We start from the raw sequence: 115,343 nt of genomic DNA on the forward strand, positions 1-115,343 counted from the left end.
AGTCATCCACGGACATCTCGCCGGGCATCGAGAACCACAGATCCAGCGCATCCTGCTTGGCCCTCTTGTCGTACATTCGAACTCCCTTCCGGACACCTGGGTGTCCAACTTGGAGTCCGCACCCCCCTCGGGAAGTTTGGGAAGCGGCATTTTGACAATAATATATCGAATAACAATAGCCTATAAGAGCTATCGCTTCTTGGTGACGCTTATAACTCGAGATCTCGTGCAGAACCCTCCTTGTTCGTCAACCGACTGGGGCGTTTTGGAATATAACGGGTTCCGCAGGCGGCGGCTGGCGTCCTTATGTTGTTCCCCGTCGGTCGCTCTTCGTGCTTGGGAAACTTAAAGGTGGTGCGCATTCCGTGCGGGTGGGGAACGAGGTCGCGGGAGCGTGGTAAGATGACGGGGAAATAAGAGATGCGCGGTTCGGCGGCTTTGATGCGATCCGCTGGCTGCGCGGGCGCGTTAGGGGTTGTTCCATGAATCCGCAGAGTCCGGGAACGGGCGGCCAGAGGCCGTACGACAGCTGGGGGAGACCCCAGGGCGAGTCGCAGCAGGCCGGGCCGCAGCAGACCGGGCCGCAGCAACTCGGCCCCGAGTACGTCTACGAGATGCCCGAAGATTTCCAAGAGCAGCAGCGGAGCGCCCGGCGGGACAGCGCCGACGGGAATGCGAAGGGGCGCCCCCAGGGCGCGAAGCCGGCGCCGGACGCGCCGGGCGCCGGCTCCTGGTCGGTCGGACCTTCGGACAGCCCCATTCCCGGCATGTCGGCCAAGGATTTCCAGAAGATGTGCCGGTCGGTTGACAAGGCGTTCTCGCAGTTCGCCCGCATCGTCGACCAAGGGGTGAACGAGGCCGCCGAGGCGCTAGGGCAGTCGCCCGAGAAGAACCTGAAGGCCCATAAGGAGCTGCAGGAGAAGCGCAAGCGCGAGAAGAAGGCGCGCAAGGTCCAGGAAGAGGCGCAGCGCCGGGCGGCTCAGCAAGCCTACGGGCAGCAGCGTTACGGGCAACCGGGCTACGGGGCGTCCCAGGGCGCGCCGACAGGTGGCGTTCCCCAGGGTTTTCAACAGGCGGTGACCTCCGCGGCCCAGCAGGCCCAACAGTGGGCGCCGCTGGCCAAGGCAAAGAAGCGCTTCCGCTCGTCGTGGGGGCTGACGGCGTCGGGCGCCGTCATGACGGCTGCGGGTGGCGCGGGCACGTTTATGTTTGCTCTTTTGTCGATCATTGGCATTGCGACGACGCCGGTGTTTAGTGTGGGCGCTGTCATTGGAGAAGCGCTGTTTATTGCCGGGTTGGGTGTGTCGGCATGGTCGCTTATTGCGGGTATCCGACGGCTGCAGTTGGGAGGTAGGCTGAAGGCTCTTCGGGGTATCTTCGGCGAGCGCGAGGTCTGCGCAATGGGCGAACTTTCTCGTCGTATGCAGTTGAACCCCAAGGCGCTTCTCGCTACTGCCAGAACCCTGATCAGTCGCGGCTACCTCCCCGAGGGGCGCATCGACGACGAGAACACCACCCTCATGGTAACCGAGAACGCCTACCGCCAGTATCGTCAGTTCCAGCAGAGCCAGCGCCAGACGCTCGCCGAGCGCGAGGCGGCCGAGGCGGCCCGGGCAGCTGAGGCGGCGGCGCGGGCGGCCCACGAGCAGGATATCTCCGAGCGCCTGACGCCCGAGCAGCGCGCCTTTGTCGCCCGCGGCCGCGACTACGTGCGCCAGATGGACGAGCTGAACGCCGCCATCGACGACGCCGCGGTGAGCGAGCGCATTACGGCCATTCAGGACGTGGTGGGCCGCATTCTCGCCCGCGCCGAGGAAGAGCCGGCCGTCATCGCCGGGCTCGACCGCCTGACCGCGTACTACCTGCCCACCACGGTGAAGCTGCTCGATGCCTACGACCGGTTGGAGGAGGAACCTATTCAGGGCGAGAATATCTCCAGCTCGCGCAGCGAGATCGAGCATACGTTGGAAGTGCTGCACAGCGCTTTCGAGAAGCTCTTCGACGATACGTACCAAGACCTCTCCCTCGATGTGTCCGCCGACATCTCGGTGCTGCACGCCATGCTCGCCCAAGAGGGACTCACGGAAGGCCCCTTCGATGTGAAGCCGTAAACGATTGTGTCGCGCGTGGCCGCCTCCGGCATTTCGAGCGCGCCTGCCGCGAATGCCCGAAGAGGGCCTTAGCTGCGCTCCCGCCTTCGCGCTTTCCCGCTTGACCTGACCGACTAACTCGCCTCATCTTAGAAAGGATGCCCCATGACCAACGAACTGACCGATCTCACGAACATTCCCGCCCCGACGCTCACGCTCGATCCCGTAAGCGACGGCGAGGTGGCCGAGGCCTCCATCATCGAGGTGGACCCGCCCGCCGCGCCCAGCCTCGCCGACTCGCTTTCCGCCGAAGAGCTGGCCCAGGTGGACGCCTTCGCCCAGCAGATCGACATCGCGAACTCCCAGCAGGTGCTCACCTTCGGCGCCGGCGCCCAGAAGAAGATGGCGTCGTTCTCCGAGACGGCGCTCGCGAAGGTGCGCACCCAGGATTTGGGCGAGGCGGGCGATCTTATCGCCGGGGTAGTGACCGAGCTCAAGAACTTCGACGTGGATGACGACGACAAGGGCTTCTTCGGCCTGTTCAAGAAGTCGGCGAACAAAATCACGTCGCTCAAGGCCCGCTACGACACCGCCGAGGCCAATGTCGACAAGATCGCCAAGACCCTCGAGGGCCATCAGGTGCAGCTCATGAAGGACGCGGCCACGCTCGACAAGCTCTACGAGCTGAACCTCACCTACTTCAAGGAGCTGACCATGTACCTTCTGGCCGGCCGTCAGCGCCTGGCCGAGGTGCGCGAGGGCGAGCTGGCCGAGCTGTCCGCCAAGGCTCAGGCCTCCGGTTCCACCGAGGACGCCGAGGCGGTGCAGAAACTCGCCGCTGCGTGCAACCGCTTCGAGAAGAAGCTGTCGGACTTGGATTTATCCCGCACTGTGGCCATGCAGATGGCGCCGCAGATCCGTCTCGTGCAGAACAACGAGATGCTCATGATCGAGAAGATCCAGACGACGCTCGTGAACACCATTCCTCTGTGGAAGAGCCAGATGCTGCTGGCGCTGGGGCTCGCCAACAACGAGGCGGCGCTCAAAGCCCAATCCGCCGTCACCGACATGACCAACGAGCTTCTGCGCAAGAACGCCGAGAAGTTGAAAGCTTCCACCGTGGAGGTGGCCCGCGAGTCCGAGCGCGGCATTGTGGACATCGAGACGTTGAAGGCCACCAACGAGAACCTCATCCAGACCTTCGACGAGGTAATGAAGATCCAGGCCGAGGGCCGCGCCAAGCGCGCCGAGGCTGAGGTGGAGATGCGCCGCATGGAAGCCGAGCTGCGCCAGAAACTGCTGGAGGTGAAGTAGCCCGTGCGCGTGATGGCGCTGGATATCGGGGAAGTGCGCGTGGGGGTGGCGGTGAGCGACCCGGGCGAGCGCGTGGCAAGTCCGGTGTGCGTGATGCCCGCCGCCGAGGTGACCGGTTGCGCCAAGCCCTTCCGCCGACTTCTGGAGGACTGGGAGCCGGAGCTGCTCGTCTGCGGGCTGCCCTGCACGCTCGCCGGCGAGGAGGGCCCCCAGGCGGCCCGCATTCGCAAGGAGGCCGCGCGCATCAGCGGCGCCTGCGGCATTCCCCACGTTTTCGCAGATGAACGGCTCAGCTCGGCCGAGGCCAAGCGGAGTTTGCGTGAAAAGGGTCTGACTGAGAAGGAGATGCGCGGCAAGGTTGATATGATAGCCGCAAGTCTGTTTTTGCAATCTTGGCTCGACGAGCGTGCCCGCGCTTGAGGTATTCGCGGGGCTAATCGCCGGGCCGTTTCGTAGAGAAAGGCCGCACCTTGGCTCTCCATGGCAAGAAGGTCACCTATTCGTCCCACTCCTCTCGCGCCGCCCGGGCGGCGCACGCCAAGGGGGATCGGGAGTTCCGTACCTACGACACGAGCGCCATCATGCCGAAGAAGTCGCCGGCGCCCTTCATTTGCTTGGGCATCGTGGCCGTCGTCGTCATTGCGGCCGTGTGCTTCTTCGCCTTCCGCGGCTGCGCCGGCTCGCAAGTGGAGCTGCTCGCGCCGGGCCAGTCAGCAGAGGTGACCATCACGGAAGGGGAGACCGCCTCCTCCATCGGCGATGCGCTGGTGGCCGCGCGCCTCATCGGCAGCTCGCGGGAGTTCACCGACGAGGTCACGCGCCTGGAAGCCGCCTCGGCGCTCATTCCCGGCACCTACACCTTCCAGGGCGGCAGCACCCCCGAGGAGCTGGTGCGCGCCATCATGGCCGGCCCCGCCCAGGTGGGCGACACGCTCGCCGTGCCCGAGGACATCACCCGTGCGGAGCTGTCCGAGCTGGTGGCGAGCGCCACGGGCGGCCGCATCACCGCCGAGGCCTTCCTCGCCGCTTCCGAGAACGCGAGCGCCTATGCGGCCGACTACGCGTTTCTGGAAAGCGCCGGCGAGAACTCGCTGGAGGGCTTCCTGTTCCCCAAGACCTACGCCGTGACCGAGGACATGGATGCCGAGGCCGTCGTGCGCATGATGCTCGACCAGTTCGGCACGGAGACCGCCAGCATCTTCGGCGACTTCGCCAACAGCTACCCGGCGAGCCAGGGGCTCACGCTGTACCAGGCGGTGAACCTGGCCTCCATCGTCGCCAAGGAGTCCACCGGCGACCAGGAGGTGCGCGATCATGTGGCCGGGGTGTTCTACAACCGCCTCGCCTCCGATCGGCCCTACCTGGAATCCGACGCCACCACGGCCTACGAGGTGGGCCGCGAGCCCACGGCCGAGGAGGTGCACGCCGAGACGCCCTACAGCACCTACGCGAATGCGGGCCTGCCGCCGACGCCCATCTGCTCGCCGGGCCTCGAGAGCCTCACCGCCGTGTGCGAGCCGACCCAAACCGAGGACATGTTCTTCTACTTCTATCCCGATGCCGACGGCAACATGCAGGCGGCGTTCAGCAAGACCTACGAGGAGCATCAGCAGGCCATCGCCGATAATTCCAACGCTGGTGGCGCCGACGGGTCGGGCGATGCTGCAGCCGGTGAAGGCGCGGCCGCCTAAGGGCGCCCTTTCGGTCTTCAGGTGCGACCCATGGCGCTTCTCACCCCCGATCGCTATTTCTCGCGCATCAGCGCCATCGATATCGAGCGCGATTTGCTCGGGTGCGGCCTGACTCATGTGCTGCTCGATATCGACAATACCGTGCGCGCCCGGGATACGGGATGCGTGCCGCGCGATGTGGGGATGTGGCTCGGTCGGGCGCGGGAGGCCGGGGTGAGCTTCTGTTTGCTCTCGAACAACTGGCATGCCGACGTGTACCGATTCGCCGGCGAGCTGGAGCTGCCCATCGTGGCCAAGGCCTTAAAGCCGCTGCCGCCGGCGTTTCTCGCGGCTCGGCGGAAGATCGGGGGAGCCGCCGCCGACACGGTCGTTGTTGGCGATCAGCTGGCGACCGATGTGCTGGGAGCCCATCTGACGGGCATGAAGGCCTATATGCTGCAGCCGTTGGTCGAGCAGGATCTGCCCCACACGCTGCTGCTGCGCAACGTCGAGCGGGCTATTTTGGGAGATCGCAAGCCGGAGCCGGCAATCAATATCGCGGAATGCGAGGCGAGCCGTTCCGCGGCGCGCCGCGGACAAGGAAGCGCCCCGCGCCGCTTCGGGCAGGGCGCGCAGCGCGGGGTCGAAGGGGCCTCGCGCGAAACGGGAAGGGAATCGCTGTGAGCGAGAAGCTGTATGTGCTGGGGCACCCGGTGAGCCATTCGAAGTCGCCGGTCATGTACAATGCCGTCTACGAGAAGGCGGGGCTGCCCTGGCATTACGGTCTCATGGATGTGCCGACGGCGCCCGAGGCCGAGGCGTTCCTTGCGGCTCGCGACTTCCTTTCCATCAACATCACCACGCCCTATAAGCCCGAGGCGTTCGCTGCCGCCGATGTGCGGGCCGCCTCGGCCACGCTCGCCCACGGGGCCAACGTGCTCGTGAACAAGGACGGGGCCCTTATCGCCTACAACACCGACGGCCAGGGCTGCGTGGCCTATTTGGAACGGGCCGGCGTCGATTTTCGCGGCGCGTCCGTCGTCGTTTGCGGCACGGGGCCGACCTCCCTCTCCATCCTGCACGCCGTGGCCCAGGCGGGGCCGGATGAAGTGATCCTCATCGGCCGCGACAAGGCCAAGGCCCGCAACGTCATGCGCACCTACGCCGACGAGCTGGGGGCGATGGTCGGACGGGTGGTGGACATGCCCGCCTTCAAGGAAGGGCACCTGAGCTTTTCCGAGGTGTACAAGCAGGTGGGCTTCAAGTTCGGCAGCTACGCCACGTCGCGGCAGGCCATCGCGGGCGCGGACATCATCATCGACGCCACGCCGCTCGGCATGAAGGCGGGCGACCCTGCCCCCTTCGACACGGCGCTTCTGAGCGCGGGCCAGACGGTGTTCGACGTGGTGTACGGCCACGGCGAGACGGCGCTGGCCCGGGCGGCCCGGGCGGCGGGGTGCCGGTTTTTCGACGGTGCCGGCATGCTCGTCGGCCAGGCCGTGGTCACGGTGGGCATCCTGCGCGACATCACCGGCGAGACGGCCCTCGACATCCCCGAGGACGAGCTGTTCGCCCTTATGGCCCAGGCGGCCGGGTTTAATCTCGCCTAAGGCCCCTCGGGCGCGCGGGGATTTGGCGGCCGAGATGCCTTTGGCCCCATAGGCGGCGCGGCGCTGTCCTGCTATCATAGCGGCAATGGAAAACACCCTAGCTCGAAAGGTCGCGCCATAATGAACCGCACTAAGATCGCCCAGCTCTACGCCGATGCCGACGCCTTCGCCGGGAAGACCGTCACCGTTGCCGGTTGGGTCAAGTCAGTCCGCGATATGAAGAACTTCGGCTTCGTCACGTTGAACGACGGCAGCTGCTTCAAGGACTTGCAAGTGGTCATGGACCGCGCGACGCTGGAAAACTACGACGAGATTGCGCACCAGAACGTGTCGGCGGCTCTCGTGTGCGAAGGCGTGTTGAAGCTGACGCCGGACGCCCCGCAGCCCTTCGAGCTTGCCGCCGAGAGCATTCGCGTCGAGGGCGCCTCGGCTCCCGACTACCCGCTGCAGAAGAAGCGCGCCACGCCGGAGTTTCTGCGCACCCAGCAGCATCTGCGGCCGCGCACGAACCTGTTCCGCGCCGTGTTCCGCATCCGCTCGGTGGCCGCCGCCTCCATCCACCGCTTCTTCCAAGACCGCGGGTTCGTCTACGTGCACACGCCCATCATCACGGCGAGCGACTGCGAGGGGGCCGGCGAGATGTTCCGCGTGACCACCATCGACCCGGCCCAGGCACCGCTCGTGAGCGAGGAGGCTGCCGCGGCCTCGGACGGCGCGCTTGTGGCCGGCGAGGTGGATTGGAGCGCCGACTTCTTCGGCAAGCCTGCCTCGCTCACCGTGTCCGGCCAGCTGAACGCCGAGAACTTCGCCATGGCCTTCGGGGATGTGTACACGTTCGGCCCCACCTTCCGCGCGGAGAACTCCAACACGGCGCGCCATGCCGCCGAGTTCTGGATGGTGGAGCCCGAGATTGCCTTCGCCGACCTTGAGGACGATATGGAACTGGCCGAGAGCATGCTCAAGTACGTCATCCGCGACGTGATGGAGCGCTGCCCCGACGAGCTGGCCATGTTGAACAAGTTCGTCGACAAGGGGCTACTCGAGCGCCTGGACCATGTGGCCTCCTCCGACTTTGCGCGCGTCACCTACACCGAGGCCATCGACATCTTGCTCGCGGCGCAAGCGGCCGGGCGCGCCTTCGAGTATCCCGTTGAATGGGGCATCGACTTGCAGACCGAGCACGAGCGGTTCCTCACCGAGGAGCACTTCGGCCGCCCGACGTTCGTGATCGACTATCCCGTCGGCATCAAGGCCTTCTACATGCGCCTGAACGACGACGGGCGCACCGTGGCCGCCATGGACTGCCTCGTGCCGGGCATCGGGGAAATCGTGGGCGGCTCCCAGCGCGAGGAGCGCCTGGAAGTGCTCGAGCGGCGCATCGCCGAGCTGGACATGGACGCCGAGCAGTACCGGGCGTATCTGGACTTGCGCCGTTTCGGCACCTGCCAGCACGCGGGCTTCGGGCTCGGGTTCGAGCGCTTGGTGATGTACCTCACGGGCGTGAGCAATATCCGCGACGTCATCCCGCACCCGCGCACGGTGGGCAACGCCGAGTTCTAAGAGGGCTCAGGGGCCGCTTCCGCCCGCACTTTACCGTCCCGAAACGGTCGGGTGCCTCTGCGTGCGCTACAATGGGTGCCGATCTGTCTCGGGCGCCCTCTGTCGGCGCGCCCTGCGAGAAAGCTGCGTCTATGGAATACATCACTGCCGGAGAAAGTCACGGGCCGAATCTTACGGCCATCGTGACGGGCGTGCCGGCCGGCCTGCCCGTGTCCGTCGATCACATCAACTCCGATCTGGCTCGCCGCCAGGCCGGCTACGGGCGCGGCGGCCGCATGGCCATCGAGAAGGATACGGTGCGCGTCACGAGCGGCATCCGCTTCGGTCGCACTATCGGCAGTCCCATCGCGCTTGAGGTGGCCAACCGCGATTGGGAGAACTGGACGGAGCGCATGGCCGCCTTCGGCGAGGTACCGCGCGACTTGGTGCGCGAGGTGACGCCCCGGCCGGGGCATGCCGACTTGGTGGGCGCCCTGCGCACGAACACCGATGACTGCCGCAACATCCTGGAGCGCGCGAGCGCCCGGGAGACGGCGGCCCGGGTGGCCGCGGCCGGCGTGGCGCGCGAGTTTCTGGCGGCGCTCGGCGTGGAAGTGATGTCGTACGTGGTGTCGGTGGGAGATGCGGCCATGCCCGAGGAGACGATGGCCGATGCAGCCGAGCACAAGCCGCTCGACATCGAGCTTTCGGAGATGCGCTGCCCGGACGCGAAGGCGACCATCGCCATGAAGAAGGCCATCGACCGCGCGAAGTCCGACGGCGAGAGCTTGGGCGGCACCTTCCGCATCGTAGTCTGCGGGCTTGCGCCGGGGCTCGGCACCTACGCCACGGGCGCCGATCGGCTCACCTCGCGGCTGGGCGCGGCGCTCTTTTCCATCCCCGCCATCAAGGGCGTGGAATTCGGCCTCGGGTTTCAGGCGGCCGCGCGTCCCGGGTCGCAGGTGCACGACCCCATCGTGCTCGCCGACGGCGAGTTCCGCCGTACGTCGAACAACGCCGGCGGCTTAGAAGGCGGCATGACCACGGGCATGCCGCTCGTGATCACGGCGGCCATGAAGCCCATCCCGACGCTCATGACACCGCTGGAAACGGTGAACCTGGACACGCTCTGCGTGGAGGAGGCGTCGAAGGAGCGCTCGGACGTGTGCGCGGTGCCGGCGGCGGCCGTGGTGGCCGAGGGCGAGGTGGCCTTCGCGCTGGCGAATGCCTACTTGGAGGCTTTCGGAGACACCTGCATGGCCGATATCAAAGCGAACATCAAGGCCTACAAGGCGCGGCTGCGCACCATGGGGCGCTAAGATGGCAGAACGCATGGAGCTGACCCGCCCGGTCTTTTTCGTCGGGTTCATGGGCGCCGGCAAGACGTCGGTGGCCCGGCGCCTCGCCCGCACGTGCGGCGTGGCCTCGGTGGACATGGACACCTACATCGAGCGCCGCGAGGGCAAGAAGGTGAAGGAGATCTTCGCCGAGGGCGGCGAGGAGGGCTTCCGCGCCATCGAGACGGACGTGCTGCGCGAGCTGGGCGCTAAGCCCGACCCTTTGCTCATCTCTTGCGGCGGCGGCGTGGTGGTCACGCCGGCCAACCACGACGTCTTCCGCGAGGCCGGCTTCGTGGTGTATCTGGAAGTGACCGCCGACGAGGCCGCCAGCCGCATCAGCGATACGTCCACCCGGCCCTTGTTCCAGAACCTGGAAGCGGCCCGGGCCCGCTGCGAGGAGCGTCTGCCGCTGTACGAGGCGGTGGCCGACGTGCGCGTGAGCACCGCCGGCAAATCGGTGCCGGCCATCGCGCGGGAAGTGCAGCGCATTTTGGAAAAGGAGGGAATCCTGTGCCCGCAACAAAGATAGTGGTCAACATCCCCGGCGAGGCGCCCTACGACGTGCGCATCGGAGCCACGGTGCTCGGCGGTCTCGGCGAGTCGGTGCGGCGGCTCGATGGCGTGGGACGGGCGCCGCACCTGCTCGTCCTCACCGATTCCAACGTGGGGCCGCTGTATCTGGAAGAGGCCAAGTCGTCGCTGAAGGCGGCGGGCTTCCGCGTGAGCGATATCGTCGTGCCCGCGGGGGAGGACTCGAAGTCGCTCGCGGTGGCCGGGGAGATCTGGTCGGCCATGGCATCGCTCGGGCTCACGCGCGACTGCGCCGTGGTGGCCCTCGGCGGCGGCGTCGTGGGCGATCTGGCCGGGTTCGTCGCTTCCACGTACATGCGGGGCATCCCGTTTGTGCAGGTGCCCACCTCGCTTCTGGCCATGGTGGACTCCTCGGTCGGCGGCAAGACCGGCGTGAACCTTCCCGAGGGGAAGAACCTCGTGGGCACGTTCAAGCAGCCGGCCTACGTGTGCGCCTCCACGGCGGTGCTCGCCACGCTGGACGCGCGCGAGTGGGCCTGCGGCTGCGCCGAGATCGCCAAGGCGTCCGTGATCGACTCCGACGAGTTCTTCTTCTGGATGATGGACCACGCCGCCGCCCTGGAGGCGCGCGATCCGGTGGTGGTCACCGAGGCTATCGCGCGCTCGGTGGTGTTCAAGGCTAACGTCGTGGCCGAGGATAAGACGGAGAGCCGCGGGGTGCGCGAGTGCCTGAACTACGGGCACACCCTGGGGCATGCGGTGGAGGCGCTCGCGGGCTATGGGACGTTCTCCCACGGGGCCGCGGTGGCCGAGGGCATGCGCTTCGCGGCGCGCCTCGGCGTGGATGTGGTGGGCACGTCGGCCGAGCTGGTGGATGCCCAGGACGAGCTTCTGGACGGGCTCGGGCTGCCGGCTTTGGCGTGGTCGGCGCCGGCTGACGAGATGCTGGCTGCCATGAAGTGCGACAAGAAGACCCGCGCCGGCGAGGTGCGCTTCGTGCTGCCGCGCGACATCGGCGACTGGGAACTGGTGGCCGTGCCTGACGACGTGATTTTGGAGCATCTGCGCCGGTGGGAGGCTTCCAAGAGTTTGTGACGTTGACGGCGATCGGTCGGGGAAGGTGCTCCGCAGCCCGCTGCGCGCTTGATCCCCTTCCGAACGCGGCAAAAGAAACAGCGAAGATGACGCACATAAGCCGGTACCATCCCGGCATCGTTGCTGCTGAAGTGGAAGCTGTTTCTTAACGGCCGCGTTCTCCAGGGGGCGCGCAGAGGTCTGCGGAGCACCTTCCCCGACCGATCGGAGAGAGGCGAACTTTGTTGAAGAAGATACTGCTCATGAATGGGCCTAACTTGAATATGTTGGGGGTGCGTGATCCGGCTATTTATGGCACGGACACGCTTGAGGCCATCGAGGAGATGGTGCGTGCCTACGGGGCCGAGCATGGCTGCGAGGTCGACTGCTTTCAGTCGAACCACGAGGGCGCGCTCATCGATCGGCTGCATGCGGCCCACGGCAACTACGATGGTATCGTGTACAACCCCGGGGCCCACACGCACTACTCCTACGCGCTGCACGATGCGGTGGAATGCATCGACGTGCCGGTGGTGGAGATCCACATCTCCGACATCTCCAAGCGCGAGGAGTTTCGCCGCCACTCGGTGATCGCGCCGGCCTGCATCGCCCAGGTGAAAGGCCTCGGCAAGGAGGGCTACCTGCGCGCGCTGGATATTCTGCTGGAAGGGGAGTAACCTGCTGGTCCGGCCGTTACCGAGGCGGGACTACCCGTGCTCAAGCAATGGCTCGCTTGGTGGAACAGCCCACTGGGCTGTTCCAGTCGCTGTGCAACCTGCGCGCGGGCAGCCCCACCTCGGCAACGGCCTGCTTTTGCATCGTTGAGGAAGGACGATAATGACGGTATTCGACGAGTTGAACGATCCGAAGGCCTGCGAGCGGCACCTGGCTCGCTTGCGCGAGACGTTTCCCGAGCTGGGCGTGAGGGCGTTTCTCGTGCGCGACACGTCGAACATCCAGTGGCTCACCGCCTTCGACGATGTCTTCGACGAGGAGGCGGCCCATGCTTTGTATGTCTGCCCCGACCACGCGTGGCTGCATACCGACTCGCGCTACGTGACGGCCTGCGAGAACGCCGCGCGGCACAAGCCTTTGGAAGTGAGCGCCGAGCGCGAGACCCACGCGCAGTTTGCCGCCAAGCGGTGGGGAGGCCGGGCCACCGGGGCTGCCGATGCGCTTTTGGGCATCGAGGGCGGCGTCTCGCTCGCCGAGTACCGCCGCTTGCAGAAGGCGTTCGCCGAAGCCGACGCGGAGGAGCCCTTCGTGGAGACCGATGGCGTCGTGGTGGGCCTGCGCGCGGTGAAGGACCGCTACGAGATCGCGTGGATGCGCGGCGCCCAGTCCATTACCGACGCCGCCTTCGAGCACATCGTTCGCTATATGCGCCCGGGCATGATGGAACGCCAAGTGCAGTTGGAGCTCGAGGAGTTCATGCTGCGCCACGGCGCCCAGGGCCTGGCGTTCCCCTCCATCGTGGCCACGGGCCCCAACGGCGCGAGCCCCCATGCCATCCCTGGCGCCACCATGCTGGAGGCCGGCCAGTGCGTCGTGCTCGACTTCGGTGCCCGCTCCTACGGCTACTGCTCCGACATGACCCGCACGGTCTTCCTCGGCGAGCCCGATCCGGAGATGCGCGCGGCATGGGACGCGCTGCGGGAGGCCAACGAATCCGTGGAGGCCATGCTCGCCCCCGGCGTCACCGGCAAGGAGGCCCACGAACGGGCCGAGGAGGTGCTGGCGGCGGCCGGCTTCGGCGGGCGTATGGGCCACGGCCTCGGCCACGGCGTGGGCATCGATATCCACGAGGAGCCGGTGCTCGCCCCGCGCAACGAGCGGCCGCTCGTTGCCGGCAACGTCGTTACCGTGGAGCCCGGTATCTACCTGCCGGGCAAGTTCGGCATGCGCTTGGAGGACTTCGGCGTCGTGACCGACGACGGCTTCGACGTGTTCACCAACTCCACCCACGACCTCGTGGTCATCTAAGATGCCGCGCCGTCCGTACGGGCGGTGCGCTAGAAAGATACAATGCCGCTCGTCGGCGGTGAGCGGTTGAGTTTGCGCCATCTAACCTTTGCGTGGTTGTGCTCGCGTATTTTCTGCGAGTCAGAATTTTCTCAGTGCTATAACTGAAACCGTACAGAGGTAATTTCTATACCGGAAAGGACGGTGAGGAGACGATGACGGAACGGAAGATCAATCGTGGGAGCGAGATTCGGGCCAAGGGAAAATCCATGGGGCGCGAGCGCTCGGGCGTATCGGCCGATCCGTCTGACAGACCCTCGCCGCAAGCCGGTGGCTTAAAGGCTGCGTCTTCGGCCGAGGGCGTCCAAGACACTCAAGACGGTCTTTCGCTTTCGACGAAATCTGCGGAAGGCTCGCCCGCCGTTCTCGCCGAGCGCTCGATGACCCTGCGCGCCGCCCTGTTTCTGACAGGCCGCATCGCCCTTATGCTGGTGGGCATCGCGGTCATGGCCCTGGGCATCGACATCGTCGTGAAGGCCGATTTGGGCAACTCGCCCATCTCCGCCACGCCCAACGTGCTCTCCCTCGGGTTCACGGCCGTGAGCTTCGGCACGTTCATGCTGGGGTGGCAGTGCTTTCTCGTGCTGGTGCAAATCGCTCTTCTTCGCCGGGAGTTCCGCTTGGTGGACTTGTGGCAGATTCCCATCTCGGTGTTCTTCGGCGTGTGCATTGACACCTTCATGGCGCTGCTCGGCCCTGCTGCGCCGACGAGTTATGTCGCCTCGTGGCTGTGGCTCGCCGGCGGCATGGCCGTTCTCGCGCTGGGCATTGTGATGACGGTCGTCTCGGGCACGGTCATGAACTGCGGCGAGGCCGTGGTGCAGGCCGTAGTGCGCAAGACGGGCGCCCGGTTCGGCACCGTGAAGGTGGGCTTCGATCTCGCCTGCGCGGCCTTGGCGTGCCTGTGCGCGTTCCTGTTCGTGGGCCATTTGGCCGGCGTGCGCGAGGGCACCTTCGTCTGCGCCGCCTTCACCGGCGTCATCGTGAACGTCTACATGGGCCTCTACGGCAAGCTGCGCGACGCAGCCCGCAGCCGCCGCGCCGCAGATTCTGGTACGGCGTCGGAATGCTGCACATCGGCTGAAACGGTAGGGCCCTTTACTTCCGAGTGAATAAATACTAGGCGGTGGCTTTTTCGTCTGGATCGAACAAGCAGTCTGGCTGGTGGACCTGGGTTACGCGTGGCTGGCGTCGCGCGTGGCCATTGCCGATCGCCTTTGCTATGCGCAGGATCGTGTAGGCTCCGAAGAGGGCGGTGTATACGAGCAGCGATCGCTGCGCGGCGATTCCGCCGTGCAGAGCTGCCGGCGCCAGAATGAATGCGAGATGGCAGAATACCAGGCCGAAAAATACATAGGAAAGCCGCTGCGCTCTATTCCAGGTTGTTGCAGTCATAATGCGTTTGACGACGTTAAGTGACGTGATCCCTAAGACGGTTAAGAGTGCAAGCAGAATGAGCGCCACAGCCATGGAGACGACGATGTTCTCGTCGAGATTGTTCGTACTTAGGAGTCGCGGCAGATAGGAGACGGCATAAACGGTCACATGGCTCATGGCGAGTATCCAGGCGATGATCGATAGCTCTCCCCGAATAGGGCTGAGGCGGCGATGGAGACGGGAGGTGCTGTCGAGACATCCTATGAGCATGACGATGGCGAAGAGTGCCAGAGCAAGCTCGCATCGTTGTACGAGTTCCACCAGGATTCCCCACAGCCAGCGGGGGAGGACAATGAAGCCGCTGGCGAGATAGAGCGTATCGAGGGCGATGGCGCAGAGGTAGAAGACGACCGGCCAGCGTTTGATCGGTTTTCGAAGCAGGTAGACTGCCGCGCAGGTCGTAGGGAAAGTCAGAAGGAAGTTCATGGCGGCCTCCTTGGTTTCGAGAAGCGACGGCCGACAGCTCATCAGAGCGTGCCGGCCGTGCGATGCGGTTTACGAGAGGGGCGTTCCCGCTAGCTCGTTTTCGATGCTGGCAAGCGTTATCGCGGTGAGGTGCGCCAGCGCTTGATAGAAGCTCCCCTCAGCTGCGCTGTTGAGCTTTTCGAGATAGGTCGGCGCCCAGGGAAGCAGATGCTGATCCAGAAACTCGCCAACGAGTTCGGGGCGATTGCTGGCGAGCCAGCTGAGAAGCGCGAGCATGCGTCCGATGTGGTCGATCGGCTCCCGGCTTTCCGCCTCGTGGAGCTCGATGCCCTGGGCGCGCATCCATCGGCTGATCGCGAGGCACGAATCGCCGAACACGACCGCCTCGGAATCGAGGTACACCGATCCCCAGGGAGGCGCCGCTAGCTTCCGGGGGCCGACGAAAAGGCGGTGGTAGGCGCGGTCTGTCTCGTGGATGTCCGCTCTGCCTGTTCGGGCGAGCTCCTCGGAGACGGCATGCAAGTCTTCGGCCGTGCCCCAGGGCCATTCTTCGGCGAGGTTCATGGCGGCCAAGCCGCGGATAATCTCCTTGCAGTGGGGCAGTGCCGGGCGCTCCAAGAAGAGGGTGCCCAAAAGCAGGGCGCACTGCTCGATATCCTCAACGTTCGCGTTCATGACTATTCCACTTCCAGCGGATTGGCGATGTAGCCTTCGTCGAGATTGTAGGTGTTCGAGTCGATGGCTTGGCAGGAGCCGATAACAAGGTTGGGTGCCGTGGTCGGCTCGGGAAGGGGAGCGACTTGGCTCGTGTCCCCGTACTTTTCTCGCAGCTCGTCAATGGGGCCGAATTCAAGGGCTCGCAGTGGGCAGGCGCCTACGCACATGGGCTGTTCCTCGTTGCGCACGCGGGCCAGACAGCCGTCGCACTTGCGGGCGCGAGAGAGTTCGGCGTCGATGCGCGGGGCGTCGTAGGGGCAGGAGTTTCGACAGGTGCCGCAGCCTATGCAGACTTCTGGATCGGAATTCACCAGGCCGGTCTCCTCGTCCTTCTGCATGGCTCCGGTGGGGCAGTTTTCCACGCAGGCGGCGTTGTCGCAGTGGTTGCAGGAGATCGCCAGATGGTAGTTGAATGCCGTCTTGTTCCAAGCGCCCTCGGAGGTCTTCTCCCAGCTGCCGCCCTCGAAGTCGTAGATGCGGCGGAACAGGATATCGGGTCCTAGGTCGTGGTAGTCCTTGCAGACCAGCTCGCAGGTCTTGCAGCCGGTGCAGCGGGACGAGTCGAAATAGAAGCCGTACTGGGTCATGGGTTCCTCCTTAAGCCTTTTCGACCTGGACGAGCGTGGAGCCGGTCGACGGACAGTTCTTCGAGATGGGCGACCAATGGTGGCCGCTCAGTGTGTTGGCGTTGGCGCCGATATCCACGCCGTCAACCATTTCGCGACGATGTGCATGCGGCATTCCCACCACGCCGGGCATGATGCGGGAAGTGACGCGGGCCATGATCTGTACCTCGCCACGGTCGTTGAACACGCGCAGGGTGTCACCGTTCTGGATGCCGCGCGATTCGGCGTCGATGGGGTTGATCCACAGGCAGTGGCGACAGGCCTGCTGGAGCTCCTCGATTACCTGGTAGCGGCTGTGGAACTGGTTTTTGGCCTTCCAAGTGGAGAACAAGAGCGGGTAAGTGTCGTTGATATCGGCCACGCCCTCGATTTCGGGGAAGTAGCTGGGCACGGGACGTACTACGTCGCGGTCGCCGTTGTGGAACGTCCAGGTGTCGCGAATGGTGGCCAGGCGCTCGGAGTACAACTCGATCTTTCCCGACGGCGTCGTGCGCGGGCGGCCCTCAGGGTCGTCGACGTAGTCTTTGAGGGCGATGAAAGGAACGGCTTGCACCGGGTCGCGCCAGAAGCCCATTTCGAGCCCCTCTTGGAACGACGGTGCATTGCCGTTGGGGGCCGAGGGACGGCTGTACTCTTCGTAGCGGGTCTCCATCCAGTCCTCCCAGGTTTTGCCCTCGGTGAACTCGTCGCGCAGCCCGAGGCGCTCGGCGAGATCGGCGACCCAATCATACGAGAGACGGCATTCGAACTGCGGTTCCTGGACAGGGCGGCCGAAGACGAACCCGAGAGCGGATCCGCCGGTCACGGTGGAAACCATGTTCATGCGTTCCTGGTACATGAGATCGGGCAAGATGATGTCGCAGAAGGGCAGTGAAGTGGACATGATGACGTCGCAGCCAAGGATGAACTCGCACTTGCTCTCGTCTTCGAGGATTGTCGCGGCCCAATTCAGGTCGGAGCTGGAGTTGCCGAAGCAGCCGGCCTCGTACAGGGCGAGGAACTTGATGCCGACCTCCAGCTTGTCGCCGCCCTGGATGCCGTCGGTGAGCGCGGTCATCTCGAGCGGATGGTCGATAGCGTTGAACCGGCCGGAGATGGAGATCTTCTTGGTGACGGGATTCTCTCCGATGGGCACCGAGTTCCACATACCGCCGTCGAAGTTCATCTGCATGCCCTTGCCGTTGAGGCCGGGGCATGTGCCCTCGCGGCCGATATTGCCGGTGATGACGGGAAGGGCAGCGATGGCGGCTGCGTTCCATTCGCCGTTGTGCCGACGCTGCGGCCCAAAACCTTGGGTGATGAAGCAGGTTTCGTGGTCGGTGATGAAATGGGCGAGATAGGTGATCTTCTCGGAGGGAAGCCCGCAGATGGGGGCGGCCCACTCGGGGGTCTTAGGAATGTTGTCATAGCCGGTGCCCATGATATAGTCCATATAGGAGGAGTTTGCCGGCGCAGATTCAGGCATCGTGTCGGCATCAAATCCGACGACATACTTGTCCAAGAAGGCCTTATCGTGCTTCCCCTCGCTGATAATGACATAGGCGATAGCGCTCGCCAGAGCTCCATCGGTGCCCGGGTAGATGGGGAACCACTCGTCCGGATTGCCAGATGACCCCTCTCCCAGGCGGTAATCTACGAAGGCGACCGGGATGCCTGCCTCGCGCGCTTTGGCCACCTCGTAGACCTCTCCCATGCCGCACATACGCGATTCGCCCGACCCGCAGCCGAAGAACAGACCGCAATCGGCGTCTTTGATGGCCGAGGTGTTGCTTCCGAGACCACCAGCACAATCGAATGTCTGGCTGTCGAAGCCGAACAGGTAGTTGGCTGTCTGGGCGATCTGGCCATTCGATTCCGAGTTAATGGTTCCCAAATGACCGCCGGTCAAATTGAAGAGGCGCTGGATGGGGTAGTTGCGGGTTCCTGTTGCGCACAGGAAGAATGCCTCGGGACCGTAGGTGTCAAGGGTGTAGCGGTACTTCTCGGCGATGATATCGAGAGCCTCATCCCAGCTGATGCGTTCGAACTCCCCGCTTCCTCGTTTGCCCACGCGTTTCATGGGGTATTTGAGGCGATCGGGGCTGTTGATCCATTTTCGCACCGAACGAGCCTTGAGGCACGCGCGGAACGATACAGCGCCGAACTCGTCGTCGCCGTCGGTGTCGTTGTCGATCCAGCGAAGGGTGCCGTCTACGACGTGGCACTTGAGGGGGCATGCAACAAAGCCGCAGTGGCAGCAGCTCTGCCAGATGATTTCTCCCTCCTCGGGAATCTCGTTGGCGACGACACCATTCGACCCCGTCTGCGCGAGCTCACCTTTGCTTTGCGCGCTCTGAGGGGCGCAGCCGAATAGGGAGGCGGCGGTGCCGGCTCCGGCCGCAGTTGCAAGGGTCGCGAGTGTCGATCCCTTGATGAAGCCTCGCCGCGAGACGGCCCTCTCCGTTGCTTTTCTGGTCATAGATATCTCCTTCCTCTCTTAGGCGGCGTCCCAATAGCTGCTGTGCCGCTTGACGACAGTGTGCGCCTAGAGAGGGGGCCATCGTGAGACCTCGTTTTGGTGAAAGGGATTCAAAACGTGTCAACCTTTTTCGTGATTTTTTGAGAAACGCCTGGTGATCGCAGAATCAGCAGAGAGTGTAAGGCGTGGTTGTGCTGAGAGGGAATTATCTTTTCTGGTAGACTTCAGCTGTTCGCGGATGAGGAGGGGCACTGTCGATGAAACTGTTCGATGCGGGCAAGATCATCTCGTCGTCTCTCGGCATGGCCGTGGCCATGTCGCTTTCGTCGCTCTTTTTATGGAAGAGTGACTGGCTTTCCGTTCCTTCTGGTTCCTTTCACGGCTCCCATGGCATGGGGATCGTCATCGGCATTGTGACGAGCGCGGCGGTGATGTTGTGGTGTTCTCTGTCGCGGCAATCGCTGCGGCGCTTCGGGATGCAAGTAGTCCCTCCTATTGCCCTTGCGAGCCTCGTCGTCTCTGGTTTGCCGGTGGTGCAGGGGTCGGCTCAGTGGGTACTTGGCATCGCCATTCCCGTGATCGGCTCTTACACGCTTATGTTCTCGTGGTTCTACGTTGTGTCTCTGCGCGATATCGAGGGCAGCCTCATGACCCTGCTCTTTGCCTGGGTGGTAAGCTTTTTTGTGAGAACTTTCTTCGAGTCGTTTACAGGAGCGGCGGTAACCTTGGCTATTTCCGCTACCCTGATGAGCGTCTGCTGGGGACTGCTTCTTGTCCAAGCGCGTCAACTCGATCTCGCTTCGCCCATGGCGTCGAGCTCTTTCTCCGCCAATCGTGTGAGCTATGTCCATGGGCTCGCAAGTTTCTGGCGTAGCGTGCTGTACTGTGGCACCTTCGCCTTTCTCGGGGGAGTTGTTCGCTTTCTGGCTGTCGACACGACGGCCATGACCTTCATCAACTATAGTTCCGCGCTCGCGGGCCTGTTCGCCCCCATCGTCCTTATGGCGCTCTGGCGGTTTCGGACGGTGCGGTACAACATCGATGGCGTATTTCGCCTGGCGTTCCCGCTGATCGTGGTCGCTCTCGGAATTCTGCCATTCGCTGCTGGCATCCCCTTTGTCATTCTAGCGGCGTTGCTCTACATGACATATAGCTTCTTGTCGCTGAGCGTTCAGGCGCTTTCCATTCAGATTTCTCATGACTACGGCATTGACCCCGTGTTCTGTCTCAGCTTCCAGACGCTCGTGTGCGTGGTCGCCCAGGGGGTAGGGTATCTCCTAGGAGCCTGCGCGCCCGCAGGCGAGTCCTTCGGAGTTTCCCCCTATGCCGTCATCGCCCTCGGGTCGGTGTGCTTTCTCGCCTTGGCGCTCTACGTCACGCGAGCGCTGCATCCCTCGCAATCTGAGAAAAGCCGACCCGTCGAGTTTCTCTCGCTCGCTAGCGGACGAGTCGATTGCGGGACCCAGTCCACGCCGTTTGCCGAGATTGAAGAGGAAGACGATGGGGCTGCGTCAGTCTCTGAGGAGACGATCGTCCGGCCGCGCTACGAGGATAAGACGGCTCTTCGCTGCGATCTCATAGGGCGCAAGTACGCTCTGTCCCAGCGGGAGATCGAAGTCATGCTTCTCTTTGCTCGCGGAAATACTATCAGCTCCATAGCGGGGGAGTTGTTCATATCTGACAACACAGTGAAGACTCACATGCGGCGCCTTTACGCAAAACTGGGGATTCACAAGAAGCAAGAGTTGTTCGCCCTCATAAACAGCTACGTCGAGTGACCCATATTTTTCTTTGCGAAGAGGACGCAGGACGGCTATACTGTACCAGTTTGAACCAAACGCGGCGGGCGACCAGAGGGTTTGCCGCGGCGCGTGAGCAGGAAAGGAAACATCCGTGGCAAGCATTTCTACCGCCGATTTCAAGAACGGCATGTGCATCATCAACAACGGCAAGATGTGCACCATCGTCGAGTTCCAGCATGTGAAGCCGGGCAAGGGCGGCGCGTTCGTGCGCACCAAGCTCAAGGACATCAAGACCGGCCGCGTGGTCGACTACACCTTCAACGCCGGCACGAAGTTCGATTCCGTGCGTCTTGAGTCCAAGAAGATGCAGTACCTCTACAACGACGGCGCCGATTACTGGTTCATGGACAACAGCACGTTCGAGCAGATGCCCGTCTCCGCCGATATGGTGGGCTCCGCGGCCGATTGGCTGAAGGAGAACGACGAGGCCACACTGCTGTACGCCGGCGACGAGCTCATCAGCCTGGAGCCCCAGATGTTCGTGGAGCTCGAGGTCACCCACACCGAACCGGGCTTCAAGGGCGACACCGCCACCAACACGCTGAAGCCGGCCACCCTGGAGACGGGCAAGGAGGTACAGGTGCCGACGTTCATCGAGATCGGCGACGTCCTGCAGATCGACACCCGCGACGGCCGCGTCATCAAGCGCGTGTAAAGTTCCGCCGCCGTTTCAGTGATCTTGGGCCTCCCTTCGGGGAGGCCTTTTTTGTGCTCCAGACAAAATGCCCTCGCGATTTTCCCGAAATGTTGCGTTTGTTAGCATTCGCGGGCTCATTTCCGGAGCGCCCCCCATCCAGTTCAGTGAATTTGGGCATAATTCCTCCGTTATGCCCCCCGTTATGAGCTGAAAACAGGATCCAAACAGGGTCGTGTGAGCCATCTTCATGCTAACAAACGCAATTTCTTGGAAAAAAATGGGCATGCAAGTGTTCTGGAGGATTGGACTGGTTCCATGGAAGAGTGGACAGCGCCCTTCGGGTCCATTCTATTCCCGGGCGAAGAAGGCGAAGGCGACGCCGCCCGGGCCGACGTGGGTGCCGATGACGGCACCGACCTGCGTGAGGGGCAGATCGTCCGGCACGGCGGACTCGTCGGCGGCCGCTTCCTCGGCGGCTTTCGCCTGCGCCAAGCTGTCGGCGATGTACTTGCGGGCCGTCGCGTCGGACAGGCCCGAGTAGGCCACCCAGATGGGCCGCGTGAAGTCGATGCCGCCGGCCTCGTCGATCTTCTGGAACACCATGTTCTTCGACTGCTTCGATCCGCGCGCCTTGCCGAGCACCACGACGTCGCCATCGACGACGCCCACCACGGGTTTGATGGAGAGCATGCCGCCCACGAGGGCCGCCGCTCCGGAAATGCGGCCGCCGCGGCGCAGGTACTCCAGCGTATCCAGGGAGGCCACGAGCCGGATGTCCTTCTTCTCCTGGTTGAGGCAGTAGGCGATGTCGGCGGCGGAAAGCCCCTCGTCGCGCAGGGCCCAGGCGCGCTCGGCGAGGATACGCTCGCCGATGGTGGCGTTCTCGCTGTCGACCACGAAGACCGACTCCTTGAACGGGGCCGCGGCGATGCAGGCGCTCTGGTAGGTGCCGGAGATGTGGCTGGAAAGCGTGATGCAGACGACCTCGTCGCCGGCGTCGACGGCCTCTTGGAAGAGGTCTTGGAACACCATGGGAGGGATCTGGCTCGTGCGGGGCAGATCGTCGGTTTCCACGAGGCGCTCGAAGAATTCCTCGCGCGAAAGGTCGACGCCCTCGGCGTACTGTTCGGAGCCGAATGCGATGGTCATGGGGATGATGGTAATGTCGTGGGCGCGGGCGTAGCCCTCTTCCATGTCCGCCGACGAGTCCACGATGATGCGAATGGCCACAATGCCTCCCTCGAAGTCGTTTCCCTTATTTTATCGTCCGTACGCGGGGCCTCGGCGAGGCGACGTAAAGGCAAGTAAATTGTTCATAATTTGGGAACGGTTTCTCGATTGACAGCGAGCCTCAAAAGTGGCCACTGGGAAGTGTTTAGCCTTCCACCAGATCGAGCAGCTCCTGGTGGGAATGGATGCCGAGCTTCGCGTAGACGTGCTTCACGTGGGCCTTCACGGTGTTGCGGGACACGACGAGCGCCTCCTCGATGTAGGCGCGGTCGCGGCCGCGGGCGAGCATGGCGAACACCTCGGCCTCGCGCGGGGTGAGGGAGAACTCGCTTGCGATGGCCTCGCAGCGGGAGGCGAAGGCCTCCTCGGGGGTGTGGGCCGCGGGCATCGGCAGCGGCACTGGCCCCGTTCCGGCGTCCGGTACCGCTTCTGCTCCGTCATCGGTTCCCTTCCCGGCGGTCGTTGTCCCCACCAGCACTGGATCGATGCCGTCGATGGCGCCGGCGAAGGTGAAGCGCTTCAGCCCGATGGTCACATAGGCAGCGAACACCAAAAGCAGTACTGCGGGGATCGCCACCCGCAAAGTTGGCATGCTTGCCGCGGCGCTGTTGGCAAGCATGCCCGCGGCAGCTCCCGTAAGCGATCCTAAGGCCGAGACACCGTTTCCCCAGGCTACCGTTGTGATGGCTCCGAGTGGGTTGCGTGCGGCAATGGTGACCAGCGCCATCTGGGCGGCCATGATGAACAGGCCGTTGCCTGCGTTCAGCAGCGCCACGTCGGCCGCACCGCTGTCAGCGGCGAGCAGGGGCTGGGTTGCCAGAAGGAACCCGGCCATCACCGTGAGGGCCGACAGCTGCACGAGACCGTCGGCGGGAAAGCGCCGGCGCGAACAAATCACGTAAAGGGCCACGAGGGCAAGCGGGATGGCCGAGAGAAACGACATGCGCGGTGTGCCTGCCACCTCCCCGAAGCGCAGGGCGAAGCCGAAGGCCACCTGGAACAAAAACAAGCACACGAACAGGGCCGAGAACGGCGCGAGGAACGAGGCCGGCCGCGTGACGGCGATGTCGCTCGGCGAAGGCCGATCGTGGGCCATGTCGAAGTAAAGGCGGGCGCCGCGGGCGGTAAGCGCGATGGCCGCCAAGGGGAAAATCAGGAAGAGGGCGGTTCCGACCCACGGGGGCAGAAGCGACGACGCGGGGCTCGCCGCCAGCTGAACGGTGTAGGCCGCAGCGATGATCACGGCCGTCGTGTGCATTTCGAGGCGCGCGAGATAAAGCGCCGTCGACACCGTGGCCACCGAGCGGCCGATGGCGGCGAGGCTCGCACCCGCAACGAGGAGCGCCGGCGCGGAAAACCCAAGCCCCAGGGACAGAAGCGTGCCGCCGCCTACAAGACAGGCTACCGCCACGGCGACGATGGCGCGCTCCCGCAGAAGGCGCGGGGCGCGGTAGGCCGCAAGCCCAAGGCCGAGCAAAGTTGCTGCCGAGAACGTGACGGAGATGTCGCGGGCGAACATGAAGATCGCGTCGAACTGCGGGAAGAGCGAGCCGTTCATGAGGGAGGTGGTGCCGAGCGTCAAAAGCAGCGCGACGAACCCGCACGAGGAGCTCGCCTTTTCTGCAGTGCATTCCGTTTCCATGTCGCTCCCTTTCGCTCCCTTTCGCTCCCTTTCGCCTCCCTCCATTCTACACGCGAAAACCCCCTGTCCGCACGGGACAGGGGGTTTTCGCTCTTATAACCGCTGGTCGCTGGAGGGGAGGCGCGACCGGCGGTGTCCCTTGGGAAGGGCTTGACGAACTGCCTTCGCGGGATGTGGAATAAACGGCTCGCGAAGGCGAAGGGGCCTTGAAGGCGCGGACGCCTTACGCCTGTCCGGTTGCCGCCAGCATGCCGGCGCGGCGGCCGAAGGTCATGGTGCGCCCGCAGGCGAGCCCCGTCAGCAGGTTCGGGTAGCTCACCGAGAAGAAGCCGCCCGAGTCGTTGCCGGTGAGGTACAGGCCCTCGATGGGGTCGCCGTTCTCGTCGCACGGGTGCATGTTCGTGTCGATGGTGACGCCGTCGAGCGTCGCCAAGAACCACGCCCCGGTGCGCACGCCGTAGAAGGGCGGCGTGTCGATGGCCATCAGGCGGTGCTTCTCCTTGTAGTAGTCGGTGTCCTCGCCGGCCGCGGCCATCTCGTTGTAGTGCTTCCACGAGGCCACGGTGGTCTCCACGGGCAGGTTCAGCTTCTCAGCGAGCTCTTCCATGGTGTCGGCCTTCTGCACGTAACCGTCCTCGATGAGCTTCTCGATCATACCGTCCACCACCTGCATAGGGATGTTGTTCTTCGCCCCGTTGGGGAAGGGGAACAGCCGGCAGCAGCCCACCTCGTCGAAGGCCTCGGCCTGCGCGGCGTGGTTCGCGTCCCAGATGTCCACGTAGGTCTGGTGCGGCTGCATGATGGTGGAGTGCAGCATGTAGTCGTAGGGGCCGCTCTCGTTGCAGAAGCGCTCACCCTTCAGGTTCAGCTTCAGGAAGGGCTGCTCGCCGAACCAGAACCAGCGGCCGAGCACCCCGTCGCCGGCGTACTGGTCGGGCTTCACGCAGGCGCGGTTGAAGGTGCAGGCCGCGCCGAGCGGATCCATGGTGGCGCCGAGCCACAGCGCCGCCTTGATGCCGGATCCGGTGGGGTTGCCGCCGGAGCCAGGGGCTGCGATGCGGATCTTCTGGTTCCAAGCCTGGCGGTCCTCCATCATCTCCAGGTTGTTGCCGTAGCCGCCGGTGGAGAGGATGACGCCGCGACTCGCGTTGATGCGCAGGTAGGGGCGGTCGCCCTGCACGTCGCGGGCGATGACGCCGGTCACGCGGCCGGACTCGTCGGTCTCGCATTTGATGAACTCGCAGTACCAGCGCGTCTCGGCGCCCTGCTCGGCGGCGTAAGCCAAGATGGACTCGGCGAAGCCCCACTCCTCGTCCTCGGCCACGGCATCGGTTTTTTGCGGACTGTGGCCGGTGGCGAAGGCCTTGTCGCGGCCCGGGTCGGAGGTGTCGCCCACGCCGCCCTCGAATTCCATGACGAGCTTGCCGTCGCGCTGGATGATGTCGGTGAGCCAGTCTACCATGGCGCCGGACTCGTCGGCCCACAGCTTCACCAGGTCGTAGTTCACAAAGCCGTTGGCGTAGCGGACGATGTCCTCGACGGCCTCTTTCTTCTCGATGCGGAACTCCGGGAACTCGTCGAAGGAGGCCTGTTGCAGGCGCGAATCGATGGCGCCGATGTCCTCGCGGACGTTATGGGGGGTGCCCTGGCGGTCGATGCCGAGCACCTTCGCACCGTTCTCGGCCGCCGAGATCATGGCCGGGATGCCGCCGGTGCCCATGCCCACCACGAGCACCTCGGTGTCGATGGTCTCGGTGATGTCGGCCTCATCGATGACGGGCGGCGCTCCCAGCCAGGAGGGGCCGCCGAAGTCGCCGGCGCTCGGATTGGTCGGCTCGGCGGCGGCGTAGCCGTGCCCGCAGCCGGAGAGGGCCGCAGCGGACAGGCCGCCCAGGGCCGCAAGGCCCGCGCCCTTGAAGAAGCTGCGACGTGTTACGTTACTGGACATTGGGAGCCTCCCATCCCTCGGGCAGGGTCAGATCATGGCACTCGTTGCAGACGAGCACCTGGTTCTCGTGGGCTTTGTGGCAGTCGCCGCATTCCAAGGCCATGTCCTGATGGCTGGAATGCGGGTTGTACTTCTCGTCGTTGCCGGCGAATCCCCACAGGCCCGCGGTGATCTCGTCAAAGGACTTGCCTCCGTGGCACTCGGCTCGCGCGCAGAACTCCTCGCTGGCGAACTGCTTGCCGGTGGCGAGTATGGTGCCGTCTTCGGTCATGGGGTAGTTGTCGGACACCCAGGCGCACACCTCCGAGATCTGGGTCGTCAGCTCGGCGGTGTGGCAGTCGAGGCACGACTCGCCGGCCTTCGCGTGCACGGTCACGCCCAGGTTCGGGTCGCCGGAGTCGTAGGTCTCCACGTAGTAGTCCATGGGGCTGTGGCAGATGGCGTTGCAGAAGCTCGGCTGCTCGTGCCACACCCAGAACCCGGCGCCGGCCACCACGATAATGGCCGCCACCACGCCGGCGACGATCCACCCGCGTTTGGGACGCTTCTTGGGAGCCGGTCCGCCCGCGGCCCCCTTCTCTTCGTCGATGCTCATGATCGTTTCCTCCCTTCCTTACTTGTGTTAGAAACGATGGCGCCCAGTGTGCGCCGCGCCGCCCCGAAAAGCTATTACCCCAGCGGGGTAAACTTCGCGTTTAGCCTGATGGGGGCGGGGTAGGAAAGCGGGGAGGAGGGAAGCGATAAAGGAGGGGGATAGAAGGTAATGGGGCGGGAGGAGGAGTTTTTGGGTGAGAGTCGAAAGAAAGGGGGGCGGCAAATATGGAAGGGCATCATGCTGCCGGATCGGTTGGCGACGAGATGAAAGCGAAAGGAGAGCGAAAGGTTGGGCGGGGAGGGGACGCAGCGAAAAACGGTTGTTGAATGCGATGGAAGCGCGGCTCAGCAAGCGCGGTGGAAAACTTGGCGTGTCGGATGCGGTGGAAAACGCGAGGCGCTCCTATGCGGCGGGGCTGTCATGGGGGCTTATGGAGAGCGTGTCTTCCGCAAGCCGTAATAGAGTCGCATTTCTATCCTATGACCAGGACTTATACGCTCATGAATGTTGGTTTTGTCGAGGCGATCCCGCCAGCTTTATTCCGCGACAATTCCGTTTATTGTGGTGCGCCATGAAGCTTTACCTCGGTTACATATCGGCTCTTCAGTTCTGGCGCTGGTGGTCTTCTTCTTCTCACCCGCTCGCGCTGCGGGTGTTTCACGACATGCGGCCAGGCGAGACTGGGCATACGCCTTCGTTTCCCGTCCTTTTCGTTCCGTCTCTCCGTCAATGCGCTTTCCGCGACGAGGACGTTATCGACTGCTTACGCGATGCGGGCATTGACGTTTGTTCAGCGCCTGTGCACGTGCTTGTCGAGGGTTCGCAGGGAGCCAGAGACACGCCGGTAGTTAAGAAGCATCGAACAACGGTCGCCTTCCCTCGCGGGTCGTTCGTCAAGGTCGCGCCAAGCGTTCTCGTCAGCTCGCCCGAGCTCTTGTTCCTTCAGATGGCCAAGGCGCTTGCGTTTGGAGAGCTGGTCGCGCTCGGGTTCGAACTGTGCGGCTGCTACCCGCTTTCCGACGAGCTGTCGTCGTCTTTGGTGCGCTCGCCGTTGACGACGCCGAGCCGCCTGTCGGCCTTCGTTGCGCGCGCCCGCAACCACGATGGCGTTCAGTTGGCCAGACGTGCCGTGCGGCATGTTATGGCGAAGTCGGCATCCCCTATGGAAACCGAGCTTGCAGCCTTGGCGTTTATTTCTTCGCGCGAAGGTGGTTTGGGTTTGCGGCGCGGTCGCCTGAACGAGCCCATTGACTTCTCCGAGAGCATCCAGCGAGCCTGCGGGTGTCGGCGTGCGGTGTGCGATATTCTCTGGCCCGAAGAGCGTCTGATTTTGGAGTATGACGGTAAGAGGTTCCACGGGACAGACGATAGGGTCAGCCGCGATGCGCGGCGAAAGGACGCGCTTCTGCTGGCGGGCTATGATCTGGTCACCATGACGGGCTCTCAGCTCGGCAATGTATTCCAATGCGCTGAGCTCCTTGATCAGCTGTCAGCGAGAATGGGCAAACCTAAGAAGAAAAGAGGGGCCGGCCATTTGGATCGGCACATGCGGCTTCGCAAGCAGCTGAGGAGCTATCACAGCTCCTTCTTGTTTCGTGATGGGAAAGGCTCTGATCGTTGATTCGGATGCGGATTATCGAAGGGGTTGGATTTAAGGTGGCGGGGATGTCGAGAGGGCGATTCCGGGATATTGCGGAAGAGGATCGCGAGAATCGGAAGTTGTTGGGAGTTTTGCGCAGCCGGGACGGGAGAATCGGAAGTTGTTGGGAGTTTTGCGTACTTCTCGGAGCGTTTTGCTTACGAGAGAGGCGGTTTTGGCGCTCGAGACTCCCATCTATTTCCCGATGGCGCTCGAAACTCCCATCTATTTCCCGATTGTGATCGAAACTCCCATCTATTTCCGAAAAATGCCAAGCGGGCAGAAGGCGTCTCTGGTTTTTGAGGCTTGCGGTGGTTGAACTGCGGTGGTTGAACTGCGGTGGTTGAGCTGCGGTGATTGAGCGAAGGGAGCGCTTGGATTAAGGATTGCCGATGCCGCCCCTTGCGCAACCCTTCGGCCGCGTTCGCCCCTCCCGCCGCTTCGTTGATGTTTCTTGTCGGCAAATCGGACGGCGCGGCGCAGGGCCGTGGTAGGCTTCCCCTATAATCCGAAACTTGATCTTTGACTAACCTGTGTATAAGGAGGTGTGAGTTCATGCCACGGCTTCAGATCATGGACACGACCATCCGCGACGGTCAGCAGAGCCTCTGGGCCACCCGTATGCAGATCGGCGACATGCTGCCGATCCTGCCGAAGATGGACCGCGTCGGCTACTGGGCCATCGAGGCGTGGGGCGGGGCGACGTTCGACTCCTGCCTGCGCTTTTTGGATGAGAACCCCTGGGAGCGTCTGCGCGCCATCAAGGCGAACACGCCCAACACGCCGCTCGCCATGCTCTCGCGCGGGCAGAACCTCGTCGGCTACAAGCACTACTCCAAGGAGATCGTGCACCGCTTCATCAACGCGGCGCATCGCAACGGCGTCGAGGTCTTCCGCGTGTTCGACGCGCTGAACGACATCCGCAACGTCGTGGACAACGCCGAGGCCATCAAGGAGTGCGGCGGTCTGTTCGAGGGCGCCATCTCCTACACGATCTCGCCGGTGCACACGCTGGATTCCTACTTGGAATACGGCCAGCAGCTGAAGGATCTGGGCGCCGACACCATCGCCATCAAGGACATGGCCGGCATGCTCACGCCCTATCGCGCCGAGCGCATGGTGAAGGCGTTCAACGAGGAAATCGGCCTGCCGGTGCACATCCACTGCCATTACGTCGGCGGCATGGCCCCGGCCAACATCCTGAAGGCCGCCGAGGCCGGCGTGGCCGTGGCCGACACGGCCCATGCGCCGCTCGCGTTCGGCAACTCGCATCCGGCGGTGGAGATGATCGTGGCCGCCCTGAAGGAGAGCCGCTACGACACCGACCTCGACCTCGATCTGCTGTTCGAGATCTCCGAGTACTGGGAGGAGATGCGCAAGCGCGGTCACTACAAGCGCGGCGTGTCCTCGCTCATCCATATGCAGGTGTACTCGCATCAGGTGCCCGGCGGCATGATGAGCAACCTCATCAGCCAGCTGGAGGTGCAGAAGGCCGCGCACCGTCTGCCCGAGGTGATGGCCGAGATCCCGAAGGTGCGCGCCGAGGTGGGCTACCCGCCGCTCGTGACGCCGATGTCCCAGATCGTGGGCACCCAGGCGGTGTTCAACGTGCTGACGGGCAAGCGCTGGAGCGTCATCTCTAAGGAGATGAAGGACTATGTGTGCGGCTACTACGGCAAGGCGCCGGGCAACATGGACAAGGAAATCGTGGCGAAGGTGGCCGGCGACGCCGAGATCTTGGATCCGAAGATCGCTCCCGGCACGCTGGTGACCACCACCTACGACGAGTGCGCCGCCGAGATCGGGGATTTGGCCCAAAGCGAGGAGGACGTGCTCATGTACGCCCTGTTCCCCAACGAGGCCCGCACCTATTTGAGCAAGCACCGGGTATCCGAGAAAGTCGATTTCATGCTGGAGCAGGAGTCCAGCGCCACCAAGGAGGACGATTACGTGGACATCAATCAGATTCGCGAGCTGGTTCGCGTTGCCGAGGAGAGCGGCGTCGGAGAGATCGTCGTAGAGGAAGAGGGCATGCGCATCGCTGTCCGCATGCCGGGCCAGGGCGCGCCGGCCGCTGCCGTGCCCGCCGCTCCGCAGGCCCAGGCGGCTCCCGTTGCCGCCGTGCCCGCGCCGGCCGCCGAGGAGCCGGCGAGCGATCGTCCGGCCACGTGGAAGCCGGTGGTGGCTCCTATGGTGGGCACCTACTACGAGGCCCCGGCCCCGGGCGAGCCGCCCTTCGTGAAGGTGGGCGACGAAGTGGCCGCCGGCGAGACGCTGTGCATCGTAGAGGCCATGAAGCTCATGAACGAGATCACCGCCGAGGAGATGGGCACCGTGCGCGAGGTGTGCCTGTCCGACGCCACGCCGGTGGAGTACGGCACCGTGCTCTTCTACGTGGAGCCCCACGACCCCACGCCGGGCGCGTAGGAGACAAACATGTTCGAGAAAATTCTAGTTGCCAACCGCGGCGAGGTGGCGCTGCGCATCATGCGCGCCGCCCGCGAGCTGGGCGTGAAGACGGTGGCCGTGTACTCCACGGAGGACGCCGACACCTATCCGGTGCGCTACGCCGACGAGGCCGTCTGCATCGGTCCTGCCCAGTCGAACAAGAGCTATCTGGTCATGGCCTCCATCATTGCCGCGGCGAAGAACACCGGTGCCGAGGCGATTCACCCCGGCTACGGCTTTTTGGCCGAGAACGCGGAGTTCGCCCGCGCCTGCGCCGACAACGACCTCGTGTTCATCGGCCCCGCCCCGGAGTGCATCGACCGCATGGGCGACAAGTCGTCCGCCCGCGAGACCATGAAGATGTGCGGCGTGCCCACGGTGCCCGGCTCCGACGGCTGCCTGGATACCGTGGAAGAGGCTGCGGCCTTCGCCGAGAAGGTGGGCTACCCGGTGCTCATCAAGGCCACGGCCGGCGGCGGCGGCAAGGGCATGCGCGAGGTGCACGATCCGGCCGACCTCGCGGCCCAGTACAAGGCTGCCCGCACCGAGGCTGGCGCCGCCTTCGGCAACGACGGGGTGTACCTGGAAAAGCTCGTGCTGCGTCCGCGCCACGTGGAGGTGCAGGTGCTCGCCGACGACCATGGCAACGCCGTGGCGCTCTGCGAGCGCGACTGCTCCATCCAGCGCCGCCACCAGAAGCTTCTGGAAGAGGCCCCCTCGCCAGCGCTTTCCGAGAACCTGCGCCGCGACATGATGAAGGCGGCCCTGAAGGCCGTGCGCGCCGTGGACTATCGCAACGCCGGCACCATCGAGTTTCTGCTGGACGAGCGCGGCCAGTTCTACTTCATGGAGATGAACACCCGCGTGCAGGTGGAGCACCCGGTCACCGAGGAGATCACCGGCACCGACATCATCAAGGAGCAGCTGCGCATCGCCGCCGGTGAGCCCATGAGCTGCGCGGGCCGCGCCCCGTTCTCGCCTTCGGGCCACGCCATCGAGCTGCGCATCAACGCCGAGGATCCCGAGCACGGCTTCCGCCCGTGCCCCGGCACCGTCACGCGCTTCGAGCCCCCGGCGGGCCCCGGCGTGCGCGTGGAGACCTACCTGCGCCCCGGTTCCCGCATCTCGCCCTACTACGACTCGCTCGTGGCCAAGGTGGTCGTGCACGGCCAGGATCGCGCCGAGGCCGTCGCCCGCGCCAAGCGCGCCTTGGACGAGTTCGTTATTGAAGGAATTGCAACAACTATCCCATTCCACAAACGCGTGCTCGATAACGAGGTATTCTTGGCCGGTGACGCGACAACCGACTTTATCGAAACCCAGATGGGAGACGTACTATGACAGACCAGATGAACGTCGAGGGCCTTTCCATCGCCCCGGGGGTCATGGAGACCATCATCTCCGTGGCCGCCAGCGAGGTGGACGGTGTGGCCTCGCTGGGCTCCTTCGCCACGAGCGGCATCCGCTCTATGCTGGCGAGCAAGCCCTCCACCTCCGGCATCGAGACCAAGATGGGCGACGACAGCAAGCTTTCCGTGGCGGTGCACGTGGAAGTCTACTACGGCTATGTGCTGCCCGAGCTGGCGGCGCAGCTGCGCAGCGCCATCGCCGAGGCGCTGGCCACCCAGGCCGGCGTGGAGGTGTCCTCGGTGGACGTGTACATCGACGGCCTCCAGTTCAAGGCGTAGGTGGCGCGCGGTATGGCTCCGAGAATCCACGAGCGCACCCGCGACCGCATCAGCGCGGTGCAGGTGCTGTACACGAGCGAGCTGACGGGGAAATCGCCCAGCGAGCTGCTCGACTGCGGGCTGTGCCTGGTGGCACGCGAGGCTCCCGCCGATGAGGCCGATGCTGCCGAGGCGGGCGCGTTCGGCCGCATCGAGGAGGGGACGCTGACCGATTACGCCCTGGCGCTCATCCACGGCGTGGAGGCGAACCAGGCCCAGGTAGATGAGCGTATTGAAGCGGCGTCCGAGAACTGGGCGCTCTCCCGCATGCCCATCGTGGACCGTTCCATCCTGCGCTTGGCCGTCTTCGAGATGTTCCACTGCGACGACGTGCCGGTGTCGGTCTCCATCAACGAGGCGGTGGAGCTGGCCAAGGGCTTCGGCGGCGAGGACGACTCGCCGCGCTTCGTGAACGGTGTGCTGGGGCGCATCGCGCGTTCTATGGAAGGCGATGGCGCGGTCGCGGCTGATGCGGTCGGAGCCGACATTGCCGCCGCCGGCCCGGTGGATGCCCTGGTGGGCGCCTCGGGCGCCGCTGCTTGCGTGCAGGTGGGGGTGTAGGCGCCATGGCCGACGAGCAGGGTCGCACCTTCGAGGACGTGCACGAGCGCCTTTCCGAGATCGTTGACGAGGTGTCCGCCGAGGACATCTCGCTGGACGACGCCTTGAAGCTGTACGAGGAGGCCGTGAAGCTGGGCCTTTCCGCGTGCGATTTGTCCGAGCAGGACTTGGACGCGTTTCTGGCGACGGAAGAGGAAACGACGGTCGAGGAGGGCGGCGCAAGCGCTACCCCTACGGGTTCAACCGACATGCCCCGCGAGGCCTAAAGGAAACCGCCCATGGATGTCCCGCGCATACTCGATGCTATCAGCTCGCCGGCCGATTTGAAGGTGCTCGATAACGAGGAGCTGGCCATTTTAGCCCGCGAGATCCGCCAGGAGATCGTCGCCACCACCTCGGTCACCGGGGGACATGTGGCGTCGTCTTTGGGCGCCGTGGACATCATCGTGGCCTTGGAGAGCCTGCTCGACATGCCGCGCGACCGCGTGGTGTTCGACGTGGGGCACCAGGCCTACGCTCACAAGCTGCTCACCGGCCGACGCGAGGCGTTCAAAACGCTGCGCACCTACGGCGGCCTTTCCGGCTTCACCAAGCCATCGGAGAGCCCCTACGACGTGCACCCGTCGGGTCATGCGTCCGACTCGCTCTCCATCGCCACGGGCCTCGCAAAGGCGCGGCAGTTGAAGGGCACCGACGAGAAGGTGGTGGCCCTCATCGGGGACGCGTCGCTCGCCGGCGGCATGGCCTTCGAGGCGCTGAACTACATGGGCAACGAGCAGTTGCCGCTCGTCGTCATCTTGAACGACAACGAAATGTCCATCTCGCGCAACGTGGGCGCCCTCATGAAGCATCTGGGCAACATCCGCGCCAACAGCCACTACCGCGAGGCGCGCGAGGGCCTGCAGGCGGCCATGGAGCAGGGCGGCCCTGCGGCCCGCGGTCTGCTTGGCTTCGGCAAGAACATGAAGGAATCCCTCAAGCAGATGGTGATTCCCCATACCATGATCTACGAATCGCTCGGCATCGTGTGCACCGCTCCCATCGACGGCCACAACATCGCCGAGCTGCGCGACGTTTTGTCGCTCGTGCTGGAAATGGACGGCCCGGCGCTCGTGCACGTGGTCACGCGGAAGGGGGAGGGCTACGAGCCCGCCCGCCGCGATCCCGAGGCGTTCCACGGCACCGGCCCCTACGATATTGCCACGGGCCGCGCGTTGAAGAAGCCCGGGCGCGCCCCCAGCTACACCGAGGTCTTCGGTGCGGCGCTCGCCGACGAGGCGGCCAACGATGCGGACGTGGTGGCCATCACGGCGGCCATGACCGGCGGCACGGGGCTGAAGACCTTCGCGGCGGAGTTCCCCTCGCGCTTTGTGGACGTGGGCATCGCCGAGGAGCAGGCGGTGGGCATGGCGGCCGGCCTCTCGTCGGGTGGCAAGAAGCCCGTGGTGGCGCTGTACTCCACCTTCATGCAGCGGGCTGTGGATCAGATGATCATCGATGTGGCCCTGCCGGAGGCGAATGTGGTGTTCGCTTTCGATCGCGCGGGCCTGGTGGGCGATGACGGGCCTACGCACCACGGCGTCTTCGACATGGTGTACACGCGCATGGTGCCGAACATGCGGGTGCTCGCGCCCTCCGACGAGGCGGAGCTCGTGCACGCGCTGCATACGGCGCTGGTTTTGGAGGGCCCCGTGTCGCTGCGCTACCCGCGCGGCGAGGCCGAGGGTGCGCCGTTGCCGGATGTGCCGGAAGTTCTGGAAGTGGGGAAGTCCCGCACGGTGCGCGAGGGGGGCGACGTGGCCCTGCTCGCCTTCGGTCGCATGGTGGGCCAAGTCCGCGCCGCCGCCGAGCTGCTGTCCGCCGAGGGCATCGAGTGCCGCGTGGTGGACATGCGCTGGGTGAAGCCGCTGGATGCGGAGGCCATCGCTGCGGCGGCGGCCTGCCGTTTGGTGGTCACGGTGGAGGAGGGCGTCATCGCGGGAGGCGCCGGCGAGGGCGTGCTGGAGGTGCTGGCCCGCCAGGGTGCCACGACGCCTGCCGTCACGCTGGGCATCCCCGACCGCTTCATCGGCCAGGGTCCCGTGCCCCAACTCTTCGCCGACCTCGGCCTGAATGCCGAAGGCATCGCCGCTACGGTGCGCGAGCAGCTGAAAATGAAGAAACGATCTGGCGTGGACGAGATGATTGAGCTTGCGAAGAAGCATGCAGGCAATCCCATGGCCGATCTCACCGATCGGGAGATTCGCGATTTTAACGAAAGCCGATATGAGTAGCTCTCTCGCTCTCTCGACAGTGTAAGAGCTACTACCGTTCGTAGATGTAGTCGAAGTTGAGGAGTTTCTTGTAAGAGTCGAACATCTGGTGCGGCCCTAAGGTCGCGGTGCGCGAGCAGCTGGGCTAATTCCTGCTGCCGAAGTCTCGTATTTCAAGACTCGGATAATTTTTTGAGACTGTCCAAGTGTCGTCTGGGGTATCCTCCGGCGCTCTTTTTCACTATTTCCAAAATAGGATAAATAAAGCGATTGAGTGTCATAGGTAACTATGTTACTATGCAGCTATGATGATACGGCCGAATCAGAAGAGGCCGAAGGGGGAGGAGCTGCTCGGGACTGTCGGTTGCCGTGCACAGCAACACATCGCGATTTCGGGCATTCCTCCTTTCCTTCGGCGGCTAACGTCATTAAGGAGGAGAGATGAGTCAAAGTCTGACAAGACGTCGGTTCTTCGAAGGGGCTGCGGCACTCGGCGCGCTGGCCGCGCTCAGCGGATGCTCCCCGAAAGTAAGCGAGAGCGAGGATCTTGCCGACACGGGGGAAGCTCCCGAGATTGAAGCAATCAATCTGGATGAGTACGAGGTCAAGCACTCCTGGTGCTACATGTGCGGCCCGGCCAAGACGATCTGTTCGACCCTCTGCTACCTCAATCCCGAGGGGCGCTGGGTGCACGTCGAGGGCAACCCCGTCGCGGGCAACAACTGGGGCTACGGCTGCAAGAGCCTGTGCGCCAAGGGCAATTCCGCCATGCAGACGCTGTACAACCCGGCTCGCCTGGAGTACCCCATGAAGCGTGTGGGCGAAAAGGGCGAAGGCAAGTTCGAGCGCTGCACCTGGGAAGAGGCCCTCGAGGGAATCGCGGCCAAGTTGCTTGAAAACCGCGAAAAGTACGGCCCTTGGTCTTACGCGGCCCTTTCCCCACAGCAGTGCAACTTCATCAGCTCCATCGGGCGTCGGTTCATGTACGTATACGGCAGCCCGAATTACCTTCACAGTGCCATTTGCCAGAACCAGATCACGGTGAGCCGGCATCTGAGTATCGGCAAGAAGACCGATTGCTACCCCTATCAGCTCGGCAAGACCAAGCTGTTGGTGAACTGGGGCGTGAACGGCGAGAACGCCGATGTGAACAACACCAACGACAAGGCGAACCCCTACCGGCGTTTTGACGCCATGGAGCAGGGCCTTGAGTTCATCGACGTGCGCCCCATGCTCGATCCCCTGGCGGCCCACGCGTCGGAATGGGTGCCGGTGCGGCCCGGCACCGATGCGGCCCTCGCCCTCGCCTTCCTCAACGTCATCATCGAGGAAGACCTCTACGACCACGATTTCTGCGAGAACTGGTGCAACGGCTTCGACAAGTTGGCCGAGCACGTGAAGCAGTTCCCGCCTTCCTGGGCCGCCCCCATTACCGGTATCTCGGAAGAGCAGATCGTGCACGTGGCCCGTCGCATCGGCACGGAGAAGCCCATGGGCGTTATGTACGGCAACGGCGCCGGCGACCAGGCGAACGACGGAAACTGGCTGAGCATCTGCCTCAACCTGCTTGTGGCCATTACGGGGAATCTGGATGTGCCGGGCGGCGGTGGCGCGGGCAAGAAGATGCCCGACCCGCTTTTCGATACCAGCAAGATCGGCAAGATCAAGCCGCTCATGGAGAAGCTGCCCGTGTATCCCGAGGACGCCGAGAACGGCTGGGCCCCGAGCGTGTCGAAGCTCGTTGCCCCTGAGTTCCCGCGCTGGTTCCAGGATCCCGAAACCTACACGGCGGACACCACTTTCAACTATCCGCGCAGCGCCTACAACCGTGCTTTCCAGGCGATCCTGACGGGCGAGCCCTATGAGTTGAAGTCCATGTTCGCCCACAGCACCAACCCGCTGTCCCAGACGCGCCAGCCGAAGATGGTGGCCGAGGCGCTGAAGAAGCTCGACTTCTTCTTCGTCATGGACACGGCGTGGAACCCCTCCTGCGACTACGCCGACTACGTGCTGCCCGCCTGCACGCGCTACGAGGACAGCTGCCAGATCGGTGTGCGCAACATGCCCGAGGGCACCTTCATCGGCATCGAGCAGCAGATTGCCGAGCCGCTCGGCGAGTCGCGCTCCGACTGGCGGGTTTACTGCGACCTGGCCATGGCCATGGGCTTTGGGGAGGATTTCTGGAACGGAGACTTTGACGAGGCCCTGCGCACCCAGCTTGAGCCCACCGGCTTCACGTTGGAGGAGCTGCGGGAGAAGGGCTACATTTTCGTGGAGCGCACCGACGGCGCCAAGCCCACGGAGCCCGAGTACCAGCGCTACGCCGAGCTGTTCGCCGACCTGCCCAACGGCAAGGTGCAGTGCTACAACGAGATCATCGGCGGCAAGCCCAACAACCGCGAGGACGGGGAGCTCGGCTACCTGCCCGTGTACGTGGGGCCGCCCGAGGGCATTGCCGAGACGCCGGAGATTGCGGCCGAATACCCGCTCATCTTCACCGACGTCCACGCCCATCGCCTGAGCGTCCACAGCTACTTCTCCAACCTGCCCTACCTGCGCGAGCGCAACCGCCTGCCCTGGGTGAAGATCAACCCGGCCACGGCCCAGCAGTACGGCATCGAGGACGGCGACTGGATGAAGATCGAGTCGCCCCACGGCTGGGTGAAGATGGTGGCCGAGTACTTCGAGGGCATCTCCCCTGAGGTCATCATGGGCAAGCGCGGCTGGTGGCAGGACTGCGAGGAGCTCAGCGAGCCCGGCTACGAGTGCTTTGACGGCGGCTCCGAGGTGAACAACCTCTACGATGCCACCATCGAGAACTTCGATGACTTCCATTCCGCGATGGCCAAGCAGACCCTCGTGAAGATCAGCAAGTGGGAGGGGTAAATCATGGCAGAACAGTACGGATTCTTCGTCGATTCGAGCCGCTGCGTGAAGTGCTGGGCCTGCGAGGTGGCCTGCCAGCAGTGGCATGAGATCAAGGCCGCCACGGTGCACCGCCGCGAGGTGCGCGAGGATGTGGAAGGCACGTTCCCCAACGTGAAGCGCACGTTCACCTCGCTCTCGTGCATGCACTGCGAGAACCCTGCTTGTGTGGAGATTTGCCCTCAGGGCGCTCTCTACAAGCGTGAGGAGGACGGTCTGGTGGTGCAGGACAAATCGAAGTGCATCGGCTGCAAGACCTGCGGTACGGCCTGTCCCTTCGGTGTGCCCGACTATTTGGAGGTCGAAGGCGGCGGCTTTCTCATGGACAAGTGCGACGGCTGCTTGAGCCTGGGTCGCGCCGCCGATGAAACGCCCCGCTGCGTGAACACCTGTCCCACCAAGGCGCTGCATTTCGGTAAGCTGGCCGACATGGAGGCCATGGCGGCCGAGAAGGGCGGCTCGCGCCTGGAGGGCGAGACCATCCCGTCGGTGTTCGTCGCTCGGCGGCAGCACTAGGGATTTGCCGAGGCTGCAACTGTCCGAGTAAGGTAAACTGCGCGGGGCTGGGGCGCTGCTCCGGCCCCGCGGCTTTGCCGATGAGGCGTCAAGGCCGCGGGTGGAAACGAGGGGAGGATGGCGGTGCAATACGGTTTCTTCGTCGACGGAACGCGCTGCGTGAAGTGTTTTTCCTGCGAGGTGGCCTGCCAGCAGTGGCATGGCCTTAAGGCCGGCACCTGGCTGCGTCGCACCGTGTTCGAAACCGTTGAAGGGAAATTTCCCTCGGTGACGCGTCGGTTCACCTCTCTTTCCTGCATGCACTGCGAGGATCCCGCCTGCGTTGCCGTGTGCCCGGTGGGGGCTCTTTCCAAGCGCGACGAGGACGGCCTCGTCGTTGTCGACAGCGCCCGCTGCATCGGGTGCCGAAGCTGCGCTCTGGGCTGCCCCTTCGACGTTCCGCGCTATCGGGAAGACAAGACGATGGACAAATGTGACGGTTGCCTGAGCCTTGGCCGCGCACCCGGCGAGGAGCCCCGCTGCGTGCTTACCTGCCCGACGCGGGCGCTGCACTTCGGCCCTTTGTCCGAGATGGAGTCGCTGGCTAGCGCCAAGGGCGGTGCGCGCATGGAGGGGGAGACCGCCCCCTCGGTGTTCGTCGCCCATCGCTTGAAGCCGATATCGGAGAGCTAATGTACGTTGGGGCTGCAACGCCCGTATTCTCAAGGAGTGATCATGGACGAGAGACTGACGGCCGCCCAGGCGCGGGAAGTCATGGAGCAGCGCGCGGCGATCTACGAATTCCTCAGCATCGCCTACGGCGAGGAGGTGCCGCTGGCCTTCCTGCGCTCGCTGCGAGAGCAAGGCCCCGCGCTCGATGGAGAGCTCGGCGACTTCGTTGCTTCTCTGGCAGGGGCCGACGATGCGGCTTTGGAGGCGGTGCGCACCGATCTGGCCGCTGAGTACGCTCGCGTATTCCTCGGCATGAGTCGGCGCCCGGTGGCTCCCTACGAGTCGGTGTACACCAGCCCGACGGGGCTTATGATGCAAGAGGCGCGCGACGAGGTGGTTGCCCTCTACCGCCGCGAGGGATTCTCGGTGGACGAGAGCATGCATCTGCCCGAAGACCACATCGCTTTCGAGCTCGGCTTTATGGCCGGCTTGATCCGCAACGCCATGGCTGCTCTTGATGCCGGCGATGGCGCCGAGGCGGAGCGCTTGGCCGCGGTGCAGGAGTCGTTTGTCGCCGATCATCTCGCGTCTTGGGTGCCCTCCCTCGCCCAGGACGTGGAAAAGCGGGCGGCAACGGGTTTCTACCGCGGCCTTGCCGCGCTGACGCGCGACTTCATCGAGGCCGAGGCTGACGATTTGGCCGCATCGCGATAGGTTCCGACGGAGCGCAACGCCATGGTCAACTCGTTCATAGCCTGGTATCTGTTCCTGGCGGGCATGGGGGCCGGTGCCTTTTTCATCAGCGCCGTGGTGGATCTGTCGCTGCGGCGATGGAGTCCCGCGTGGCTGGAAGCGGCAGCGACGGTCACCGACGGGGGCATGTACCTTGGCCCCGCCACGGTTGGCCTGGGACTTGTCTTTCTTCTGGCCGACTTGGGCTACCCCGAGCGCTCCTTCCAAGTGTTCTTCACGCCTTCGACGAGCCTGCTTACCCTTGGATCCTGGGCCATTGTCGCCTTCATCGGCTGCTCGGTGCTCGCTTTGCTTGTCGGCGGTCTTCTGGAGACGCCGTTGATGCGACGGCTCGAGACGGCGCTGCAAGTGCTGGCGACGCTGTTCGCCGCCTTCGTCATCCTGTATTCAGGTGTGTACCTATCCGCGTTTCCATCGGTTCCGTTCCTGAACAATGCTCTGGTGCCGGTCATTTTCATGTTGTCGGCACTGTCGACGGGCATGGGAATGCTGCTCATCTTCGGCTTCGTGACGCGCGACGGGGAAGACGTGGCACCGGGTGTTTCCATATGCCTGAGAGCCGACGGGATAACGGTCGCACTTAAGGCGATTGCACTGGCGGCACTGCTGCTGTGGGCTCATATGAGCTATCCGGAGAGCCTCTCGGCCGAGGCGCTTGCCATAGGACGCTTGGCGGGACTGTTCTGGTGCGGCGTCGTGGGGGCTGGGATCGTTGTGCCGGTCGCCACGGAGCTCTGGTGCGTGAGGCGTCCCCACTCGCTTTCCTATGTGGTGGGGGCCGGCGCTGCCATCGCAGGTGGTTTGTGCCTGCGCTATGCCTTCTTGCTGGCAGCTGTGCGGTTTTCCGCTGTGACCGGAGGGGCGGTGACTTTCTGGGGATGAGCAGCGCAGCGCTTCAAGCGGAGGATATCCGTGATACCATAAAGGTCATCATGATCCAAGACGCTTACGAAAAAGACGCGCCCAGCGACGCCCTCGGCTCGTTCCAGGTGGACGAGCGCTCCGGCGTGCCCATCTGGATGCAGATTCGCAAGCGCCTCGTTTACCTCATCACCTCGGGGAAGTACGCTTGCGATACGCGGTTGCCCTCCGTGCGCGAGCTGTCTGTGCGGCTGGGCGTGAACTACAACACAATCAACAAGGTGTACCAGGATCTCGAGCGCGACGGCTTCATTTTCACGAAGCGCGGCCGTGGCTCGTTTGTGGCCGATGTGAGCCGGGTAGACTACTCCGCCGACGACGGCGAGATGGAGGCCCTGGCCATGGACTTCGTGCAAAACGCGCTGTCCCGCGGCATGGAGCCTGATGACATCATCAACCTGGTGCGCGAGCAAATAGTCAGACTTGAGGAGTCCCGCTAAGGGCGTGTCCTGAGGGCTGCTCTCGCAGGCAGCGAGGGGAAGGGGATCGAACATGCGCAACAAGAATCGGAAAATCGAGGAGAAGGCCGCTGAGGGCGCTCGCAAGCCCATTGCCGCGGCACCGCCTTCGCGGGGCACCAAGACCTCGCGCAACGGTGTGTACCTGTTCTCCATTGCGGTGTTCCTCGTTGGATTTGCCGTCGTTATGGCGCTGTTCTGGTCGGCGATGTCGGTGCCGCTCATAGTGGTCGCCATGGCCGTGGGCTTCCTGCTCGCCTGCAGCATCCGCATTGCGCCCCAGTGGGAACGCGTGGTCGTGCTGCGCTTGGGCAAGTTCCATCGCATCGCTGGGCCCGGTCTGTACTTTCTCATTCCCATTGTGGAGCATGCGGCCGCCCATGTGGATCAGCGCATCATCACGACGCCGTTCACGGCTGAGGAGGCCCTGACGGCCGATCTCGTGCCGCTGGACATCGACGCCGTGCTGTTCTGGCTCGTGTGGAACCCGAAGGACGCCTGCGTGGAGGTGGAGGACTACGCCGCCGCCATCTGGTGGGCCGCCCAAACGGCTCTCCGCGACGCCATCGGCCGCATCAATTTGGCCGAGGTGGCCACGCGCCGCGAGCAGCTCGACTGCGAGATCAAGGAGATTCTGGACGAGAAGACTCGCAGCTGGGGCATCACCGTGGTGTCCGTGGAGATCCGCGACATCGCCATTCCCAAGGAGCTGCAAGATGCCATGTCCCGCGAGGCCCAAGCCGAGCGCGAGCGCAACGCCCGGCTTTTGCTGGCCGAGATCGAGAAGGACATCTCCGAGATGTTCGTGGATGCGGCCGCCGTGTACGATCAGAACGACAAGGCCATGCAGCTGCGCACCATGAACCTCATCTACGAGTCGGTGAAGGAGAAGGGCGGTCTTGTCATCGCGCCCTCGGCCTTCGGCGAGGCCTTCAACAACATCGAGGGATTCCTGAAGCCTTAGACCAGCTTCTTCTCCATGATGTAGTCGTCCATGATGTAGCCGTCACCGATGTCGGTTTCCGCGGCGTCGATGACCTCGAAGCCCTTCGCCTTGTAGGCGCGGATGGCCATCTCGTTGCGCTTGTTCACTGTGAGATAGAGGGCATCCAGACCGCGCTCGCGGGCGAGGCGCTCGTAGAAGCGGATGGTGGCCGAGCACAGGCCCTCGCCGCGGTGCTCCTTCAGCAGGTAGATCTTCGAGATGAAGAAGCGGTTCGTGTCCGTCTCCACGTGCCCTCCGGTGTAGCCGACGATGCGGGGGACGGCGGCCGTGCGGGCGAAGTCCTCGGTGTCGTGGGCCAACTCGTCGTCGCGGTCGGATTCCACGTCGTCGTTGACGCGGCCGGCTACGGTGTCGCCCTGGTCGTGGATGTCGGCGCCGTGCGTCGCCGCGCCCAGCTCGTGGGGCGTCTCGTCCTCGTGCTGCATGATGAAGAAGTACTCGTAGCCATTGTCGGCAATGTCGGTGCGGAAGGCATTCAGGCTCTGGAACTTCTCCACCATGTAGTCGGTCTGCGCTTGGCCGATGATGGCCGGCCAGTACTCGTTCCAAATATGGTAGGCCATATGGGCCAGGGCCTCGACCTCTTCGTCGCGCTCGACCTGTCGAAATGCAACGCTCATGAGTGCATCCTTCCGCGTTGTGACAAAACTTTTCGAAAAAGTGGTCACAAAATCGAGTTCTGGGTTTTCTTTATGGGCGATACGACCCAATTAACGGTTGCGACTTTGTGTAGTATATCGTTTAGCGATATATTCCTCTTGCTCTTATGTCGTCTTGAGGTCTGCAAAAACCCAGAACTCGATTTTGTGACCAAATCGCGCCGATTCTTTGTAAAGGCAACGCTGCCATTGTAATGCTTCGGCGATCTGTGACGGGACGCGCGGGCATTTGTTTCCGCCCAGTAACAAGGAATGGTCGCCAGTGTTAACACTTATTTTTGAGGGGGTTAACAATCATCGTTGAGCGCGCAGGTCACCAGGTGCCGTGGAACAATCGGGGTGTCCTTGCCGTTGGGCATCTTGGGCGACAAGGGGTGGGGAGGCCCGCGCGGTGCGGCGCGCGGCGCCTCCCGACCTCTTTTCGCCGAGGGCCCGCGAACTGTGAAAGGGGTTGATCGCGATGATTGACACCGGTTCCACTGGGTTCATGCTCGTCTGCGCCATGCTGGTGCTGCTCATGACGCCCGGACTCGCCTTCTTCTATGGAGGTCTCTCCCGTCGCAAGAACGTCGTGAACACCATGGTGATGGTGTTCGGCGTGCTCGGCATCGTTGGGGTTATGTGGGTCGTTTGCGGTTGGTCGTTCGCCTACGGCGGCGACGGCTCGTTGCCGTTTTTCGGCGGCCTCGACCAGATCGGGTGCCTGAGCGCCGTGAACGACATGGTGGCCGAGGCCGAAGGCACACCTGACGCCTTCGCGGTGCTGTCCGGCCAAGGAGCGCTGGCCAACGACCCCGAGTTAGCGGCGGGCTATCCGGCCATTATCGACATCGTCTTCCAGATGGCCTTCGCCATGATCACCTGCGCCATCATCACCGGTGCTGTAGCTGGACGCATGAAGTTCGGCGCCGTATGCGCGTTCGTGGCCGTGTGGGTCGTCGTGGTGTACGCGCCGCTCGCCCATATGGTGTGGGGCGGTGACGGCTCGCTCATTGGCGACATGATCGGGGCCCTGGACTTCGCCGGCGGCGATGTGGTGCACATCTCCTCGGGCCTCACCGGGCTCATCCTCTGCCTTATGCTGGGGCGGCGCAAAGGGTTTGCGGTGCTGTCTTACCGCCCGCACAATGTGCCCTTTGTGGCCCTGGGCGCGGCGCTTCTGTGGTTCGGCTGGTTCGGTTTCAACGCTGGCAGCGAGTTCGCCGCCGATGGCGTGGCGGGTCTCGCGCTGCTGAACACCGTGGCCGCGAGCGCCGCCGGCGTGCTTTCCTGGATGATCACCGAGCGCATCACAGTGGGGAAGTGCACGCTCGTCGGCGCGGCGACGGGCCTGGTGGCCGGCCTTGTGGCCATCACCCCGGCGGCAGGGTTCGTGGAGCCCTGGGCGGCGATCGTCATGGGACTTATCGTGAGCCCCATCGTGTACGCGGCCATTTCCCAGGCCAAGCGGCGCCTCGGCTACGATGACGCGCTGGACGCCTTCGGCTGCCACTGCGTCGGCGGCATCGTGGGCGGCATCCTCACGGGTCTGTTCTGCGTGCCCGGGCTCTCCTGGACCGAGCACGGCGGCCTTCTGTACACCGGCGACTGGTCGCTTCTGGGCTCGCAGGTGCTGGGCATCCTGGTGACCATCGCCTTCGTGGCCATCGCGGACGTAGTGCTGGGGCTTATCATCAAGGCCTGCTTCAAGGGCAGCTTGCGGGTGAGCGCCGAGGATGAGGCGGCTGGGCTCGATGTGGCCGTCCATGGCGAGTCGGCCTATCCGGCCTACCTGGGTCTGGACTAGCACGGCGGAGCGATTGAGAAAGGAGTTGCGGCTATGAAACGAGTAACGGCTATTGTGCGGCCCGAGAAGATGGAGCCGCTGAAGGATGCCCTGTTCGCCGCCGATGTGAAGGGCATGACCATCTCGCAGGTGCACGGCTGCGGCGCCCAGCACGGCTGGAGCGAGTACGTGCGCGGCACCGAAGTGATGCTGAACATGGTGCCGAAGGTGAAATTCGAGGTAGTGGTGGAAGACGACGCGGTGGACGCGCTGGTGGACACCATCGTGGGCGCCGCCCGCACCGGCGAGGTGGGCGACGGCAAGATCTTCGTGGCGCCTGTGGAGGAAGTGGTGCGCATCCGCACCGGCGAGCGCGGCGCGACGGCGGTGTAGGCCACAATGCGGTACAATCTCGCCGAAACAAGGTGCGAGAAAGGAACCGACATGCACACCTACATTCCCCGCGGCGTCTGCTCCCGTCAGATCGATGTGGAACTGGACGGCGACACCATCAAGAGCGTCCAGTTCACCGGCGGCTGCGACGGCAACTTGAAGGCCATCTCCAAGCTGGTGGCTGGCCAGAACGTCGACGACATCGTCGCCATGATGGAGGGCCACACCTGCGGGCGGCGCTCCACCTCCTGCGTGGATCAGATGACCAAGGCCATCCGCGAGGCCCAAGCAAAAGCCGCTGAGGAAGCGTAAGGCGATCCCAGCTGCGGTTCACCCAAGGGCCCGGACTCATGTCCGGGCCCTTTTCTACAGCATCATGAACAGCTTGGCCAAGGCCCAGCCGATAAATCCGCAGCAGGGGAAGGTGAGCACCCAGGCCCACACCATACGGCGGGCGACGCCCCAGTTCACGCGGCGGAAGCTCTTCGAGGCGCCTACGCCCATGATGGAGGCGGTGGAGCAGTGGGAAGTGGAGACGGGCATGCCGGTCATGGATGCCACGAACAGCGTGATCACCGTGGAGAGGGAGGCCGCCACGCCCTGGTACTTCTCCAGCGACACCATGTCCATGGCCACGGACTTGATGATGCGCTTGCCGCCGAGAAGCGTGCCCAGCGACATGGCCGCTGAGCAGATGATCATGAGCCACAGGGGGAAGTCGGTGGCGCCGCTCGTCTCCATGCCGAAGGCGAGCGCGATGCCCAAAAGCCCGATGGACATGAACTTCTGCCCGTCCTGGGCGCCGTGGAGGAACGACAGCGCGCAGGCGCAGATGTCCTGCAGCACCATGCACACCTTGTTGCCGCGCTGGCGGTTGACGCCGGAGAAGAGAAACTCGATGATCTTGGTGGTGGTCATACCGAGGATGAAGCCGCCCACCAGCGAGAACACCATGCCGTAGATGACGAGCATCCACTCGGAGAGCACGACGCCGGCAAGCCCGTTCAGCGCGATGGCCCCGCCGGTGACGCCGGCGATGAGCGAGTGGGACTTGCTGGCGGGAATGCCCCAGAACCAACAGAAGACGCCCCAGCCGATGGAGCCTATCATGGCGGCTATGAGCGCGAGTAGCGCCTGGTGGGTGTTGCCGGAGAAATCGACCATGTTGAACATGGTGTGGGCCACGGCCGTGGAGATGTAGGTCATGCCCACCAGCCCCACGAAGTTGAACACGGCAGCGAGCGCGAGGGCGGCGCCGGGGGTGAGGCAGCGGGTGGAGACCGCGCTGGCGATGGCGTTGGGGGCGTCGGTGGCGCCCGAGATGATGGTCACGCCGATGACCAGCGCCAGAATGCCGAGCAGGATCGGATGATTTCCTGCCTGCGAGAGGAACACCGAAAGAGTCAATTCCATGGCTGAGCCTTATCCCGATGAAGCCGACCGGACGCAAACGCATCCTCTCATTCTAGCGCAACGTCTGCGCTCACGAAAGATGATGCGGAAAGTAAAGAATAGGGCGAGGAGGCCCTGCGTGAGCTGGACGTGCATCAGATTATACTTTTAAGTATAATACTTTGAAGTATAATACTTTGAAGTATAATATCCCTCCAACGAAGCATGGGAGAGAAAGGGGCAATTGTGGACGCGTTCGTCGACCGCATTGAAGAACTCGCCGCCTTGGAGGAGCAGTTCGCCGACCACCAGGCGGCCATGGCGGTCATCTACGGCCGGCGCCGCATCGGGAAGACGGCGCTCATCACCGAGTTCGTCCGCGACAAGCGCGCGCTGTACTTCCTGGCGACGGAGGAGTCGGAGGAACAGAACCGCGCGGCCTTCCAGAAACAGGTGGCCGCGTTCACGGGCGACGAGCTGCTCGGCCAGGTGTCCGTAGACAACTGGGACGTTCTCTTCGACCGTCTGACGAGCGACGGCGAGCGCCTCGTCGTCGCGCTGGACGAGTTCCAGTACCTCGGCAAGGCGAACCCGGCGTTCCCCTCCGTCTTCCAGCGCATCTGGGACACGATGCTTTCCAAGCGCAACGTGATGGTCATCCTGTGCGGCTCGCTCATCTCGCTCATGGAAAGCCAGGTGCTCTCCTATAACAGCCCCCTCTACGGGAGGCGCACCGCGCAGGTTCGCATGAAGCAGATTCCCTTTCGGTTCTACCGGGATTTCTTCACGAAGGAGATCGGGCGCCGCGAACTGGTCGAGCTCTACAGCGTCACGGGCGGCGTCCCCAAGTACATCGAGAGCTTCAGGGGCGTGGACGATGTGTACCGCGGCATCGAGAAGAGCGTTTTGAACTCCAGCAGCTATCTGTACGACGAGCCGAACTTCCTTCTGTCGAAGGAGGTGAGCGAGGTGGGAACCTATTTCTCCATTTTGAAGGCGGTGGCGGCGGGCAACCGCAAGAGCGGGGAGATCGCCGCGGCGCTGAACGTGAGGCAGACGGGGCTGTCGAAGTACCTGAAAGTGCTCGAGCGGCTCGATGTGCTGGAGCGCGTGGTGCCCGTGACGGAGGAGAACCCCGAGAAGAGCAAGAAGGGCCTCTACCGCATCAAGGACAACTACCTGCGCTTCTGGTTCCGCTTCGTCTTTCCCCAGATGGGGCTGTTGGAGACGGGGCGGCGGGCGGAGGCGCTGAAGACGATTAGGAACAACTTCGTCGACGGGCAGGTCGCCTACGTGTACGAGGACGTGTGCCGCGACCGCCTGTGGGATGCGGGCGCGGAAGGGGCGCTCCCCTTCATGCCCGAGCGGGTGGGCGCTTGGTGGGGCGCACGCGATGTGGAGCTGGACGTTGTGGGGCTGGGCGCCGAAGAGGGCCGAGCGGTGTTCGGCGAGTGCAAGTTCTGGGCGAGGCCCGTGGGCGCCAATGTGCTGAGGCACTTGGAAGAGCAGGCTCGAAAGGCCCTGGACGACCCCTCTTTCCGGCGCTTTGGCGGCCCGCCCGTCTATGTCCTCTTCAGTATAGGCGGGTTTACCGATGAGGTGCGTAGCGAGGCGCGCGCCCGGAAGGACGTGCTGCTGCTTTCGTAGGGCGCCTTCGACGCGCTGAGGGCTCTTCTCGGCCGCCTTGTGGGCGCGCTGCGAAAAATGTCAGCACTCGGGGAAAATTCACAAAGCGCCGCGCGCCTTCGGTGCTATACTGGGCGGGCTTGCCGATAGGCGGCAAGTGTAAGTATCTGTTGGCCCCCGAGACATGTTTGTTGCACCGCGATCCTTGCTTCTGCAAGCGAACATGGTACGTATCAACCATCATGACGAAGGGTCCCCGATTTAGTTTTTGAAAGGGGTCCGTTTTGACCGAAATCAAGAACACCTCCGTGATCGACTTCTCCGACATCTCCGACGAGCAGATGAACGAGATGATCGACGGCACGCTGACCGAGTTCGACGAGGGCGATCTCGTCGACGGTACCGTCGTCAAGCTGGAGCACGACGAGGTGCTGGTGGACATCGGCTTCAAGAGCGAGGGCGTCATCCCGGCCCGCGAGCTGTCCATCCGCAAGGATGCCGATCCGTCCGACATCGTGAGCCTGGGCGACAAGATCGAGGCTCTGGTTCTCCAGAAGGAGGACAAGGACGGCCGCCTCATCCTCTCCAAGAAGCGCGCCGAGTACGAGCGTGCCTGGATTTCCGTCGAGGAGAAGTTCAAGGCCGGCGAAGTGGTCACCGGCGAGGTCATCGAGGTGGTCAAGGGCGGTCTTATCCTGGACATCGGCCTGCGCGGCTTCCTTCCGGCCTCTCTCGTGGACCTGCGCCGCGTGAAGGATCTGGATGCCTACCTGGGCACCGAGATCGAGGCCCGCGTCATCGAGATGGATCGCAACCGCAACAACGTCGTGCTGTCCCGTCGCGTTCTCTTGGAGGAGGGCCGCAAGAACGAGCGCGCCGAGATCCTCTCCAAGCTCTCCAAGGGCATGCGCCTCAAGGGCAACGTGTCCTCCATCGTGGACTTCGGTGCTTTCGTGGATCTGGGCGGCATCGACGGCCTGGTGCACATCTCCGAGCTGTCCTGGAACCACGTCAACCATCCCTCCGAGGTCGTCAAGGTGGGCGACGAGGTGGAGGTCGAGGTGCTCGACGTGGATCTGCAGCGTGAGCGCATCTCCCTCGGTCTCAAGCAGACCACGCCCGATCCGTGGATCCAGCTGGTGGAGAACTACCCCGTGGGTACCATCGTTGACGGCAAGGTCACCAAGATCGTTCCCTTTGGCGCTTTCGTCGAGCTGGGCGACTCCATCGAGGGCCTTGTGCACATCTCCGAGATGGCCGGCCGTCACATCGACACCCCGGCGCAGGTCGTGCATGCGGGCGACGATGTGAAGGTGAAGGTCATGGAGATCAACCCGGAGCGCCGCCGCATCTCCCTGTCCATGAAGGCCGCCGCCGAGGAGCTCGGCTTCGAGATCGACGTGGACGAGTCGGTGCAGGCCGAGGAGAAGCCGGCCCGCCGCAAGAAGGACGAGGCTGTTGCCGAGGCCGAGGTCGTCGAGGTGGAGACCGTCGAGGAGTAGCCTCTGCGGGTTCGTGCGACTGCGAACGACCAGTGACTTTTCAAAGGCCGCTCTTCGGAGCGGCCTTTCTCGTGTATGATGGTTCCGTTGAATTACTTGGGTATGATCGCGCGAAGGTGCGCGGTTTTGGAGGAGGTTCGCATGAAGAAGCTGTTTCTCATCGGCGGCATGGGCGCCGGCAAGTCCACGGCGCGCAAGGCGCTCACCGACGAGGGCCTGGCTTGGATCGATCTCGATCAGGTGGGGCACGAGGTGCTCATGTGGGACACGGTGAAGGACGATTTGCGCGGAGCGTTCGGCGATGACATCTTCGATGAGAACGGGGAAGTGGTGCGCAGCGCCCTGGCCGCCAAGGCCTTCGCGACGCCGGCCGCCACGCGCAAGCTGAACACCATCACGATGCCCCGCATCGAGGAGCGCTACACCGACCTCATCGACGGCTTCGAGGCCGAGGGCAAGCCTGCCGTGGTGGTGGAGTACTCGGTGTTCCGCAACCGCCAGCAGTCGCTGGCTTACGGGGCCGATGTGGTCATGGCCGTGCTGGCGCCGTTGGAGACCCGTATCGAGCGCGCCGTGGCCTCGGGCTTTTCGGAGGAGGACGTGCGCGCTCGCATCGCTCGCCAGATCACCGATGCCGACCGCATCGAGGCAGCCGACGTGGTCTTCAACAACGACGGCACCCCCGAAGAGCTCCGCAACGAGGTCCTGGCCTGGTGGAACGAGTATAAGAAGGAGCTGTAAGAGCCACCTGCTAGACTTAGAATCAATCAATGGGGTCCCGAGAAATCAATCCTCGGGACCTTTTTCTGTTTGGAAGAAAGCAACAAGTGCCTCTTGGGCCGTCATCTTCGGAACGAATGAGTTCTTGAAGGCGGCTTTGTCGTAACTGATGATAGCTTCTACCTGAAGTTCCTCTGCGGCGACGCGGATGAGGCCGTCTTCGTAGTCGGGTTCGTCGGAGTCGATGGATTCGTGCACGAAAAGCCCGGTGAGATCGATAAGGTCGAAGGTGTCGACGATGTCCCGCAACGATTCACGCGCCTCTTCTTCCGTCATATAGTGGCGACAGAGGATGTAGTAAACATCATTCAGAGAGGAGGAGAGAGCGCATATTGTGCTTCGATTGATGTATGCCTCCTCCACAAGGCAGAGCGCTTCCTCGTGAAAAGATGAATCGGGATGTATCCAGTAGATGAGGGCGTTGGTGTCAAAGAGCAAGGAAGTCACGATAGCGCTCCTCCTTTGCCTGCGCAATCAAGTCGTCAGCGGTAAGTCCTTCCGGCCAGGGTTTTATCTTATTGCGTCGGGCAGCGATGCGTGCTTCGACGCGTCGTAGGCGAGCAAGTCTATCCTCTTCGTCGTCGAGCATGGAGGTAATGACTACCACACCCTTGCGAGGTGAGGCAAGTCGCAGGGGGGTATCCTGGTCTATAGCTGCCTCTTGTCGAAGCGCCTTGGGAAGGAGGACGGCCATGCTGTTGCCGACCTTGGTAAGTGTTGCCGTTGCCATAATGCCTCCAATCAGTTCAGATAATTATAACACGTTATAACGATAGGAGAAGAGAAATGGGCACTCTCTTTTCTGGAAAAACCTCTCAACTCGGCATAGGGTGCAGGGTGTATGCTGAATGGGGCGTCGTTGTTGAAGGAGGGGAATGTGATAACGACAAAGGAACTCTGTGCGGTTCTCGGGGTGGCTCCCAGCACTATTCGTCTCTACGAGAAGTATCTGCCGAAAGATCCATGGGCCCGCGGGCAGAACAACTATCGGGGATTTCATTTCGAGAACATGCTGTGCCTACTCACGGCGCGCCTATTAGGCTCTTACGGCATCTCGATGAAAGAATCCGTAGAGGTTATCCTTGCAGGTGATTTAACATCTATGGATTGCGAATTGGGCCAGCGCGTAAGCCCTTTGGCGGAGGAGCGTCGGCGGGCTTCTGATCTGATTGAATCTCTCGATCGCGATAGGGCGCTCTTGGCGAAGGTTCCATACCTACTAGAGGCGTATGAAGCGATCGACATTCCGTCGTTTTTCTATCTGGAAAGCGCTTGGACCAAGGCCTCTTCGGAGCAACAGCGTTTGGTGCGCACCTGGTCCCGCGAAATCCCCTTTGTCCACTATACGCCTCATTATCATGTCGAGGGGTTGGGAGATGGGGCGGAGCCGTCGCCCGACCTTCCGCGGAGCGGCTTTTCTGTTCCAACTCGTTTTGCCGATTACGTCGACTTGGCTAGCCTTCATGTGCGCTTCGTGCCCTCGTTCAAGGCGGTAGCCTTGGTGATCCGGGTTGATGGGATATTCTCTGAATCTTCCGAACGCGATAAGGGAACGATGCCTTTTAACGAGCCGTTATACGTTCGTGTCCTCGACATGGTGTCGTCCGCTTTGTCCCGGGAAGGCTCGGAGTTAACTGGCAATATTTACACGCAGCTCCTGTACGCAAATCTCCCTCTGCGCGCTGATGGAAGCGATGCCGTGCAGTACTACTATGTCTTCTCCCCTCTTGTGCGCTAAAAAGTCCTTGACTCCGCATAGGGTGCAGCCAGCAGAATGCTCCCGTCGCTTGACGAAAGTGAGTTCAGAAGTGAAGGGAGATGGCGATGGGTGCATCGAAAAGCACGATGGATGCGCAGGGAAATCAGGGGATTTCCCGTCGAGGGTTCCTGCGGGGCGTTGGCCTTGCGGGCTTGGCAGCCGGCGGGTTGTGCACGGCGACTGCTGTTGCCGCTGCAACAGGATCAGCCGACGCGGCCTATGCGGAAGAGTCCGCGGCGACTGTGGGTAACGAGCTGATTGAGATTTACGGAGAGAACGTCAACCTTATGCCCGCTTATGGGGCTGAATGGGATGTCGTTGCGGGTCCTGTGGGCTTCGAGTCCCGGGAAATCGGCGCAGACGAGATAACTCACACCGATCAGTGCGATCTGCTGGTGATCGGCGGCGGCATTTCGGGCACGATGGCCGCGCTGAAGGGCGCCGAGCTGGGTGCCAACGTGGTAGTGCTTGAGAAGATGAGCAAGGGCCGCAATACGTGGGAGAGCGTGGGCGGCTGCGGAAGCCGCATGCAGGCCGAGACGGGCAACGTCGTTGATCCGGCTCAGTATGTGGAAGAGATTCTGCGAGCTTCCTACTGGCGCGCCCGACCCGATGTAGTATGGTCGTTCGTGAACAACTCTGGCGAGGCAATCGATTTTATGCAGGACTCGTTAGATAAAGCGGGCCGTGATATCAAGATTTACAACACCACTCAGCCAGAGACGGGCTATGGCATCCAGGTGATTCAGGGTGAGCACAAATTCGCCGTTCCCGAGGACTATAACTGGACGAGCTGGATTTTCGGTCCTATCGTCATGGATGCCCTCACCGCTGTAATGCAGAACGAACTCCATATCGATCTTCGCTTTAATACCGCAGGTGTACAGCTGGTCCAAGATGCGTCGGGCCGTGTGACAGGCGCTGTCGCGAAGGATGCCGACGGCTACTACGCAGTTGAGGCGACCAAGGGCGTCGTGCTATGCACGGGCGGTTATGAAGCGAATCCCGATATGATGAAGGCGTGGACGCGCTCCGAGGATTACGCCGCCTCAAGCTGCTGGGATCCCTCTACTGGCCCCACCGGCGATGGGCACATGATGGGTTTGCAGCTGGGCGCTCAAATGGATCCCATTCCCCATGCGGTTATGAACTTCAATTTCGGTACGCCTGCGCAGTTCCTTGACATCCCGGGCATTTGGTTTACCTCCTCGCTTGGCATCGCCGTGAATTCACGTGGCGTCCGCTTTGTGAACGAGGGGCTGCCGATGAACTTCGTGTCCAATGCTATCAATGCGCAGCCTGGTCGCGGCAAGGGGTGCTGGATTATCTTGAACCAGGGTATGGTTGACGCCATGGCCGACATGCAGCCCACCGCAGATGAGACCATCAAGCAGTATATGGATAAGGGCTGGATGTTCAAAGCTGACACGGTGGCCGATTTGGCGCCACAGCTGGGGCTGGATGCGGCAATTCTCCAGGAAACCGTTGACACCTACAACGCCTATTTCTCCTCGGCCGAGAATAAGGACTTGCAATTCCGCCGCAACTTGGAAACCGCCATGCCGTTGGCGGAGGGCCCGTACTACGGCCTCGTGACGAACAGCACGGTACTGACCGTGGTCGGCGGCTTGACCATCGACGAATCGTGCCGTGTGTTGAACTGGGACGATGAGCCCATCGAAGGTCTTTATGCCGCAGGCAATGCCTCGGGCGGAGTCTTTTCGGGAACCTATCCGCGCCACCTTCCCGCCACCTCCGTCGGTCGAGCGGCCACTTTCGGTTATGTATCTGCCCGCCATGCCATTCAAGGAGAATAACTATGAGAATCGACAGCAAACGTACTATTGCGATGATCGCTGGAGTTGCCTTGACGGCCTGCTTGGGGCTGGCTGCCTGCTCGGCTGAGAATACGGGTTCCAACCTGTCCGAAACCGGCGATTCTCAGGCAAATACGGAGCAGGTGTCCGTGGCCTCTGGCCAAAATGATCCTTACGTTTCCGACGATGCCTGTCTGGGCTGCCACGGCGGCACCTATGAAAGCGTTGCAGCGCGCACCGAATCGTATGGCGATTCCAATCCTCACGACTCAGTTCATGGCGGCTACCTGTCATGCAATGTATGTCATGCTAGGGGTAATGAGGTGACCAGCAACTATTGCCTCGAATGCCATGATTGGCCGCGCGATTTGGATTGTAATCCCTATGACTAGAGCCTGTTAGCGAGCAAACGATAGGCTGCGGCTGGCTGTTTAGGGGCGCAAAAGCGGCCTCGATGGCGTAACGCCTCGGGGCCGCTTTCGGTTTACCACAGTCCGAGCATATGTTGCATGGCGAGGCTGGCGGCGGCGATGCAGATCCAGCAGATGAGGCCCATGAGGATGGGCTTGGCACCGCTCCTCACCAGCTTCACGAGGTCGGTGTTCAGGCCAATGGCGGCCATGGCCATGACGATGAAGAACTTGCTCAAGGCCTTCAGAGGCGCGAAGGCGGCCGCGTCGGCTCCAGCGGCAACAGCAACCGTGGTGATGACCGAGGCTGCCAGGAAGAGCAGGATGAAGGTGGGGAAGGCGCGCTTCAGTGAGAAGCCGCCGAGAAGCCTCGCGCCGGTGGGAGCCGCTGCGGCGTTGGCGGCAGGGTCGCTCACTGCCAGGCCGTCGGTGCCGGGTCCGGCCACAGCCGCACCGGCGCCTGCTGCGTTCTCCTTGCGAGCCATGACGATGGCCAGTACGAGCGTGATGGGGATGATGGCGAGCGTGCGCGTGAGCTTCACGATGGTGGCGTCGTCAAGGGCGTTCGATCCGGGATGCATGCCGTCCCAGGCGGCCGCGGCGGCGGTGACCGACGAGGTGTCGTTCACGGCGGTGCCGGCGAACAGCCCGAAGCCCTCGTTGGACATGCCGAGCATACTTCCCAGGGTAGGGAAGATGAGCGCCGCGATGACGTTGAACAGGAAGATGACCGAGATGGCCTGGGCCACCTGCTCGTCCTTGGCGCGGATGACCGGCGCCGTGGCGGCGATGGCCGAGCCGCCGCAGATGGACGAGCCCACGGCGATGAGCGTGGCGATGGCGGAATCCATGCGCAGCACGCGGTAGAGGATGTAGCCCACGATGAGCGCCGTGGCGATGGTGGTGAGGATGATAGGCAGGCTCTCGGCGCCCACGGCGGCGATCTGGGCGAGGTTCAACCCGAAGCCCAGCAGGATGACGGCGTACTGCAGCACCTTTTTCGCTGTGAAGCCGATGCCGTCCTGCACGATGCCGCGTGCCGGCTGCTTCCACCAAAGGGCGATGACCATGCCGATGAGGATGGCGAACACCGGGCCGCCCACCACGGGCAGCGCCTCGCCGAGAAACCAGCAGGGAAGGGGCGATGGCCGCGCACAGGCCGACGCCGGGGGCCACGTTCTTCACGTTCGCCACGATGATCTCCTCACGTCGCGGGATGTCAACAGCGATTGCAGAGTATAGCACTCATGGTTGGACGGATCGTGAACTTTAAGCGAACATCTGTTCATTTCTTGGGGAAGGTGCTAGACTGTTCTCCTTATAGCGAATTACTGTGAGAGGAGGGATGCGCGTGTCCACTCATCTTTCCAATATAGAAGGTATGGAAATGGCGGGGAAGTTGCCGGAGGTGCGGCTGGCGAACACCCCGTTCAAGGTGGTCTCGCCCTTCGAGCCCTCGGGGGACCAGCCCGAGGCCATCGCCACGCTCGCGAAGGGGGTGGAAGAGGGCCTGCGCTACCAGACGCTTCTGGGCGTCACCGGCTCGGGCAAGACCTTCACCATGGCAAAGACCATCGAGGCGGTGCAGAAGCCCACGCTCGTCATGGCGCCGAACAAGACGCTGGCGGCCCAGCTGGCGGCCGAGCTGAAGGAGTTCTTCCCCGACAACGCCGTGGTGTACTTCGTCAGCTACTACGACTACTACCAGCCCGAGGCCTACGTGCCCTCCTCCGACACCTTCATCGAGAAGGACGCCTCCATCAACGAGGAGGTGGAGAAGCTGCGCCATGCGGCCACCTCGGCTCTGCTGTCGCGGCGGGACGTCATCGTGGTGGCGTCGGTGAGCTGCATCTACGGCATCGGCTCGCCGATGGACTACGCCGGCATGGCGGTGTTCGTCGACAAGCAGAAGGAGATGGATCGCGACGAGGTCATCCACGAGCTCATCGACATCCAGTACGACCGCAACGACTACGAGCAGAAACGCGGCACCTTCCGCGTGCGGGGCGACGCGCTGGACGTGTTCCCGCCCTACGCCGACCATCCCATCCGCATCGAGTTCTGGGGGGACGAGATCGAATCCATCGACGAGATTGACCAGGTCACGGGCGAGGTGCTGAACAGCTACGAGGCGCTGCCCATCTGGCCGGCTTCCCACTACGTTACGGCGCGGCCGAAGATGGACAAGGCCCTCGGCACGATTCAGGACGAGCTGCGCGAGCGCCTCATGCAGTTCAAGGAGGAGGGGAAGCTCCTGGAGGCCCAGCGCTTGGAGATGCGCGTGAACTACGACTTGGAGATGCTGGAGACCATGGGATTTTGCTCCGGCATCGAGAACTACTCGCGCCATCTGGACGGCCGTGCGCCGGGCGAGCCGCCCTACACCCTCATCGACTACTTCCCGAAGGACTTCCTCTGCATCATCGACGAGTCCCACGTCACGGTGCCGCAGATCCGCGGCATGCACGAGGGCGACCGCTCCCGCAAGATCACCCTCGCCGAGCACGGCTTTCGCCTGCCCAGCTGCCTGGACAACCGCCCCTTGCGCTTCGACGAGTTCGAGGAGCGCATCCCGCAGTTCATCTACGTATCGGCCACGCCGGGCGATTACGAGGAGCGCGTGAGCCAGGCGAAGGTGGATCAGGTCATCCGCCCGACGGGCCTTCTGGACCCGGAGATCGTCGTGCGCACGAGCGCCAGCCAGATCGACGACATCATCGACGAGGCGAAGGAGCGGGCGGCGCGCAACGAGCGCGTGCTCATCACGACGCTCACGAAGAAGATGGCGGAGGACTTGACCGACCACTTGCTCGACCAGGGCGTGAAGGCGCGCTACATGCACTCGGACATCGCCACCCTGGAGCGCACGGAGATCCTGCGCGATCTGCGCCGGGGCGAGTTCGACGTGCTCGTGGGCATCAACCTTCTGCGCGAGGGACTCGACTTGCCCGAGGTGTCGCTCGTGGCCATCCTGGATGCCGACAAAGAGGGCTTCCTGCGCAACCACCGCTCGCTCATCCAGACCATAGGCCGCGCGGCCCGCAACGTGTCCGGCCAGGTCATCATGTACGCCGACCGCATCACCGATTCCATGCGCCGGGCCATCGACGAGACGCGCCGGCGCCGCGACATCCAAATGGCCTACAACGAGGAGCACGGTATCAAGCCCCAGACTATCCGCAAGGCCATCAACGACATCATGGGCTTCATCACGGAAGACGTGGAGGGCACCACTGCCGAGCAGGTGAACAAGGAGCTGGCAGAGCTTTCCCGCGAAGAGGTCCTGCGGCTCATCTCGTCCATGGAAGACGACATGGCCGCCGCGTCCCGCGACATGGATTTCGAGGAGGCGGCCCGTCTGCGCGACCAGGTGGTGAAGCTGAAGAGCACCGTGGAGGACAAGTCCGAGGAGGACGTGCTGAAGGATCTGAAGAAGGGCGCCCGCAAGGGCAGCGCCTACGGCAACCGCAAGCACGCCGCCTACGGGTCGTCGCGCGCGAGCTAAAGGCACCGCGCTCGGGCTCCTGCCATCGCCGCAAGATTCGTCTCGCAGGACGCCGACCTTTGCAGGACGGCGCCCCTGCGGGACGGTGGCGCGGTGGGGAAGTGCCCCTCTGGGACGGCGCGGGCTGTTCAGTTTTCGTGGATTCGGGACGGATTGCGAACTTTACGGAAATGTAAGCTGCTCTGCCGTGAACGCCCCGACACTTCGTCGTATAATCGCGAGAAAGCACCTGCACCACCTGAAGTACTTCCTAAGGAATAAAGCGATGCCCGATCAGCCCGCCTCCCAAGGTTCGAATAACCCCCGCAACAACCCGCGACAGCACAAGAAGCCCACCCGGCGCCACCCCGGTGCCTCCGTGCCGGCCTCGGTTCCCCATTCCCACGGGGTCTCAGCACCGCAGCCGCAGTCGGCGGCCGTCCTGCCGGAAATGCGCCCCCAGCCGGCAGCGCAGGCCCCTTCCCCGCAGCAGGAGCCGGCAGCGCCTCGCGAGCAGACGGCCGCTGCCGCCCAGTCGCAGGATCCGCGCCTGCATGAAGCGCCGTCCTATCGGCCGCACGCCTATCAGCAGGCCCAGCCCCAGCCGCAGCCGCATCAGGCAGCTTCGCCCCATGGCTATGCGGGCTACGCGGCGCAGGTTCCCCCGCGGGTCGTTCCCGCCACCAAGGCCGACGGCCAGGTGGCGCCCTATGCCGACATGGGGCGCTACAAGAAGAAAGGCAAGAAGAAGGCGAGCGTCGTCTCCATCATCGCCGCCGTGGTCATTTTGGCCGCTATCGGCGTGGGGGTGTACCTGTATCTGAACCCCCTGCAGTTCAACGTGACGGTCAACGGCATGACGCGCACGGTGGATCGGGGGACGACCTTGAACGACATGATCGCCGAGGGCGTCGTCTCCCCGCAGCCGGGCAATCTGCTCTCCGTCGACGGGGAGGTTCTGGAAGAGGGCGGCGGCGCTGCCTTTGCCGGCACGGTCAACGGCAATGAGGTGACCGACGGCGCAACTGAGCTGCACAAGGGCGATATGGTCCAGCTGGACGACGGCGCCGATGCGACCGAGGAATACGATGTAACTACCGAGGAGACGGCCCCGGGCCAGGTGGAGCTGGGCGAGGGGGCCATCCACGTGTACGTGCCCGGTGAGGCGGCCCAGGTGGAGAAGCGCACCGGCAAAGTGTCGGGCAAGACGGTGGAGGAAACCGTGAAGGAGGGCTCCGACAACGTTTATCTGAAGTACAACGCGAACACGAACGGCGAGAAAGTCATCGCGCTCACCTTCGACGATGGCCCGTGGCCCACGACCCAGGAACTGCTCGACGTGCTGAAGGAGAACAACGCCGTGGCGACGTTCTTCACGATCGGCGAGCAGATTTCCGATAAGACCGATTACGTGGAGACGATCAAGCGCATGGCAGCCGAGGGTCACCAGATCGGCACCCACTCCTACGACCATGCGGCCACCGGCGGCGGCAACGGCGTGGACATGACGCGCCAGAGTCCCGAGAAGCAGATTGAAGAGGTGCAGATGGGCCAGCAGGCCATCGCGGATGCGACGGGCGCCGAGGCGTCGAAGGTGTTCCGTTCGCCGGGCGGCAACTTCCACGACGAGATCATCTGGAACTTGCAGCCCTACATCACGGGCGAGATCGGCTGGAACGTGGACACCGAGGACTGGCGGCGACCGGGCGCCGACGCCATTGCGGAGCGCCTGCTGTCGGCAAAGTCGGGGGATGTCGTGCTCATGCACGACGGCGGCGGCGATCGCAGCCAGACCATCGAGGCGCTGAAGATCGCCCTGCCGCAGCTTAAGGCGGAGGGCTACAAGTTCGTGACCATCGACCAGCTTCTGGCCTACGACGACGCCAAGGCGCTGGCCCAGGAACTGGCCGCCCAGCAAGAGGCGGAATAACAGCATCTTTCGGAAAACTCGTCGGATAATCTTCGTAGGGGGCGACCTTGGTCGCCCCTTGTCGCGAGCATAGCCGTTGTCGGGAGGGCGGACCAAGGTCCGCCCCTACGGGGGACCGACCGTTGCCGACGGCTTACTGGCCGAGAAGTTCGCGCGCGTGGGCGAGGGAGGTCTCGGTGGCGGTGCCCGACAACAGGCGCGCCACTTCGGCCACGCGCTCGTCGCCCTCCACCGGGGTCAGAGCCGTTTCGGGCGCGTCGCCCGCGGTTTTCGTCACGGTGTAGTGGGTATCGGCGAGCACAGCCACCTGGGCCAGATGCGTGATGGCGATGACCTGGTGGCTTTCCGCCAGCTCCGCCAGCACGGCGGCGAGCGCATTGGCGGTGCTCCCGCCCACGCCGGCGTCCACCTCGTCGAAGATAAGGGTCTCCGTGCCGTCCTTTGCGCCCAAAGCCATCTTGATGGCCAGCATGACGCGGCTGATTTCGCCTCCGGAGGCGATGCGGGCCAAGGGGCGCGGCTGCATGGAGGCGCCGGGCTTGAACTCGAAGACGACGCTTGCGCTGCCCGCGGCGCTCCAGCTTTCGCGGGGCAGCGGCTCCACCGTGCACACGAGCGCCGCCGTCCCCATCTCCAGGCGTCCGAGCACCTCGTTGACCGCCGCCGCGAACCGCGGCGCGGCCTCGATGCGGGCTGCATCATAGGCGGCCGCCGCTTCGGCGAGGGCGCTTTCGGCCGCTTCCACGGCCGCCTCGGCGCGGGCCAGGTTCTCGTCGGCGTCGTCGACGAGCCCGACGAGGGCCGCCGCCTCGTCCCAGCGCTCGAAGACGGCCTCCATGGTGGGACCGAAGGAGCGCATGAGCCCCATGAGCTGCCCCATGCGCTTCTGGGCCGCGGCCAGAGACTCGCCGTCGAAATCGATGGCGTCGCAGTAGCCGGCCATATCCCGGGAGACGTCCTCCACGACGAAGCAGATTTCCCTCAGCGACGCGGCGAAGGGGGCCAGCGACTCGTCGGCCCGGGAGGCCTCCTCGATGAGGGAGATGGCCGTGTTCAGGGCGTCCAGCGCGCCGCCGTCGCCGGAGAGCGCCTCGGCGGCCCCGTGGGAGTTGCGGGCGAGCACCTCGGCGTGCTCGGCCCGGGCGAGCCAGTCGCGCGTTTCCTCGTACTCGCCGCCCTCGGGGTTCACCGCCTCTATCTGCTGCAGCGTGAAGCGTGCCTCCTCCAGCTGGGTGTTGGAGGCGCTCGCCGTTGCCCTCAGCTCTTCTAGGGCCGCCTCGGCGGCACGGGCATCGGCGAGGGCCTCGCGAAAGGCCGCCCCTACGGTGCTTTCCAGATCGGCCCAACCATCGAGGATGCGGCCGTGCTCCGCCGGCTTCAGCAGCGATTGGTACTCGTGCTGTCCGCAGAGCTCCACCAAAGGCCCCACCGTGCGCGCGAGCTCCGAGACGCTGGCCATGGCGCCGTTTATGGTGGCGCGGCTGCGGCCGTCGGCGCTGACCTTGCGCACCGCGACGAGCTCTTCGGCGGTGGGATCGGAAGGGAACAGGCGCCCCCGCACTTCGGCGTTTTTTGCCCCCTCGCGCACGCAGGAGCTGTCGGCGCGCTCGCCGACGAGCAGTTTCACGGCGCTCACGAGCGCCGTCTTTCCCGCACCCGTCTCGCCGGTTAGGACGGTGAGACCGGGGGAGGGCGAAAGGGAGGCCTCGCGGATGAGGGCCACGTCCTTCACTTGGATTTCGTCGATCATGGTTCCCCGCTAGAAGTCGATGACGTCGAAGACGATGCCCTGCTCCGCCTCAAGCACGCTGAACAGCTCGTCGGGGGCCACGCGGCGCACGGCCCGGGAGACGGATACCTCGCCGCCGTGGGTGACGATGAAGTCGGCCTGCAGCTTGCGGGCGCAGGATTCGGTGAGGGCCGCGCGATAGGGCAGCCCCTCGTGCTCCAGGGCGAAGCGCACGTCGGGGCCGTCGATCGAGCACACGGACAGAAACGCCATGGCCGAACGCAAAGCCGAGCGGGCGTCGTGGTCGGATAGGGCCTCGGCGAGGGCGGCGCGCACCTCTCCGAAGGCCTCGGCGGAGACCCACAGCTCCGCGGCCCCGGCCAGCTCCATGGCATGGAGCTTCACCCAGGCGGCGGCGGTGCTCTCGCGTTCGCCGATGAAGTCGAGCAGAACGTCGCTATCGATGAGCAGGCGCATGGCTATTCTCCTTCCCTGGTTGCGGGCGCGCCGTCGCGGGCCTCCCAGAACGACGCCGGTACGGGGCGCGTGGCCTGGCGCAAGCGGAAGCGCAGCTCGTTGGCCTGGGCGTCGGTGAGGGTGATGCGCAGGGGAGATTCTCCCCGTTGCGCATCGGGCAGCTCGCCGGTGGCGAGTACGTAATCGTAGGCAGCGTTCACCAGCTCGGTGGGGGACGAGCCGATGGACCGCAGCTTCGCGTTCACCTGGTCGCGGATTTCCAGGGGCACTCGGGCCGTTACCATGGCGTGCATGGCCGCTCCTTTCTCTTGCTTTTGGCGCAGTATAACGGAACACCGAACAAATTGCAATAATAATACGAACAAGTATTTGCATTATGGTCAAAAAGTGTTATGCTCCATGGACAAGGAGTCGACGGCTCGTGTCTTTTTCGGTAAGACGCTTGCCTCGGTCGGTCGATTTGGGGAAGATGGAGCGATGCAGCGCACCGGTCGGCATGTTCGCCCGGGGAAAGCTGCGGCGTAATGGCAGAACGGAAGGGAAACCTTGGCACAGCGAGCGTTCGGAAAAGGAAAAGCGACGAGGGTCTTTCTCGCCCTGTTGCTCGCCTTCTCCCTCGTCGGCATCGGCGCGATTCCGGCTGCGGCCGATCCTGCCGACGACACTCAGGCTGCCGTGGATGCGGCGCAGGCCACGCTGGACGAGGCCGAATCCCGCATGGCCCAGATCAATAGCGAGTACGAGCAGCTCACCGCCGAGGTGGCCGAGCTGCAGACCAAGATCGACGAGACGGCGGCGGCGGCCATGGAGGCCCAGCAGGCCATGCTCGAGGGGCGCGCGGCTTTGGGCCAGGTGGCCGTGGGCGAGTACCGCGACGGCAGTTCCATGGGGCTTTTAGGCCTCATCCTTGATTCGAAGAACTTCGACGAGCTGCTCCGCAACATGGAGTACGTCACTCAGATCATGTCCTATCAGGCCGACGAGGTGGCCGAGCAGAAGGAGCGCAAGCGCGCCTTCGACGACGTGAGCGACGAGCTGAACGCCCAGAAGAACGAGCAGGAAGAGGCGTTGGCGGCCCAGGAGGCTAAGCGCGCCGAGGCCCAAAGCGTCGTGAAGGATGCCACGGCCCGTCTGGAGGGCGCTCAGGAGGAGCACGCGGCCCGTCTGGCCGAGCTCGCCGCTCAGGCCGAGGCCCTGCGCAAGCAGGAAGAGGAGGCCGCCGCAGCGGCGGCCGCGGCTGTGCAGGAGAGCCCCGACGCCAATACGGGCGATCGCGAGCCGGTGGTCTCCGACGACGAGGGCCCTTCCGATAACGGCGGCTCGTCCGGTGATTCCGGCAACTCGGGCTCATCCGGGAATTCCGGAAACGCGGGAAGTTCCGGCGGCTCCGGCAACGGGGGCGGATCCGGCGGCTCCTCGGAGGAAGGGTGGCTTTCCGGCGTGGCCTCGGCCTACGGCGGCAGCACCGATCCGAACACGCCGAACCCCGGCACCACGTCCACCGGTGCCGTCTGCGACGACAACTCCATGGGCGTGGCGGTGCCCAAGTCGCTGCCGAACTACCGCAGCTACTTCGGGCGCACCGTGGAGATCGTCTACGGCGGCCAGACCGTCTATGCCACGGTGAACGACTGCGGCTCCATGGGCGGCGGTTCCCGCGCCCTCGATTTGCAGCCGGGCGTGTGGAAAGCCTTCGGCTTCTCCAGCTGCCGCGCCTGGGGCCTGCGCACCGTCAAGTACCGCTTCCTGTAGGGCGCCTCGCTGCGCCACTGGAACGCTGCGCTTCTTCGCGGCTCGTCGGAGCCCGCTTCTCGTCTGCCTCCGCGTGCCCGCGGCCCGCTTCCCGTCTGTCGGGAGCGGGAAAGTTCTGCGCTCGCTCCGCCTCGAAGTGCGCTATACTGTGGCGTTACATGCGATGACGAAGACAGCGGACGCGCGTCACGGTCGCCAGAGAAGGGCTTCACCGGCTGAGAGAGCCCGACCCTCTGAGTGCGTCTTATTCCCTTCCGAGCAGCATTCCCGAACGCGAACGCCCACGGGCGAGGCGACCAGTAGGGGTGCCGGGTGCTCCCGTCACAGAGCGCGAACAAGCGGGCGACGCCGCACTGCGATTCCCTTCGGGTCGCTGAAGCGTTGCCAACCGAGGTGGTACCGCGAGAGCCTTCTCCCGTCCTTGGATTCCTGGTAAGCCGCAAGCGGCCCCAGGCGGGACGGAAGAAGGCTCTTTTTTGTTGGCTCGAGAAGAAAGGCGAACCTTATGGCAATCGCAGAGGAGTTGGCGGCGCTGCGCGAGCGCACCTTGGCCGAAATCGCCGCAGCGGACACGTCGGCGGCGCTCGAGGCCGTGCGCGTGGCGGTGCTGGGCAAGTCCGGCACGCTGACCGGGTACTTGAGATCCATGGGCCAGGTGCCCGCTGAAGAGCGCGCGAGCGTGGGCAAGGCCGTGAACGCGGCCCGCGTGGACGTGGAAGAGGCGCTGGCCGCCCGCAAGGCGGCGCTCGATGCCGCCGAGCTTGAGGCGGCCATGGGGGCGGCGGCCGTGGACGTGACGCTGCCCGGCCGCGCCCAGCAGGTGGGTACCCGCCATCTCATCAACGGCATCATCGACGAGGTGTCCGATATCTTCTTGGGCCTGGGTTACAAAGTGGTGGAAGGCGAGGAGATCGAGACCGACTACTACAACTTCACGGCCCTGAACGCTCCGGCCGACCATCCGAGCCGTTCCATGCAGGACACCTTCTACGTGCACGACCTGTCCGGCGACACCTCGCGGGTGCGCGGCGAGTCCGACGTGCTGCTGCGCACCCAGACTTCCGGCGTGCAGGTGCACGTCATGGAGGATTGGGACTTGCCCATCTACATGATCGCCCCGGGCAAGGTGTACCGCCGCGATGTGGCCGATCCGTCGCATCTGCCGCAGTTCCATCAGATCGAGGGACTCGTGGTGGATCGCGGCATCACCTTCGGCGACCTGAAGGGCACCCTCGACTACGTGTGCAAGCAGATCTTCGGGCCCGAGCGCAAGACGCGTTTTCGCGCCCATTACTTCCCGTTCACGGAGCCTTCGGCCGAGGCGGACGTGAGCTGCGGGATCTGCCACGGCGAGGGCTGCCGCATGTGCAAGGGCACCGGATGGATCGAGATCTTGGGCTGCGGCATGGTGGACCCGAACGTGCTTTCCATGAGCGGCATCGACCCGGAGGAGTACTCGGGGTTTGCCTTCGGCATGGGGGTGGAGCGCATCGCCTGCCTGAAGTACGACGTGCCCGATCTGCGCATGCTGCTTGAGGGCGATATGCGGTTCCTGCGGCAGTTCTAGGAGGAAACATGAAAGTATCCTTGAAGTGGCTTTCTGAGTATACGGCGGTGCCGGAGGATTTGAAGGCGTTCTGCGATCGGCTCGATTTGACGGGCACGGGTGTGGAAGGCGTGGAGAAGACCGGCGAGGCCTTTGAAGGGGTCGTGGTGGGGCACGTGCTCACCTGCGAGCCGCATCCGGATTCCGATCACATGCACGTGGTGACGGTGGATGTGGGCGCCGAGGAACCCGTGCAGATCGTCTGCGGGGCGCCGAACATCGCGGCGGACGTCAAGGTGCCCGTGGCGCTCGTGGGCGCGGTGCTGCCTGGCGATTTCAAGATCAAGAAATCGAAGCTGCGCGGCGTGGTGAGCTGCGGCATGTGCTGCTCGCGCCGCGAGCTGGGGCTGGGACAGGACCACTCCGGCATCTGGGTGCTTCCCGATGACGCGCCCGTCGGCCAGCCCATGGCGGACTTCATGGGCGCGGGAGATACCGTGCTCGACCTGGAGATCACGCCGAACCGGCCGGACTGCCTGTCTATGGTGGGCATGGCCCGCGAGGTGGGCGCCATGTACCAGCAGCCGGTGACCTGGCCGCTTTCCGGCGATGTGGAGAAACTGGCTGCCGTGACCGCCGGCGAGGACGTGGCGGCCGCTGTCACCGTTGAGGTGCCCGATGCCGCGCGCTGCCCGCGCTACACCGCCCGGGTCATCGACAACGTGAAGGTGGGGCCCTCCCCCGAATGGCTCGCCGAGCGCGTGACTGCCGCCGGGGGCCGTTCCATCAACAACGTCGTGGACGTGACGAACTACATCCTGTACCTCTACGGCCAGCCGCTGCACGCCTTCGATTTCGCGAAAGTGGCCAGCGCTGACGGGTGCGCCCATATCGTCGTGCGCGCCGCCGCCGACGGCGAGCACCTTACCACCCTGGACGGGGAGGATCGCGAGCTGACGAGCGACATGACGGTCATCGCCACACCCGAGCGCGCCGTGGCGCTCGCCGGCGTCATGGGCGGCGAGAACAGCGAGGTCACCGAGGAGACCACCTGCGTGCTTTTGGAGTCCGCCGCCTTCGAGCGCGGCCGCACCTCCCGCACGAGCCGCAATCTGGGCCTTATCTCCGAGGCCTCCATGCGCTACGAGCGCGGTGTGGACGATCATCTGTGCGAAGTGGTCTCCCAGGCCGCGGCGGCGCTTCTGGCCGAGGTGTCCGGGGGCACCGTGCGCCCCGGCGTGGTGGACGTGTACGAGCTTCCCACCGCCCGTCCGGAGCTCATCTTCCGCATCCCGCGCTTTACGGCTATGATGGGGGCCGACATTCCCGCTGACTTCATCGAGGACATCCTCGTGCGCCTCGGCTGTGCCGTGGAGGCCACTGACGACGCCTCCGTGCTCTCGGTGCTGCCGCCCACCTTCCGTCCCGACCTGGAGCGCGAGATCGACTTGTACGAGGAAGTGCTGCGCCTGTGGGGCATGGACCGCATCCCCCCGACGCTGCCCGGCGGCCGCGAGCGCGTGGGCGCGCGCACGCCGGAGCAGGAGACGGTGCGCGTGATCAACGACACCCTGCGCGCCTCCGGCATGAATGAGACCATGACCTACTCCTTCGCCGAGCCCGGCGACATCGAGCGGCTGCGCCTGCCCGCCGAGGGGCTGGGCCTGGCCGTGGAGCTTCTGAACCCGCTGAACGCGGACATGTCGGTCATGCGCCAGTCCATCGTTCCCGGGCTTCTGCGCTCGGTGGCCTATAACCAGGCCCGCGGCGTGAAGAACATCCAGCTTTACGAGATCGGCACGGTGTTTATGGCCGCCGAGGGACGCAAGAAGGCCAAGGAGCGCAAGAAGCTCGCCGGCGTTCTGGCCGGCTCCATGCGCGACGGGGCGTGGAACTCACCGGCGGTGCCCTTCGACTTCTTCGACGCCAAGGGCGTGCTGGAGAACTTGGCCCGCGAACTGGCGCTGCCGAAGGTGCGCTTCCGGGCGCTTTCCGCCGATGAGGCCCCGCAGCTGCAGCCGGGCCGCGCCGCCGAGATGATGGCCAACGGCGCGGTCGTCGGCTGGGTGGGGGAGGTTCATCCGCTCGTGGTCGACGCCTTCGGGGCCGAGCCGCCCGTGGTGGCCTTCGAGCTGGACGTGGCGGCGCTCGTGCGCGCGTGCCGCCCGGCCCGCGACTACGTGGACGTGCCCACCTTCCCGGCCGTCACGGTGGATCAGGCCTTCGTGGTGGCCGAGGACGTGCCCCATGAGAAGATGGTTCAGGTGATGACCTCGGCCGGCGGGAAGCTCTTGGAATCCGTGGCGCTGTTCGACGTGTACCGCGATGCGGAGCGCGTGGGCGCCGGCAAGAAGTCCATGGCCTACAGTCTCGTCTACCGAGCGCCCGACCGCACGCTGACCAGCGAGGAAGTGGAGCGCGCCCACGGCAAGCTCGTGTCGAAGGTGGAAAAAGCCACCGGCGCCGAGGTTCGCGGGTAGGCGTCGGGCGAGGGCGGAACCACGCGGTATTCTGATTCGCTCAGGCAGTCCTCGCTCTGCAGGACAGGACATTCAGTCCTGTCCTGTTCGCTGCGGAACTCGCTCGGTCAGAACACCCCGTGTTTCCGCTTGATCCGGCAGCGGTCGAGACGGGCTTTTCGTGGAAGGCGGCCGGGGACGGCGCCCCTTCGGTACAATAGCGAACCGGCAAATGAGTAAGGGCGGCCTCGTGCCGCCCGCTTTCGATAAAGGAGCATCTATGTGCGGAATCGTCGGCTATACCGGTGAGGCGAGCGCCACTCCCATCCTGGTGGAGGGGCTCACCCGCATGGAATACCGCGGCTACGACTCGGCGGGTGTGGCCGTGGAGCAGGACGGCGGCATTCAGGTGATCACGCGCAAGGGCAAGGTGGCCGAGCTCGCGCACACCCTCGGCCACTTCGAAATGACAGGCACCTGCGGCATCGGGCACACCCGCTGGGCCACTCACGGCAAGCCGAGCGAGGCCAACGCGCACCCGCACACCTCGTGCTCCGGCGACATCGCCGTGGTGCACAACGGCATCATCGAGAACTTCGCCGAGCTGCGCGAGGAGCTCGTCGGTCGCGGGCACGTCTTCAAGAGCGAGACGGATACCGAGGTGGTGGCGCACCTCGTGGAGGAGTCCTACCACCGCATGCTCGCCGAAGGCACCGGCGACCTGCGTGCGGCGGTGGCCGAGGCGGCCGCACGACTCGTCGGGGCCTACGGCCTGGCCGTCATGGCCGATGCCGAGCCGGGCACGATCATCGCCTGCCGCAAGGATTCCCCCATCGTGGTGGGCTGCGGCGAGACCGGCAGCTACGTGGCCTCCGACATCATCGCGATGATCGACGCCACGCGCGATGTGGTGGTGCTCGCCGACGGGCAGATGGCGCGCCTGCGCCCCGATGGCATCGAGTACTACGACGAGGCCGGCAACCCCATTAAGCCCGACGTCACCCATGTCGATTGGGATCTCGACGTCGCCGAAAAGGGCGGCTACCCCGACTTCATGCTGAAGGAGATTCACGAGCAGCCACGCGTCATCCGCGATACGCTGGCCGGCCGCCTGGTTGCCGGCTCGCTGGTCATCGACGAGCTGGACATGACGCCGGCCGAGCTCAACCTGGTCGATCGCGTCTACATTATTGCGTGCGGCACCTCCTACCATGCGGGCCTTATCGCCAAGAACCTCATCGAGAGCTGGGCGCGCATCCCCTGCGAGGTGGAGGTCGCCAGCGAGTTCCGCTACCGCAATCCCATCATCACGCCCACGACGCTGGTCGTGGCCGTATCGCAATCGGGCGAGACGGCCGACACGCTGGCCGCCATCCGCGACGCCCGCGTGAAGGGGGCGAAGGTCTTCGGCATCACGAACGTGGTGGGAAGCCCGGTGGCCCGCGAATCCGACGGCGTCATCTACACCAAAGCCAACAAGGAGATCGCCGTGGCCTCCACGAAGAGCTTTTTGGGGCAGGTCGTCTCCCTCACGCTTTTGGCGATGCTGCTCGGCCAGGCGGTGGGCCGGCTGACCGGCCGGCAGATCAAGCTTCTGTTCAGCGAGCTGGCCGATACCGCCGAGCAGGTCGAGCGCATCCTCGCCGACTGCGATCCGGCGGTGGAGGCGGCGGCCGACGCCATGGTGGACGCGACAAGCGCCCTGTTCATCGGCCGGGGCATGGGGGCCGCCACCAGCTACGAGGGCGCCCTTAAGATGAAGGAGATCAGCTACCTGCACGCCGAGGCCTACGCCGCCGGCGAGATGAAGCACGGCCCCATCGCCCTTATCGATGAGGGATTCCCCGTGGTGGCCATCGCGACGAAGAGTCCCGTTTACGACAAGGTGGTGTCGAATTTACAGGAGTCCCGGGCCCGCGGTGCCTGCATCATCGCCGTGGCCACCGAGGGCGACGAGGAAATCGCCAAGCACGCCAACCACGTCATCTACGTGCCGAAGGTGCGCGACGCCTTCTCGCCCATCACGGCCAGCGTGCCCTTGCAGCTGCTCTCGCGCGCCGTGGCCGTCAAACGCGGCTGCGACGTGGACCAGCCCCGCAATCTCGCGAAATCGGTGACGGTCGAATAGCTATGAGTCTCTTTCGGCGCCGCGCTCGATCCCGAGGCGGCGCCTTTGCGTATCCCCGATGATCTGAAAGGCAGATGGAGTGGCCCGATCGAAGAAATCCCAAGCCGTCGTCGATGGCGCGCTTGCCATGGACGTGCCCAACGAGGAAGTGGGCCTCGGCGTGGACATCGTGGAAATCGCGCGCATGCGCAAGATCATCGATCGCTCGCCGGCCTTCGTGGAGAAGGTGTACTCTGCCGCCGAGCGGGCCTATTGCGACTCCCATGCTCACCCCGAAGTGCACTACGCCACCCGCTTCGCCGCCAAGGAGGCGGTGCTGAAGGCGCTCGGGACGGGGTTTTCCGAGGGCATCGGCTGGCTCGATGTGGAAGTGCGCCGCACGAGCAAGGGGCGCCCCTACGTGGTGCTCACCGGGCGCGCCCGCGAAGTGGCCCGCGAGCAGGGCGTGCGGGAGATCCCCCTTTCGCTGTCCTACACCCATACCGATGCCGTGGCCTGCGCCATGGCCATCACCGAGGAGTCGGTGGCGGCCACCGAGCGGCGGCGCGACCCCATGGAGGAGCTCACCCGCCAGTTCAAGGACGCCCGCACCCTGCTGGACGACCTCCCGGGAGCGCCCGCGGCTGGGTAGAATCCCAGGGTGTCGTGCGGCGCGGTTCGCACCCGCGAGGGCTGCCTCCCGCGCTGTGGCCAAAAAAGTATCGCCGACTGCATTTGGAAGGGTCTCTGGACCGCATTTTGGCCAAAAACGGGCCGCTAGCTGTAATGGCATCGCCCAGCTCATTTCACGGCTGCAACCTCCGATCCTCTGAGCTGGGAAAACTCAAAGAAGCTACAAGGAACTCTCCCAACAGACGGTACGATGGCCAAAAAGTAAGTCCAAACTGCCAGTCTGCGGCCTGTTTTTGGCCAGAATCCCCTTCCAGCTGCTCGCAAGCGCGACGCAACGCGCATTTTCGTGCAACGCATCATGTCCCGCTCAGGCGTACGAAGCGAAAACGAGGCGGCCGCCTTCCACGAAAAGCCCGTCTAAGACAGCTTGGCTACGACGCGTTCCAGATTGTGGACGTCGATGGGCTTGGCGACATGGGCGTTCATGCCGCAGGCGAGGGCCTGGCGCTCGTCCTCGGCGAAGGCGTCGGGGCGATCCATCGCGCGGATAGCCCGGGCGGCGTCGTGGCCGTTCATTACGGGCATCTGCACGTCCATGAAGATCATGTCGAAGGTGCCCGGGGCGCTCATCCCGAACTTCGCCACGGCCTCCTTGCCGTTGGCCGCCACCTCGCAGGTGGCGTCGTGGATGTTCAGGATGGCGGTGATGACCTCCGCGTTCAGGGCATTGTCCTCCGCCACGAGGACGTGCTTGTGCGCCAGGGCGTTCTCGCCGGTCCCGCTCGCGTCGCCGGCTCGCTTTCCGCCGTCGCCCTCGGTGCCGTCCGACTCGTCGCCGGCCGGCGGGAAGTCCAGATCGACGATGAAGGTGCTGCCCGTCCCCAACTCGCTTTCCACGGAGATGGTGCCTCCCATCAGGTCCACGAGGTTCTTCGTGATGGCCATGCCGAGGCCCGTTCCCTGAACCTTGTTGGTGAGGCTCGACTCCTCGCGGGTGAACGAGTCGAAGATGGTGGCGAGGTAGTCCTTCGACATGCCGATGCCGTCGTCGCGGACGATGATGCGCAGGTGCTGCAGCTCGCCGTGGCGCTTGGCGGAGCCGTCGACGCGGAAGAGGATGTGGCCGCCCTCCGGGGTGTACTTCATGGCGTTGGAGAGAAGGTTCATGAGGATCTGGCGCAGCCGCCCCTCGTCGCCGACAAGCCGATCGTGCTCGACCTTGTCCACTTCCACCGTGAACACTTGGTTCTTGGCATCGGTCTGCTGGCGCATCATGGCCTCGACGGATTCCACGGTGCCGGAAAGGGCGAAGGCGCTTTCCGCCAGGGTGGTCTTGCCGGCCTCGATCTTCGACATGTCCAGCACGTCGTTGATGAGCCCCAAAAGGTGCTGGCCGGAGGTGGCGATCTTGCGGTTGTAGTCGCGCACGTGGGCGGGGTTGTCGGCCTCGCGGTCGATGAGCGTGGAGAAGCCCAGGATGGCGTTCATGGGCGTGCGGATGTCGTGGCTCATGGAGGAGAGGAACGAGCTTTTGGCGCGGTTGGCGTCCTCGGCGGCGGTGGCGGCGCGCTCGAGGCGAGCGCGGATCTCGTGGTCGGCGGTGACGTCGGTGAGTGAGAAGATGGTCTTCTCGCGCTCGGCGAGCATTACGGGCCGTGCCGTCATGCGCAGCCACTGCGAGCGGCCCAGCGCCGGGTTGTGCGCCTCGAATTCCCAGGTGCGCGCCTTGTCGCCGGCGCCGGAGTGCACGATGGCGGCCACGTGGGTGTAGGCCTCGTTGGGCGACAGCTCGTTGGGGACGAAGAAGTCGCGGGCCGGAATGCCGAGGATGTCCTGGGTGTTCTCGAAGACGGCCTCGATGAGGCGCTCCTTGCGGTCGACGATGAAGATGGCGGTGTCGATGTTGGCGCCGATGGCCGAGTACACGCTTTGGATGTACTGCTCGTAGCGGTGCTCGCGGCGGCGCCGGTACACCATGAGGGCCACCATGGCCGCCGCCGCCACGGCCACGGCCACGGCGAGCACGGCCACCATCTGGTTGGTGATGCCGACGATCTGCGTGCCGTCGGATTCCACCACCGAAAGCGGCAGGATGGTCACGAGCGACCAGCCGCTCTTGGCGCTGATGGGGGTGTAGAAGACGAACTGGTCGGCGCCGTCGAGGGTCATGACGAGGCTGCCGGAGGTGTCGGAGGCGATGCCGGCGAGCAACGAGGAGACCTGGGCCGAGTCGGCGTTGTCGTTGATGAGGGCTGAAAGGCTGCCCTGGACCGCCTCGTCGGCGCCGCGGTTGGCGTCGAGCACGATGGTGCCGGAGGAGTCGACGACGAAGGTGGCGCCGGCGCTGGAATAGGCAGTGCCATAGGAGTTCTGCAGCTCGTCGGCGGGGTAGGAGACGTAGACGGCGCCGAGGACGTCATCGGGATCCGCGGGTGTGGTGGTCGTCCCGGGGCCGGCGGTGGCGGGCGCGTCGACGATGGGGGCGTAGAAGAGGATGCGGCGCTCGCCGGCGTGGCCGAGGTACATCTCCGAGGAGCCGGTCTCACCGGCCATGGCCGGGCCGAACAGCTCGTCTTCCAAGGCCGGATCGTACAGGTCGGTCTCGCTTGAGGAACACCAGGTGGTGCCATCCTTGGAGTGAATCCAGGCGGCGGCGGCCTCGTGGGTGGAGATGAAGTCCTTCACCTGGTCGCGGGCCTCTTGCGGGGTGATGTCGGCGATGAAGTGGGCGAGACTTTTCACGGAGTTCTGGTCGGAGGTGAGGCATTCGTCCAGGTAGCGGGCGCGGGCGGTGGCCAGCTCCATGACCGAGGTGGTCGTGGTGTTGCGCACGAGGGACTGGATCTGCCCCAAGTAGAACAGGTTCACCGTGATGGCGACGGCGGCGAAGACGGCAACGATGACCAGGCCTGCGGCCATGATCTTGCGGCTGTCGACTTTGACGGCGTGCACGGCCTCCCCTTTCTGCTCTCGATGACACCTCAGTATAAGGCTATAATGCCGCAATTGTGGCGAGATTCGCTATTAACCCCTGTCAATAGGGGGGGGCGAGCGTGCCGCCCCGCCTTAGGACTCGATGGCGCGGATGGCGTCGGGAAGGTAGGTGATGAGGTCCTCGGCGGCGACGCAGATGTCGGTGAGGGCGGCCGCGGCGGTCCGGCCCGCCTCGGCGTGCAGGGCGCAGCCGAGGGCCGCGGCGTCGCGGGGGGAAAGTCCCTGGGCGAGCAGGGCGCCGACGATGCCCGCGAGCACGTCGCCCGTGCCGGCCTTGGCGAGCGCGGACGTGCCCCGGTCCATGACCTCCGCGGTGCCGTCGGGCGAGGCGATGAAGGTCACGGGGCCTTTGAGGGCCACGACGGCGCCGTAGGCCTCGGCGAGCGCGCAGGCCAGGGCCGCAGGCGCGGGGTCGGCTTCGGCTAGCGTGGCGCGGCTTGCGGGGGAGAGGGCGCCCGCGGCCTCCGCGAGGGGGCTGCGCGTTCCGCGGGCGGCCGCGTCATCGGCCTCTTCCAGGGCCTCCCGGACGCCTTGGGCCAGCCGCGTCGCCTCGCCGCCGTGGGGCGTGAGCAGTGTCGAGCGCCCGGCGGCGGCCCGCTCGCGGGCCAGGCGCAGGCCGGTGGCGTTGGCGAGAAGCCCGAGGGCGCCCCCGTCGATGAGCAGAGGGGCCTCCCAGCCCCGCACCGTCTCCATGAGAAGCGAGGTGAGGGAGGTTTCCGCCGCGTCGAAGCCGCAGCCGATGACGCAGGCCGTCGGGTGGCCCGGCCGGGGCGCCGGCGCCTTGGCCGGCTTCCACGCTCTCCAGTCGCGCACCACCAAAGACGGCCGCCAGCCGCGCACGGTGATCATCGATTTCCCGGCGCAGAACACCTCGGTGTAGCCGGCCCCGCCACGCTCGCCGGCCGCAGCCGCCAGGCAGGCCGCGCCGGGGTAGGCGGCCGATCCGACCACGAGGCTCAAGTGCCCGCGGGTGTACTTGTTGGCATCGGCGGCCGGATGCGGCAGCAGACAGGCCAGCCCGGCATTGCCCCGGCCGGGGGCCACTTTCAGATCCTCCGCGTCTTCCATCTCTTCCACACCTTCCAAATAATGAGCGAAACCCTCATGAAACGCAGCGCCAACGCAGCGCAATCCTGTCGGAAACGGGACGGCCGCGCGGCGTAATTCTCATGTTCCCGCTTCTAGAATGAATATCGTCACCGTAGCACACTGCGATGGCGGATAGCCAAAGGGTTAAGGAGTTGTGATTATCATGGACATCAAGGTAGGACGCAACTGGGGCCTGTTCGCCGCGGGCATCGCCCTGGTCATCATCGGATTCGTGCTGCTCATGGTGCCGGGGCTCACGCTGGTGAGCATCGCTGTCATTGCCGGCTGCATGTTTCTGGCCGCGGGCATCGTGGATGCCTACGCTTACTTCAAGTACCGCGAGGCCGAGGGGCTGTCCGGCTGGGCGCTCGCCTACGCCGTCTGCGACATTATCTTGGGCGTGCTGTTCATCGTGCATCCCATAGCGTCGGCTGTGGTGATTCCCTGGGTCATGGGCATCTTCGTGGTGGCCTACGGCATCTTCGAGATCGCCGCCGCCGTCCGCTTCCGCGATGCGCTTCCCGGCTGGGGCTGGGTGCTGTTCGCCGGCATCGTGTCGCTGTTCTGCGGCATCGCCTTTTTCCTGTGGCCGGGCACCTTCGCGCTGTTCTTGGGCTTCTTCCTCATGGCCCGCGGCGTGCAGATGGCCGTCTACGGCGTGTCGCTGCCCCAGGCGACCATCGTGGCCCACACCCACTAGGAAGTGCGCGCCCTCGGGAGGAGTTGCGCTCTGAGGAAGCAATGCCCGCTAGGCGAGGAGTTGGCGGCACTGCGGCCGCGCCAGTGATACCATAGGCGCGAAGAGATTCGAGGCCCGGAAACGCTTCCGGGCCTCTTCATGCGGAAAGCGAGGAATCATGGCGGAGCAGGGCAATCTGTTCGAAGGACAGGATCCGGCGGCGCGGGCCGAAGCGCTCAGGCGCGAGATCGAGCACCACAGCTACCAGTATTACGCCCTGGACGCGCCCACCATTTCGGACGCGGCCTTCGACTCGCTCATGCGGGAGCTGCGCGAGATAGAGGCGGCGCACCCCGAGCTGGTGACGGCCTCCTCGCCCACCCAGCGAGTCGGCGGGTATGTGGGCGAGCAGTTCGCACCCGTCGTGCACGAGCGGCGCATGTACTCGCTCGACAACGCCATGGATTTAGACGAGCTTGACGAGTGGATGGAGCGCACCGCCGAGGCCTGCGGAGGGGCGCTTCCGCCTTTGTGCTGCGAGCTGAAGATTGACGGCAGCTCCATCGCGCTCACCTACGAGGACGGCGTGCTCGTGCGGGCGGCCACCCGCGGCGACGGCACCACCGGCGAGGACGTGACCGTGAACATGCGCACCGTGCGCGACGTGCCCTTGCGCCTGCGCGACGAGGCGCGCGGTGCCATCGCGCCGGGGGTGGAGACGCTGGAGCTGCGCGGCGAGGTGTACATGCCGAAGAAGAGCTTCGAGGCCTTGAACGCCGCCGCCGAGGAGGAGGGCCGCGCCCCCTTCGCGAACCCGCGCAACGCCGCCGCCGGCTCGCTGCGCCAGAAGGACCCGGCCGTGACGAAGATGCGCGACCTCTCTACCTTTATGTACGCCATCGCCGATGACGCCGCCTTGGAGGTGGAGGGCCAGTGGGAGCTTCTGCAGTGGCTGCGGAAGGCCGGCTTCCACGTGAACCCGGACGTGCGGCTGTGCACCACGGCCGAGGAAGTGCGCGGCTTCTGTCGTGAGTGCCTGGATCGGCGCGAGTCGCTGCCCTACGAGATCGACGGCGTGGTGGTGAAGGTGAACGACTTCGCCCGCCAGCGCGCTATGGGGTTCACCGCCCGGGCGCCGCGCTGGGCTATCGCGTTCAAGTTCCCGCCCGAGGAGAAGACGACGCTTCTGCGCGACATCACCGTGCAGGTGGGGCGCACCGGCGCGCTCACGCCGGTGGCGGAGCTTACGCCGGTGGTGGTGGCCGGCTCCACGGTGGCCCGGGCGACGCTGCACAACCTGGACGAGGTGCACCGCAAGGACGTGCGCGTGGGCGACACGGTCATCGTGCGGAAGGCGGGCGACGTGATCCCCGAGGTGCTGGGGCCGGTGCTTTCCCTGCGCAGCCCCGAGGCGCGCATCTGGGAGATGCCGAGCGTATGCCCGAGCTGCGGCAGCCCCGTGGTACGCGACCCGGGCGAGGTGGCGTTCCGCTGCATCTCCATCGACTGCCCGGCCCAGGCGCTGGAGCGGCTGCTGCATTGGGCGAGCCGCGGGGCGCTCGACATTGACGGCATGGGGGAGGAGATCGTCTCGCGGCTCGTAGAGAGCGGGCGCGTGGCGGACGTGGCCGACTACTACTCGCTTTCCGAAGAGGAGCTGGCGAGCCTGGACATGGGCCGCGTGAAGGCCGACGGGGAGCCGGTGCGCCTCGGACACACGGTGGCGAAGAAGCTCGTGGCGGCCATCGAGGCGTCGAAGGGCCGCTCGTTTGCGCGCGTGCTGTTCGGGCTGGGCATCCGGCACGTGGGCAAGACGACGGCCGAGGCCATTGCGGCGGCCTACTCCTCTATGGACGCGCTCGCGGCGGCCGGGGAGGACGAGCTGGCGGGCATCTACGGCGTGGGGCCGAAGGTGGCCCACGGGATGTGGTTGTTCTTCCGCACGCCGGACAACACCTCGGTCATCGAGCGGTTGCGCGCGGCGGGCGTGACCATGGCCGATGAGGCCGTCGTCCCGGGCGAGGAAGTGCCCCAGGTGCTGGCGGGCCTTACCTTCGTGCTGACGGGGACGCTTACGCACTCGGGCATGACCCGCGACGAGGCCGGGGCGCGCCTGAAGGCCATGGGGGCCAAGGTGTCGGGGTCGGTGTCGAAGAAGACGAGCTTCGTCGTGGCGGGGGAGAACGCGGGCTCGAAGTACGACAAGGCCCAGGCGCTGGGGGTGCCCGTGCTGGACGAGGCACAGCTATTGAACCTGCTGGAGACCGGGGAAGTACCGCGGGAAATCTAGCTGCAGGGTTCCCTGGGGCGGAGCCGCGGGGTACTGCTCAGTCGCTCAGACAGTCCTCGATGGTATCGAAGGCGTCGGGCGATCCTCGTCCCACGCCCCTTGCGCCTTCGATACCATCTGCGGAACTCGCTTTGTGAGCAGCATCCCGCGTCTCCGCCGGACCCAACTTCTCTTCTAACTTCCTTTGTCATGAATGGGGAAGGCGTGGAGGGGGCGTGGGGGTTCGGTTTAGTTCTCGCGCACGGGGCGTGAACTGAAGGCGGGCAAGTTGTGGAGGGGGTTGGCGGGCGCGTCTTCCTCCTTTAGGCTTCGGCCCCATGGTTATGTTCAAAGCGCACACCAAGGCCGCGGGGATGATTGTCGCGGCTGCTCTTCTGGCGGCGTTGTGCACCGCCTTCGCCCACACTCCGGCCTATGCATCGGAGGTGGAAAGCCCCTTTACCAAAGTGGAAAGCTTCGCCGAAGATATTCGCGACTACGTTGGAGGCGTGGCCGACGAGGCGGCCGCCCAAGCCGAGGCTGAGGCGCTCGAGGGCCGGCGGCAGTCGGTCGTTGCCGAAGCTGATGCGCAGCTCGGGGTGCCGTACTCCTATGGGGGCACGACGCCTTCGGGCTTCGATTGCTCCGGGTTCACCCGCTGGGTGTTCTCCCACGCCCTCGGGCGCGAGCTGCCGCGCACGGCCGCCGAGCAGAGCGCGCTGGGCACGGGCGTCTCGCTGGACGAGCTGGTGCCCGGCGATCTTCTGTTCTGGGGAAGCGGCTCGGGCGTCTATCATGTGGGCATTTACGCCGGCGATGGCGAGTACATCCACGCCTCCACCGGAGGCGGCCGCGTCATGCGCGCCACCTTCGACTACTTCGCCCCCGACTTCGCCAAGCGCGTCATCGACTAGGGCGGCGTGGGCGTGGAGTAAAGATGACTCCGCTCATCAGCGAAAACGGCCGTAGGGCGCCGATTGTTCAAGAACCATATTTGTTGCCTTTGCGACGGTGCCATGCGGATTCTGCGAGAAAATGCCAGTTCAGCAACGGTAAAGGCGCTCTACTTGCCAAATGATCTGCTGATTTGTCCGCTCAACATCTGTCAACAAGGGCAAATTACCTGTTGGACAGCCCTTCTCTTCACGTTATAATGCAAGCTTCCAGGCATTTTATTGCCCTGATTTTGCGCACCCAAATGCGCAAACGCGAAACGACGACGATAGAGGAGGCACGATGACTTCACCGAGGGAGGCAGTATCTCTTCTCACTGCTGCGGCGCTGGTCGTTGCCCCTGTGGGCGGCGTGGCCGCAACCTACACCACCGGCTACGCCGAGGACGGCGACGGACATACTATCAAGGATGACCGAGATCACGATGTCCCGGCTAGCTACGAGGAGGCCATCGCGTGGATCAAAGAGGGAAAGACTCTCTATAAGTCCTGCGTCGAGTACATGGCGGCCAACGCCGGTCAGTTCGGCGGTCTGACCGAGGCGCAGCATGCTGAGCTGTGGAACATGGCAGCCGATGATCTGACTACTGGAGCAGAGTCTGAGGAGTCTACGGCACCCGAGCCCGAGTCCGATCCCGTTCCGGCGGAAACCGCTCCGACGCCTGAGGGGCCGAAGACGCAGGAGCCCGAGCAGCCCCAGACCCAGGAGACGCCCCCGTCGGAGCCGGAGGAGTCAAGCGAGCAGCGCAATCCGGGCGACCTCGATACGCCTGATATGCCCGACGTTCCGGACACGCCCGATGCTCCCGATACCCCGGATACCCCGAACGCCCCAGATGTTCCTGACACTCCCGATGCCCCGGACACCCCGGACGTTCCCGACACCCCTGATGTTCCCGATCAGCCCGACACGCCGGATGTTCCCGACACCCCGGACGAACCCGCGAAGCCGGACGAGCCGGTCATCGACACGGACAACCCGGTGGACGACGGCATCCAGAAGCCCGGCAATGCCGGCGGCGTGACGGACGAGTCGCACACCGCTGCCGTCATCAAGGGTCAGGCCCAAACGCCCCTCAAGCAGGTGGCCGTCACCGTGCCTTCCATCTCCTTCACGCACATCGACAACTCGGCCTACGTGGCGCGCCACTACAGCGAGGACCTCACCACCGAGAAGTTCATCTCGCTGGTGGGCGAGTCGGCCCGCACCATCGCCGCCGAGAACGACCTGTACGCGTCGGTTATGATCGCCCAGGCCATCCTGGAATCCGCCTCCGGCAACTCCACGCTGGCTCAGGCGCCGAACAACAACCTGTTCGGCATCAAGGGCACCTACCACGGCAACTCCGTGCAGCTGCCCACGCGCGAGGACGACGGCACCGGCGCCACCTACACCATCATGAGCGACTTCCGTCAGTACGAGACGGTGGACGAGTCGCTTTCCGACTACGCCGACCTGCTCAGCCATTCCATGGGCGATTTCTACGCGGGCGCGCGCAAGTCGAACTCCGACAGCTTCGTGGGCGCCTGCGACTTCCTCGTGGGCCGCTACGCCACGGACATCTTCTACTCCGAGAAGCTGCAGGACCTCATCGAGACCTACGACCTCACCCGCTTCGACGTGCCACTGACCTACGAGCTGGCCGACACCTTCGTGCTGCCGGTGAAGGACGAGGTCACGGGGCTGGATAAGTACCTCGATCCGGTGACCGACAAGGTGGAATACGAGGCGCTCGTGGCCGAGTACCGCGATTACGTCGCCCGCACGAGCGAGTACCAGCAGGCGCTCGCCGAGTGGGGCCAGCAGATGGCGGCGGCCGAGGAGCTCTACCACGTGCCGGTGTATCTGGAGAAGCCCTCCATGCCCGCGGCGGACACGCCGATGCAGCAGCATCAGGATGCCATCGACGCCGAGCGCTTCGAGGGCTTCGATACGCTCATCGCCACGGGCCAGCCCCTGCCGGTGCGCGAGGCCCGCACGCTGAACGACCTGACCGCCTGCGCGAACTCGTTCCTCGGCGTGCCGTATCTGTGGGGCGGCACGACCCCGGCCGGCTTCGACTGCTCGGGTCTGGTGCAGTACTGCTACCGTGAGGTGTTCAACATCGAGCTGCCGCGCACGACCTACTACCAGTGCGAGGTGGGCGTGGAAGTGCCCTTCGAGGAGCTGCTTCCGGGCGACTTGCTATTCTTCGCCGACGGCGGGGATGTGCACCACGTGGCGATGTATCTGGGCGACGGCTACTACGTGGAGGCGCCGCACACGGGCGACGTGGTGAAGATCACAGCTATGAACGACAAGCTGCCGGACTTCGCGAAGCGCGTCGTGGACGTGCGGGGCATCGATATGAGCGAGTTCTCCGACGAGCAGCTGGCGCAGTTCGTGGAGCGTGAGAAGTACCTGCAGGAGCGCGAGCAGCGCCTGAGCGTGACCGACGAGACCTTGGCCGAGCTCACCGAGTGGCTCCGCGGCCTCGAGTTCTAGGCCGTATGCGCGCCGCGTGGGAGTAACTCTGCGACATTTCCTGGTGCTGGGCCTCCTTGCCTTCGTTGTGACGTATCTGTGCGTCCCGTTGGCACGGAGGCTCGCCCTGCGTTTGGATGCCGTCGACTACCCGAGCGCCCGGCGCGTCAACAAGCGCCCCACGCCGCGCATGGGTGGCATCGCCATGGCGGCGGGCATCGCGGCGGCGCTCATCGTGGAAGTGGCCGGGGAGTACTTCTTCGGCTGGGCCGGGTTCTACATCCACGGCACCGATCGGGCCATCAACCATGCTGGTGTGATGTGCGGCCTGCTCACCATCGTGTGCGTGGGCGCCATGGACGACGTGTACTCGCTGAAGCCCAGCGTGAAGTTCGCGGGGCAGATTCTGGGGGCGACCATCATCGCGGCCTCGGGGCTTCTGCTGTCGAGCATTGCAAACCCTCTGGGCGCCGGGTTCATCCAGTTCGGCTGGTGGTCCTATCCGCTGACGGTGCTCTACCTCGTGTGCTTCATGAACGTCATCAACCTCATCGACGGCCTGGATGGCCTGGCGGCGGGCATCGCGGCCATCGCGTCGTTCTTCCTGTTCTTGATCGCCTTCGGGCGCGGTTTGGAAGAGACGGCGATGCTGTCCATCATTTTGCTGGGCGCGACGCTGGCATTTCTGCGCTACAACTTCGCACCGGCGAGCATCTTCATGGGGGATTCGGGCTCGCTGCTTCTGGGTGCCATGATCGGCGTCATCTCGCTCATGGGCGTCATGCGCTCGCCGACGGTCATCGTGCTGGCGGTGCCTCTCGTGATCGCCGCCATTCCCATCGCCGACACGGCGGCGGCCATCATCCGGCGCCTGTACCACCACCAGCCCATTCAGCAGGCCGACCGGAAGCACTTGCACCATATGCTTTTGCGCAAAGGCTATGGCGTGCGCAAAAGCGTCGTCATCGTGTACGCCTGGACGGCGCTTCTGGGCGTGGGCGCCTGGGTCATGAGCAACACCCACGGCATCGCGGTGTGGGTCATGATCGCCATCATGCTGGTGGGGTCGTTCCTCATTCTGTGGCGTCTCGGCATTTTTGATCAAGTCCTGCGTCACCACTACCACGGCCGCCACACCCGCCAAGAAGACAAGCCCCGCTGGTACGGCAGGCACGGGCGGTAGGGGATGGGGGAGCTGTCCAAATATGCGCTCTTCGATGGACGGCTCTATACGTGCCTTGGAATAATTCCCCATGTTAGGGACGGCTTGGTGTCCGCAGTTGTGCTATGCGAATCACCCGAAGGCGAGCGGCGCTATGCAACGGGCGAAGAGTGGTCTTGCGCGTCGCGGGCATTCGATGAAGAGGCGAGTGCCCAAGGTCTGGTTACGGCCGCGAGCCCGGCTCCTGACAAGTTAAGGTTGTTCCGAAGCCTGTTCAAAGGGCGCGAGGATGTGCACGCCCATGGTTATCGGCGCAGAGATGGGGGCATCGCCTATGCGCCGGCCTGCGCTAACGAATGGGCGCGTGGGGTGTGCCCGAAGTGTCAGAACGTGCGGTCGAAGTGCGCTGATTGCCCGTCGCGGTCGTTCGCGCCTCTGAATGATCGCGAGCTGATAGACCATTTCAAAGGGCGCGATCCTTCCTTTAAGGATGTTGTAGGTCTTTATGTACTCGATAGCGAGTGCAAGACATCGGTGCTCGTGGCCGATTTCGATAAAACGGGATGGCAGAAGGCGGTCTCTGCCTATCGGGACGCGGCGGAGCGCCTGGGGGTTCCGGTGGCCGTGGAACGGTCGCGCTCCGGCAATGGCGGCCATGCCTGGGTTTTCTTCGATGAGCCCATAGCGGCCTCCTTGGCGCGAGATCTGGGAAGCGCAGTCATAAGCGAGGGTATGGCTCATGACGGATCGCTCTCGTTTTCCTCCTACGACAGGATGTTTCCAACGCAGTCGACTATCCCCGCAGGAGGTTTCGGGAATCTGATAGCGCTTCCTTTTCAAGGCGCCGCCCAGCGTCAAGGGAACTCGGTGTTCGTGGACAAGGCATTCGAGCCTTACGAGGATCAATGGCTCTTTCTCTCGAAGGTCGTGAAGGTAAGCGAAGAGAAGGCGAAAGAGGTGGTGAGACGAAGCGCTGGAGGCCCGTTGGGTGGATTGGCCTACGGACGCCAGATAGTGCGCTCCGACTCGGATGGTGAGCCGTGGAGGTGCCCTAAAAGAGCTCTGCTGACCCCCAGGGACTTTCCCGCGATGGTTCATATCATCAAGGCGGACATGCTCTATGTGTCCAAGGAGGGGCTGTCGCCGGCGGCGCGCAATCGGCTGCTGCGGCTCGCCGCCTTCGGCAATCCGGAATTCTATCGCGCTCAGGCCATGCACCAATCGGTGTTCGGGAAACCGAGGATCATTTGCCTTGCCGAGGAGCGTGGCGGGTACATCGCGTTGCCGCGAGGCGCGGAGAAGAAGCTCGTCGAACTTCTGAAAGAGTCTGGTGCCCCTTATCGCATAAGCGACGAACGCTTTGCGGGATCCGGTATTCGAGTGGGTTTCAACGGCGAGTTGCGGGACGGCCAATCGGAAGCAGTGGAGCGGTTGCTCGGGTTCGAGAACGGAATTCTCTCGGCTCCTACGGGGTTCGGCAAGACCGTGATAGGGGCTGCCGTCATAGCGCGGCTCAAAATGCCAACGCTGGTGATCGTGCCGAAAACGGCTCTCGTGCCCCAATGGAAGGAGCGGCTCAGCGAGTTCCTTGACATCGATGAGGAGTTGCCACCGTTGCTCACTCCGACCGGTCGCAAGAGCCGTCGGAAGCGATCACTCATTGGACAGATCGGTGGAGGGAAAAACGAACGAAGCGGGATCATCGATATCGCCACCTTCCAATCTTTGATTGAAAAGGATGAGGAGGGTTGCCCGAGAGCGAAAGACTTCGTTAAGGAGTATGGGCTCGTCATTGTCGACGAGTGTCATCACGGTGCAGCGCCGCAGCTCGAGCGCATCTTGAAGGCCGTGAACGCGTGCAATGTCTACGGGCTGAGCGCTACGCCGAAGCGCGCTGATGGGCTGGAGGGCATTACCTATCTGCTTTGTGGGCCGGTGCGAGTTCAAATCGATCCGAAGCAGCAAGCCCAGCTGCAGAATTATCGGCGAGTTCTCCGGCCGCGCTTTACGGGCGTGAGGTTGTCCGATTTGGAGGCGGGTGCGTCGTATTCCCAAGTGTTGGAGAAGCTTTGCGCGCACGACAAGAGAAATGCTCTGGTCGTTGAGGACGTTCATGAAGCCGTAACGGCCGGGTGCACGCCCTTGGTGGTGTCGAAGCGGAAGGATCACGCTCGGATGCTCCATCACGCTCTGCGCTCGCTCGGCCTTGATGCGAGGCTGTTGGTCGGGGAAGGCACACCCAAGCAGAGACGCGAGGCCATCGAAAGGGCTAAGCAGTCCGAAGATGGCCAGCCCTTCATTCTGGTAGCGACGGAGAGCTATTTGGGGGAGGGCTTCGACATGCCGCAGCTCGATGCGCTGTTCCTGACGACGCCCATATCCTGGGACGGCAACGTCACCCAGCAGTCGGGTCGGCTGCATCGCGAGTTCGAGGGCAAAACCGAGGTGGTTGTGTACGACTACGTGGATGTATCGGTTCCCATGCTCGAGCGCATGTACAAGAAACGATTGAAGACCTATGGAAACCTCGGCTACGAAGTGTGCTCGCCGACAGATGAGGATGAAGGGGCGAATAGAGGTTCCTTTGTTGGGAAGGGCGACTGGCTTGGTAGGTTCGAAACGGATATTCGAGAGGCGAAGCGCTCGATTTTGGTGAGGGCCCCTTATGCGAGCGAGGCAGCGGTAAAGAAGCTTCTGCCCGCGCTGCGGGATGCTCGCGAGAGGGGTCTGGAGGTGACTTGCGCGATGCGGAAGCGTGCGGCGAGTGAACGGTCGGATTCCAGAGACGCCGCCGCTGCCGCTCTGCTCAGAGAGGCTGGCATTGAAGCTACTTGGTTTGAGGACGGCCCAACGCGTTTGGCAATCATCGACGACGCTCTTATTTGGTACGGTTCTTTGCCGCTGCTCGCCTTCCCGAAGACCGACGATTGCAGCCTACGCCTGCGCGATACAGAGCTGGCGGCGGAGTTGAAGGACGAGCTGTGGCGCGAATTAGATGGACGAAGTCGCGTTGATATGTAATGGGGATGCTTCTGCCCTTCTCCCTGTTGGCATTGCATAAAGGGTAATTGTACGTTGAAAATAGAACAAATGTATGGTAGTATTCCAGCAAAGGCTGGGCTTGCCCTAACTCGATGAATCGAGGACAGTCTCAAGGTCGGATATCGCTTTAGAGCGCAAATTCCGTCTTGACATTAGTATCCTATAAGATACAATAAGGGGTGAGCAACTGTGAGGATTGTCAAATCTCCGCGTTATGAGAAATGGGCGTCTTCTCTCAGGGATCGCAATGTGATCGCACGCATTAATGCGCGGATCCTTCAGATCAAGCACTATGGGGCATTGACGGGGGATTGGAAAGCGGTAGGCGATGGAGTATTCGAGTTGAGATTTCATTTCGGAGCTGGCTATCGCGTCTACATCGCCCTTGAAGGCGCAACCCTCCTCCTGCTGCTCGTTGGAGGCACGAAGTCGTCTCAAACGAAGGACATTAAACTCGCCAAGGAGATCTACGAGTCGTGGAGGTGTGACCATGAATAGCGAATGGACAGAATGGGACCCATCGTTGGATGTCAATTCCAGCGAGGACGTTGCTGCGTTTCTCAATGCCGTCCTAGAGCTGGGGGATCCAGCGATTCTGCCAGATGCGCTCGGCGTTATCGCCCGATCGCGCGGTATGAAGGCTATTGCCGAGGAAACGGGCCTCGGACGCGAGAGCCTCTATAAATCGCTGAGCAAATCGGGTAATCCGCGCTTCAGCACTGTTGTTAATGTGCTTGATTGCCTTGGATTCAGACTTCAGGTCGTGCCTGCTGCTTAGGGCAATCGTCGAAGGGGAGGCAGTTGTTTTTGCCAGCCGCCGCTGTTGTAGGCGGCGTATAGTCCCTGCAATTCGGAGAGGTCGGAGACTGGCGTTCTCATCCTGCGGTCGAACAATCGCGTATGGGTACTGTGATGGCGGCGAAGCAATGGTAGAATAGGGGCTCGCTGATTATCGGTTGCGAGAAACGAGGATCGTGGGCACGCTCTCGGAGATACTCAAGGAACAGTGGCAATGGCGCAAGCAGATCTTGAGCCTGGGGCTGTTCGATCTGAAGAAAATTTCAGCGGGTGCGGTGCTTGGCCCCCTGTGGTTTTTCGCGAAGCCAGCAGTGTACATTCTGGTATTTTGGTTCGCGCTCGAGGTTGGGCTGCGCAGCGCTGACCAGACGGGTTCCGATGTCCCCTATATCCTCTGGCTTATGGGCGGCCTCATTCCCTGGTTCTACATTCAGGAAATTCTCGGCACGGGTATCAATATCTTCAAGCGATACTCGTATCTGGTTACGAAGATCAAGTTTCCCCTCGCAGGCATTCCAACGATCTTCAGCATTTCGACGTTTGTCATTCAGCTGGGGCTTGTGGTGGCATTGCTCGTCGTTTATTTCCTGTGCGGTCAACCGCTCGATCTCTATTTGCTTCAGTTGCCAGTGGCGCTTGTGCTCATGTTCGTGTTCTTCAATATGTTCTCGCTGGTGACAAGTTTGCTCTCGGCTATCAGCAAGGATTTCATGAACCTGATGAAGACGCTCTCCACGCCGCTGTTCTGGCTGTCGGGCATTATCTTCAATGTGTACAACTTGCAGCTGCCTTTGGTGGAGCTCGTTCTTATGCTCAATCCCATCACGTTCATTGTCACGATGTACCGTTGCGCGGTGTACGACAAGATGTGGATTTGGGACAAGCCGGAGGCCATTATTGGCTTTGTCGTGGTGTTCGTCGTCACGCTGCTGGTCACGCTGGTGATCTACCGGCGCACGCATGAGGAGGTGGCCGATGTCCTCTAGTGCCGAGGCGCCCGTCGCCATCAAATTCGACCACGTCACGAAGACCTACAAGCTGTATGAGAACGATCGTCAGCGGTTTTTCAGCATCTTCAGCAGCCGCGACAAGCGCAAACTTATCACCAAGGTGAACGCTAGCAACGACCTGTCCTTTGAGATAAAGAAGGGCGAGGCGGTGGCGTTCCTCGGGCATAACGGTGCGGGAAAATCGACGGCGCTGAAGATGATTACCGGTGTGACGTTCCCAACTAAGGGCGAGGTGATCGTGAACGGCACGGTGAGCGCGCTTCTGGAGCTCACGGCCGGTTTCGACATGGCGCTCACGGGGCGCGAGAACATTCATTTGCGCGGGCACGCCATGGGGCTCGATGCGGACGAGATTGCCGCGCTGGAGCCTAAGGTGGTGGAGTTCGCCGATCTTGGCGTGTACATCGACCAGCCAGTGCGCACCTACTCGTCGGGCATGAAATCGCGCTTGGGTTTCGCTTTCGCTGTGTCTAGCGATCCGGAGATCCTCGTGGTAGACGAGGCGCTGTCGGTGGGGGACAAGCAGTTCCAGCAGAAGTGCTTCGCCCGTGTGCGCGAGATCATGGAGGACGAGGACGTGACGGTACTCTTCGTCACCCACTCCTCATCAGCCGCCCAGGAATTCTGTACGCGTGGCATTGTGCTGGACAAGGGCACGAAGAAGTTCGACGGCTCCATCCAGGACGCTATTGCATTCTATGAGGGTCACGAGTAGGGCTGCTAGGTTCTCGTTCAAGCTCTTGCGAAAGCGACGAGCGTTTAAGTGGTCTTTTGCCCCGCCTAACTCCGAATGTAGTGAGGTCGTGCGCGGCTTTAGCGCCTGGGTGCTTTTGCGCGGGATGATGCCGCGTGGATGATGGTCTCGCAGATCGTCTTGGTGCATGATGCGTTTTCCGGCAGCGTGACGTTGGCGTTTTCGAAGACGCGGTAGGCTTCTGCATCGAACTCTTTGTTCTCGATGGATTTTATTATTGCGTGTGGATCGTCCGTGAACAGGGCGGGGACGTCGTTTTCGAAATCGATGGTGAGGCCGCGCTTCTCGCGGTAGGTGGCCCAGTCGTAGGCGTATAGGTAGACGGGGACACCCAGCAGGCCGGCCTCGTAGATGACAGTGGAGTAGTCGCTGATGATGGCGTCGGCGACGAACAGGGCGTCGAGCTGGCCGCTAGGGATGGTGACGACGCGCGGGTCGTCGATGACCTGCTTGCTCACGGGATGCGGTTTGTAGACGAAGTTGAAGCGGTCGAAGTCGACGGCATCGATGAGCGCGGCTGAGGCCTCGGCCTCGTTGGCCGCTGGCTGCTTGCGGAAGGTGGGGCAGTAGACGATGGTCTCGCGTCCGCGCAGCTGCGGGTAGGCGGCGAGGATGGCCTTGCGCTGGCGGGTGCGGTGAGCCTCGTCCAATAGGAGATCGACGCGGGGGAGAGGGGCCTCGAAGAGCTTTGCTGGCTCGGCGTTGAATGCGGCGGCGAACTCGTCGGCGAAGCTGAGGGATGAGGTGGCGATGGCGTCGTAGCCTTCGTGCATGTGCATCAGGTGCGCCGTCGCCTCGGAATGCCCCTCGTCGGTGCCGAAGGCTGTATAGCCGAACCGCTTCATGTTGCCCAGGGAGTGCCAAATTTGGATGACAGGCACATGAATGCGGTCGTGCAGAAGCCCGACGACGATGCAGTAGGAGTCCAGCACCACGGCGCGGCTCGTCGCGATGTAGTAGACCTGGCGGATCATCTCGATGAGGTAGGTCGCCGGATTGCGCAGCTGCCTGGCGAGGATCACCACGCCCCACGGCGGATCGCGCCGCTCGCAATACTCCTTAATGAGCTGAAAGTCGACTGGTGCGCTGTCGCTCTGCCGGCTGATGCAAACGATGCGTTGGTGCGTGGAGAGTAACGAGAGGAGAGCGTAAAACGCAGTTAAAGCTCCAGTGGCTAGAGCGACGGCAACTTTGCGCATGTGCATCCCCTCCCTTTCGTTCGCTTATAGACGCTCGTGTTATTGTATCTTAGGGCGTGAGGTCACCGTAAAAGAGCACCGAAAACCTCAACTGACTAGCCTTTTGTTCAGTGCAATTTGCGCTATTTCTTGGAGGCTGACAGGTAATATGCAGGTGTTTTTTTGCTCACCATAGAACTCAGATCACTGTGGTCGAGCATAGAGTTTGTGCCGTATTTAACCGACGAGCGATCAGAATAGAATATGTCTAAGTGCTTGAGAGGGTGGATAGTTCCATCGGCTCTTTCGGGATCGTGATCCTGGCGAAAATATGATGCATCATTTTCGTACAAACAAACTAAAAAGTCTTCTGCTAGTTTGGGGTTAACGTCTGGTGTGTATTCCGCGGCACAGTTCGCAAGAGTGTTTTCCATGTCCGAGATCAAAAGATTGTTTTGCAAATTTGCCAACTTGATGATGAATGAAAAGAAAATGCTGTCGATGTTTTCTCCCTTGAATGTTATCGACAAAGGATCTCCATCTCCATTGTGAGAAAAATTGAGAGAAGGGATTCCAACTGATTGAATTTGTCGTAATGTGTGAACTGATAGTCTGTTGTTTTCGCCGTCTATTTTGACAAATTCGCATCCTTCCTCCAAGCGTCGACTTGAAGTAAAGACGCTGGATACAAGTGCGACTTTGAGCACCTCTGACAGGAAAATGACATAATCTCTTTTGTTTCTGATTGCGCAAAGATTATTATGACGTTCCAATGCGTAAAAAAAGTCCATAACGATAAATTATATTACTTTCAGGATGGCTTCAATTTTGTTTTTGATTTCGTCTTCCTCGAGTTCGCTGGCTTTTTCTCCTAATAGGGAAGAAATGCTACTTCGGACACTTTCGATGTCAGGGAAAATGCTAGAAGAATCTTCAAGGCATTCGTCAATAATTTCTAAAAGTGATTTTCTCTCGACGGCGTGCTGCAGTAACGATTCCTCTTGTCGTTTTATTTCCTCTTGTGTCGGAAGCCTCACGTCTAGATACGGGTGGGTCTCAAGATGTTTTGCTGCCTCGTCGTATTTCGCTATCGCCCCAGGAGATTCGGCATTGACGACAAGGTATGACGAAAGGAAAGATCTTGTTAAGATCATATACAGCGCGTTTCTGAGGGCGAGGCTATTCGAAATCTCTCCGATGGCATAGCATATGACAAAGGGAAACTCCAGCCCCTTGATGTTATATCTATTGCTGATGTATACAGCTTCGCGATCCGTATGCTTTGATTCGTAGCCTTTTGTCGAGTTCCAGCCAAACTCCAAATGCAGCTGGATTTGGAGTTTGTCTGCTATAGCGTAATTGGGATTCGTTTTTCCAGGGAAGATAATGGCGATATCGCCAGGAGAAACTTCTGGGTATTTTGCTTTGATCTCTCTGATGATGCTGATGATTTCCGACTCGAAATCTGTTGTGTATCTAATCGAAATTGGGGGATCGGTTAATTCTCCCTCCTGCAGTCCCAGTCTGTTGACCGGCTGTCTCATGATTCTGACCTTATCATCGGAAAGAGCATTTATCTCGTAGCCGCTTGCTGCCCAGTCCTCAGGGGTGAGCCATCGGATGATGGGGGTTTCGCATAGGCCGAAGCCGAGCGCATGGGCGAATAGTAATGTTCGCGGATCCGTTCGATAGCACTTGTTGAGTAGGTAGTCGACTTCTACGGTGCTAGCTTCTGATACTTGGAAGATGTCTTGGAAGATGTCGCCGGCTATGTAAACGCTTTTGCTGGCCATGCGTTCGCAGAGGTCGAAGAAAGAAGCTGGAAAGTCTTGGGACTCGTCTACAAGGATATAGTCTAAGCAGGGGCGTGCGTCTTCGGGTATTTCATTGAGGGCTCTCTGGCATGCGGTATCTAACGAGGAAGCTTGTTTGTAGTTTAAAAAAGGGATATTGTAGGCAAAGCACGCGTATCTATATAATCCTGAACAAGGGTCATTAAATGATCCCCAACTTGCGGCGACAAATAGCCTGGTATCCCATGCTATTTGTTCATTCACCTTCATCGAATCGAAGAAGATAGGAATTCTTTGACGCAATTGATCTGCTAGAACTTTATTGTAGCATGTGAAAAAAATTCTATTATTAGTCCCATTTGGATGATCAGTGTACAACTCTCGAAGCTTGTGGAGCAATAACTCTGTTTTACCAGTACCCGCCAATCCCTGTATTACGATTCGGAGTTTATTCAAGTGACGATAAATAAAACGACTCTGGTCCCCATCGTAAAGAACTATTTTCTGTCGCACCTTCTGGAGGAGGTTAGAGCCGGGGTCTAACCTCAGATCTTTGACGTCGTTTATACTTCCAATGGCAAGTGAAACAAGTAGGCTGGAGATGCGGCGATCTCTCTCCGATCCACATATGCGACTTTCCTCGAGCACCTCGGCGATTCTCTCTCTCTGTTCGCCATAGAATCTCTTTGCAAAAACATAGTATTTTCCCACAGGCGCGGGCGCCCTATCACGTTTTCGTATGAATAAGTTTTCGATAGCATACTTAGGTCATCGATGACGTCGTCGCAATAGTCGCGAAAAGACTTTGATTCCTCTTCGACGGCGCCGAGGATGATCTTTCTGCCAGGTATCGCGATGATGAAGTGCTTTGTGCTCATTTCATATTTGTCTTTGCACAGTAGGGGGGCACGCAGCAAGTAAACTTGCTCTTTACCCTCCGTGGAAAAATCTTTTAGGTACCGGCTGATTTCGGAATCGAATTCTTCGAAGTCTTCCATATCCGAGAAAAAGAAGCTGCTTGTGCTATCCACTGTGGCCCCATCTGTGTCTATTGCATTTCAGACGCTGATTTTAGCATAGCGGTTAATTTTGGATCGAAATGAATACAGCATTCTAGATTAAATCAAATAGCGGAACGTGATAACAGTTCTCATTGGGTAACTTTAAAAGACCGATCGTTGGAGCAAGTACGAGAACGCGAGGTGGAGCCTCTTGTCAGGGTGTGGCGGCCGATAGGCGCACCATCGTGATTTAGTGCGTGTCAGATGCCGCTGCGATTATCAACCGATCGACCGCACCGTGGCGCCAATGTCACATATAAGCGCCGCCTGAATCTTGATGAAAAGGCCCCATTGTGCGCCTGACGTGAAGGAGGCGGTTTGCTTGAGGCTCAATGGTAGAATTGCGGGTGTAACAAGATTCGCGGCGGCCGCAGGGCGTCGCACGCAACGCTTAAGGAGCATCCATGCAGTTTGCTGCTATTCTTGCGGGAGGGTCGGGGGTTCGGATGGGGAACCCTAACAAGCCGAAGCAGTTCTTCTATCTGGGCGACAAGCCCATTCTCGTTCATACGCTGGAAAAGTTCTGCGCTGCCGGATGCTTTGATGGGAGCCTCGTGCTCACGCCGGCAACCTGGGTTCAGCAGACGAAGGACATCATCGCCAAGCATTGCCCGCAGTACGCCGGCCAGGTCGCTGTTATTGCTGGTGGCGCCGAGCGCAACGACACCATCATGAACGCCATCCGCTACTTCGAGGACGAATGCCAGGCAGATGACACCTCTATCATCGTCACTCACGATGCGGTGCGCCCCTTCGTCTCGCTGCGCATCATCGAGGACAACATCGCCGCAGCCCTCGCTCACGGCGCCTGCGATACCGTCGTGCCCGCCACTGACACCATCGTTGAGAGCCTCGACGGCGAGCTCATCTCCTCTATCCCGAATCGCAGCGTGCTCTACCAAGGCCAGACTCCTCAAAGTTTCAACATGCGCGAATTGCGCGAAACGCTGGAGTCGCTCACTCCTGAGGAGAGCGCTATTCTCACCGACGCCTGCAAGGCCTTCGTTCTGCGTGGCAAGAAAGTGGCTCTGGTGCGCGGCGATGTGTCGAACATCAAGATCACCTATCCTCAGGATCTGCGCGTGGCAGAAGCGATGCTGGAGGCCTAGCCAATGCTGAACACCGTCTATCGCCTTACAGCCCCCCGAACTATCGAGCCGGTTGTCGTGTCGCAAGATACTACCGACAAAGTCATCGTCCGGCCGACGTATCTCTCCATCTGCAACGCTGACCAGCGCTACTATCAGGGAACGCGCAGTAAGGAAGTACTTGCCAAGAAACTGCCTATGGCGCTCATCCACGAGGGCATCGGTCGTGTGGTCAGCGACAGCACGGGTGCCTTTCAATCCGGCGATATCGTTGTCATGCTTCCCAATGCCCCCATTGAACAGGATGAGTTCATCGCCGAGAACTACCTGCGGTCCAGCCGTTTCTGTGGCAGCGGTTTCGATGGGTTCATGCAAGAGAGCACGATCCTTCCGCCGGAACGCGTGGTGCTACTTCCGCAGGACGTGAATTGCGAGGTGGCGGCTTTCACCGAGCTCGTAAGTGTGGCCACCCATGCTATCTCTCGTTTCGATAAAATCGCCCACGGACGACGCGATCGTATCGGCGTATGGGGCGACGGCAACATGGGCTACATCGTCTCGCTGCTTCTACATAAGAGATACCCTGATGCGAAGGTCGTCGTATTCGGTCGCAACGAATCGAAGCTGCACGACTTTACATTCGCCGACGAGACGCATCTGGTCGATGACGTGAGCGGCGTAGGGCTCGTCGATCACGCCTTCGAATGCGCGGGCGGCGAGGGATCCGTCGCCGCCATCGAGCAGATCATCGACCGCATCAACCCCGAGGGCACGGTATCGCTGCTTGGCGTCTCCGAGAACAACGTGCCCATTAATACGCGCATGGTGCTCGAAAAGGGCTTGCGCCTGTTTGGCAGCAGCCGCAGCGGCCGCGAGGACTTCGAAGCCACGGTGCAGCTTTACCGCGAGCATCCAGAGGTTCTGGACTACCTCGCCGCCCTCGTCTGCAGCGTGAACGAGGCGCGGCAAATATCGGATATTTCGGCGGCCTTCGAGACGGACATCCGCAAGCCCATGGGCAAGACGGTCATCCGCTGGAATATGTAGGGTCATCCAAGTGAGGGAGCGATGAGCGAGACCAGTGAGAAGAAGCCGCTTTTGGCACGAGCGAAGGGCGCCGTCCTTCATCGGATGCGCCAATGGGCAAAGGATCTGCTTCTCTTCCGCATTCTGCCGAGCGAATACCGCCGGGGCGCCGAGCAGCCCATTCAGCCGGGAAAGGTCGTCTTTCTGGAAAACAAGGAACCGTCCGTTCCTGAAAGCTTCGAGGTTCTCTACGAGCGCCTGAGCCGCGTCCCCGAGCTCGACATTGAATTCATTTCACTCGGCGAGACCCGCGTGAGGCTGCGTCAGTATTATCGCAACTGCATCGAGGCCGTCCGTGATCTCGCTACTGCCCAGTGTGTCTTTCTGAACGATGCCTCCAACGTCGTAAGCTGTCTGCCGCTGCGCGAGGGAACGACGGTGGTTCAGCTGTGGCATGGATGCGGCGCTTTCAAGAAATGGGGCATGAGCACCGCCGACCTCATCTTTGGAGGATCTCGCGATGAGATCCTGCGCCATCCGTTCTACAAGAACCTCTCACTTGTCACGGTGAGCAGCCCGGAGGTCGTATGGGCCTACGAAGAGGCCATGGTGCTGCAGGATGAGCCTGGCATTGTTCAGCCGGTAGGCGTGAGCCGCACCGATGTGTTCTTCGACGAGGCGTACTTGAAGAAAAGCCGTGATAAGCTGCTGTCCTTGGTTCCCGAGGCGGAGGACAAGCGCGTGGTTGTGTACGCCCCCACCTTCCGAGGCCGAGTGGCCCATGCGGAAGCGCCGACCGCCCTCGACATCGAGGCCATGAAACGTACCATGGGAGAGGATGCGGTGCTTCTCATCAAACATCACCCCTTTGTGCGCGAGCTGCCCGCCATACCGGAGAGTTGTCATGATTTCGCCTTCGATGTCACGCACGATATCGCCATCAATGAGCTTATCTGCAGCGCAGATGCGGTGATCTCCGATTACTCCTCGCTTGTGTTCGAGTATTCGCTTTTCGGCAGGCCCATGGTGTTTTTCGCCTTCGATCAGGGCGAGTACGCTGATTGGCGCGGCTTCTACTACGATTACGACGCGCTCACCCCCGGCCCTGTCTGCACCTCGACCGAAGAGGTGGTTCAGGCGATTGCGGAAAGCGCCGAGAGCTTCGATTCGTCCGAGGTGGATAAGTTCCGCGACCGCTTCATGGGCGCGTGCGACGGCCATGCGACGGACCGCATCATCGAGTTCGCGCTCGGTCGGGAGATCCTTGAGAAGTCGTTGAAGGGATAGCCAATGACCGACCGCGAGCCATATTCAGATCGTCGGCCTGCGGCCTCCGTCGTCGTTCCCGTGTACAACAAGGCTCCGCACTTGAAAGCGTGCTTCGATTGCCTGGAGCGCCAAACCATCAGCAAGAGCGATCTCGAGGTTCTGCTTATCGACGACGGCTCGACGGATGAGTCCCTTGCGCTCTGCGAGGCCTTCGCCGCAGAGCGTCCCTGGGTGCGCGTTATCGCGCAGTCGAACGCCGGCGTCTCCGAGGCGCGCAATGCGGGCATCCGGGCCGCACGTGGCCGCTATCTCTTCTTCCTCGACCCGGACGACTCCTTAAGCCCCGAGACGCTGGAGAATGTCTCGAAGTTTTTCGAATCATGCCCCGAGGAAGTGGAACTGGCTACCTATCCCATCGTGTCGATTCGCGACGGGAAGCGCCAACGGCTGCACCACCGTTACGATGTACTGCGAGAGACGGGCGTCTACGATTTGACGCTTCCGGAAAACGCCACGATTGCCCAAGCCACCATGAACGTGGCCGTGCGCAATCGCTTCGACGGGAATGTGCTCTTCGATTTCGCGCCCGCCAATGGCGTCATCGTGCACGAGGACGAAAAGTACTGCACCGATGTGCTCCAGCGCAGCATGCAACTGGGCTTCTGCGCTGAAGCCGAATACCGGTGGATGCGCAGCGACGAGGGGGCATCCACCGCGCTGCGCCAGCCGGAGCGCCTCTATGGCAACAACATCGCGTTGTTCGAAGATTTTTTCGGCCGCTACGGCAACGAGGTGCCCCTCTATATCCAGGGACTGCTCGTGAACGATCTCTCGTGGAAGCTGAAGGCGGGCATCGCGCTGCCCACGCACTTGGAGGGCGCGGCCTACGATAGGGCGCTGGGCCGACTAGGGAGCCTCATGGAGCGCGTGGACGACGATCTGGTGCTGAGGCACCCCAATCTGCGGGAGGAGCATCGACTGTTCGCACTGAGCCTGAAGCGCCGCGAACCGTTGCGCTGGCGTGTGGCTCCCGGCGCTCTTGCGGTGTTGCGGGGCGACGCCCTCGTGTTTGCTGCCGGCTGCGCAAGCGCGACGCTGACGCGGATTGCCGTGCGCGATGGCGAGCTGCACGTATCCGGTACGCTGAGCTCTCCGTTCTTCGCCGGTTGGGGAGGGGGCGTGGAATTGCTGCTGCGTCGGCGCCCCCGAAAGGCCGATCGCGGCGGCAGCGCGGACACTCTGGTGTTGACGGAGGCCGTGGAGGGCTGTCCGACGGCAACGGTGAGGCTGGGCCGTTCCTTCCAGTTCAGCTTCGCACGCGACTTGGGCGAGAGCGAGGATATCTGGCTCGAGTTGCGCCTGGGCGGGGCGACCATTCCCCTGGCATGGTCGGTAAAGGTATTGGCGAGGTCGGCTCATGCACTGCGCAACGAGCGTATCGTTGGCTCGTGGCGGGTGCGGACGGATTTGGACGGATCAAAGATAGTGGTGGACCGCTTAGAGGGGATGGCCCTTCGGGCAGCTTTGGAGCAGCATGACGGCCGCGTGCCCCGATGGAAGACCCGCCTCGATCGTCGCCTGATCCGACGACTATCGGCGGGCCCCGATATTTGGCTTTACTCCGATGGATCCGATGCCGGAGACGAGGCGCGGATGATGTTCGAGCGTGACAGCCTACAGAACGACGGTATCGTGCGCTACTATGCCGTGCACTCCGGGCAGGCGATGCCGCGTCCTGGCGTGCACGGCAAGACCGTGCGCTTCGGCTCGCGACGCCATAAAATGCTCTTCTGTGCCGCCAAAAGAATCATTACCCCTGCAGCAGATTTCGCCACCTACAGCCCCATGCCAGAAAAGAGCCTGCTGGATTTTGCTGATCTGTTCAACGGGGAAGTGAAAACGGCGTCTGCAGACCCGTTGTAGCAAGCGTAAGACGCACTGCTCGCTGCGCGCTAAAAGATCATTGACGACGACCCCGGGATTGGGTGCCAACCGACCATCCGATAACCTGTCGGAAGAACGGATGCTGCGGAAAGTAGCGTGGCCTTTTATGCGTCGGGGAAGTAAATTGGATAAACTTCCCCGACGCTCCTTTCTCTGCCTTGCGAACAGACGTAACGCCTTCGAACTTCTTCTGCTTTTGTGCTTGATGGGGTGTCTGCTGTCTCTGATAGCCCTTGCGGATATATCATTCGATAGACCAGCACCTATTGGGGTCTATTGCGCAACACAGGAAGGCGAATTTTGGAAACGAGGCATGAAGATAGAGAATCGGGATCGCGGTCTAACGGGTCGGGACATGTGGACGAAACCTTAGCGCGTCCCAACGTGCGCTCGCGTCGTCCCAGTGTACCCGGCTACGTGAATCGTCCTTGCGCGGACTGGCGCTACGTTCTCATGTTTGCGTTGCTCCTGATTCCGTTTTATCCACCGACTGGCTTCTTCAATGTGTTGGTGCTGGACTATAGTTCCGTTCTCCTGGGTTTACAAATATTTGCTGCGATCGTCACACTCTTTTTAGGGGCGGTTAGAAAGCGACTCGATATCTTCTCGGGCATCGCCCTTGCGATAGTGGCGGTCATGTTTCTCTCGACGTTTCTGAACGAGGGCTTCGGTCGGGGATGGATTTACGTGCAATGCTTCCTCGACTGGATGCCCCTAGCGGTAGCTGTGCTGATGGTGGGGTATGCTCGACAAAGGCATATGACGGATTTTCTGATCGCGCTTCTTGTGGTCACCGGGTTTCTCTCCATTTGCAATACCGTATCTATTCTGGCCTTTCCCGATGGGTTCAACTTCGGCGGTCGTGAACCGTTTAATTTCTTTGGCCACAAGAACTCGTCGATCGATATCGTTCTCCCCTCCATCGTCTGCTCGTTGCTGCTCGATCGTCGGAAGGGACGTCGTCTGTCTGCGCGTTCGGTGATGTTTGCGGCTATTGGTTGCGTTCAGTTTCTCGTTTCGTACTCCGCCACATCGGTCATTGCGATACTGTTCTTTTTCATCCTGCTCGCACTCTGCAGATTGCCCCGCATTGCCTCCTTGGTCAATGGATTTAGCTTGTTGGGAGGTTATGCCGTTACGGTTGTATTGCTGATGGTGGTGAAGGTGCAAGAGCTGTTCGCCCCCATCTTGGTGGGCGTTTTGGGAAAGACGACAACTTTCACGCTGCGCACTTTTGTATGGGAAGGCGTGCTCTCGATGATGGCGCCTGGGCATTTGTTGCTAGGTTATGGTGCAAGTGTTCGATTCCCTCTATTCTTCAATGATTATCTTTACAATAACGCACATAATTTTTTTTCTACATGTTTTAGTGTCTGGCGGCCTCATTGGCGTTGTCTTGTACTGTATATTGATTCTTCTCGCTGCGAGTAAGATGGTTTCTGCGCGTGTGGGCTCTACCGTTGTTTTGTCTGCTTTTGGTTGTCTTCTTGTCGTCGGGCTTATGGAATCGCTTATTACGATTACCTGGCCTCTTGTACTTGCCTTGGGCTATTACGGAGTAGAGGGAGAACGCTATGTGGCAGGGCATGGCGATCACGGGACGGTGCGCAATTGACGGCATTGCGGATTGCTCAGGAAATGCATTTAGTATCGCAGGAAGTATTGGTATGAGCCTCTTTGCGTCTTTCGGAAACGAACTAAGCTATGAAGATGTAATACAGCTTGATGGAGCTTTCGCGGCGACCCACGTTAACTACGGCAAAGCTCCCTTGTTCAATGGCGCCCCTCATGAAGATAGCAACTGGGAATCGAGAAAGGAATTCATCTTCTCTTCAGGTTTATCTATCGAGGAAACGGTGGAACGTATTCGCTCAGTTGACGGAACCGCTACCGATTTTGGCGTAGCGGAACGTACGGCGCTTTGGAGGGATTACTGGCTTGAGTACATTAATATCTTCAATGTGTTGACAGGCACCCATCCAGATTCAGTTGCCACTGTCTTTGTGGGAAGGCAGGCTATTGAGGTTGGCTTCAAATATCTATTATTCAAAAATACGTACCATTTCCCCAAAACTCACGATCTTGGAGTCTTATCGAGAGAATTCCTCTCAGCCTATGGTGTAGGTGGGAAGTATTTGGAATATGTAGATGACTTCTGTGTCCTGTATTGCAAATATCTGGAGGGCGGAAATCCGCTTCGTCTATAAAAAGCAAGTAAGCGAGAAAAATAACTCTCGTCTTCTGGATTAATCTCAGAGTGAGTCATCTTCACAAGGTTTCTATCAATTGAATTGATAATAAAGTGCATACAGAGAATTAAATCGGTGCCGACGCCCTTGTTTCGAAACTCATCGTATACATGGATTGTGAAATGGCTGATTGTGCTCCATACCCCCTCCTCAGTTTCTAATGTGAATCTGCATTCCCCCGACGAGCTCTCGTCATCAAGCGCTTTAATCACTACTTCAACTGTAGGAAGTTGTTTTAAGGAGATGTCGTGCAAAAAACCGTGGAGACTTTCCGTACGGTTTTTTGGATAAAATTTCACACAGTATTTTCGTGGAGCGAAGCAGTCTCCCGCTCTTGCGATTAAGCCGCCTTCATCGATGTCCGGATCGAAAAGCAATGCTTCGCAATTCATATGGCCTCGCTCGGCTTTATCCGCTGATCGTCTAGCGTTTTTACTTTTGTTGCGAAGGCGCACGCTTGTCTTCCTCTAATTCTGGAAGAAGCTGATGCTGCAGCCTTCGGATTCGGTTCCTAGGTTGTAGACTTGCATCTGGCCGTTGCGATAGTTCTCGATAAGGCGGCTGAGGGCGATGGTGTGGTCGCGGGTGATGTCCAGGTTGGGCTTCTTGCCGTCCTGGATGGTCTTCGCGAAAACGGAGATCTCGTCGCGGATGCCCTCGCCGTTCAGCTGATAGAAGTAGCGCTTATTGCTGGAGAAGTCCTCGAAGCGCACCTCGAAGTAATCGGTTTTCCACCAGGGAGAGGGCACGTACACATAGCCCTTGGTGCCTGCGATGACCAGCTCGCCTTCGGACTTTGCCCCGCTGCCCACCTCGATGGACGCGCAGGCGCCCGGATAGATGAAATCCACCTTCGTGTACACGTCGGTGCCGTCGGTGCGGCTCATGAGCGACGCCGCGCTGGCTGCCGTGTAGTCGGTGCCCAGCATCTCGAAGATGGGGAGGCAGGCGATGGGTCCCCAGCCGATGAGACTGCCTGCGGGGCTCGTGAAGGCCTGGCTTGTGCAGGTGGCCCGCACGGAGACCGGTGAGCCGATCATGCCGCTTTTGACGAGCAACGTCAGGCGCGAGAAGGCCAGCGCGTAGGCGGTTTTCACGGCCTCGTGGAACACCAGCCCGCGCTCGTCGGCCACGGCAAACAGCGCCTCCGCCTCGGAGGCGGCCAGCGCCACGGGCGATTCGCTCAGCACGTCTTTGCCGGCCTCCAACCCCGCCTTCGCCGTGGCGAAGCGGCGCTCGGGAGCGTTGGCGACGTACAGCGCGTCGCTTGCCTCGATGAGCTTCTCGAGCGATCCGAACAGCGCCGTCTTTCCCGCTAGGTCGAATTCGTCGCTGTCGGGGAACGCCCCCACTACATCGACACCGCTCACGTACTTGCACTCGTCGATGAACTTGGCGATGTCGCGCGAGGCGCCCACGATGCCCAGGGCGATGTGATGGCCGCCTTCGCGCAACTGGGTGCTGGAAATGCCCTCTGTGCGATCGAGGTACACTACCTCGCAGTACTCGTTCAGGTAATCGAAGTGCCCGCGCCAGTCAGACCCGATAGCGAAGATATCCACATCGTAGTTGCGGATATCATCGATTTTCTGGCCGTAGTATTCCTCGGGTATCACCTCATCGGCAATGCCGAGGGCCTTCACGGCCTCGATGCGGTCCATCAGCGATTGCTTCACATTAATCTTGCCGCGGTTTTTGTCGAAGTCCGAGGAAGTGACGCCCACGATCAGGTAGTCGCCCAACTCCTTCGCCCGGCGCAGCAGGTTTACGTGTCCGTGGTGCAGCAGGTCGAACGTGCCGTAGGTGATGACTTTCTTCACAGCTTGATCCTTCGCTTGGGGGGGGGTGCGGCTGGGCCGCAGGATGGGGCAGGGCCGATGCGGGGGCGCGCCGCTCGTCGGCGGTGCGCCCCCGGATGCCCAACTTAGGCAGCGTCCACTTCCAAAAGGGCGTCCACGAACTTCTCCATGGCGGCTTTCGAGCCGGTGGACACTCGCAGGAAGTCGGCGAGCATGCCGGACTTCCACGACTTCACTAGGATGTTCCGGGCCTCAAGGTCGGCCGCCACCTCCGGTGCGGGACGATGGGTGCGGATGAAGATGAAGTTCCCCTCGGAGGGGCGGGCCTCATAGCCCTGCTCCTGCAAAGTCTCGATGGTCCACGTGCGGCCCTCGCGCTCGGCAGCGATGAGCTCCTCGGCAATCTCGGGGTGATCGAGGATCTTCTCGCCGAACAGCAGCGCCAGAGCGTTCACATCGAAGGTGAGCTTGGCGTTTTCGACGTAATGAATGATGGTCGGGTTCGAGATGATAACGCCCAGGCGGCAAGCGGCCAGCGAGAACAGCTTCGAGAAGGTGCGCATGACGATGACGTTGTCGTAGGTCTGTGTCAAGTCGATGAACGTGTTGGGGTAGAAGTAATGGTAGGCCTCGTCGATGATGACCACGGCGTCCACGGCGCGGGCTGCCTCGATGGCTGCGATGACGTCCTCGCGGCTGAAGGCGTCGCCCACGGGGTTGTTCGGGTTCAGCAGCACGACGATGTCGGTGTTGGGGCCGATGGCGGCGATGAGGTTTTCCATGTTGAAGGACAGATCGTCGTTGTAGGCGACCGGCACATGGTTCAGTCCGAGGATATTGCAGTTCACCCAGTACATCTCGAAGGAGGGGGCCACGGTGACCACGTCGTGCCCTTGTCCGCAGAATGTCTGCAGCAGGTAGCGGATGGCCTGGTCGGTGCCGTTGGTGGCCGTAACGCAATCGCGGGGAACGCCCACATACTTCGCGTACTTCGTGAGGAAGCGGTCGGGCTCGGGGTAGATGGACAGGTACTCCGGCGTGATCTCGGCCTTGACCTCGTCCACGAACCAGGCGGGCAACCCTTCCGGGTTCTCGTTCATGTCGTAACGGAGCATCCCATAGCGGCCTTGGTCGGGGAAAACGCGCTCGGTGTTCTTGATGTGCTCGTCAACGTAAAATGCCATGGGTCGTCTCCTTTACGATTGGTAGAACTCGATGAAGGCCTCTTTGTCGGTGAGGCCGAAGTTGCGGGGCATGGCGCTGGCGCCAGCGTCTTTGCTGGAAGTACCGTCGGCGTTCAGGTAGCTAGTGCCAGTTTGCGCGCGATAGAAATCGAGGAGGGTGTCGATGGTAGGCGTTTGCACGCCGACCATGGAGGCGATGTCCTTGATGATGGCCACGCCGAAGGGGTAGTCCTCGGTGAACATGCGGTCGTTCCAGTTCGGCAGGAATGTGCCGTCCTCGGTGGGGCTCAGGGGTACCTTGACCGCCTCGAAGGCCCGGATGCTCTTCAGCTTGCGAGTCATGGCCTCAGGAGTGGGGGACTCGTAGTACTCGCGCAGCGATACCACCTCGCTCAAATCGAGAGGGGCGAGGGCGCGGCAGATTGCCTGCAGCTCGTCGTCGTAAGCCAGAAGGAAGCGCGACGTGTCGTCGTTCCACTGCTCGTAGAACATGAGCTGCTCGGGATAGGTGTCGCCCGGTTGGTAGTCTTTGAAGACGCCGTAGGCGCCCGAAGTGTGCAACAGGGGGTTTGAAGGTACCAGCGTTACCGCGAGGAACTCCTTGAGAGCTACGGTGGGAATATGGAAAAGATCCTCGAGAAGCGCGGCCACCTCGGCGGTTCGACCCTTGGGGAGCGTGGCCACGTACAGCGTTTCTTTCGCCGACAGAATTCCGGCCGTGCGCTCGTCCCAGCTCGAGCGGCACACGTAGGGCACGCGCTGCAGCCCGAAGACGGTGACGCCGCGGGTGATGAGACCCTGGCAGTAGTATTCCACGCCCCCGTAGCCCGGAACAAAGCCGATGAGGGTGCCTTTGCCGACATAAGGCTCTACGTCGGCGACGAACTGCTGCCGGAGAAACGCGGGGTAGGTGCACAGGATCAGTTCCGCGTTGCAGGCCCGGGCCATGTCGTCGGTAACGGTGAAGGTCGCCGATGCGACGGCCTTTTCTTCGTAGGTGTATGCGAGCGTTTCGCGGCTCTTATGGGGTCGCGTGGTGTAAAGCGTGACGTCGTTGTCCTGCGAAAGCACCGCGCAGCAGGCGAGGCCGAGGTTTCCCGCGCCAAATACCGTAATGTTCACTGCAAACTCCTTTGTCGCCCGGCGAGGGGCTCGTCTCAACGAATGAGCTGACCTTATATGATAGACCAAAAGATTTCCTTCCCTCTTGCAAAGGAGCTTGCCTACGGCAAATGAGCAAAATGTTGCGCCGAGCCCTTGTGCTATCATATGAGGACTGCCGTCAGGCGTGGGTACTCGATGCAATGTGTGATGGCAGAGAGGCGTTTTCCGAGGCTGGAGGAGCGAGAGTGTCAGATTTTGAAATATCCGTCGTGATCCCCGTGTACAATTCCGAGGAGTATCTGGGCGAGACTCTGGAATCGGTGGCTGCCCAAACAGTGGGGATGGACGCCGTTCAGGTCGTTATCGTCGACGACGGCTCCACTGATGGCAGCGCCGCCATCTGTCGTTCGTTCCAAGATCGCTACCCAGCCAACGTCGTTTTTCACCAGCAGCCCAACGGAGGCGTCTCCTCGGCGCGCAACGCCGGCCTCGACCGGGCCAGCGGGCGCATCGTCACCTGCCTGGACAGTGACGACCAATGGACGCCGGAATCGTTTGCCTATGCCGTGGATTTTTTCGACAACCAGGAGAACAACGTCGACGTTCTCGTTGGCGAGCTCACCCTCTTCGAGGGCGAGGACCACACCCATCCCTTGGCTTACCGTTTCCCGAAAGACAAGGATTCCATCATCCGTCTGGGAGATCGCCCCTGCGACATCCAGAGTACGATTGGGAACTGCTTCTTTCTGCGCGAAGCTATCGGTGATATCCGATTCGACGAGGATCTGACTACGTCGGAGGATACGCTGTTCGTCAACCGGGTTATTTTGCACAAGTGCGCCTACGCGGTTACTCCTTTCTGCACGTATCTCTACCGAAAGCGGCAGGACGGTTCGTCTCTGAGCCAGGTCATTACCTATTCCAAGCATATGCAGAATCTGGATGTGTGCGAGCGCGTGCTCGAGGCGTCGCGCCGTGCCAAGGGGCGGGTGCTTCCCTTTGCCCAGGCGGTGGCGCTCTACATCATCGGGTGGCAGCTTTTGGGCAAGGCGAGCGATGCCCTGTCCGCCGAGGACGCCGCGAATTGGTCGGCCGCTGTGCGCAAGATTGTCGCGGACGCCGATGCTGACGTCATCGCCAATGCGCGCTGGCTTACTCGCGAAAAGAAAATCGTTCTGTACCGCCTCAAATACGGGGTGGATGTCTTTAAGGAACTGGTTTGGGTTGACCGCGATCGAGGGTTGCTCGACGGTATGCAGCTCATCAGCATGAACGCGAAGGCGCCCTGCTATCTTTACGAGATCACTCCCCAAGGCACGACGCTGCATATTGAGGGAACGACGGACATCGACATATTGGGAATGCCCTTCGAGCTATTCGTTCGCGACGAGAAGAGCGGTGAGCGCTTCAATGCGCATTTATCCCCATTCCCTACCGATAATCGTCGCACTCTGGCTAAAGAGTCGGTATGCAAGGGTATGCGGTTCACGCTCGATCTGCCTTTGGAGCCGGAGCGCTCCTTCTCGTTCCGCGCGAGGTTCTGCGGGCGTGTCCAGGAGGTCATCCTCACGCCTCATTATGGCAACTTCGCTATTTTCAGCCAGTCAATGAAGCGCGACTACCATCGTTTCGGCGGCGTCATGGTGAAGCATATCGGCAAGCAGCTGCGCACCTATCGCGCCACGTGGCGCATGGCCGTCGTGTCCGAGCTGCGTCGTTGGGCGGAGATCCTACGCTCGAAGAAGGGGACGTCCCGATTGCGTTTCGAGTACGTTTGGCTGCGTCTGTGCTACCGGGTTCATCGACTGCTGTTCAAGAAACCCATCTGGATCTTCGGCGACAAGGAGTGGAAGGCAGGCGACAACGCCGAGAACGTGTACCGTTATGCCATGAAGCGATCCGGCTATCGCGGCGCTAAGATGTACTTCGCTTTGGAGAAGTCGAGCGCCGATTACGCCTCGGTGGCCAAGTACGGTCACGTAATTGATCCGACCACCTTCCGCTACAAGCTGCTGTTCCTGCTGTCCTCGGTGGTGGTGTCCTCGCGCGCCGAAGAGTCCATGGTGAACCCCTACGGCCCCGAGCTCGTGTTCGTGAAGGATCTCATGGATTACGATTTCGTATACCTCACCCATGGGACGCTCTTTGGAGATCTGGCGTTCATGCTGGGTAAGCCGGCGAAGAAAATCAAGTTGTTCTCGGTGAGCACCCAGATGGAGCGCAATGCACTTTTGAGCGAGGCTTATGGCTACCGAGAGGATGAGGTGTCTCTCATGGGCATGGCTCGTTACGACGCCTACGGCGATGTCCATACTCAGAAGAAGATCGCGTTTCTGCCCACGTGGCGCTCGAATATCGCTGGCAAGATCATCCCGGGCACGAGCACGCGCGAGTATGTGCATCATTTCAAATCCACGGATTTCTGGAAATTTTACAATGCCCTCATCAATGACGAACGTCTGCTGGACGCCATGAGGCGTTACGGGTACACGGCCGAGTTCTACGTGCACCCTGCATTCGAGAAGCAAGCCGGTGATTTCCAGGGCAATGAGCTTGTGCAGGTGGGGGAGGGGTCGGCTGACTACGAGCGCGTGCTGAGCGAGTCGGCGCTCATGGTGACGGATTACTCAGGGGTGGGATTCGATTTTGGCTACCAGCGCAAACCAGTGGTGTACAGCCAGTACGATTCGGTATTCAGCGGTGGTCACACGTACGGTGAGGACAGCTACTTCGACTACGATATCGACGGCTTTGGCCCTGTGACTCGCACATTGGAGGAAACAGTGGACGCCATCATACGCTACATGGAAAATGATTGCCAGATGGAGCCCGAATATCGAAGCCGTGCCGACGCCATGTTCGGTTTTTCTGACTACGAGAGCAGCAAACGCATTTTCGAGGGCGCTCGAGCATTGTCAGAGCGGCGCCGCGCCGATGGCTGCGCTCGGTGATCCGCCGGTTCGTCATGGCCTCGACTTTGGCGCAAGGAGAAGTTAAACCCTGTGGACATAGCGTGTACGCGATATGTTGATGCGGGGCAACTGCGGGGAGTTTTGCGCCAGTGCTTCTCGATTCTGCTACGATGAATCTGCATTTCGGTTTTGAATTAGGGGGCGACGCGAGAGCGTCGCCCGTTTTGTGTGGATGCGCGGATCGATTCCGTCGGAGGAGGAGCAGGCTTTGAAGCGTCTTGTGGCAGTGGTTTTGGCGATAGCGCTCGTGTGCGTCCCTGTGGCTATGGGCGCCACAGCGTCCTCGTCGGCTCTGGAGAAGCAGATCGCCAGTACTCCCTATCAGATATGGCCTGCGAAGGCGCGCTCCAATTCTCCGGACTTCGTGCGCGCGGCCATCAAGCAGAGAAACGCCCAGGGCGATAACTGCAAGGTGGTTCTCGGCACTTCCGAGTTTCGCTGGGTTTATCCCGATACGGTCTCGTCGCACCCGGGGAACTTTTTCGCGAACAACAATTATGGTATGGACACGTTCCTTTTGGGCCAGCCTTATTGCCAAGATCTGTGGCACGCCATTGAAGCGGGCGCGCTTTCTGAAGACATTCCCGACGACAAAGTGGTGTTCTTCTGCGGAATCTCCTGGTTCATGGATTACCAGAATCCCGCCAAATGTTTCAGGTTGTCGTTTTCGCCCGAGGCTTACGCTGACCTCATGGCCAATCCCAAGGTGAGCGACAAGACGAAGGCGAATATTCAGAAGAAGATGGTTGAGTACGGCGTGTCGGAGGACGAAGTCTATGCTGAGGCGTCCGATAAGACCTTCGTGGATCGCATCAACGAAGGTGTTCAGAAGATCTTTGATACGTCGAAAAACTGGGACGCGGTGCTCAGCGACGAAGAAGATGATTGGAACGCGCCGGAGCGTGAGTTGAACAAGAGTCGTCCCGTGCCAGAGGGGCGCACCCAAGGTGAGGCCCAGGTGCCCGATTGGGATGCCTGGATGAGCCAAGAGCAGGCCGAGGGAGCGGATCAGACGTCGAGCAACGACATGGGCATCTACAATAGCTGGTACGAGAACGGCGGGTACGACAAATGGTATGCCGGCCGCGAGGACTGGCTTACGTTTACCGACGAGCCCTATCAGGAGACCGAGTTCGAGGATTTCGAGCTGTTTCTCGATGTCTGCCAGGAGACAGGTATCCAGCCGTTAGTCGTTCTCATGCCCCTCAAAGGCGCTATGGTCGATCAGACCGATTACACCGCCGATGTGCGGGCCATCTGGTACGACCGCATGAAGGCGATCTGCGAAGAACGGGGCGCTGAATACGTCGACTACTCGCCCTATGAGTACGATCCCTATTTTCTCTATGATATGGCCCATTTCGGCTGGACGGGCTGGGTGCAGGTGAATCACGACATCTACGAGTTCTTCATGGGCAAGGATGAGGCCGATGAAGCGAATTAGGGACAAGATTCTCGAGGTGTTTTTCAGCGACACTTGGCTCGGTGCCATCCTGTGGTTCGCCGCTGCAGCGGCGATGCTCGCTCTGGTCGTTTGGTTCCTCGTTTATTCGGGGTTTGGAGAGCCGGCGATGCCGGTATATGAGAACTTCTGAGCATGGTTTTGACGATGAGCCGATTGGCGTTTCCGCCAATGGAGAGTGAATGATGACGCGATGAAAGAAAGGGGAGGCACAACCGTGAGCAGGTTTCTTGAAAGGCTACGGGAAGTGAGCGCTGAGTATCCGGAGAAAGAGGCGTTTTTCAATTCTCGGATAAAGGAGGATGCGTGCCAGCGCCTGACTTACGCCGAGCTGGACGCCTGGTCCGACTCTCTTGCCGCTTCCTTTGCCGAATGGTCTCCAAAGGGCAAGCCCGTGGTGGTTTACGGCCACAAGTCGCCTCTCATGCTCGTGTGCTTTATCGCCGCTGCGAAGGCCGGTCTGACCTATGCCCCGGTGGACATCGCCTATCCGTCCGATCGCGTGAACGACATCTTGGATCAGATCGGGCACCCTCTTGTTATCACGTTGTCTGACGACGAATTTCCCGGCGACGCATCGCTGGCAGATTCAGTCGTCGGAGATGCCGTTGTTCGCGAGGCGGCCCTGGCGGGACGCTCCTGGGACAGTTCCCGCTGGATTGCCGATGAGACGCCCTTCTATTTGTTGTTCACCTCGGGGAGCACCGGCCGCCCCAAAGGTGTTCAGATGCCCTCGCGCTGCGTGGACGCCTTTATGGACTATTTCCGCGCACTTTTCCCCGAGCGGCCCGACGGCGTCAGCTTCAACCGCGTGCCCTACACCTTCGATGTGAGCCTGTTCGACATTATCGCCGGTTTGGCCTCGGGCTATACCCTGTTCTCCCTGGAGTCCGAAGACGAGCAGTCCATGAGGGCCACGTTCGGCGCTCTGGCTGCAAGTGACCTTACAACATGGATTTCGACGCCGTCCTTTATCGAGATGTGCCTGGTTGATCCTTCTTTCGACCAGGATCTCCTGCCCCGGCTCGACAACGTCATTCTCTGCGGAGAGGTGTTTCGCAACGCTACGGCCCTGAAGATCATCGAACGTTTTCCCGAGGCGAGGGTTCTCAACACCTACGGCCCCACCGAGACTCAGGCGGTCACCGATATTGTGGTAGACGAGAACTTGGCACGTGAGGTGAATCCTTTGCCCGTGGGCTATTTGAGCGATGGCGTGCGTGCCCTTATTCGCGATCCGGAAACCGGTGAGGAGCTGCTTTGCGGGGAAGTGGGAGAGATATACCTTGCGGGAAACACGGTGTCGGCGGGCTACTATGGCCGTCCCGATCTGACGGAGGCCGTATTCTCCGAGAGGGAAGGCTCCGATGGCACTGTGACGCGTTGCTACAAAACCGGTGATAAGGGCTATCTTGACGCGGATGGTCGGCTCTTCTGTTTGGGCCGTCTCGATTTCCAAGTGAAGCTGAATGGGTTTCGCGTCGAGCTGGCCGACGTCGAGCAGGCCCTCGTCCGGATACCTGAAGTGGCCGAGGCGGTGGTGCTTCCCGCCGATCGCGACGGGAAGGTGACTCATCTCGTAGCTCACGTACGTCTTGCTGAGCCGGGGATGACGGCCGACTTCGCTCGAGCGCGCGCCATTAAGGCGGCCCTTAAGGAACTTGTTCCCGACTATATGGTGCCCAAAAAGATCGTCTTCCATGAGGAATTCGCTTTGAACGTCAATGGCAAAATCGATCGCAAGGCGTTGGCGTAGGGCTCGACAATTATGAACTTCTATATCGATCCGGCATTCTATGTGTTTCTGGCCGTTGCCATAGTACCTGCGGCCATTCTCGGCTTCTCGGGGCGCCGCATCAAGTATTACGGACTGGCGGCCTCGTTGGCGTTCCTGCTCCTGCTCTTCGGCGAGAACTTGGAGGGCATGCTCGCTTTCGTTGCGTTCATCGCCATCGCCTGTGCGGTTACGTTCTGGGAGCTTTCCAGTTGGCGGTCGGGGCAAAAGGCGCTTTGGAAGTACCGGTTGGCACTCGCGGCCGTTATTGCCCCTCTAGTCGTTTACAAAATCGGTGCCGTATTCGACCAGAACCTCATGGGATTTCTGGGGATATCCTGCATCACATTCAAGGCAATACAGGTCATTATCGAGATCCGAGATGACCTCATTGAAGATATGAACTTCACTGATTACTTGTACTTCTTGGTGTTTTTCACACCCTTCACATCCGGCCCCATCGATCGCAGCCGGCGGTTCACTGAGGATGCGAACCGAAGGTATACCGCTTCTGAGTATGCGGACTTGCTGGCTCGCGGCATTATGCTGCTTTTGGTGGGAGCAGTGTATCAGAAAGTGTTGGGCACGGTGTTCCACCATTACTTCACCCCTGCTCCTTTGGGCGACGGTCCTTGGTGGCAAGAGCTGGGCGCCCAGGTGAAAGATGCCTATATGTACGGCTTTTACCTGTTCTTCGACTTTGCTGGCTATTCCCTTATGGCCATGGGGGCCAGCTACTGCTTCGGCATTAAGACGCCGCGCAACTTCCGCGCCCCTTTTCTTGCTCTCGATGTGCGCGATTTCTGGGATCGCTGGCATATGACGCTGTCCACGTGGCTACGTGATTTCGTGTTCATGCGCGCGGTGAAGTCGGCGACGCGTCGCAAGCTGTTCAAAGACCGACTTCAGACGGCCTGTGCGGGCTACATGGCGAATTTCATGCTCATGGGCGCTTGGCACGGGCTGACCGTGGACTATCTGGTCTATGGCGCCTATTATGGCGTTCTCATGGGCGCCACCGACGTGTACCAGAAGAAATCTTCCTTTCACAAGAAGCACAAGAAAAAGAAATGGTACAAGGTTCTCCAATGGTTTGTTACCATTAATCTGGTCATGCTTGGCATGGCTATTTTCTCTGGGCAAATGCACACTGTCATAGGAGGTTTGACCAATGGCTGAGAATTCCGTCGAGGAGCGCATGCTCGAGCTCATCGAGGAGATTTGCGACGACGAGATTATTCGCGAAGAGCGCGACGCCGATCTGTTCGAGGAGGGGTTGCTCGATTCTATGGCAGCCATTGAACTGCTGGTGGCCATCGAGACGGAATTCGGCGTGACCATTGCGCCTACGGCGGTGGAGCGTGAGGAAATGAATTCGGTTAATAAGATCATCTATCAGGTGCAGATTCGCTACGATGCCCAATAGCGATTATGCGAGGCGCGCCTCGGTCCCTCCGCGGGCATGATGCTAATTTCGGCGCTGATGCGTCGTTAAGGAAAAGTTAAGGTATCATTGCCTGAGCTAAATTGACGGGATGACAGTTCGAAGGGACTCGCGTTGGTCTTCTCCAGCACTATTTTTCTGTTCGCGTTTCTGCCGCTGTTTCTGGCGGTGTACTTCGCCATGCCGTGGCGGCCGGCGAAGAATGTGGTTCTGCTGCTGTTCTCGCTTCTGTTCTACGCCTGGGGCGAGCCAGTGTACGTGTGGCTCATGGTGGCCTCCATCTGCTTCAACTGGCTGTTCGCCTTCATCATAGGCAAGTGCGGCGAGGGCAAGACGGCGCCGAAGCGCTTCTGGCTCGTGGCGGCGCTCGCAGCCAACCTGCTCGTGCTCGGGTTCTACAAGTACCAGGGCTTTCTGGCCGAGAACATCAACCGCGCCATTGGCGAGGAGTTCATCGCCGAGTTGAACCTGGCGCTGCCTATCGGCATCTCGTTCTTCACCCTGCAGGCCATCACCTACGTGGTGGATGTCTACCGCGGCGAGGTGAAGGTGCAAAAGAACCCGCTGTACCTCGGCATGTACATCGCCATGTTCCCGCAGCTGGTGGCCGGCCCCATCGTGCGCTACGCCGACATCGAGCACGAGATCGATAACCGCCGCACCACGCTGGAGGGCTTCGCTCAGGGCCTGCGGCTGTTCTGCGTGGGCCTGGGCAAGAAGGTGCTGCTCGCCAACACCGCCGGCGTGCTGGCCGACTCGCTTTTGCCCCGCGAGGCGGCCGAAATCGGCTTTATCGGCTGCTTCTCGGGCGTGGCCGCCTACACCTTCCAGATATACTTCGACTTCTCCGGCTACTCGGACATGGCCATCGGCCTCGGCAAGATGATGGGCTTCGAGTACCCGCGCAACTTCAACTACCCCTACACGTCGAAGTCGGCCACGGAGTTCTGGCGCCGCTGGCACATGTCGCTCGGCGGCTTCTTCCGCGACTACGTGTACATCCCGCTCGGCGGCAACCGCGTCAGCACGCCGCGCTTCGTGCTGAACACCATGATCGTGTGGGGCCTGACGGGCATTTGGCACGGCGCCGCGTGGAACTTCCTTCTGTGGGGCCTGTACTGGGGCGTGCTCATCTTGGCTGAGAAGTTCTTCGTCATGAAGGTGCTCGACCGGCTGCCGCGCTTCGTGAGCCATATCTGGTGTATTGTGCTGTTCTTCTTCGGGTGGCTCCTGTTCGCCGTGACGGGGCTGGGCAACGTGGGGGAGTGGTTCTGCGCCATGTTCGGCGCCTACGGGTGGCTCGGTACCTCCACGCTGTGGGAGCTGCAGTCCTGGAGCTACGTGAGCCTCGTGCCCATTTTCATCGTGGGGTCGCTGCCCTGGGCGCCGTGGCTGCGCAAGAAGATCCAGGCCTGGGCTGAGGGCGACCCGCATCGCGCCATCGTCGCCGCCCCGCAGAAGGGCAACACCGCGGTGCCGCCCTGCCAGGTGGTCTGCGAGGGCCCCGTGCCCGCCGGCCGCGCCCGCGCCGTGACTGCCGTGAACGTGCTCGCCGACGTGGCCCTTCTGGCCGTCTTCGTCCTGAGCTGCATGTCGGTGGTCTCCAGCTCGTACAACCCGTTTATCTACTTCCAGTTTTAGGGGGCATTATGAAGCTGCGGAATATCCTGTTCGCCGGCGTGCTCTGCCTGTTGCTTTGCGGCCCCGCCCTGATCGGATTAGCCTCATGGGGGGGGGTTGCTCTTCCCTCTTGGTTCACGGCTGACGATGCGGCTTATCTTTCTGGCGGTGTCGTAGAAGCCGATCCGGCCGCCTATGCTTCCCTCGAGGGGTTCAGCTCGGGAGAGTTTCAGATAGCCGCTGAGGATGCTGTGGGCAATTGCATTCCCATGAAGGCTACGGCTCTTCTCGCAAATGCAGCTCTCCAGCGCTCAGCCATCGAGACTTCGAATGCGCTCTTTGGCTGGGAGTGCTACCCCGCTTTCTATGGCTCGTCTATTGCGGAGATGCCGAGTCGGCACCGTCTGCTCGAAATAGCCGAAAAGGCGACCAGCGATACCCTTGCAACGGCCAGTCATATTCGGGATGGACTCGACGCCCTGAGTTTGAGACATCCCGAGCAACGGTTCTTCGTGTATATGGGCCCCGACTCTATGAATGTTGAGGGATCTCCGACGGCGAAACTCATCTCCAATCCACTTACCTACGGAGAGTTATCCTCGATCTTCGAGGACGAAGGCGGCCATTTCCAATGGATAGACGGCAACGTCACGTTCGACGAGTTTGCGGATGGGTGGAATTCCACTGATCACCACTGGAATATCCAAGGAGCTTTTCGGGCTTATGAGCGCATGGCGAGCGCTCTCGGTTTTCGGGACGAACTTCTTGTGCCCGCGCGTCTTGTGACCTATGACGCGCCATCCTTTCGGGGCACGTTCGCGCGACGTGGGTTGGAAACGCGATACGTGGATCAAATGATCGACTACGAATTCGCTGATTTCCCTCAGCTATCGATCATTATTGACGGGGCTGAGGCTTCTATGGACTCGCTTGTGCATTGGAAGAACTACCAAGCGGCCAATGTAGGTGCCAATGCTTTCACCAGTCGCTATGCCGAGTATTTCCATACCGATTACGGGCTTATTACCTTGGAGAACGAGGAATCGGATTCGCGGCAGGATCTGCTCATTGTCGCAGACTCGTATTCCAATTGTATGGAGCGGTTCCTGGCGGTTCACTATCGAACAACCTACGTGCTTGACCCCCGTCACGACGACGAGACGATTGATGCGTTTCTTGCTCAGCACCAGGATGTGTCCGACGTCCTTTTCATAATGCGGAGTCCGAACATGTTGGCGCAAGCGACGGAACATGCTCTTGAGCCGGAAGATATGCGCGAATAGGGGGAGCTCAATGGAAGTTGCATTGAAGACCACTGAAGAGGTTGAGCGGTTTTTCCAAGAAACCGACAATGTTCTTTTGGGCCCTCCGCCGAAAATGAAGAATGCGCAAATTGTGTTTACCGAGAAGGCTCATACGGGAAAGTGCATCTTGTGCTGTGGCGAAGATGTAACCTTGACGGGAGGCAAGCTGGTTTTCGCTGGCCCCGGTGCCATCGTCTACCTGGCGAGCGGAAACACCTCGTTGCGGCTGGATGCAACGGTGCATGCTGGATGCACGTTTGCCTTGGGCTCGTCGACGTACACCAACGGTTCACTCCATGTAATTGTATCCGAGCGGCGCAGTGTGCTTATTGGCGACAGAGGCCTTTTTTCCTTTGATGTGTGGATAAGGACTGCCGACCCTCATTTGGTGTACAGGGCAGAAGATGGCAGGCGCATTAATCCTAGCCGCGATGTGGTGATAGGCGACCATGTATGGCTCGGTCAATCTGCCATGCTGCTGAAGGGCGCGGCTATTGGATCTGGAAGTATTGTCGGTGGCGCTGCCGTAGTGGCCGGCAAGACGGTCCCTTCGAACACAAGTTGGGCGGGCAATCCCGCTCGGCAAATTGCTCGTGGGATTTTCTTCGACGGTGCCTGCGTCCACGGCTGGACTGCCGAGCAGACGGCTGCCTCTCAGACATTCGCCTCTGATAAATGGGTTTACGCCAATGCGCCGCAGCGCGATCAGTCGGGTCTCGTGCGGCTAGCAAATCGACTGGCCGGAGTTGCCGATGCGAAGGAGCGTATCGCTCTCGTGCAAAGTGCTTACGAGGACAAGGGGAAGAACCGCTTCGCCATTGCAGAGGCGGCGACTTCATCGGCATCTGGAAATCGCGGCTCATCGTTCAGGCCCTTTGAGTTCCTGAGGTTGCGATCGCGTCGTCGTTGAGCCATCGCCTCAGCTTCTTCTTTGAGGTACAATGGCATCTTGTCGTTCTGTTGTTCATCGAAGCTGTTGTGCGTTAACGAAGTGGGGCTATGTCAGATAGGGTTGTAGAGCGCGTTCGACGCGCATTGAAGGTTTGGGGGTGTTGCCCCGCTGAGAGTCGACC

General features: G+C 62.1%; 94 protein-coding genes. 70 read left to right on the forward strand and 24 right to left on the reverse strand.

The genetic code is table 11. The features are described 5' to 3' along the window. Window positions 1-482: 482 nt before the first annotated feature. The 13 genes from NE591_RS08645 to NE591_RS08705 all read left to right on the forward strand — a co-directional run bounded on the left by NE591_RS08645 (window position 483) and on the right by NE591_RS08705 (window position 14,302). Complete coding sequence (locus tag NE591_RS08645; protein ID WP_256156588.1) at window positions 483-2,111, forward strand: 5-bromo-4-chloroindolyl phosphate hydrolysis family protein; 1,629 nt, start codon at window positions 483-485, stop codon at window positions 2,109-2,111. 144 nt (window positions 2,112-2,255) lie between these two features. After that, entirely contained in the window at window positions 2,256-3,404 is a 1,149-nt protein-coding gene (locus NE591_RS08650) for a toxic anion resistance protein (protein ID WP_256156589.1), read from the forward strand. Between the two features lie 3 nt (window positions 3,405-3,407). After that, complete coding sequence (gene ruvX / locus NE591_RS08655; RefSeq protein ID WP_256156590.1) at window positions 3,408-3,824, forward strand: Holliday junction resolvase RuvX; 417 nt, start codon at window positions 3,408-3,410, stop codon at window positions 3,822-3,824. A 50-nt stretch (window positions 3,825-3,874) separates the two neighbouring features. Continuing rightward, a complete protein-coding gene (gene mltG / locus NE591_RS08660) occupies window positions 3,875-5,095 on the forward strand; it encodes an endolytic transglycosylase MltG (protein ID WP_256156591.1) in 1,221 nt (406 codons plus the stop codon). Between the two features lie 30 nt (window positions 5,096-5,125). Further along, entirely contained in the window at window positions 5,126-5,758 is a 633-nt protein-coding gene (locus tag NE591_RS08665) for a YqeG family HAD IIIA-type phosphatase (RefSeq protein WP_022739445.1), read from the forward strand. Further along, the gene (locus NE591_RS08670) at window positions 5,755-6,684 is read left to right on the forward strand and encodes a shikimate dehydrogenase (RefSeq protein WP_256156592.1); all 930 of its coding nucleotides are present in this window, start codon (window positions 5,755-5,757) and stop codon (window positions 6,682-6,684) included. Before NE591_RS08665 ends, NE591_RS08670 begins: the two co-directional genes overlap by 4 nt. 120 nt (window positions 6,685-6,804) lie before the next feature. Further along, a complete protein-coding gene (asnS, locus tag NE591_RS08675) occupies window positions 6,805-8,244 on the forward strand; it encodes an asparagine--tRNA ligase (protein ID WP_256156593.1) in 1,440 nt (479 codons plus the stop codon). A 131-nt stretch (window positions 8,245-8,375) separates the two neighbouring features. Further along, window positions 8,376-9,542, forward strand: a complete 1,167-nt coding sequence (gene aroC, locus NE591_RS08680) for a chorismate synthase (RefSeq protein WP_256156594.1) — start codon at window positions 8,376-8,378, stop codon at window positions 9,540-9,542. A gap of 1 nt (window position 9,543) precedes the next feature. Further along, window positions 9,544-10,092: a shikimate kinase gene (locus tag NE591_RS08685; RefSeq protein WP_173400363.1), complete on the forward strand. Its 549-nt coding sequence runs from the start codon at window positions 9,544-9,546 to the stop codon at window positions 10,090-10,092. Next, on the forward strand, window positions 10,074-11,189 hold the full coding sequence (gene aroB / locus NE591_RS08690) for a 3-dehydroquinate synthase (RefSeq protein WP_256156595.1): 1,116 nt from the start codon (window positions 10,074-10,076) through the stop codon (window positions 11,187-11,189). The genes NE591_RS08685 and aroB overlap by 19 nt, the downstream gene beginning before the upstream one ends. A 224-nt stretch (window positions 11,190-11,413) precedes the next feature. Then, entirely contained in the window at window positions 11,414-11,845 is a 432-nt protein-coding gene (gene aroQ / locus NE591_RS08695) for a type II 3-dehydroquinate dehydratase (protein WP_256156607.1), read from the forward strand. Between the two features lie 160 nt (window positions 11,846-12,005). Then, entirely contained in the window at window positions 12,006-13,151 is a 1,146-nt protein-coding gene (locus NE591_RS08700; RefSeq protein ID WP_256156596.1) for a Xaa-Pro peptidase family protein, read from the forward strand. Window positions 13,152-13,345: 194 nt separating this feature from the next. Continuing rightward, the gene (locus tag NE591_RS08705; protein ID WP_256156597.1) at window positions 13,346-14,302 is read left to right on the forward strand and encodes a YitT family protein; all 957 of its coding nucleotides are present in this window, start codon (window positions 13,346-13,348) and stop codon (window positions 14,300-14,302) included. Between the two features lie 7 nt (window positions 14,303-14,309). Here NE591_RS08705 and NE591_RS08710 read toward each other — a convergent pair whose 3' ends face one another. The 4 genes from NE591_RS08710 to NE591_RS08725 all read right to left on the reverse strand — a co-directional run bounded on the left by NE591_RS08710 (window position 14,310) and on the right by NE591_RS08725 (window position 18,854). Next, window positions 14,310-15,053, reverse strand: coding sequence for a ferric reductase-like transmembrane domain-containing protein (locus tag NE591_RS08710; RefSeq protein ID WP_022739454.1), 744 nt, complete (start codon window positions 15,051-15,053; stop codon window positions 14,310-14,312). Between the two features lie 69 nt (window positions 15,054-15,122). After that, entirely contained in the window at window positions 15,123-15,728 is a 606-nt protein-coding gene (dmsD, locus tag NE591_RS08715) for a Tat proofreading chaperone DmsD (protein WP_022739455.1), read from the reverse strand. A gap of 2 nt (window positions 15,729-15,730) precedes the next feature. Next, window positions 15,731-16,357: a DMSO/selenate family reductase complex B subunit gene (locus NE591_RS08720; protein WP_022739456.1), complete on the reverse strand. Its 627-nt coding sequence runs from the start codon at window positions 16,355-16,357 to the stop codon at window positions 15,731-15,733. Between the two features lie 10 nt (window positions 16,358-16,367). Beyond that, entirely contained in the window at window positions 16,368-18,854 is a 2,487-nt protein-coding gene (locus NE591_RS08725) for a molybdopterin-dependent oxidoreductase (RefSeq protein WP_022739457.1), read from the reverse strand. 257 nt (window positions 18,855-19,111) lie between these two features. On the opposite strand from NE591_RS08725, the gene NE591_RS08730 reads away from it, so the two are divergent. Continuing rightward, window positions 19,112-20,632, forward strand: coding sequence for a helix-turn-helix transcriptional regulator (locus tag NE591_RS08730; RefSeq protein ID WP_022739458.1), 1,521 nt, complete (start codon window positions 19,112-19,114; stop codon window positions 20,630-20,632). Window positions 20,633-20,747: 115 nt separating this feature from the next. Next, window positions 20,748-21,311 carry an elongation factor P gene (gene efp / locus NE591_RS08735; RefSeq protein ID WP_114516453.1) on the forward strand — a complete coding sequence of 188 codons (564 nt, stop codon included), beginning with the start codon at window positions 20,748-20,750 and terminating at the stop codon, window positions 21,309-21,311. A gap of 330 nt (window positions 21,312-21,641) precedes the next feature. On the opposite strand, the gene NE591_RS08740 is transcribed toward efp, so the two are convergent. The 4 genes from NE591_RS08740 to NE591_RS08755 form a co-directional block, all read right to left on the reverse strand. After that, entirely contained in the window at window positions 21,642-22,523 is an 882-nt protein-coding gene (locus NE591_RS08740) for a DegV family protein (protein ID WP_256156598.1), read from the reverse strand. Between the two features lie 145 nt (window positions 22,524-22,668). Continuing rightward, window positions 22,669-24,165 (reverse strand): helix-turn-helix transcriptional regulator, encoded by a 1,497-nt coding sequence (locus NE591_RS08745; protein ID WP_256156599.1) that lies wholly within the window; start codon window positions 24,163-24,165, stop codon window positions 22,669-22,671. 223 nt (window positions 24,166-24,388) lie between these two features. Further along, window positions 24,389-26,113: an FAD-binding protein gene (locus NE591_RS08750; RefSeq protein WP_256156600.1), complete on the reverse strand. Its 1,725-nt coding sequence runs from the start codon at window positions 26,111-26,113 to the stop codon at window positions 24,389-24,391. Further along, the gene (locus NE591_RS08755; protein ID WP_173113845.1) at window positions 26,103-26,708 is read right to left on the reverse strand and encodes a cytochrome c3 family protein; all 606 of its coding nucleotides are present in this window, start codon (window positions 26,706-26,708) and stop codon (window positions 26,103-26,105) included. The genes NE591_RS08750 and NE591_RS08755 overlap by 11 nt, the downstream gene beginning before the upstream one ends. A 193-nt stretch (window positions 26,709-26,901) precedes the next feature. On the opposite strand from NE591_RS08755, the gene NE591_RS08760 reads away from it, so the two are divergent. From NE591_RS08760 to NE591_RS08825, 14 genes are all read left to right on the forward strand, one after another. Beyond that, window positions 26,902-28,329 carry a hypothetical protein gene (locus NE591_RS08760; RefSeq protein WP_256156601.1) on the forward strand — a complete coding sequence of 476 codons (1,428 nt, stop codon included), beginning with the start codon at window positions 26,902-26,904 and terminating at the stop codon, window positions 28,327-28,329. Window positions 28,330-28,902: 573 nt separating this feature from the next. Continuing rightward, window positions 28,903-30,774, forward strand: a complete 1,872-nt coding sequence (gene accB / locus NE591_RS08765; RefSeq protein ID WP_256156602.1) for an acetyl-CoA carboxylase biotin carboxyl carrier protein — start codon at window positions 28,903-28,905, stop codon at window positions 30,772-30,774. Between the two features lie 9 nt (window positions 30,775-30,783). Then, window positions 30,784-32,136, forward strand: a complete 1,353-nt coding sequence (gene accC / locus NE591_RS08770; protein ID WP_114539891.1) for an acetyl-CoA carboxylase biotin carboxylase subunit — start codon at window positions 30,784-30,786, stop codon at window positions 32,134-32,136. After that, a complete protein-coding gene (locus NE591_RS08775; RefSeq protein WP_114539890.1) occupies window positions 32,133-32,483 on the forward strand; it encodes an Asp23/Gls24 family envelope stress response protein in 351 nt (116 codons plus the stop codon). Before accC ends, NE591_RS08775 begins: the two co-directional genes overlap by 4 nt. Window positions 32,484-32,495: 12 nt before the next feature. Continuing rightward, a complete protein-coding gene (nusB, locus tag NE591_RS08780) occupies window positions 32,496-33,083 on the forward strand; it encodes a transcription antitermination factor NusB (protein ID WP_114539903.1) in 588 nt (195 codons plus the stop codon). A gap of 5 nt (window positions 33,084-33,088) precedes the next feature. After that, a complete protein-coding gene (gene xseB, locus NE591_RS08785) occupies window positions 33,089-33,349 on the forward strand; it encodes an exodeoxyribonuclease VII small subunit (RefSeq protein ID WP_114539889.1) in 261 nt (86 codons plus the stop codon). Window positions 33,350-33,361: 12 nt separating this feature from the next. Next, window positions 33,362-35,356, forward strand: a complete 1,995-nt coding sequence (gene dxs, locus NE591_RS08790) for a 1-deoxy-D-xylulose-5-phosphate synthase (protein ID WP_173113834.1) — start codon at window positions 33,362-33,364, stop codon at window positions 35,354-35,356. 420 nt (window positions 35,357-35,776) lie between these two features. Next, window positions 35,777-38,221: a molybdopterin-dependent oxidoreductase gene (locus NE591_RS08795; RefSeq protein WP_231699497.1), complete on the forward strand. Its 2,445-nt coding sequence runs from the start codon at window positions 35,777-35,779 to the stop codon at window positions 38,219-38,221. A gap of 3 nt (window positions 38,222-38,224) precedes the next feature. Beyond that, window positions 38,225-38,776 (forward strand): 4Fe-4S dicluster domain-containing protein, encoded by a 552-nt coding sequence (locus NE591_RS08800; RefSeq protein ID WP_173113831.1) that lies wholly within the window; start codon window positions 38,225-38,227, stop codon window positions 38,774-38,776. Between the two features lie 117 nt (window positions 38,777-38,893). Further along, entirely contained in the window at window positions 38,894-39,448 is a 555-nt protein-coding gene (locus tag NE591_RS08805) for a 4Fe-4S dicluster domain-containing protein (protein ID WP_173113828.1), read from the forward strand. 42 nt (window positions 39,449-39,490) lie between these two features. After that, the gene (locus tag NE591_RS08810; protein ID WP_173113825.1) at window positions 39,491-40,141 is read left to right on the forward strand and encodes a molecular chaperone; all 651 of its coding nucleotides are present in this window, start codon (window positions 39,491-39,493) and stop codon (window positions 40,139-40,141) included. 21 nt (window positions 40,142-40,162) lie between these two features. Beyond that, a complete protein-coding gene (gene nrfD, locus NE591_RS08815) occupies window positions 40,163-41,062 on the forward strand; it encodes an NrfD/PsrC family molybdoenzyme membrane anchor subunit (protein WP_173113823.1) in 900 nt (299 codons plus the stop codon). A gap of 50 nt (window positions 41,063-41,112) precedes the next feature. Next, a complete protein-coding gene (locus NE591_RS08820; protein WP_173113820.1) occupies window positions 41,113-41,541 on the forward strand; it encodes a GntR family transcriptional regulator in 429 nt (142 codons plus the stop codon). A gap of 52 nt (window positions 41,542-41,593) precedes the next feature. After that, window positions 41,594-42,523, forward strand: a complete 930-nt coding sequence (locus NE591_RS08825) for a slipin family protein (protein ID WP_173113817.1) — start codon at window positions 41,594-41,596, stop codon at window positions 42,521-42,523. Here NE591_RS08825 and NE591_RS08830 read toward each other — a convergent pair. Further along, a complete protein-coding gene (locus NE591_RS08830; RefSeq protein WP_231699496.1) occupies window positions 42,520-43,185 on the reverse strand; it encodes a GNAT family N-acetyltransferase in 666 nt (221 codons plus the stop codon). The genes NE591_RS08825 and NE591_RS08830 overlap by 4 nt on opposite strands. 499 nt (window positions 43,186-43,684) lie before the next feature. Between NE591_RS08830 and NE591_RS08835 the strand changes: the two genes are divergently transcribed. From NE591_RS08835 to NE591_RS08845, 3 genes are read left to right on the forward strand one after another with little or no spacing between them, the layout of a single operon-like run. Continuing rightward, entirely contained in the window at window positions 43,685-45,010 is a 1,326-nt protein-coding gene (locus NE591_RS08835; protein ID WP_114539885.1) for an ammonium transporter, read from the forward strand. A gap of 33 nt (window positions 45,011-45,043) precedes the next feature. Continuing rightward, on the forward strand, window positions 45,044-45,382 hold the full coding sequence (locus tag NE591_RS08840; protein WP_114539884.1) for a P-II family nitrogen regulator: 339 nt from the start codon (window positions 45,044-45,046) through the stop codon (window positions 45,380-45,382). Window positions 45,383-45,433: 51 nt separating this feature from the next. Then, window positions 45,434-45,694 carry a TIGR03905 family TSCPD domain-containing protein gene (locus tag NE591_RS08845; protein WP_114539883.1) on the forward strand — a complete coding sequence of 87 codons (261 nt, stop codon included), beginning with the start codon at window positions 45,434-45,436 and terminating at the stop codon, window positions 45,692-45,694. A gap of 54 nt (window positions 45,695-45,748) precedes the next feature. Here NE591_RS08845 and NE591_RS08850 read toward each other — a convergent pair whose 3' ends face one another. Further along, entirely contained in the window at window positions 45,749-46,795 is a 1,047-nt protein-coding gene (locus NE591_RS08850) for an inorganic phosphate transporter (RefSeq protein WP_114539882.1), read from the reverse strand. A 225-nt stretch (window positions 46,796-47,020) separates the two neighbouring features. On the opposite strand from NE591_RS08850, the gene NE591_RS08855 reads away from it, so the two are divergent. From NE591_RS08855 to coaE, 3 genes are all read left to right on the forward strand, one after another. After that, window positions 47,021-48,421, forward strand: a complete 1,401-nt coding sequence (locus tag NE591_RS08855) for an ATP-binding protein (RefSeq protein ID WP_114539881.1) — start codon at window positions 47,021-47,023, stop codon at window positions 48,419-48,421. A 320-nt stretch (window positions 48,422-48,741) separates the two neighbouring features. Then, window positions 48,742-49,902, forward strand: coding sequence for a 30S ribosomal protein S1 (gene rpsA / locus NE591_RS08860; protein WP_368076299.1), 1,161 nt, complete (start codon window positions 48,742-48,744; stop codon window positions 49,900-49,902). A 141-nt stretch (window positions 49,903-50,043) separates the two neighbouring features. Beyond that, window positions 50,044-50,643 (forward strand): dephospho-CoA kinase, encoded by a 600-nt coding sequence (coaE, locus tag NE591_RS08865; protein ID WP_173113814.1) that lies wholly within the window; start codon window positions 50,044-50,046, stop codon window positions 50,641-50,643. Window positions 50,644-50,688: 45 nt separating this feature from the next. On the opposite strand, the gene NE591_RS08870 is transcribed toward coaE, so the two are convergent. Continuing rightward, window positions 50,689-51,129 (reverse strand): PIN domain-containing protein, encoded by a 441-nt coding sequence (locus NE591_RS08870; protein WP_114549057.1) that lies wholly within the window; start codon window positions 51,127-51,129, stop codon window positions 50,689-50,691. After that, entirely contained in the window at window positions 51,110-51,412 is a 303-nt protein-coding gene (locus NE591_RS08875; protein ID WP_114549056.1) for a hypothetical protein, read from the reverse strand. The genes NE591_RS08870 and NE591_RS08875 overlap by 20 nt, the downstream gene beginning before the upstream one ends. A gap of 147 nt (window positions 51,413-51,559) precedes the next feature. Here NE591_RS08875 and NE591_RS08880 point away from each other — a divergent pair, with 147 nt between their 5' ends. The 3 genes from NE591_RS08880 (at window position 51,560) to NE591_RS08890 (ending at window position 54,650) form a co-directional block, all read left to right on the forward strand. After that, window positions 51,560-52,420 (forward strand): MerR family transcriptional regulator, encoded by an 861-nt coding sequence (locus tag NE591_RS08880; protein WP_173113811.1) that lies wholly within the window; start codon window positions 51,560-51,562, stop codon window positions 52,418-52,420. An 86-nt stretch (window positions 52,421-52,506) separates the two neighbouring features. After that, window positions 52,507-54,258, forward strand: a complete 1,752-nt coding sequence (locus NE591_RS08885; RefSeq protein ID WP_173113808.1) for an FAD-binding protein — start codon at window positions 52,507-52,509, stop codon at window positions 54,256-54,258. 2 nt (window positions 54,259-54,260) lie between these two features. Continuing rightward, window positions 54,261-54,650, forward strand: coding sequence for a cytochrome c3 family protein (locus tag NE591_RS08890; RefSeq protein ID WP_114549053.1), 390 nt, complete (start codon window positions 54,261-54,263; stop codon window positions 54,648-54,650). 92 nt (window positions 54,651-54,742) lie between these two features. On the opposite strand, the gene NE591_RS08895 is transcribed toward NE591_RS08890, so the two are convergent. Further along, window positions 54,743-55,774, reverse strand: a complete 1,032-nt coding sequence (locus NE591_RS08895) for a YeiH family protein (RefSeq protein ID WP_231699495.1) — start codon at window positions 55,772-55,774, stop codon at window positions 54,743-54,745. A gap of 281 nt (window positions 55,775-56,055) precedes the next feature. Here NE591_RS08895 and uvrB point away from each other — a divergent pair, with 281 nt between their 5' ends. Both uvrB and NE591_RS08905 read left to right on the forward strand, forming a co-directional pair. Further along, window positions 56,056-58,173: an excinuclease ABC subunit UvrB gene (gene uvrB / locus NE591_RS08900; protein WP_173113805.1), complete on the forward strand. Its 2,118-nt coding sequence runs from the start codon at window positions 56,056-56,058 to the stop codon at window positions 58,171-58,173. A 265-nt stretch (window positions 58,174-58,438) separates the two neighbouring features. Next, window positions 58,439-60,082, forward strand: coding sequence for a polysaccharide deacetylase family protein (locus NE591_RS08905; protein ID WP_256156603.1), 1,644 nt, complete (start codon window positions 58,439-58,441; stop codon window positions 60,080-60,082). A gap of 133 nt (window positions 60,083-60,215) precedes the next feature. Here NE591_RS08905 and NE591_RS08910 read toward each other — a convergent pair whose 3' ends face one another. From NE591_RS08910 to NE591_RS08920, 3 genes are read right to left on the reverse strand one after another with little or no spacing between them, the layout of a single operon-like run. After that, on the reverse strand, window positions 60,216-61,832 hold the full coding sequence (locus tag NE591_RS08910; RefSeq protein ID WP_173113799.1) for a DNA repair protein RecN: 1,617 nt from the start codon (window positions 61,830-61,832) through the stop codon (window positions 60,216-60,218). Window positions 61,833-61,841: 9 nt separating this feature from the next. Next, window positions 61,842-62,288 carry a PIN domain-containing protein gene (locus NE591_RS08915; protein WP_022739488.1) on the reverse strand — a complete coding sequence of 149 codons (447 nt, stop codon included), beginning with the start codon at window positions 62,286-62,288 and terminating at the stop codon, window positions 61,842-61,844. 2 nt (window positions 62,289-62,290) lie between these two features. After that, window positions 62,291-62,581, reverse strand: a complete 291-nt coding sequence (locus NE591_RS08920; protein WP_022739489.1) for a hypothetical protein — start codon at window positions 62,579-62,581, stop codon at window positions 62,291-62,293. Window positions 62,582-62,834: 253 nt separating this feature from the next. On the opposite strand from NE591_RS08920, the gene NE591_RS08925 reads away from it, so the two are divergent. From NE591_RS08925 to acpS, 5 genes are all read left to right on the forward strand, one after another. Further along, complete coding sequence (locus tag NE591_RS08925; protein ID WP_231699494.1) at window positions 62,835-64,040, forward strand: hypothetical protein; 1,206 nt, start codon at window positions 62,835-62,837, stop codon at window positions 64,038-64,040. Between the two features lie 505 nt (window positions 64,041-64,545). Then, entirely contained in the window at window positions 64,546-65,607 is a 1,062-nt protein-coding gene (gene pheS / locus NE591_RS08930) for a phenylalanine--tRNA ligase subunit alpha (protein WP_114549046.1), read from the forward strand. Between the two features lie 8 nt (window positions 65,608-65,615). Continuing rightward, the gene (pheT, locus tag NE591_RS08935) at window positions 65,616-68,066 is read left to right on the forward strand and encodes a phenylalanine--tRNA ligase subunit beta (protein ID WP_227070047.1); all 2,451 of its coding nucleotides are present in this window, start codon (window positions 65,616-65,618) and stop codon (window positions 68,064-68,066) included. A 259-nt stretch (window positions 68,067-68,325) separates the two neighbouring features. Continuing rightward, on the forward strand, window positions 68,326-70,173 hold the full coding sequence (glmS, locus tag NE591_RS08940) for a glutamine--fructose-6-phosphate transaminase (isomerizing) (RefSeq protein WP_022739495.1): 1,848 nt from the start codon (window positions 68,326-68,328) through the stop codon (window positions 70,171-70,173). Window positions 70,174-70,252: 79 nt separating this feature from the next. Next, entirely contained in the window at window positions 70,253-70,804 is a 552-nt protein-coding gene (acpS, locus tag NE591_RS08945; protein WP_227070045.1) for a holo-ACP synthase, read from the forward strand. Between the two features lie 398 nt (window positions 70,805-71,202). Here the strand turns inward: acpS and NE591_RS16280 are convergent, their stop codons facing one another. Further along, window positions 71,203-73,737: a hybrid sensor histidine kinase/response regulator gene (locus NE591_RS16280; protein ID WP_227070043.1), complete on the reverse strand. Its 2,535-nt coding sequence runs from the start codon at window positions 73,735-73,737 to the stop codon at window positions 71,203-71,205. 114 nt (window positions 73,738-73,851) lie between these two features. After that, window positions 73,852-74,847: an ADP/ATP-dependent (S)-NAD(P)H-hydrate dehydratase gene (locus NE591_RS08955; protein ID WP_227070040.1), complete on the reverse strand. Its 996-nt coding sequence runs from the start codon at window positions 74,845-74,847 to the stop codon at window positions 73,852-73,854. Between the two features lie 184 nt (window positions 74,848-75,031). Between NE591_RS08955 and NE591_RS08960 the strand changes: the two genes are divergently transcribed. The 10 genes from NE591_RS08960 (at window position 75,032) to NE591_RS09005 (ending at window position 87,960) form a co-directional block, all read left to right on the forward strand. Continuing rightward, entirely contained in the window at window positions 75,032-75,568 is a 537-nt protein-coding gene (locus NE591_RS08960) for an HdeD family acid-resistance protein (RefSeq protein WP_227070038.1), read from the forward strand. Between the two features lie 157 nt (window positions 75,569-75,725). Next, on the forward strand, window positions 75,726-77,837 hold the full coding sequence (gene ligA / locus NE591_RS08965) for an NAD-dependent DNA ligase LigA (RefSeq protein WP_227070037.1): 2,112 nt from the start codon (window positions 75,726-75,728) through the stop codon (window positions 77,835-77,837). A gap of 317 nt (window positions 77,838-78,154) precedes the next feature. Further along, complete coding sequence (locus NE591_RS08970; RefSeq protein WP_114539869.1) at window positions 78,155-78,730, forward strand: C40 family peptidase; 576 nt, start codon at window positions 78,155-78,157, stop codon at window positions 78,728-78,730. A gap of 322 nt (window positions 78,731-79,052) precedes the next feature. Next, window positions 79,053-81,254, forward strand: a complete 2,202-nt coding sequence (locus tag NE591_RS08975) for an NlpC/P60 family protein (protein WP_227070036.1) — start codon at window positions 79,053-79,055, stop codon at window positions 81,252-81,254. Window positions 81,255-81,270: 16 nt separating this feature from the next. Beyond that, window positions 81,271-82,416, forward strand: coding sequence for a glycosyltransferase family 4 protein (locus NE591_RS08980; protein ID WP_227070028.1), 1,146 nt, complete (start codon window positions 81,271-81,273; stop codon window positions 82,414-82,416). 87 nt (window positions 82,417-82,503) lie between these two features. After that, a complete protein-coding gene (locus NE591_RS08985; RefSeq protein ID WP_227070026.1) occupies window positions 82,504-85,416 on the forward strand; it encodes a DEAD/DEAH box helicase family protein in 2,913 nt (970 codons plus the stop codon). A gap of 210 nt (window positions 85,417-85,626) precedes the next feature. Beyond that, on the forward strand, window positions 85,627-85,935 hold the full coding sequence (locus NE591_RS08990) for a type II toxin-antitoxin system RelE/ParE family toxin (RefSeq protein WP_227070025.1): 309 nt from the start codon (window positions 85,627-85,629) through the stop codon (window positions 85,933-85,935). Further along, a complete protein-coding gene (locus NE591_RS08995; RefSeq protein WP_227070023.1) occupies window positions 85,928-86,215 on the forward strand; it encodes an addiction module antidote protein in 288 nt (95 codons plus the stop codon). The genes NE591_RS08990 and NE591_RS08995 overlap by 8 nt, the downstream gene beginning before the upstream one ends. Window positions 86,216-86,411: 196 nt before the next feature. Then, window positions 86,412-87,221, forward strand: coding sequence for an ABC transporter permease (locus tag NE591_RS09000; RefSeq protein WP_227070021.1), 810 nt, complete (start codon window positions 86,412-86,414; stop codon window positions 87,219-87,221). After that, the gene (locus NE591_RS09005; RefSeq protein WP_227070018.1) at window positions 87,211-87,960 is read left to right on the forward strand and encodes an ABC transporter ATP-binding protein; all 750 of its coding nucleotides are present in this window, start codon (window positions 87,211-87,213) and stop codon (window positions 87,958-87,960) included. The genes NE591_RS09000 and NE591_RS09005 overlap by 11 nt, the downstream gene beginning before the upstream one ends. Window positions 87,961-88,058: 98 nt before the next feature. Here the strand turns inward: NE591_RS09005 and NE591_RS09010 are convergent, their stop codons facing one another. From NE591_RS09010 to NE591_RS09020, 3 genes are all read right to left on the reverse strand, one after another. Then, the gene (locus tag NE591_RS09010; RefSeq protein WP_371130579.1) at window positions 88,059-89,204 is read right to left on the reverse strand and encodes a CDP-glycerol glycerophosphotransferase family protein; all 1,146 of its coding nucleotides are present in this window, start codon (window positions 89,202-89,204) and stop codon (window positions 88,059-88,061) included. 116 nt (window positions 89,205-89,320) lie between these two features. Next, window positions 89,321-89,968, reverse strand: coding sequence for a hypothetical protein (locus NE591_RS09015; RefSeq protein ID WP_256156604.1), 648 nt, complete (start codon window positions 89,966-89,968; stop codon window positions 89,321-89,323). Window positions 89,969-89,977: 9 nt separating this feature from the next. Beyond that, complete coding sequence (locus NE591_RS09020) at window positions 89,978-91,681, reverse strand: AAA family ATPase (RefSeq protein WP_256156605.1); 1,704 nt, start codon at window positions 91,679-91,681, stop codon at window positions 89,978-89,980. A 754-nt stretch (window positions 91,682-92,435) separates the two neighbouring features. On the opposite strand from NE591_RS09020, the gene NE591_RS09025 reads away from it, so the two are divergent. The 6 genes from NE591_RS09025 to NE591_RS09050 all read left to right on the forward strand — a co-directional run bounded on the left by NE591_RS09025 (window position 92,436) and on the right by NE591_RS09050 (window position 99,565). Then, window positions 92,436-93,140 (forward strand): 2-C-methyl-D-erythritol 4-phosphate cytidylyltransferase, encoded by a 705-nt coding sequence (locus tag NE591_RS09025; protein WP_227070001.1) that lies wholly within the window; start codon window positions 92,436-92,438, stop codon window positions 93,138-93,140. Window positions 93,141-93,197: 57 nt separating this feature from the next. Further along, complete coding sequence (locus NE591_RS09030) at window positions 93,198-94,166, forward strand: alcohol dehydrogenase catalytic domain-containing protein (RefSeq protein ID WP_227069998.1); 969 nt, start codon at window positions 93,198-93,200, stop codon at window positions 94,164-94,166. Between the two features lie 21 nt (window positions 94,167-94,187). Next, window positions 94,188-95,432 (forward strand): CDP-glycerol glycerophosphotransferase family protein, encoded by a 1,245-nt coding sequence (locus NE591_RS09035; RefSeq protein WP_227069996.1) that lies wholly within the window; start codon window positions 94,188-94,190, stop codon window positions 95,430-95,432. 3 nt (window positions 95,433-95,435) lie between these two features. Next, entirely contained in the window at window positions 95,436-97,337 is a 1,902-nt protein-coding gene (locus NE591_RS09040; RefSeq protein ID WP_227069994.1) for a glycosyltransferase family A protein, read from the forward strand. Window positions 97,338-97,715: 378 nt separating this feature from the next. Then, complete coding sequence (locus NE591_RS09045; protein ID WP_227069993.1) at window positions 97,716-98,789, forward strand: O-antigen ligase family protein; 1,074 nt, start codon at window positions 97,716-97,718, stop codon at window positions 98,787-98,789. A 143-nt stretch (window positions 98,790-98,932) separates the two neighbouring features. Beyond that, window positions 98,933-99,565, forward strand: a complete 633-nt coding sequence (locus NE591_RS09050) for a hypothetical protein (RefSeq protein ID WP_227069991.1) — start codon at window positions 98,933-98,935, stop codon at window positions 99,563-99,565. A 509-nt stretch (window positions 99,566-100,074) separates the two neighbouring features. Here NE591_RS09050 and NE591_RS09055 read toward each other — a convergent pair. From NE591_RS09055 to NE591_RS09070, 3 genes are all read right to left on the reverse strand, one after another. After that, window positions 100,075-101,427, reverse strand: a complete 1,353-nt coding sequence (locus NE591_RS09055) for an adenylyltransferase/cytidyltransferase family protein (RefSeq protein ID WP_173113659.1) — start codon at window positions 101,425-101,427, stop codon at window positions 100,075-100,077. 104 nt (window positions 101,428-101,531) lie between these two features. Further along, window positions 101,532-102,590, reverse strand: a complete 1,059-nt coding sequence (locus NE591_RS09065) for a histidinol-phosphate transaminase (RefSeq protein WP_114539832.1) — start codon at window positions 102,588-102,590, stop codon at window positions 101,532-101,534. A 12-nt stretch (window positions 102,591-102,602) separates the two neighbouring features. Continuing rightward, entirely contained in the window at window positions 102,603-103,712 is a 1,110-nt protein-coding gene (locus tag NE591_RS09070; protein WP_227069989.1) for an NAD/NADP octopine/nopaline dehydrogenase family protein, read from the reverse strand. 227 nt (window positions 103,713-103,939) lie between these two features. Between NE591_RS09070 and NE591_RS09075 the strand changes: the two genes are divergently transcribed. From NE591_RS09075 to NE591_RS09115, 9 genes are all read left to right on the forward strand, one after another. Further along, window positions 103,940-106,645, forward strand: a complete 2,706-nt coding sequence (locus NE591_RS09075) for a CDP-glycerol glycerophosphotransferase family protein (protein WP_173113653.1) — start codon at window positions 103,940-103,942, stop codon at window positions 106,643-106,645. A 229-nt stretch (window positions 106,646-106,874) separates the two neighbouring features. Further along, on the forward strand, window positions 106,875-108,110 hold the full coding sequence (gene dltD / locus NE591_RS09080) for a D-alanyl-lipoteichoic acid biosynthesis protein DltD (RefSeq protein WP_227069987.1): 1,236 nt from the start codon (window positions 106,875-106,877) through the stop codon (window positions 108,108-108,110). Beyond that, window positions 108,097-108,261, forward strand: coding sequence for a hypothetical protein (locus tag NE591_RS09085; protein WP_173113647.1), 165 nt, complete (start codon window positions 108,097-108,099; stop codon window positions 108,259-108,261). Before dltD ends, NE591_RS09085 begins: the two co-directional genes overlap by 14 nt. Window positions 108,262-108,345: 84 nt before the next feature. Further along, window positions 108,346-109,884, forward strand: a complete 1,539-nt coding sequence (locus NE591_RS09090; RefSeq protein WP_181869702.1) for an amino acid adenylation domain-containing protein — start codon at window positions 108,346-108,348, stop codon at window positions 109,882-109,884. A gap of 12 nt (window positions 109,885-109,896) precedes the next feature. After that, complete coding sequence (gene dltB / locus NE591_RS09095) at window positions 109,897-111,081, forward strand: D-alanyl-lipoteichoic acid biosynthesis protein DltB (protein WP_227069978.1); 1,185 nt, start codon at window positions 109,897-109,899, stop codon at window positions 111,079-111,081. Continuing rightward, window positions 111,074-111,328, forward strand: a complete 255-nt coding sequence (gene dltC, locus NE591_RS09100) for a D-alanine--poly(phosphoribitol) ligase subunit DltC (protein WP_114539827.1) — start codon at window positions 111,074-111,076, stop codon at window positions 111,326-111,328. The genes dltB and dltC overlap by 8 nt, the downstream gene beginning before the upstream one ends. A gap of 132 nt (window positions 111,329-111,460) precedes the next feature. Further along, window positions 111,461-112,987: an MBOAT family protein gene (locus NE591_RS09105; RefSeq protein ID WP_227069976.1), complete on the forward strand. Its 1,527-nt coding sequence runs from the start codon at window positions 111,461-111,463 to the stop codon at window positions 112,985-112,987. Between the two features lie 8 nt (window positions 112,988-112,995). Continuing rightward, on the forward strand, window positions 112,996-114,249 hold the full coding sequence (locus tag NE591_RS09110) for a DHHW family protein (protein WP_227069973.1): 1,254 nt from the start codon (window positions 112,996-112,998) through the stop codon (window positions 114,247-114,249). Window positions 114,250-114,259: 10 nt separating this feature from the next. Then, window positions 114,260-115,180, forward strand: a complete 921-nt coding sequence (locus tag NE591_RS09115) for a hypothetical protein (protein WP_227069971.1) — start codon at window positions 114,260-114,262, stop codon at window positions 115,178-115,180. Window positions 115,181-115,343: the final 163 nt, after the last annotated feature.

This window comes from Adlercreutzia sp. DFI.6.23, assembly GCF_024462535.1.
Lineage (GTDB): Bacteria > Actinomycetota > Coriobacteriia > Coriobacteriales > Eggerthellaceae > Adlercreutzia > Adlercreutzia rubneri.

Bases quoted from the DNA above. Each gene is read 5' to 3' on its own strand.
- NE591_RS08645 (WP_256156588.1), top strand. From the start codon at position 483: ATGAATCCGCAGAGTCCGGGAACGGGCGGCCAGAGGCCGTACGACAGC.
- NE591_RS08650 (WP_256156589.1), top strand. From the start codon at position 2,256: ATGACCAACGAACTGACCGATCTCACGAACATTCCCGCCCCGACGCTC.
- NE591_RS08665 (WP_022739445.1), top strand. From the start codon at position 5,126: ATGGCGCTTCTCACCCCCGATCGCTATTTCTCGCGCATCAGCGCCATC.
- asnS (WP_256156593.1), top strand. From the start codon at position 6,805: ATGAACCGCACTAAGATCGCCCAGCTCTACGCCGATGCCGACGCCTTC.
- aroC (WP_256156594.1), top strand. From the start codon at position 8,376: ATGGAATACATCACTGCCGGAGAAAGTCACGGGCCGAATCTTACGGCC.
- NE591_RS08685 (WP_173400363.1), top strand. From the start codon at position 9,544: ATGGCAGAACGCATGGAGCTGACCCGCCCGGTCTTTTTCGTCGGGTTC.
- NE591_RS08700 (WP_256156596.1), top strand. From the start codon at position 12,006: ATGACGGTATTCGACGAGTTGAACGATCCGAAGGCCTGCGAGCGGCAC.
- NE591_RS08705 (WP_256156597.1), top strand. From the start codon at position 13,346: ATGACGGAACGGAAGATCAATCGTGGGAGCGAGATTCGGGCCAAGGGA.
- NE591_RS08710 (WP_022739454.1), bottom strand. From the start codon at position 15,053: ATGAACTTCCTTCTGACTTTCCCTACGACCTGCGCGGCAGTCTACCTG.
- dmsD (WP_022739455.1), bottom strand. From the start codon at position 15,728: ATGAACGCGAACGTTGAGGATATCGAGCAGTGCGCCCTGCTTTTGGGC.
- NE591_RS08720 (WP_022739456.1), bottom strand. From the start codon at position 16,357: ATGACCCAGTACGGCTTCTATTTCGACTCGTCCCGCTGCACCGGCTGC.
- NE591_RS08725 (WP_022739457.1), bottom strand. From the start codon at position 18,854: ATGACCAGAAAAGCAACGGAGAGGGCCGTCTCGCGGCGAGGCTTCATC.
- NE591_RS08730 (WP_022739458.1), top strand. From the start codon at position 19,112: ATGAAACTGTTCGATGCGGGCAAGATCATCTCGTCGTCTCTCGGCATG.
- NE591_RS08745 (WP_256156599.1), bottom strand. From the start codon at position 24,165: ATGGAAACGGAATGCACTGCAGAAAAGGCGAGCTCCTCGTGCGGGTTC.
- NE591_RS08750 (WP_256156600.1), bottom strand. From the start codon at position 26,113: ATGTCCAGTAACGTAACACGTCGCAGCTTCTTCAAGGGCGCGGGCCTT.
- NE591_RS08755 (WP_173113845.1), bottom strand. From the start codon at position 26,708: ATGAGCATCGACGAAGAGAAGGGGGCCGCGGGCGGACCGGCTCCCAAG.
- accB (WP_256156602.1), top strand. From the start codon at position 28,903: ATGCCACGGCTTCAGATCATGGACACGACCATCCGCGACGGTCAGCAG.
- accC (WP_114539891.1), top strand. From the start codon at position 30,784: ATGTTCGAGAAAATTCTAGTTGCCAACCGCGGCGAGGTGGCGCTGCGC.
- NE591_RS08775 (WP_114539890.1), top strand. From the start codon at position 32,133: ATGACAGACCAGATGAACGTCGAGGGCCTTTCCATCGCCCCGGGGGTC.
- nusB (WP_114539903.1), top strand. From the start codon at position 32,496: ATGGCTCCGAGAATCCACGAGCGCACCCGCGACCGCATCAGCGCGGTG.
- xseB (WP_114539889.1), top strand. From the start codon at position 33,089: ATGGCCGACGAGCAGGGTCGCACCTTCGAGGACGTGCACGAGCGCCTT.
- dxs (WP_173113834.1), top strand. From the start codon at position 33,362: ATGGATGTCCCGCGCATACTCGATGCTATCAGCTCGCCGGCCGATTTG.
- NE591_RS08795 (WP_231699497.1), top strand. From the start codon at position 35,777: ATGAGTCAAAGTCTGACAAGACGTCGGTTCTTCGAAGGGGCTGCGGCA.
- NE591_RS08800 (WP_173113831.1), top strand. From the start codon at position 38,225: ATGGCAGAACAGTACGGATTCTTCGTCGATTCGAGCCGCTGCGTGAAG.
- NE591_RS08805 (WP_173113828.1), top strand. From the start codon at position 38,894: ATGGCGGTGCAATACGGTTTCTTCGTCGACGGAACGCGCTGCGTGAAG.
- NE591_RS08810 (WP_173113825.1), top strand. From the start codon at position 39,491: ATGGACGAGAGACTGACGGCCGCCCAGGCGCGGGAAGTCATGGAGCAG.
- nrfD (WP_173113823.1), top strand. From the start codon at position 40,163: ATGGTCAACTCGTTCATAGCCTGGTATCTGTTCCTGGCGGGCATGGGG.
- NE591_RS08820 (WP_173113820.1), top strand. From the start codon at position 41,113: ATGATCCAAGACGCTTACGAAAAAGACGCGCCCAGCGACGCCCTCGGC.
- NE591_RS08825 (WP_173113817.1), top strand. From the start codon at position 41,594: ATGCGCAACAAGAATCGGAAAATCGAGGAGAAGGCCGCTGAGGGCGCT.
- NE591_RS08830 (WP_231699496.1), bottom strand. From the start codon at position 43,185: ATGAGCGTTGCATTTCGACAGGTCGAGCGCGACGAAGAGGTCGAGGCC.
- NE591_RS08835 (WP_114539885.1), top strand. From the start codon at position 43,685: ATGATTGACACCGGTTCCACTGGGTTCATGCTCGTCTGCGCCATGCTG.
- NE591_RS08840 (WP_114539884.1), top strand. From the start codon at position 45,044: ATGAAACGAGTAACGGCTATTGTGCGGCCCGAGAAGATGGAGCCGCTG.
- NE591_RS08845 (WP_114539883.1), top strand. From the start codon at position 45,434: ATGCACACCTACATTCCCCGCGGCGTCTGCTCCCGTCAGATCGATGTG.
- NE591_RS08850 (WP_114539882.1), bottom strand. From the start codon at position 46,795: ATGGAATTGACTCTTTCGGTGTTCCTCTCGCAGGCAGGAAATCATCCG.
- rpsA (WP_368076299.1), top strand. From the start codon at position 48,742: ATGAACGAGATGATCGACGGCACGCTGACCGAGTTCGACGAGGGCGAT.
- coaE (WP_173113814.1), top strand. From the start codon at position 50,044: ATGAAGAAGCTGTTTCTCATCGGCGGCATGGGCGCCGGCAAGTCCACG.
- NE591_RS08875 (WP_114549056.1), bottom strand. From the start codon at position 51,412: ATGGCAACGGCAACACTTACCAAGGTCGGCAACAGCATGGCCGTCCTC.
- NE591_RS08885 (WP_173113808.1), top strand. From the start codon at position 52,507: ATGGGTGCATCGAAAAGCACGATGGATGCGCAGGGAAATCAGGGGATT.
- NE591_RS08890 (WP_114549053.1), top strand. From the start codon at position 54,261: ATGAGAATCGACAGCAAACGTACTATTGCGATGATCGCTGGAGTTGCC.
- uvrB (WP_173113805.1), top strand. From the start codon at position 56,056: ATGGCGGGGAAGTTGCCGGAGGTGCGGCTGGCGAACACCCCGTTCAAG.
- NE591_RS08905 (WP_256156603.1), top strand. From the start codon at position 58,439: ATGCCCGATCAGCCCGCCTCCCAAGGTTCGAATAACCCCCGCAACAAC.
- NE591_RS08910 (WP_173113799.1), bottom strand. From the start codon at position 61,832: ATGATCGACGAAATCCAAGTGAAGGACGTGGCCCTCATCCGCGAGGCC.
- NE591_RS08915 (WP_022739488.1), bottom strand. From the start codon at position 62,288: ATGCGCCTGCTCATCGATAGCGACGTTCTGCTCGACTTCATCGGCGAA.
- NE591_RS08920 (WP_022739489.1), bottom strand. From the start codon at position 62,581: ATGCACGCCATGGTAACGGCCCGAGTGCCCCTGGAAATCCGCGACCAG.
- pheS (WP_114549046.1), top strand. From the start codon at position 64,546: ATGGCAATCGCAGAGGAGTTGGCGGCGCTGCGCGAGCGCACCTTGGCC.
- pheT (WP_227070047.1), top strand. From the start codon at position 65,616: ATGAAAGTATCCTTGAAGTGGCTTTCTGAGTATACGGCGGTGCCGGAG.
- glmS (WP_022739495.1), top strand. From the start codon at position 68,326: ATGTGCGGAATCGTCGGCTATACCGGTGAGGCGAGCGCCACTCCCATC.
- NE591_RS08955 (WP_227070040.1), bottom strand. From the start codon at position 74,847: ATGGAAGACGCGGAGGATCTGAAAGTGGCCCCCGGCCGGGGCAATGCC.
- NE591_RS08960 (WP_227070038.1), top strand. From the start codon at position 75,032: ATGGACATCAAGGTAGGACGCAACTGGGGCCTGTTCGCCGCGGGCATC.
- ligA (WP_227070037.1), top strand. From the start codon at position 75,726: ATGGCGGAGCAGGGCAATCTGTTCGAAGGACAGGATCCGGCGGCGCGG.
- NE591_RS08970 (WP_114539869.1), top strand. From the start codon at position 78,155: ATGGTTATGTTCAAAGCGCACACCAAGGCCGCGGGGATGATTGTCGCG.
- NE591_RS08975 (WP_227070036.1), top strand. From the start codon at position 79,053: ATGACTTCACCGAGGGAGGCAGTATCTCTTCTCACTGCTGCGGCGCTG.
- NE591_RS08995 (WP_227070023.1), top strand. From the start codon at position 85,928: ATGAATAGCGAATGGACAGAATGGGACCCATCGTTGGATGTCAATTCC.
- NE591_RS09005 (WP_227070018.1), top strand. From the start codon at position 87,211: ATGTCCTCTAGTGCCGAGGCGCCCGTCGCCATCAAATTCGACCACGTC.
- NE591_RS09010 (WP_371130579.1), bottom strand. From the start codon at position 89,204: ATGCACATGCGCAAAGTTGCCGTCGCTCTAGCCACTGGAGCTTTAACT.
- NE591_RS09015 (WP_256156604.1), bottom strand. From the start codon at position 89,968: ATGGACTTTTTTTACGCATTGGAACGTCATAATAATCTTTGCGCAATC.
- NE591_RS09025 (WP_227070001.1), top strand. From the start codon at position 92,436: ATGCAGTTTGCTGCTATTCTTGCGGGAGGGTCGGGGGTTCGGATGGGG.
- NE591_RS09035 (WP_227069996.1), top strand. From the start codon at position 94,188: ATGAGCGAGACCAGTGAGAAGAAGCCGCTTTTGGCACGAGCGAAGGGC.
- NE591_RS09040 (WP_227069994.1), top strand. From the start codon at position 95,436: ATGACCGACCGCGAGCCATATTCAGATCGTCGGCCTGCGGCCTCCGTC.
- NE591_RS09050 (WP_227069991.1), top strand. From the start codon at position 98,933: ATGTGGCAGGGCATGGCGATCACGGGACGGTGCGCAATTGACGGCATT.
- NE591_RS09065 (WP_114539832.1), bottom strand. From the start codon at position 102,590: ATGGCATTTTACGTTGACGAGCACATCAAGAACACCGAGCGCGTTTTC.
- NE591_RS09085 (WP_173113647.1), top strand. From the start codon at position 108,097: ATGAAGCGAATTAGGGACAAGATTCTCGAGGTGTTTTTCAGCGACACT.
- dltB (WP_227069978.1), top strand. From the start codon at position 109,897: ATGAACTTCTATATCGATCCGGCATTCTATGTGTTTCTGGCCGTTGCC.
- dltC (WP_114539827.1), top strand. From the start codon at position 111,074: ATGGCTGAGAATTCCGTCGAGGAGCGCATGCTCGAGCTCATCGAGGAG.
- NE591_RS09110 (WP_227069973.1), top strand. From the start codon at position 112,996: ATGAAGCTGCGGAATATCCTGTTCGCCGGCGTGCTCTGCCTGTTGCTT.
- NE591_RS09115 (WP_227069971.1), top strand. From the start codon at position 114,260: ATGGAAGTTGCATTGAAGACCACTGAAGAGGTTGAGCGGTTTTTCCAA.